This is a genomic window from Loktanella sp. F6476L, assembly GCF_023015725.1.
In the GTDB taxonomy this organism is placed as follows: domain Bacteria; phylum Pseudomonadota; class Alphaproteobacteria; order Rhodobacterales; family Rhodobacteraceae; genus Yoonia.
The window spans coordinates 1-115,343 of the sequence record NZ_JALKAR010000001.1 but is presented as its reverse complement, the minus strand read 5'-3'; the positions used below and the strand labels follow the sequence as shown (position 1 = coordinate 115,343).

Genomic DNA, 115,343 nt, shown 5'->3' with positions numbered 1-115,343 from the left:
AAGAATGGGCAACGACACTGAACGATAACGGTGAACCGGGCACAGAGATGCTTGAAGCATATCTTGCCAAGCTCGAAACGGCTGGTTTCACTGGCGTACGCGATTGGTCCGCCCAATAATCACTTGTCGACCCGGGAAGGGAGCACAACATGCTCAAGTCAGCAATCGGCGGTCTTTCTCGGGTCGCCAATGCCTTAGCCATGGCCGCAAATATCGCTGGAACCTTGATGGTTCTCGCGCTTGTCATCATCCTGAACGTTGACGTGGTCGCGCGGGGCCTTTTCAATTCGCCGCTGAAAGGGACATACGAAATTGTCCAGCTTTCAGTCGTCTTTATTGTCTTTTTGCAGCTTGCGGACGTTGTCCGCGTGGACCGATTGACCCGCTCTGACGGATTTCTCAACCTGCTGCATCAAAGCAAGCCACGCCTGACATCGAATATCCGGCGGATCATCAACGCCCTCTCTGCAATCTTCATGTTCCTGATTGCCTACATCATGTTCCCAGAGTTCATCAAAATGTGGGGCACGCAGGATTTCTTTGGCATCCCCGGCGTCTTTACCGTGCCGTGGTGGCCGATCAAACTTGTCATCGCAAGCGGCAGCGCGTTGGCCTGCCTCATCTTTACCATCAAAGTCATCACCGCGCAGGATCGCCCACAATTGATCCGCGCCCCAGAACATGACGACAATGCCAAAACAGGCGGCACCAAACCATGACACCAATCGAAATCGGCCTCATTTCGGTCGCTGCCATCGTTTTCCTGATCTATTCGGGCGTCTACATTCCAGTTGCCTTGGGCATGGTGTCCTTGATCTCGATTTGGTTGATGCGCGACAATTTCACTTTGTCGCTGAACCTGCTGAAGATTGCCGTCGGCGACAGTGCGATGGTCTACAGTTTCGCGACCATTCCGCTGTTTACCTTCATGGGGTTGATCGTGTCGAAAGCTGGATTAGGCAGAGACATCTACGAAGTGATGACCATGCGTTTTCGCCGCGTCAAAGGCGGCATCGGAATGGCCACAGTTGGCGCAAACGCTGTTTTTGCTGCTGTCACGGGATCGTCGATTGCATCGGCTTCGGTCTTTACCAAAGTATCTGTGCCCCAGATGATCGCCCAAGATTATAACCCGCGTTTTGCGGTTGGTGTTGTCGCGGGATCATCGGTGCTTGGGATGATCATCCCGCCGTCCGCGATGTTGATCATTTACAGCTTTGTCGCAGAGCAATCCGTCGGCGACATGTTTCTGGCAGGCGTCATTCCCGGCATCATGCTTGCGATCGCATATGTTGCAGCGATTTGGTTCATGGGGCGTTTCACCCCCGAATTTGTCGGCGGTCGCACAGTCGCTGACAGCGAATGGATGTCCGCACGCGAAATCGCATCCAAGACCCTGCCCACTGTCGGTCTGATCACCATTGTGCTGGGTGGCATCTATACCGGTTGGATGACTGCCGTCGAAGCAGGTGCAACGGGATCGCTTGTCGCGCTAATCATTGCGCTGGTGCGTCGGTCGATGACGTTGAAAGGCTTCTGGGAAGCGCTGCTGGAAACCGGTCACATCACAGCCGCCATCCTGTTTTTGATCACGGCCGCTTCGATCTATAGCCGCATGTTGGGCCTCGCCGGTCTGCCGAACCAGCTGCAAGACCTACTGGCGGGCAATGCTGCGTCATTCTGGACCGTTATGCTGCTTTACGTCTTGCTGATGATCTTTCTCGGTACGATTTTGGACACTGCATCCATCATCCTGATCGTCGTGCCACTGTTCCTGCCGCTGGTCGAAGCGATGGACATGTCGTTGATTTGGTTCGGCATTATCACAGTGGTTGGGGCAGAAATCGGGCTGCTCACGCCGCCGCTGGGCATATCCTGCTTTGTGATCAAATCAACGCTGAACGATGACAACATCACGCTCAAGGACGTGTTCATGGGCGCCCTGCCCTTCGCCTTTGTGATGCTGATCATTTTGTTCATTCTGATCGAATTCCCAATTCTCAGCCTTGCACTACTTTAAGGACCTATCGCCATGCTCAACGTGACCAAAGACAATATCACCGACGTTTTCAAAAGCTACATGGCCGACGACATGGCACCGCGCACCCGCGAAATCATGTCGGCACTGGTGCAGCATATGCATGACTTTGCCCGCGAAACGAAGCTAACTCATGACGAATGGCGGCAAGGGATCGCGTTTCTGGAAGGCTGCGCCGCGATCGAAACCGAAGACCGTCACGAATTTGTGCTGGCCTCTGACGTGTTGGGAATGTCGTCGCTGATCGACATGCTGCATTCCAGTGATGAAGCGACATCATCGTCCGTTTTGGGGCCATTCCACGTTTCCGGCGCGCCGCCGTTAGAGGTTGGCGGCGATATGAAACGCAGCTTTGGCGGTCCTGTTTTGCTGGCCGAAGGCGTCATTCGCGATACGAACGGCACACCAATTCCAGGTGCTGAAATCGACATTTGGCAGACTGCCCCAAACGGGCTTTATGCCAGCCAAGACGAGGACCAAGACACATTTTCGTTCCACGGATTGATGACCGTCGGCGACGATGGCCGCTATGCGTTCACGACCGTTAAACCCGTTGAATACACGGTGCCGTCAGATGGTCCGGTCGGCGGCATTCTACGGGCATGCGGGCGTCACCCTTGGCGGCCGTCACACCTGCACTTTATCGTGAAAGCGCCCGGCTACCGGACGCTGGTGACCGAAGTCTTCCCCGATGACGATCCGTACCTTGATCAAGACACGGTGTTTGGGGTGCGTGATGATCTGGTCATGACCTATGTTGAGCAACCTGCGGCATCATTCCCTGAAGGGATGGCGCTGTCCGGCAATGTGGACACCCCATATCTGTCGGTGAATTTCGATGTTATTCTGGCGCGCGACTAAACAGCAGCGCCCTAATCAACGGGTCAGCAGCCCAAGCAGACGATTTTCGATCGCATAAAGACCGTGACGGTTAGCCGATGTGGCGTCGATACTGTCCTGTCCGGCTAAGTCGATTACTGCCGGATGGATGTAGCTGTTTCGCGCGACTGTTGGCGTGTTGTGCAACCGCGTCGCTGCGGCCTGCGCGATATCTTTGATTGTCGCGCTGCCTTGTTCTGCACAGGCAAATCCGGCAACTGTGCCTGCCCAAGTCCGAAAGGTTTTCGCTGTAACCGCATCGTCGCCTGCCGCGTCGGCCAGATAGGCGTTCAACTGATGCGACGACAACGTTTGCGGTGTTCCGTCTGCGTCGACCCAGCTTAACAACGCGCCGCCCGGCACATCGTTCATGTCATGTAGAAGTCGTTGCAGCTTCTTGTCCGTAACGGTTTTGTGCACTTTCTTGCCGCCCTTGGCCGTAAAGTTCAGCCCGATCTGTTCCCCGTCAAACGACACATGCCTGCGACGCAGCGTGAGGGCCCCATAGCTGCCGTTTTGCGCGGTATAGTCAGGGTTCCCGACACGGAGCGATGCGCGATCAATCAACATGACCGCTGCGGCGAGCGCAAATTCGACGTCACCGGGATCAGTTTCGACGTCACGGGCAATCCGACGCCTGATCTTCGGCAATACCTCACCAAAATCGGCGAGGTGATCGAATTTGGTTTGGGATTGTGCGGCGGACCAATCGGGGTGGTAGCGATATTGTTTGCGGCTGCGCGCATCGCGCCCCGTCGCTTGAAGATGTCCGTTAATCTGTGTGCAGATCCATACATCTTCGTAGGCGGGCGGGATGCCTAATGCCTCGATCCGTTTACGTTCTGGCCCCCGCGCAATCGTCGTGCCGTCGGGGCCGACGTAGGAAAACCCACGGCCGCACTTGCGCCGCGCAATACCCGGATCTTTGTCAGACACGTAAACAAGGTGCGAAACCATGGGCGTGCCCTTTAGCGCAAGCCGAGGAACGAAAGGACAAACAGGATGACGACGATAAGGCCGATAATATAAATAATGCGGTTCATAGCTTAGGTTCCTTGATAAATTGCTACGCACGTTTGTTGGCGCGTCGATGTTCAAGGAACTGGGTGAAGCGGAAAGAGTTCCACGGCATTACTGCGACACCGCCAAAGGCCCGTTTAGAAATTCTAACGTTTCAGTTCTTCGACAAGGAAATCGTAGACCCTTCGGATCCGTCTGCTCGTCGTCAATTCGCGATGTGCGACAAGCCATATCGGGAAAGTCAGCGGTTCGAGATCAGGCAAGACACGCACGACGGCGGGTTCTGCATCGCCAATCAGGGAATCGAGGATTCCGATTGCAGTGCCCTGCTTCACGAGTTCCCACATTACCAAATAGCTTTCTGTCAAAAGCGGAAAGTTCGCCTCTGTCAGCCCCAGCCCAAGCGTGTTGAGTCCTTTCAACATCATCCCGGCCCTGTCCAGATTCACAAAATCCGCATGCCGCAAGTCGTATGGCGTCTTGGGCGACCCCAACTGATCGATATAGGCTGGCGTCGCGTACAGGATCGCATCGGCCATACCGATCTTTTTCGCGACGAGATCGGGTTCGGTTGGGCGGAAGTTCCGCAACGCGATATCCGCTTCGCGCCGCAACAGATCACTGGCCTGATTGGTGACGACAATTTCGACGTGAATGCCGGGTTCTTCTTTGCGCAGTTTCGCGATGATCGGCGGCAAGAGGACAGCAGCGTAAGTTTCGCTGGCAGAGATGCTAATCGTCCCCTCCAGCGCTTGCGATTGGCCAAGTGCGGCCAGCGAAACACGGCCTGCGGCCGCCCCCATGTCGCGCACATGTTCGAGCAATTCCAACCCGCTTGGCGTCAGGGTGAGGCCCCGCCCGACCCTTTCAAACAGAACCACGCCCAATTCCTGTTCCAAGCCGTCCACTTGCCGTCCCAGCGTCGGCTGCGCCATGCCCAGCGCGCGTGCGGCGGCAGACAAAGATCCTTCTTCGGCCGTCACCAAGAACGCCCGTGCCTTATTCCAATCAAATCTTATCGCACGCCAATCCATGCACATATGCATATCAAACTAAGAAATTTGGTCAATTCGCATGAATTCCCGTCTGCCGTACACTTTTCCCAACAGAAACGCAGTTATCGCCAAACATTGAATTGGCGCGGAAAGGAATGACCATGACCCGAACCATTCATCATCAATGGGACGCTAACGCCGCACGTTATGCTGGTGCGCTTTACCTCGCTATCGCCGTCTGTGGCGGTTTCAGTATTGGGTATGTGCCGATGCAAATCGTTGGCTCTGACGGCGCGACATCTCTTGCGAACTTAGCAGCTAATGAAGGGCTGTTCTTGCTTGGCGTGTTTGCCGATTGCGCTGTCATCTTGTTCGAATTGGCTATCACGGCTGTTTTGTACCAGTTGTTCCGATCCATCAGTCCGTTGATGTCAACGATTGCGCTAATTTCCCGCGCAGGCATGATCGTCGTCATGGGTCTGAACCTGCTGATCTGGGTGCTGCCCTACGCATCAATGCAATCGGCATCAGGCCCGAACGTATCGCCGGAAATGGTTCAACTCAGCTTTCGAGCCCACGACCTTGGTGTTTTCGTCTGGCAGCTTTTCTTTGGGGTACATTTGCTCGCGCTTGGCTGGCTAACAGTACGATCGTCAATCGTGCCGACCATCTTAGGGCGCGGCCTGTTCATTGGGGCCTTTGGTTACCTGATCCAAGGTGTCGTCGAGCTAATGTTTATCGACCTACCGATCATTAACGCGCTCGTCATCTTGCTCCTGATCATCGTCACAGTGTCTGAAATCAGCTTCGGTCTTTGGTTGCTGATCCGCGGCGCACGCAAGCCATCCGCAACCGCACTTTCATGTGCCTAAAGGACAACCAAAATGTTTGCTTCTTCATATACGCAATACGGCTCACCTGACGTTCTAGAGCTGATCGAATTGCCAACGCCCGCACCAAAGTCCAACGATATCCTCGTGCAAATCGTCGCGACCACCGTAAGCGCGGGGGATTGGCGGGCGCGCAGCCTGACGATGCCAAAGGGGCTTGGTTTGGTTGGCAGATTGGTGTTCGGCATCACAGGACCACGCAAACAAATCCTTGGAACAGAGTTTTCGGGCGTTGTTGTCGCGAAGGGCGCGGATGTCACCAATTTTGAAATTGGCGATGCCGTTGTCGGGTTTCCCGGCGCTTCCTTTGGTGCCCATGCCGAATTCATTACTGTGCCGGCCAATGGCAAAGTCGTCCGCAAACCAGACAACCTGTCATTTGAAGACGCCGCCGCAATCCCGTTTGGGGCAACGACCGCCTACGATTTCCTCGTAAACAAGACAAAACTACAAAAAGGGCAAACCGTTTTAATAAACGGCGCTTCGGGCGCGGTGGGGTCGGCCTGCGTACAAATTGCGAAACACATCGGCGCACATGTCACTGCGGTCTGCAGCGGAAGAAACGTCGCATTGGTCAAGGAAATAGGGGCGGACAAGGTCATTAACTACCGCGAGCAATCAGTCATATCACCGACCGATACCTATGACGTCGTTGTCGACACAGTCGGCACGCTGTCATGGGCGCAGGCCCAACACTGTATCAAAGTCGGGGGCAAAATGGTCCTGATCGCGGGCAAAACGTCCGACATGATTTTTGGCGGGATCAAAGCGAAACTGGCGGGCAAGACAATGATTGGCGGTGTGGCAAGCGAAGCACCGGATATTCTTGCGGCGGTTGTTCAACTTGCGGCACAGGCGAACTATCGGCCTGTGATTGATCGTGTCTTTGCATTCGACGATATGCAAGCCGCGCATGCCCATGTCGATACGGGACGCAAACGCGGCAATGTTCTGATAACCGTAGCACAACCGTCCAACATCGAAATTGTCGCTTGAATGGCGTGGCAGGATTGAAGGCGGCGGACAATGATCGCCCGCCCCTTTTCCAGAGGTTTTGCCCCACGAAACCGATCTAACGAAAACCTGATGGAAACGTGAAGCTCGCATTGCGCTTTTCGAGGTAGTTTATCCCGAAAAGTCCCAGCGCATAGGAACCGTCATGTTTCGCCAAGCCATCGCCACAGTAATCGCCGTTTGTCTATCCTCCGTCCCTGTTTGGGCGCAGACGACGACGTCGCTCCCTGACTATGTTATCGCCGCATTTGGCGAACCTCCGGCGATCCCGGGAGGGCCGCTGACCGCAGATACCATCGCCGCAGTGGATGACGTTCTCGCCATTGCGGTGAACCAGTCAGACTGGTCTCCGACAGATACAGACGCCTTAGATATCATTGCCCAAACAAGCGATCCGCGCCTTGTTTGGCTTTTGACGGACATGCAACGTTTCGCGTGGCGTCCAGAGTTTCGCGCGGCGCTGACCCGCGTCGCCGCAGACATACTTGATACATCTTTCGAAAGCGGTCGCCAGCGCACCGAAATCATCAACAAAATGATGGCATGGGATATACCCGCATATCCGGATTACCTAAGCCATAAGGCCCGCGTTTTCACGAACTACGTGCCGGGATGGGAGACCTTATTTGTCGAAGGTGACATCGATTGGCATCTGGTCGACTGGGGTGGGGTGAATATTGATGCACGGCCCTATGACACCACAGATGAGATCTGCCACTGCATCCCCGCGATCGACAACCCGGAGGTCGACACCGCCGAAGACGCCACTTGGCTGCAAGACGACGACATCGTATTCGGGATCGCCATAAATGGCGAAGCCCGCGCCTACCCCCGTCGCATCATGGAAGTGCGTGAAATGGTGAATGATACACTGGGCGGTCGTGATCTTGGCATCCCATATTGCACCCTTTGCGGTGCTGCACAGGCTTATTTCACAGATCAACTGCCCGCAGGTGTGCAGCGGCCAATTTTGCGCACATCCGGCCTGCTGATCCGGTCGAACAAGGTAATGTACGATATCGAAACCAAATCCGTTTTTGATACGTTTACTGGCAAGGCTGTCGCCGGACCGCTGGCAGAAACGGGACTGCAATTGGACCAAGCAACCGTCATTACAGCCGATTGGGGCACATGGCGGACCACCTTTCCTGACACAACCGTATTGAAGGAAGAATTGGCACTGGGCCGCGATTTTAATCTGCGCGAAACACGCGATGCAAACGGCCCGATCTTTCCAGTTGGTGATGTTGATCCACGGTTGGGCGTCCATGAAGACGTCATTGGGGCGATTACCGCGAATGGAATGCCAGTTGCCTTTCCCCGATCGCTCGCGGTTGCTGCCCTCAGTGCAGGACAATCAGTGACGTTTAACGACGTGAAACTGGAGCTCTTTGCTGGCGGGCTTCGGGCCGTTGGGCCTGACGGTCAGGACCTCGGAAGCCACCAAGCATTCTGGTTCGCATGGTCCCAGTTCTATCCAAACACGGCGCTTTGGGAAGGGTAAGCAGCAAGGCGCGCCTCCCTTCCTTTAACCAAAGTTATCGGCAGAATTCGCCCTGCATGACCTGACCTGCATTCGTCACCGTCGCAGTTGTGTAGTCATAGCAATTCGCCTGATCCGACGGGGCGTACCGTATGTAATAGTCCTGTCCTTGATATGTGTAGTCCATGCTCCGGCTACCATCATCGTTTTGCGTGAAAACAAGGTCTTCCACCCCGCCTCTTGGGGGACGACCCGGCTCTGCCCCACCACCGGCAGTCGCCGTTAGCGGACGCACGCGCGGCAACCGATCAAAGTCGGCCACAACGCCCATCAAACATTGCACTATATAGGGCGCATCAGGTGAGGTGTGATAGCGATACCCAAACGTATCATCCATTTGGCCATTACAGACGTCCAACGACCCTGCGATGATTGCGGATCCATCGGGGTTGCTATCGCCGTAGATGGGGTAGCCATCAAATGCCCAACCGATAATGGCATCCGGTCCCGCATTTTCCATCTGCGCGATCATGCAGCTTGGGGCCACATGGTAATGGTAGTCATCCCCGCGACCCGCATGGCCCCCGCAGACATCAAGTTGCCCAGTCTGCAATGTATCGTGCTGTGCTTGATGATGGGCCAAATCGGCGTCGGTCATTTCGCCGCCACCTGTGTAATCGTAGATCGGCACGCCATTCACCGCGACACCTAGTGCGGCGTCACGGGTCAACGGGGTGCCGCTAAAAACCGGAGCCAACAGGATCGGCGCGCTATAATCTGCGGGAACCGGCACCTGTTCGTTCGTCGCAACGATCCCGGTCATCATGTCATGATCGGGAAAGGTATCGGACGTGAGGGTCGCGTGGCTATCCGTACAAGTCACTGTGACACTGGCGCTAAACCCGGCATCAGCAACAGAATCTGCAACCGCAGCACAGTGATCTTCGTGTGCCGCGGCGGGGGCTGCGAAAAGGCACAGGACCGAAGCAATATAAGCGGGACGTGTCATGTTTGGTGTCCTTCGCAAGAGGGTCATTCGACCGTTAAACGGCACAGAACTGTGTTGCTTTGTTCAAGATCAGGGCCCCAGATCAATTCCGCATCGTCAGCCCAGTTGATCCGGTCATAGCCGTCTTTTGGGTCCACCTGCTGTTCAGTATAGACATCGGCCGCGGGCCAATCTGTAGCGTCGAACGCTGCGGTGTCCCACCCTGCCGGTTCGTCTTCAATTTCAAACGCGCATGCACCAGCACTAGCCACGGGATCTGATGCACTTTCGCAAGATTTATCGAGCGGGGCTGTATGGATGACGTGGCATTGCCAGTCACTGTCACTGACGGCCACGATGTCGCCGGTCTCATCAGTAATCTGCACGATGACGCCGCCGTCGCCCATTTGTTGTCGACCTGTTCCGATGTATTCCAATCCGGTGTCATTTTCTTTGAAATCTTTGGCCACCAGACCAATCACAAACGGACGTTCGGCTGCAAACGTAAAGCTTTCCGCATTGAAAGAGCGTTCGGTTGTAATCGACACGCTATCTTCGGCCACCTGTTCGCCGTCTATGCGCATTTCGAACCAATTATCTGCCCAGACGTCAGCTGAAAAAGTCTCTGCGTGCGCGCTGCCCGCAGCAAGGCCTAGAAAGATGAGGGTTGGAATTGTCGTGCGCATGGGATTGCTCCTGTCTGGATGTCTTTGAACATTTAACGTGCAAGGTAGACAGTTCCGTCGCATTCTTTTCGATCATTTTCAGCACACGCGGCAATTCCAACGATCCAAGATTACATTCACACTACGGGTAACGCATTTGGTGATGAAATCGGTACAATCTGAGCCAGTTCCTATTCTTGGTATTCATCCATTCGCGCCCCCTGCGGGTCATCAATTGCGCATATGTCTTGCAACACTGTCGTGAAAGTGCGCGTAGCAACCGACGGGATTTCTTCCGCCCTGCTCATGATGCCGACTGCGCCTTCGGTTGCTCCGGTATCCAACGCAATCATCTTTAAGCGGCCTTTTGCGATGTCGTCGGCGACCACTCCCTGACTGATGATCCACACGGCGGTAGGGTCCGCTAGTGTCACAGCACGTCCAAAAACAGGTGATGCGGTTTCAATCCTATTGCGGAAAAGCGGCACGCCTTTCGAAATAAGCATCCGAGCAACAAGTGGGCGGATCGCTGCATCTTTTGGTGGGTATAAGACACGGTAAGCTTCAAGTTCCGCAGGATCACGCACAGCCAACGCGGGGCTATCTGGTCGGGCAACGATGACGACCCGTTCAGAAAATAGCTGCTGAAAGATAAGACCGATCATCGTACCGGGTTTGCCTAGACGCCCCACCACAATATCGATCGTTCCACTGCGCAGACGCGTTGTCAGATCAAGATGGGCCCCTTCATGGATTTCCACCTGAGTATTCGGGCTTCGCGCTGAAAAGGTCAAAACGGCCTGCGGCAGAAGCGACGATGCAACGCTTGGTAAAGCCCCAATTTTCAACCGCCCCGCCGTACCTGCGGACGCTTGGATGCTGCGAAGACCATGGCGCAAAGCCGCTGTGCTTTGTTCGGCAAACTGCAGGAAAACTTCGCCTTGCGGTGTCAAAGACACGCCCGAACGGCTTCGTTCGAGGACTTTCGTGTCAAGAATGTCCTCGAGCTCTTTCAGGGTTTTGGAGATCGCGGGTTGGGTCAGGTTCAACTGATCCGCTGCCACCGTGAAACTACGTGCCCGCGCAATCGCGCTAAATGCATCGAGGTGCCTGAATTTGATACGTCGATCCACATTCATTCCAATATAAGCATGAAAAACACACAATAACTCATTTTAAATATCGTTCCAAGTATGGGAAAAATCGTAAAGGAAGGGAGGACCATGTGAGAACGCAAGTCGCAATCATCGGTGGCGGGCCATCGGGTCTGTTGCTGTCGCAGCTATTGCACACGCGTGGCATCGACAGCGTTGTTCTTGAACGTAAGACTAAAGACTATGTCTTGGGCCGAATTCGTGCCGGTGTTTTGGAACAAGGCCTTGTTGCGTTGATGGAAGAAGCGGGGTGCGCGGATCGTTTACATGCCGAAGGCATATTGCACGATGGGACCCTGATTTCTTATGGCGATGACATGTTCCGCGTCGATTTCAAGGAACACACAGGCACGCCGGTTGTGGTTTACGGTCAAACCGAAGTGACGCGCGATTTATACGATGCGCGTGAAGCGGCAGGTCGAAAGATCGAATTTAACGCCCAAGATGTTGTGATCCATGGGGCAGATACGGACACGCCGCATATCACCTATTCCGTCAACGGTGACGCACGCCAACTAGAATGTGATTTCATCGCAGGCTGTGACGGTTTCCACGGGATCAGCCGCCAAACCATTCCGCGCAATGTTCGCCGCGAATACGAAAAGGTTTACCCGTTCGGCTGGCTTGGCATCCTGTCCGAAACGCCGCCGGTTAATCACGAACTGATCTACGCGAATTCACCGCGTGGCTTTGCATTATGTTCGATGCGCAACGAAAACCTAAGTCGCTATTACATTCAATGCGACTTAACCGATAAGCTAGAAGATTGGACAGATGACGCGTTTTGGGCAGAGCTGAAGCGGCGCATCCCAGCGGATCAGGCTCGCAAACTTATCACAGGTCCCAGCATCGAAAAATCGATCGCGCCGCTGCGGTCTTTCGTGACAGAACCGATGCGCTGGGGCCGGCTTCTTTTGTGTGGTGACGCAGCCCATATTGTGCCGCCGACAGGCGCCAAAGGGTTGAATACGGCCGCTTCAGACGTGCATTACCTTTATAATGGCCTACGCGATTACTATGAAAACGACAGTAGTGACGGGATTGATGCCTATTCACAAAAAGCGCTTTCGCGTGTTTGGAAGGCGGAACGCTTTAGTTGGTGGTTCTCGTCGTTGATGCACAAATACCCGGATCAATCCGAATTCGATCTGAAAATGCAGGTGGCTGAAATCGAATTTCTGCGCACAAGCGAAACCGCCCAAAGATCAATGGCCGAAAACTATGTCGGTTTGCCTTACTGATGAGAGTGGTCCCATTGGGACTAACCAATGTAGGGACGATGAAGCAGATCGTTCGGATCCCGAACGTTCACCTGTAACAATTCAGGCGTTTTACGATTTCATTCGCAAACATCCTAGATGTGATCCGCCGATCTTTATCGATGCAAGTCCCGAAACGTAAATCGAGACCGCCCAAGAGGTTTTCGGTCAGCGCAGTACTGCGCTGACCAGATGATGTATCAGGCGGATTGCATATCAACCGCTGCCCCGTCGTATTGCCCGGTCGTGGCTGCCATAGCCAACACATGGGCGACATCCGCACGGCTCGCCATGGCGGATTTGTCGACTTCACTGCCAACAATCACATCGCTGCTTCGCCCATCATCCGTAAGCGCCACAGGTCGCAAGATTGCATAGGTCATCCCCGATGCTTTCAGATGCTCGTCCGCGTCGTGTTTAGCTTTCAAATAATGCGCCAAATCACCGGATGGATCAGACTGATCCGCACCGACAGAACTGAGCATGACAAAACGTTCGGCCCCGGCATCCTTCGCCAGATCCACCAGTCGCATCGCGCCGTCGCGGTCAACTTTATCGGTCATCTCGGGGCCGGTTGACCCGCCAGATCCTGCGGCAAAGATCACAACGTCTGCGCCATCGCAAACGCCTGCCTGCAGATCAGTGAGGTCTGCTTGCCGTAGCTTCGTGGCCTTGGGCAATTGGCTCGTGTCGGAACCATCGCGCACCAGTGCTGTGACACTGTGCCCTTGGTCCAAAATCTCTTGGGTCAGGATACGGCCGGTTTTACCGGTCGCACCGGCGATAAGAATATTCTTGGTCATGTCGTTTCCTTTCTTGTTCAAACGCTCGGGGCCATTGGGCCCGCGGCTTCTATTGCGGCGATGTAGCCCGGCTGTTCTTGCAAAACGTCCCAGTAGGTCGCGATCGCAGGATGGCCGCCCAATAGGTCAAGCTGCGCCAAAAGTGCGATGATGTAGGACATCTGGATGTCGGCCAGCATGGCGCGCTCGCCAAACAAGAGTGGGCCGTCACCAATCAGCTGGATGATGAAGTCGAGATGTTGATTCAATGCCGCACGCGCCTTGTCCGGCACGGGTTTGCCGTCAAAAGCGGGCAGAATGGCTTGCAGCGCGACCTCGGCGAAGGATGCTTCGACATAGTCGAGCACCGCTTCGTGTTGCCAATAGGCCGCGGTGTCCTGCGGCGGTGTGTGACTGTCATCACCATATTTCGCCGCAAGGTAGCGCAGGATCGTAGCCGATTCCGCGACCATTTCACCGTCATCTTCGATCACTGGGGATTTCCCCAACGGATGCACCTGCTTCAACGCGTCTGGAGCGCGAAAGCTATCTGTGCGGTCATAATCCACACGGTTGCAGGGCTGGCCAAGATCGGCCAGCAACCACAACACGCGCGTGGCGCGGGAATATTTTAATGCATGTAGTGTAATCATGAGAAAAAGATCGCCTTTGCGTTTGTGAATTCCTTCATGCCAAAACCGCCGTGTTCGCGCCCGTAGCCTGAATCCTTCACACCACCGAAAGGCATGTTTGGATCAGCGGCACCAAAGGTGTTGATCCGGACCATCCCCGTATCGAAATGATCGCGGGCGAGTCTTAGCGCACGTTCTTCGTCTTTGCTGAAAATCCCGCCGCCAAGACCGTACCGGCTATCGTTGGCGATGCGCATCGCATCTTCGTCGTCCTTCGCGCGGATGACTGCGGCGACTGGTCCGAAAATTTCATCATCGTAAGCGGGCATACCCGGCGCCACATCTGCGAGAACAGTCGCAGGGTAATAGGCCCCTGTGCGGTCAGGTGCTTCGCCGCCGCAGAGAATTTTTGCACCGTTTGCGACGCTTTTCTCGACTTGTTCTTTCACCGTGTCGAACTGGTCTTCGCTGGACAACGGCCCAAGCTGGGTGTCGTCGTCAGTTGGATCGCCCAAGGTGATCGCCTGCATCTGTTCAACAAATGCGGACATGAATGCGTCATAGACCTTGTCCGTCACCACGAAACGTTTGGCGGAAACACAGGTTTCGCCATTGTTATACAAACGGCCCATCACGGAATATTTGACGGCCGTATCGATGTCGGCGTCTTCCAACACGAGGTAGGCGTCGTTTGACCCCAGTTCGAGCACTGTCTTTTTGAGCGCCTTGGCAGCCGTTGCACCAATATGGCGCCCTGCCCCGTCGCTACCCGTCATGGTCACACCGCGCACAAGCGGATGTTCGATTAGATCATCGCTTGTTTCGTAGTCGATTAGAATGACCTGAAACAGATCCTCGGGCAAACCCGCTTCAATACACAGCTCGCGCAGACGCAGGCCCGATCCTGTACAGATACTTGCGTGCCTCAGCACACAGCCATTGCCCGCCATCAGGTTCGCCGCCAAAACGCGGACCGGCTGATATAATGGGAAATTCCACGGCTGAATCGAATAAATTACACCGATGGGTTGGTGCGTGACCACGCCACGGGATTCGTTTTGACCATGCACGCGTTCTTCGTCAGCCAGAACGTCCGGCCCGTTTTTCGCAGTGTAGTCAAAGATTGCCGCACAGATTTCGACTTCGGTTTTGCCATCTTTGATCAGCTTGCCCGTCTCAAGGGTCATCAGCTCTGCCAATTCATCCGAATGCGCACGCAGAACTTCGGCAATCCGCGACAGATAAGGGGCGCGTTCCGCATGTGATTTTGTCCGCCAATCAAGAAAGGCCGCGTGTGCTGCTTCCAGCTTTTGCACGGCTGTTTCTTTGGTCATCAAGTCGTAGGTTTCAATCGTCTCGCCTGTGGCGGGATTGGTCGTAGTGATCGTCGACATGGTGTCTCCTTCAAGCGTCTAAGCGTTGGGGGGACAACATCGAGATCATGATTTGGTTCCTGCCGATCCTTTGCGATTCCGGCGCATCACCGAAACGTTATCGCACCGTTCAATATCCTCGCTGGCGATCAACGCAGTCCGGCACCTGACCCGTTCGAAAATAGGTTGCGATGTTTTTTGCGGCGACTTCAGATGCAGTTTTCATGTTGGTCGGCGCTGACACATGGGGCAGAATTGTCAGATTATCAGTGCGCCACAAACGATCCGTCTGCGGCAGCGGTTCGACTGCAAAAACATCCAATACGGCGTGGTTGAGATGCCGCGCCGCCAGCATATTCAGCAGTGCATCCGTTTCGATGATCTGCGCACGGGCGAAGTTGATGACCGATGCACCGCTTTTCATACGTGACAAACGGCTGCGGTCCAGCAAACCGCGCGTTGTTGTGGTAAGCGGTAGCAAAACAACGACGATATCGCTGACGTGTAACAAATCGGTCAGGCCGTCTTCGCCGGAAAAACAACGGACGTTTGGTATGGATTTGGGCGACCTGCTCCAGCCCAGCACATCAAAACCGTGCTGTGCTAATGCGGCGCAGGCGGAACGACCTAATGCGCCAAGCCCTAGAACGCCGACCTTGCGATCCTCGGGCAGGACGACGTCGTGTTGTTCCCAAATGCCGGACGCCTGTTGGGATACGTATTTTGGCAGATCGCGGTGTAGGTACAACGTCATTGTCAGAACGGCTTCGGCCATTGTTTTTGCCAACTGCGGATCGGTCATCCGCACGATTACAACGTCATCCGGTAAGCTATGCACCAGATTTTCCACACCAGCCCAAAGGCTTTGCACCCATTTCAGGTTTGGAAATTGCGACAGGTGGTCGGGGTCAGGATTTGCGACAAGGGCGAGCTCTGCGTTTGCGAATTCGAAGTTCGGGTCAAATGGCACTATAAGGAAATCTGGCAGCGCAGCCTGCAGCTGGACCGACCACGCGTTGAGCGACGCAGCGCTGATATTGCTGACAAAAGGGATGATAGGTCGGTCTGTCATGTGGCGAAAACATTTGTTTGGTCCTTGAAGCCTTTCACTTCAATCGGATTGCCTGATGGGTCGCGGAAGAACATCGTCGCTTGTTCGCCAGGTTCGCCCGCAAACCGTAAACTTGGTGGAATGATGAATGCGACGCTTTGGCTTTCAAGGTGCGCGGCCAAGGCTTTCCAGTCACCCATCTGAAGGACGACGCCAAGATGTGGCATTGGGACCAAATGATCGCCGACATGACCCGTTGCTTCGGTTTTGAAGGGCTCGCCAAGATGCAGCGAAATCTGATGCCCAAAGAAATTGTAATCGACCCATGTTTGCGTCGAACGCCCTTCCGCGCACCCGAGTGTTTCGCCGTAGAACTGGCGGGCCGCATCAAGGTCGCGGACGTTATAGGCGAGGTGAAAGGTGCTTTGCATCGTGGTCTCCGTAGTATTTTCGGAGACAGAGTAGCGCGCAGGCAACAAAACGAATAATGAGCATCTCGATGGTCAATCGAAAGAGATAGTTTGGATATTCGTTACCTGCAGACCTTACTAGACGTCGTCGATGGCGGGTCACTGGCGGAAGCGGCGCGCCGTCAAAACCTGACCGCGGCTGCCGTCGGTCAACGTTTGAAGGCGCTAGAAAACGAACTTGGCGTGGTTCTTGTCCGCAGGTCAGGGCCAACCGTGCGCGCGACCCCCGCATGTACGCGGATCATCCCGCGCATCAAAACGATCATCGCGGAAACCGCCCTTTTGCCAAGCGACATCGCAGCGGACGGTTTGGCCGGTCCGTATCGGCTCGGTGTGATTTCAACCGCGTTGGCCGACCACGTGCCATCGCTGATCAAGCACCTTCGGGCGGTCGCACCTGACGTTGATCTGACCGTTACGCCAGGATCATCTGCCCATCTGTTTGACCTGCTGTCGCGTGCCGAATTAGACGCGGCCATTCTGGTTGCACCGCACTTTGCGCTTCCCAAAAGCGTGAGGTGTGAAGTGTTGGAGGAGCAATCGTTTGCATGGGTTACGCCAACTAAAGCTGCGTCATCGGATCTGCCACTTATCGTATACGACAAAACGTCGTGGGGTGGCGAAATCGCGTGGCGCTGGATCGCGCAGAATCTGAAATCACAGAACATACTCTGCGAGATGGATGCGCCAGAAACCGTCGCGAGTTTGGTCGCGGGCGGCGCAGGTCGCGCCATTTTACCGATCTGGGCGGGCCTGTCGAACACGGCAGGGATCGACATTGAAATCATCCCAGAACTGCCGAAGCGATCTGTCGTGTTTGCACATTCTGCATCGCCTATTGATGAAACTTGTCAGGCGTTTTTCAAACGAAAAATCGTCCTTTAGGGCCAAATTCTGCAACGCAATCCGCCCTACCTCCCATCGCCCAGAAATCACCGAAACCGATTTCGGTTGATTTACGAAACCGGTTTCGGCTAGCGTTTACGTAGGGGGAGAATCGATGGCGGACAAATCAGTTAATCTAAAAGTTCTGGCTGCGCATTTGGGGCTGACTGTCAGCACCGTTAGCCGCGCGCTGAACAATTACGCTGATATCAGCCCTGCGACTCGTGAACGGGTCAAGCAGGCTGCGGACCAACTGGGGTATCGCCCGAACCAAAACGCGCGGCGCTTGTCGATCGGAACGCCCGAAACGATTTGCTACCTGATGCCACGCCAAATTGGAGCGATTGCCCAGCCTTTCGTAGCGCAATTGCTTGCCGGTTTGGGTGAAGCATTGAATGAACGCAACTGGGATCTTCTCGTTAGTCAGGCGGATGCATCCGTCGGTGATCTTGCCAGCATCGAACGGTTGGTCAAGTCAGGTCGTATTGCCGGTTTGGTTATTTCACGTCCTTTAAAGAACGATCCACGCGTCAAGCTGATGCAAAGCCTAGGTTGTCCGTTTGTGGTCCATGGCCGCACCCAAAACAGCGACGATTATGCATGGTATGATGTGGACGGCGAGGATGCGTTTGTAACAGCCGTCAACCACCTTGCGCGGCTGGGTCATCGCCGGATCGGATTTATAGGGGCCCCACTACAGTATCAGTTCGCACAGGAACGTCTTGACGGTTATTTGCGTGGTCTCAAGCATAATGGCTTGGTCGAAGATCCTGATCTCGTGCAGATCGCCGAATTTAACGACGATGGCGGCACGGCGGCGGCCAGTTTGTTGATGGATCTGGACTTTCCTCCAACTGCAATGGTCTGTGTCACGGACATGATGGCACTGGGTGCCTTAGATGCGTTGCGGACCCGTGATCTTGTTCCGGGTCAAGACGTGTCTGTTATTGGGTACGACGGATTACACTTTGGCAAACACGCCAATCCACCACTGAGCACGATGGCACAGCCACAGGCACATGCGGGGCGGCGTCTGGGCGACATGCTGTTGTCCATCATCGACGGTGGGGACCCGACCAAGTTTCAAGAACTACAGCGCGCGCATTTGGTGCAGCGCATGACGGATGGACCTGTGCATCAAAATGCAGGCCAAACTGAAGTTTCAATTAGGGAGGAACTACAATGAAACGGAAGACAACTATATTAACAGGGCTCATGCTATCGACCGCTCTGGCCGGGGCTGCATCTGCTGATACGATCCGCGTTTGGACGATGGAGGTTCAGCCGGAACGGATGGAAATTCAGCAGCAGATGGCCGATGCGTTTGAAGCATCAACAGGTCACGTTGTTGAACTAATCCCCGTTGAGGAATCCGACATTCAGACTCGCGCTACCGCTGCTTTTGCGGCCGGTGATCTGCCAGATGTGCTGAACCACACAGTCCAGCATCTTTTGCCATACGCAGAAGCCGGTCTGTTGGATACCGCAGCTGCTGACGAAGTGGTCAATGATCTTGGCGTTGACACATTCGCAGCCGGCCCAATTCGCATGGCGTCGAGCGACGGAGAAATCGTTTCGATCCCGACCGACGGTTGGACACAGATGGTTGTCTATCGCAACGACCTGTTCGAAGAAGCGGGCCTTGCAGCACCGACGTCCTACGACGCGATCCGCGCTGGACTGGAAGCACTGCACAATCCGCCAGAGATGTACGGTTTTGTAGCCGCGACCAAGATCGACGAAGGCTACATGATGCAGTTGATCGAGCATCTGTCATTGGCAACGGGCTATACACCGGTCAATGCAGACGGTTCCGTGAACGAGGACACAACGAACCTCAAGCAACTTCTTGAAATGTATCAGGAACTTGTTGCTGCATCACCAGAGGGCGACCTGTACTGGTCCCAGTCTCGTGAGCTGTACCTTGACGGTAAGGCCGCGATGATCATCTGGTCACCGTCTATTTTGGACGAACTGGGCGGCCTGCGTGACAGCGCACCTGTTACAATCAACGATGATCCGACAACAAAAGAACTGGCTGGCAACACTGGCTTTGCCACAATGGTGTCCGGTCCGGGCAATGCTGACGGTGCGGCATGGTCTGACGTACGTTACATGGGCATCACCGCCGATGCGAACACCGAAGTGGCACAGGAATTTGTGAAATTCCTGCTATCCGACGGATACGGTGACTGGCTCAGCCAAGCGCCTGAAGGCAAGTTCCCTGTTCGCACGGGTCCTGAAGCCGGTTCTTCGGAATACGAAGCCACATGGGCCGGACTTGATGTTGGTGTGGATCGCAAGGCCCCGTTGGGTGACATCTACCCGCAGCAAGTCATCGACGATATCGTTGCGGGTCTGTCCGTGGGCGACCGTTGGGGCGTGGAATCAGGCCAGCTGGCCGCCGCATCTACCATCATCAACAGCCAGATCATGAGCAAGGTCATTCGCGAAATGACAGACGGCGATCTGTCTGTCGATGAAGCCGCCGACAAAATCGTCGCAGAGCACAAGGCGTTGATGGCCAACTAAGTCAAACGATCGGGGCGGCATTGCGCTGCCCCGACAATTCATTTGAACCGAGTATTTCAATATGCCCATCCCCGACATTCCCAATCAAGGTCCGCCGAAAGGTCTTGGCCCGCTCGCCAAACGCGAGATGCGGTTTGCCTACCTTTTGCTGCTGCCGACCTTTCTGATCGTACTGTCTGTTGTGCTGTTCCCGTTGATTGCAAACGTTTGGATCAGTTTCAAACCGGTGACACTTGGTGATCTTCGTGCGCCTGCGATTTTGATGAATGAACGCCTGATGGGTGATCTTGCGGTTGCAGGCGATGAAGCCGATATTCGCTACCGCGCCCGCAATTCATCGCGCAAAAGCGCGATTGCAGATGTCGTCTTCACGGACACAGTGCCCCCTACGCTCGAGATCGTGACTGTTGATGATCGCTGTGAACGTACCGGTCAGGACCTAACGTGTGATCTGGGGGATTATGAGCCCGGACAACGCGAAGACATTATCGTCAGAGTTGCTGCGACGCAGGCGTTTATCGACGCGCCGGACAATATCAAAGACAGCGATCCTGTCTTCACCTTTGTGCCTGAAAACATCTTGACCAATGGCGATTTCACACTCGATAACTTCCGCCGTGTTTTCAATGCTTCTGACTTTTGGACAGTCCTGTGGGCATCAATGTACTACACCATTGCCGGCACAGTTGGTGCGTTGGTTATGGGGCTGTTTGCCGCCCAATTGATGAACATCACATTTGGCGGTCGGGCCTTCCTGCGCGGTTTGTTCCTGTCCCCCTACGTGGCCCCCGTGATTGCCGTCGCATTGGCATGGGTGCTGCTGCTGGATCCCGGACCGGGCGGCACGTTAAACGCGCTTTTGATCCAACTTGGCGTGATCGAAACGCCGATCAGTTTCTTGGGCCAACGCGCTGTCGAAATCCGTTTCCTTGGTCTGACTTTCGACTTCCCAGTCGCATTGACAGTCGTGATCATCTTCGAAATCTGGCGTTATTTTCCGCTTGCGATGTTGTTCATCCTTGCGCGGATGCAGTCCATGTCGACCGACATTTATGAAGCCGCCGAGATCGACGGGGCCACCCCTTTGCAGCAGTTCCGCTTCATATCGTTGCCGCAACTGATGGGCATCATGGCGGTCTTGTTCCTGCTGCGCTTCATTTGGACGTTCAACAAATTCGACGACATCTTCTTGCTGACCGGTGGGGCCGCTGGCACCCGCACACTAACCGTCAACGTCTATGAACAAGCCTTTGCGGTATCGAACCTTGGTGCTGGTGCAGCGGTCGCTGTGGTCGTGTTCTTGGTGCTGCTGTGTTTCTCGGTCATTTTCTTCAAATTCTCGCCGGAGGATGACGCATGAGCCGTCTTGGAAACATCTTCTATCTCTCGGTCCTGTTCGGGGCACTTTGGGGGGCGATTTGGTCGATCATTGTCCCCTTGCTGGCATTGTTCATTTCCGGCCTGACGTTCCAGCCGCAAGTGACCGCAGGTGCACTTGGTGGATTGGTTGCGGCGGCGGCACTCGCGTTTCATGCACCGCGCGACCGAACCATTGGCATACGCCTGATCGCTGGTTTTGCTTTTATCGTGGTGCTCGTCGTGGCATCTGGCGCGCAACCACTTGGGCTTTCGCTTGATACCTACTCAATTGGCCAATTGATCTTCACCGTTTTGATGGCCGTTGTTGTGATGCAGTCAATTCATCTAACCTGCGCCAATCTGGGTCCGGGGCACGAAAAGCGGTACAATGTCGAAGTCTTGTGCCTGCGGTTCGTGAAAGGGTTTGGTCTGGTGACCTTCACCATCGCTGTGGCCTTGCCGTTTTTTGTCATGGTGATGATGAGCCTCAAGAATCAGCAATTGCTGTTGTCCAACCCGCTCGATTTCTCAATCGACTTTGGCCAAGGCTTCACCGCATTGTTCCGCAGCTACATCGAACTGTTCACCCAATACCATTTTGGGACCTACTTGTTCAATTCGGCGTTGGTGTCTGTCGCGACGGTGGTCATCACACTGTTTTTCGCCGTGCCGGGCGCTTACGCCGTCGCAAGATTGCGGTTTCCCGGTCAGAACTTTCTAAGCCGGTCGATCCTACTGATCTATATGGTGCCGATGATTGTGCTGGTCATTCCGCTTTATGCAATCTTTAGCCAGCTGGGGATGCGCAATACGTTGTGGGGGCTTCTGTTCGTCTACCCTGCCACAACGATCCCTGTCGCGCTATACATGTTGCAGGGGTATTTCCGCGGCATTCCCGCCGAACTGGAAGAAGCGGGTCTGATGGACGGCCTCACGCGGCTAAATGTCATTCGCAAGATTACGCTACCGCTGGCGTTGCCCGCGCTGGCATCCGTCGCGCTCTACGTCTTCATGATCGCATGGAACGAATTCTTGTTCGCCTTCATGTTCCTCGACAATGTCGATCTGTTCACCTTGTCACGCGGCATTGCGGAGCTGAATTCGTCAGAGGTTCCGCGCCAACATCTTATGGCGGGGGCTGTGATTGCGACTGTTCCCGTTCTTGCCCTTTTCCTTTGGTTCGAACGCTTTTTGGTAGCCGGACTGACTGCTGGCAGTGTGAAAGGATAACACATGACCTTAACGCAAAGCGCCATCGATATCCTGTCTCGCAACGACAGGGGTGGCTTCACAATCCCGACTAAGGGGCTTTATCCCTACCAGTGGAACTGGGACAGCGCCTTTGTCGCACTTGGCATCGCGACCTATGATATGGATCGAGCATGGGGCGAAATTACATCGCTGATCGAAGGGCAATGGCCCGATGGTATGATTCCATCCATCATTTTCCGCAGCGATGACCCGGACTATTTCCCCGGGCCATCACGGTGGGGCAAAACAAAGGGGCCGATCCCGTCAACTGGCATTTCCCAACCTCCGGTTTTGGCGACGATTGTTCGCAAGCTGACCGAAGGCGGCAGCGTGCAAGACAAAGCGCGTCTCGCGGACGTGTTCGACGCAATCTATCGCTGGCACGCTTGGTGGCATGATGCCCGCACAGTTGATGGTATCGTCACAACTGTGCACCCTTGGGAAACGGGTCGCGATAATTGCCCTGAATGGAACCTTGGGCTTGATGCAATGACCGTTGCCCCGGATCTGGCGCCATATACACGCAGGGACAACAAACACGTCGACGCAAGCTTCCGTCCCAGCCAAGAGCAATACGACAAGTACCTGACCATCGTGCAGTTTGGCGATAGCATTGATTGGGATCAACGTCGGTTGACCGACGAAGGGCCGTTCCTGATGGCCGACCCCAACCTACATTTCGTCCTGCTACGCGCCGACAAAGATCTGCGCGCCTTGGCAGCAGAGCTTGGCAAACCGCAGGCAGTGCGCGACCAGATTGATGCATGGATTGCCAAAGGCGAGGCTGCAACAGACACAATTTGGAACGATGAACTGGGCGCTTTCACAGCCCGCGATATGCACTCTGGCACGTTCTGCAACGGCTTCAGCAATTGCAGCCCCTTGTGTTTCTACGCCGACAGCGGTTCTGCTGAACAATGGGGCAAGACGATGGATCATATGACCCGGATCGCGGCGCAGATCGAATACATGCTGCCAAGCTGGGACCCAGAAGCGCCCGACTTTGAAGCGCAGCGGTACTGGTGTGGGCCATTGTGGCCACAAATGAATTACATGACGGCCCTTGGCCTTGCGGAACAAGGCCACACCGACATGGCTGCCCGCGTTCAAAACGACCTGTGCCGTGTCATCGAAAAAAGCGGCTTTTGGGAATGCTTTAATCCCCTGACGGGCGAAGGCTGCGTCGGCAACAACTTTTCCTGGACTGCCGCAGTTTGGCTGTCTTGGCAGCATGATAAAAAATTGGAAGGCGTGGCCTAGGGCCTGCCTGAAGCGAGGGAAGAACATGGGGTCAATTAGCCTGAAGTCGGTCGAAAAATGGTTCGGCAATGTACAAGTTATCAAGGGCGTCGATTTGGACATTCACGACGGCGAACTAATCATTTTTGTTGGCCCTTCCGGCTGCGGGAAATCCACATTGTTGCGGATGATTGCAGGTCTGGAGGAAACCAGTCGCGGGCAAATCGTGCTCGACGGGGATGACGTGACGCATAAGGTACCGTCGGAACGGGAATTGTCGATGGTGTTCCAATCCTACGCCCTCTACCCGCATCTGTCGGTTGGCGACAACATGGGGTTTGCGTTGCAAACGGCTGGCGCGTCAAAAGCCGAAATTGCCGAAAAGGTGAACCATGCGGCGGACACGCTGAAACTGACCGATTATCTGGATCGCCGTCCCAAAGACCTATCAGGCGGGCAGCGCCAGCGCGTCGCCATTGGACGTGCGATTGTGCGCAAACCCAAAGGGTTTCTGTTCGACGAACCCTTGTCCAACCTCGACGCTTCACTGCGTGTAGATATGCGGTTCGAAATTGCGCGGCTTCACAAGAGCCTGCAAAGCACGATGGTATACGTGACGCACGATCAGGTCGAAGCGATGACACTTGCCGACAGGATCGTTGTCCTGAAAGATGGTCAAATCATGCAAGTCGGCACACCGCGCGAATTGTACGAAAACCCGCAAAACGTATTTGTAGCGCAATTTATTGGCAGCCCGAAAATGAACCTTATGCCTTGCGGAACTGACGGTGATCAGTTCACGCTCAAGGGCGGCGGACGTGGCCCGCTTCAAAACGATACCCAAAGTGCGGCTGTCCAGCTTGGAACACGCCCCGAGCACATCAGTGTCGTGGCATCGGGTACGGGTCATTGTGACGGCATTGTGCAGGTGAGCGAATATCTGGGCGCAGATTATTTTCACTACGTTGATTGTGGTGATCTTGGGCTCGTGACCGTGCGGACCGCCGGTTCGACCGAAGCGCTTGAAGGGCAGACCGTGGGTCTTCAATTTGATACGAGCCGCTTGCATTTCTTCGACAGCGCGGACCAACGGGTCTAGATCGGAGCATATTGCCAAGTAATTGGGGATCAGGCGCGATAAGACCCCGGCGTTCTGTTAGTCCATTTCCGAAAGGCGCGATGGAAATTTGCAGGCGCTGAAAAACCGGTTTCATAGGCGATTTGTTCGATACTGACGGCACCTTCCTGAAGCGCACGGATCGCGATGTCGCGGCGCAACGCATCCTTGATGTCCTGAAACGATGTACCTTCATCTTTCAGGCGCCGGTTCAACGTGCGGGGAGTCATTTTCAGATCATTCGCCGCGTCTGACAACTGACAGGTCTGCCAATTTGCCCCGTAAAGAAAAGCGCGCACCTGCAGGCTGTAAGTATGGGCGCGTGAGCGGGTGAATATCCAATCAATCGGTGCGCGTTCAAGAAAATCAGACGCCTCTTCAGTGCTACGGTTGATCGGGCGCGCGAATTGGCGTGGATCAAATCGGATGCTTGTTTCTTTGGCCCCGAATATCACGGGACACGGGAACACAACGGCGTAGTCGGCAGCAAAATCCGGACGCGCAAATGCAAAGTGAACTGCTTTCACAGGCGTTTCAACACCGCCAAGCCAAGACAAAAGCCCATGCGCCAACTTCAACAAAAGCATATGACCAAACCGTTGCGGCTGTGTGTTGGCGACATAAGGAACAAGGGTGAGTTCCACTTCGTCAGGATCGGTACGTAGATCCAGTCGGAAATCATCTAGCATCAAATTCCAGAACGTCGAAAACCGGTATAAAGCAGACGTCAGACTGCCAGCCTCGCGCTGCACCGTGACAAGATGCTGCAACGCGCGTGGGCGAATTGGTCGGCTCCATAACCCCATCATTTCGTCCTGCGTTTCAGGTGCTGCCAGTTGATACAGCTTCACGAATTCATTCAGCGTAACACGTTGCGCAGGCGCCATTGGCCCCGTTTGCAGGCCCGAGCGGGTCAGTAATGCAGCCAATTCATCGGGTGTGCAGCGCACCCTTAATGCGTCCAGCCAGTCCTGAATGAAGCCCGCCGATACAGTGGTCAGAGCAATAGGATCGTTATCTGGCATGCGCGCACCTTCTGTCGTGATCGGATAAAACTTTGGCGAAAGATGAGCTTATCGACAAGCCATACTGCGAATAGATGACGTGAAGCCATAGTTTTCACAAGGACGATAGGCATGCCATTTCAGCCGCCCGTACAAGATTTGATGTTTTGCATCGAACATTTGTCCCACTGGGATAAGGTGTCCGCACTGGATACCTATGCGGACTATGACCTGCCTGATATCCACGCGGCGCTAGAAGCATACGCACGGTTTTGCAGCGAACAAATCGCTCCGTTGTCCTACATTGGTGATACGCTGGGGGCGCGGTTCGACCAAGGGCGCGTGACAATGCCTGAAGGGGATGTTCAAGCATATACGCAGTTTGCCGAAATGGGATGGCAGGCGCTGACACATCCGATCGAGCATGGCGGTATGGGTCTACCTCGTGCGGTCGGCGCGGCGGCAGTCGAAATGCTGAATGCGGCCGATATGAGTTTTGGTCTTTGCCCCCTACTCACCGATGGCGCAATCGAAGCGCTTTTGCTGACGGGTTCAGACGACCAAAAAGCCACCTACCTGAAGCCGCTTATTGCAGGACGTTGGTCAGGTACTATGAATCTGACCGAACCACAGGCGGGCAGCGATTTAGGGCGCGTCGCGACCAAAGCATCACTGCGCAACGACGGCAGCTACGGGATTTCCGGCACTAAGATCTTCATCACTTACGGCGCCCATAATCTGACTGAAAACATCATCCATCTTGTTTTAGCACGCACATCTGACGCGCCCGCGGGGCCAAAGGGGCTAAGCCTGTTTATCGTGCCCCAGAAAATGGTGAACCCAGACGGTACGCTGGGCGCCGAGAACGCGGTCGACTGCGTCAGCATCGAACATAAGCTGGGCGTGCGTGCGAGCCCAACAGCGATGCTGAACTATGACGACGCCACTGGCTTTCTGATCGGGGACGAAAACTGCGGGTTGGAATACATGTTTATCATGATGAACGCCGCGCGGTTTTCTGTGGGCGTTCAAGGTGTCGCGACGTCCGAAAGGGCCTACCAACGTGCGCTGACCTACGCGCGTGACCGTGTCCAAAGCCGCCCCGTTAATGGCCAAAGCGCGCAAGCTGTCCCGATCATCTCTCATCCGGACGTGCGCCGTATGCTTTTGCGAATGCGCAGTCTGACCGAAGCAGGTCGCGCCATGGCTGCGGCAACTGCGGGGCTGCTCGATATCGCTCACCATCTGGGCGACTCCGAAATAGCGGCACTCGCTGAATTCATGGTTCCGTTGGTGAAAGGTTATTGTTCAGAACGTGCCGTCGAAGTGGCGTCGCTTGGTGTACAAATTCACGGCGGGATGGGTTTTATCGAAGAAACAGGTGCAGCACAGCATTATCGCGACGCCCGGATCTTGCCGATCTATGAAGGCACCACAGCCATTCAAGCCAACGATCTTTTGGGCCGCAAAGTGATGCGGGACGGCGGTACAACCGCACGTCTTTTCGCAGCGAGCATTGCTGAGACCGAAACAAAACTGGCGCAGGGCAATACGAGCATGCAGGCAATCGGCGAAAATCTCGGGTTGGCACGAACTGCGTTCGAAAGCAGTTTGGACTGGCTGCTAACAAACAGCCGCAAAGATATCGACGCGGCCTTTGCAGGGTCTGTTCCTTTCTTGATGCTCTCGGGCACGTTGGCGGCGGGGTGGAAGCTCGCTGATGGTGCTCGCGCGGCGCAAGCCGCAATTGACGCCGGACAGGACACAGATTTTATGACCCAGAAAGTCGCGACCGCGCTATTCTTTGCCCAACATGTGTTGCCGGAATGTACAGTCGAACAAACCCGCATTCTACAGGGGTCTCGCAGCCTGCTGGACGCGGCATTCCCTGAATAATCCCAGAAAGGACCCCTTCCCATGAACGACGTTGTGAACCCTGACACCTACGAGAGACTTTCGATTTCGCCGCGCGATAACGGCGTCTTTGTTCTGACGTTGAACCGCCCGTCCAAACGCAATGCCTTGGACGTGACGACAATCGAAGAACTGATCCGCTTCTTTTCCGGTGCGCGTATCGCAGGTGTCAAAGCGGTTCTACTGGCGGGTGAAGGCGATCATTTCTGCGCAGGGCTTGATTTGATTGAACACTGGAAAGCAGACCGAAGCCCCGATGATTTCATGCACGTTTGTCTGCGCTGGCATGAGGCGTTCAATAAAATGGAATATGGCGGCGTGCCGATCATTGCCGCACTACAAGGTGCCGTTGTCGGTGGTGGACTGGAATTGGCAAGTGCTGCACATGTGCGCGTAGCAGAAACCGGCACTTACTTCGCCCTTCCCGAAGGCCAGCGCGGTATTTTCACGGGCGGCGGCGCGACAATTCGTGTGTCCGAGATGATCGGCAAATACCGCATGATTGACATGATTCTCACCGGACGCGTCTACCAAGGTCAGGAAGCCGTCGATCTGGGCCTTGCGCAATACATCACCGAAGACGGTGGCAGCTTTGCCAAAGCGATGGAAATTGCCGACAAGGTCGCGCAAAATCTGCCGCTGACGAACTTTGCCATCTGTTCCGCAGTCAGCCACATGAACAACATGTCGGGTATGGATGCGGCATATGCTGAAGCGTTTGTGGGCGGAATCGTCAACACGCAACCCGCCGCCCGCGAACGTCTGGAAGCCTTTGCAAACAAGACCGCGGACCGCGTGCGACCCAACAGTTAGGCAGGTGCCACGGGTTGCGACCAGATGCCTGCCAATCGTAATTCACACGTAGAAATGCTGAACCATCTTCATGCCCCGCCACCAGGAGGGGCATGATTTAGATGCTTCTTTGGCTGCGGCATTGGAATCGGCTATCATCGGGCCTAATTCTGCAAAGAAGAACAATTAGGGGCACCCGCCCGTAGCCCCAAAGGACAAGTTTGATGACCAGCAAGAAAAATGCCGCTGAGACGCCGACCGAAGATGCATCCTCTAGCGCGGCAGCGGCTCATGTGGTTGCACCTGTTCCGACCGAGACACAGACAGAAAAACAGGCCGTGATTGATACATCAACAGCGCCTGATGACGACCCCCAGCGATTGGAGTTTACGTCTGACAAGGGGGCATCGCGATCGACTTGGGTCGCAGCCCTATTGGTGCTTTTGATCGTCGGTTGGATGGGGAGCGGGTTCGTCATTCCATCCGAGGACACAGATCCTGTGGTTGCCCGAGAGGACCCAAAACCAGTTGCCGTCGCCGTCACCACGTCAATGGCTGAAACGGTCACGCAGTTTTATCAGGCAGAAGGCCAAGCCTTACCGGATCGCGACACAACGATGCGGGCGGAAACGTCTGGCGATATTGCCGAAGTTTTGGTGAGCAAAGGACAGGATGTTTCGGCTGGCGATATCATTGCTCGCTTTGACCCAACGAACAACGATGCCGACGCCAATCGCGCATCCGAAGCGTTGATCCAAGCACAGCGCGAATTCGACAATGCTCAACAATTGCTGGACCGTGGTGTAGCGACGACTGACCGTGTGGTACAGGCACGTTCCGCGTTGGCGTCCGCGCAGGCACAGGTCACGGCAGTGGAACAAGCTGCAGAAGCACTGACAATCACCGCCGCTTTTGACGGGCGCATCGAGACATTGAACCTCGATGAAGGTGAATTCGTTTCAGCAGGCACAGAGGTCGGTCGTCTGGTGGATATTACGCCGTTGACGGTTGCCATACAGGTGCCGCAACAATCACTGACAGGGTTGTCGGTCGGACAACCCGCGACGGTACGATTTATCACAGGCGAAGAACGCGAAGGTGTGCTGACCTTCGTTGGCACATCCGCTGCATCCGAAACCCGCACCTTCTTGGCCGAGATCGAGGTCGCGAACGAAGACGGCGCAATTCCTGCCGGCGTATCTGCTGAGGTCGTCATTCCGACGGGCGAAGTCACCGCGCACTTTCTGTCGCCGTCTATCGTATCTCTCGACGCCGAAGGCGCTTTAGGTATCAAAACGGTCAATACCGACAATGTCGTGGAATTCTACGAGATCGAAGTCGTGAAAGCGCAGATCGACGGGATTTGGGTCACTGGCCTGCCCGAAAGCGTTGATATCATCACCGTCGGCCAAGGCTTTGTAAATGAAACCGAAACCGTCGCGCCGATGGCTGGGGAGCAAAGCGAATGAACGCCATCATTGATTTTGCGTTTTCGCGGTCCCGCGTCGTGGTCATGGCCCTGATCATGATCCTGTCCGTAGGCGCCTATGCCTATGGGTCGATCCCGAAGGAAGCCAACCCTGAAGTCCCCCTACCCCTGTTCTACGTATCCACAGGTCTAGACGGCATCAGCCCCACAGATGCAGAACGCCTGCTGTTGGAACCGATGGAAACCGAATTTGGGTCAATCTCTGGCCTGATGTCTATGAATTCTGATGCGACCGAAGGGTTTGCGTCCATCCAACTCGAATTTTCCCCGGGCGGCGACAACCAAGAAGCCTTGGACAAGGTGCGTGAAGCCGCAGATCGTGCGCAGGGCGATTTGCCCGAAGACGCCCGTGACATCACGATAACCGAAATCAATACCGCCCTGTTTCCAATCATCACAGCAATCCTGTCCGGCCCTGTCCCCGAACGGACCCTGAACGATCTTGCAAACGAAATGCAGGAAGAAATCGAAGGTCTCAGCGGCGTGTTAGAGGTCGACATTGGCGGCCAGCGGTTCGAATTTCTGGAGGTCCTGATCGACCCTACGGTTTTCGAGACCTACAACCTGTCCTTCGATGAACTGATCGGTCAAATCCAACGGAACAACCGCCTGATTGCAGCCGGTGCGATTGAGACAGGTGCAGGCCGCATTGTGCTCAAGGTGCCGGGCTTGATCGAAGACCTTGAAGACGTGATGGCGATGCCCGTGAAGGTGCGTGGCGATGCGGTTGTGACATTTGGCGACGTGGCGACCGTGCGCCGTACGTTTGAAGACCCCACATCATTTGCCCGCATCAATGGCCAGCCCGCCTTGGCGCTGGAGATCACGAAGCGGTCCGGTGCCAATATCATCGACACGGTGGACGAGGTCAAAGCACTGGTCGAAACTTTAGCCGTTGATTGGCCCGAAAGCGTTGACGTCACTTATTTGCAAGACCAATCGGTGCAGGTCAAAGATATGCTGTCTGACCTAGAAGCCAACGTGATTGCAGCCGTCATCCTTGTGATGATTGTTATTGTCTTTGCATTGGGCACACGGTCCGCCCTTCTGGTTGGCCTATCCATCCCCGGTGCGTTTTTGGCTGGTGTCGTGGCGCTGTGGGCGATGGATTTCTCGATGAACATCATCGTTCTGTTTGCTCTGATCCTTGTGGTCGGCATGCTTGTGGATGGTGCGATTGTGACCACCGAATTGGCGGATCGGAAACTGCAAGAAGGCCAGCCCGCAAAACAAGCCTACGCAGAGGCCGCAAAGCGGATGGCATGGCCGATCATCGCATCGACAGCCACCACATTGTCTGTGTTCTTTCCCCTGTTGTTCTGGACAGGTATGGTCGGTGAGTTCATGAAATATCTGCCGATCACGGTGATCCTGACCCTGTCGGCATCGTTGTTCATGGCGTTGGTTTTCATCCCAGTCATGGGCGGTTTGATCGGCAAACGGCCACCGCAATCGGCCAAAGCGAAAGCAGCGCTACATGCTGCTGAAATCGGTGATCCGCGTGAAATGGGCGGCTTCACCGGCGGATATGTGCGGCTGTTGGAATGGGCGATCACACGTCCTGCGGCAACGCTGCTGCTCGCCGTGGCTTTGCTGCTTGGTGGGTTCAGCGCCTACGGCCAATTCGGCAAAGGCGTCACTTTTTTCCCAGCCGTCGAACCCGACTTTATGCAGGTACAGGTCCGGGCGCGTGACAACTTTTCGATTTTCGAACGTGACGCGTTGGTCCGCGCGGTCGAAGACCGCATCCTGCCCTATGATGAGATTGCTAGCATTTATGCGCGATCCGTCATGTCGGCAGGACAAGGAGATGAAGAAACAATCGGCACCCTACAATTGGAGCTGATGCCTTGGGACACCCGACGTACGGCCGCGGAAATTGGCGTTGATATCCGCGAAAGCGTAGCCGACATCGCGGGCATTGACGTGCAAGTGCAAACCGAAAGCGGTGGTCCAACGGCAGGCAAGCCCGTCAATTTGCAAATCACTGCCCGTAATCCGGATGTGCAGGCGCAGGCCGTCCAGCAGGTCCGCGACATCATGGATGGCGTTGGAGGCTTTACGGATGTGACCGACACGCGACCTGTACCAGGCGTTGAAGTCTCTATTCTTGTGAACCGTGCGGAAGCCGCAAGGTTCGGCGCCGACGTCAGCCTTTTGGGGCAAGCGGTGCAACTGCTAACCCAAGGTATCACCGTGGCCGACTATCGCCCCGATGACGTGGACGGTAGTTTGGACATTCGCGTACGTTTTCCGCGCGAAGAACGGACTTTGGCAGAACTTGGCGGACTGCGTGTCCCTACAACATCCGGATTGGTTCCCATCTCGAATTTTGTGACCTTTGCCCCGTCGGAACGTACAGGCGTCATCCGCCGTATTGACGAAAAACGGGTAGCCACGATTGAAGCAAATGTCGCGCCGGATCTGTTGGTCAACGATCAGGTCATCGCACTGACGGCTGCGCTGAACGCGGCTGATCTGCCCGAAGGGGTGGATTTCAGTTTTGCGGGTGAAGCAGAAGATCAGGCCGAAAGCATGATCTTTCTTGTCGGGGCCTTCATCACGGCCATCTTCCTGATGTTCGTCATCTTGGTGTTGCAGTTCAACAATTTCTACCAAGCCTTTGTCGTCATGTCGGCGATTGTTTTTTCCATCGCAGGTGTGTTGCTCGGCCTGATTGTGACCGGCCGTCCGTTCGGCATCGTAATGGGCGGGATCGGCGTCATCGCATTGGCGGGGATCGTGGTGAACAACAACATCGTCCTGATCGACACGTACAACGATCTTAAGGCTTCCGGCCAATCACCAATGGAAGCGGCATTGCGCACAGGCGCGCAACGTCTGCGTCCTGTCATTCTGACGTCGATCACGACGGCGCTCGGGCTGATGCCAATGGTCATTGGGGTCAACTTGAACTTCTTTACCCGTGAAATCGTCTATGGCGCACCGTCAACGCAGTGGTGGACAGAACTGTCTTCGGCGATCGCAGGCGGTTTGGTCATCGCGACGATCCTCACGCTAGTCGTAACCCCCGCCATGCTGATGTTGGGCGAAAAACGCGCCAAGCGAAATGTCTCCACCGAAGGTATCCCTGCCACCTAATGCGGGCGTAGCTAATCGTCGTTTCGGAGCACCAAGGTGTTTTGCAACGGCGCATGATAATCGGGGATGATACCTACGTCCGTATTTATCATACTACAGCTCTTCGGCCATCGCTGTCTTCAGCGCCGCTGCCAATGCACGGACCCGGCGCGGCTGTGCCCGTCCCGGCGGGAACATCATCTGGAGCGGGTTTGGCGGTGACGCATAGTCTTCCAGCAATGCGACAAGTTTCCCATCCTCCAGATCCGTTGCCACATCGAGTTCTGATTTCAGAATGATCCCATGCCCTTCGAGCGCCCATTTTCGCACAAGTGAGCCATCATTCACGATCATATTGCCACGCACGGTGACTGTTTGATGTTTCTTTTCAGCACCAAAACGCCAGACATTATCCAAGGTCGTCCCGAAACGCATGATCAGGCAGTTATGATGCGCCAAATCGGTGGGTGTCTGGGGCGCGCCGTGCTTTGCGATGTAGGACGGTGCAGCGCAAACGATACGGTGGAATTGGCCCAAGTTGCGCGTGCGCAGGGTGCTGTCTGTGACCGTGCCAAATCGTATGGCCAGATCGAAGCCCTGCCCGACGATGTCGACATAGCCGTCTGACAAAAGCAGTTCGATTGAAATGGCTGGATGCTCTGCCGTGAATTTCGAGATGACCCGCGACACGAAACTGCGGCCGATGTCGATTGGCGCGCTGACACGGATTGGACCGGATAATGTATCTGCGCCGTGCCGTATACGTGTTTCAAGGTCTTCGACTTCGCCCAAAACCACCTTGGCGCCACTCAGTAACGTGCGCCCTTCGTCCGTCAGGCTTAGCGACCGTGTCGTGCGGTTGAATAGAACCACGCCGTAATGCGCCTCAAGAGCTGCCAAGCGTTCGGATACTGTGGTCGCGGACAGGCCCGCCTCACGCCCTGCCGCGACGAGACTACCCTTTTCGGCGATGGTCAAAAACAGGCGGATATTGTCGATCAGCATTAAACGTATTTTCCGGATTATCATTTCGAATAGTGCCTACTTATCCGTATATACCAACGATGTATATCTACCTCATAAGAACAGACACCCAAAGAAACATTACAATGTCCAAGCTTACAATCGTCGCCATCATCACAGCAAACGCAGACAAAATCGATTTGGTGAAAGCCGAGCTTTTGAAGCTGATCCCGATCACCCGCGCCGAAGAAGGTTGCATCAACTACGACCTGCATCAGGACAATGAAGACCCTGCGCATTTCACCTTTTACGAAAACTGGGAAAGCCGCGAACTGTGGCAGACGCATATGAACGCGCCACACCTTGCAGCCTATACGGCGGCCACAAATGGCGCTGTTGCTGAATTCATCCTGAACGAGATGACCCACATCGACTGAACCGCGCGACCATAAACTGACGTCGTATTTTTCCTCCCCCCAACCAAACATCGTGCGGCACCTATTGCAGGTGCCGCGCAGCCCCCATCACATTCGGAGAATGAAAATGAAAGCCATCGGCTACACCACAAAAGGCGCAATTGATCGCGCTGACGCCTTTCTCGATCTGGAGGTCAATAAACCAACAGCAACAGGCCATGACATTCTGGTCAAGGTCGCTGCCGTTTCCATCAACCCTGTCGACACCAAAGTCCGCCAAAACCGCGATGCGACGCCTGACGCGCCAGTAGTCCTTGGTTGGGATGCGAGCGGCGTTGTCGAGGCCGTTGGCCCAGACGTGACGCTGTTTCAGGTTGGCGACGAAGTTTACTATGCGGGCGACATCACCCGCGCCGGATCAAATTCGGAATTCCAGCTTGTGGACGAACGGATCGTAGGCGTTAAGCCAAAATCGCTAAGCTTTGCAGAATCTGCCGCGTTGCCGCTGACAACCATCACGGCCTATGAAGCATTTTTCGACCGGCTTGGCATTGATCGCGACGGCGCGAACAAAGGCGATAGCATCCTCATCATCGGGGCTGGCGGCGGCGTTGGATCCATCGGTATCCAGTTGGCCAAAGCTGCTGGACTGACGGTTATCGCGACCGCATCACGGCCAGAAACCGAAGCTTGGGTCAGGGAACTTGGCGCGGACCACGTCATCAATCACCGCGAAGATATGGTCGCACAAACCCGCGCGCTTGGCATGCAACAAGTCGATCACATCGCAATTTTCAACGACATGCGCCATTGGGATACGGCTGTCGAGTTGATCCGTCCGCAAGGCGGCATTGTGTCAATCGACGACACCCACCTACCTATGGAAATGGCTGGCATGAAGACCAAGGCGGCCAGCCTGCATTGGGAATTTATGTTCGCCCGCGCCACGCACCAGACCGACGACATGATCGAGCAGCACAACCTGTTGAGCTATGTCGCGGATGAAATTGACGCGGGCCGCATCCGCACAACGCTTGATACAGTGCTGTCCCCTATTAACGCAGAAAACATGCGAGAAGCGCACCGCTTGATTGAAACAGGCACCGCAAAAGGCAAAGTTGTCGTCGAAGGTTTCGAATAAATCACTTTGGTCCAGCGGCCCTTGCGTGAGTGGCCGCTGGATCAACCCGAAAAAATGACGCTGTTTATGCGTCCATTTCGGCAAGTTGTGTCAGAATGCTGGTGTAGTTTTCGACGCCCTGCGCCCCTGTCACAAGGTGTTTGCGGTTAAACACTACCGCTGGCACACCGGAGATACCCTGTTGTTGCCAGAACTGTTCGGCGCCGCGCACGTCATTGGCAAAGCGCTGATCGTCAAGCACCGCCACAGCCTCTGCACGGTCCAACCCGATTTCGGCGGCAACATCGGCTAAGACGGCATTATCAGACAGGTTGCGTTGGTCTGTGAAGTGAGCGGTAAACAGCGCCATCTTCAAATCATGCATACGGCCTTGGGTGTTCGCCCAGTGCAACAATTGATGCGTGTTGAACGTGTTGTGCATGCGTGAATGTTCGGTCCATTCGAAATCAAACCCCAGATCGGCCGCCAGTGCTGTCATCTGTTGGCGGGACTGCTCGGATTGTTCAGGCGTGCTGCCGTACTTTTCCGCGATATGCTCGCGGGTGTTCTGACCTTCGGGCGGCATTTGCGGGTTCAGTTCGAACGGATGCCACTGAATTTCGTGTTCAGTGCCAGTGGCGTCCAACGCCTTTGACAACTGGCGATACCCGATGATGCACCACGGGCACATGACATCAGATACGATATCAATTTGTAGAGTTTTGGACATTTTCATACGCTCCGTTTGGGATCAAAGGTACGGCGGTCGCCGCCTAACCAAAGCCTAAAATCATTGATGTCGAAAACCCTGATCAGGGCCGTCTTCACCGACAGAGTGTCTAGATAGGGGGCGGGAACGCCATTTGCCACAGGGCCCGCAACGATCCGCGGTAAACCTTACGGCATCTCCGCAAGTAATCGGACCGCTAGCCGATCTTTTTGCGGCTCTTGCGAATGGTGATGGGCGGCATGTCGAACCATTTGCGGCAGGCGCGCGACAATGCGGATTGTTCAGGGAAGCCGAGCAACGCAGACAGTTGCGCCAGCGTCGCATTTGTTTCTGTGAGGTATTTCAAGGCCAGCTCTTTGCGCAGGGTGTCTTTAATGTCTTGAAAGCTGGCCTTCTCAGCAAGGAGTTGTCGGTGCAGGGTTCGCGGGTGAATGGCAAGGATGCGCGCGACATCCTCGCGGTTGGCTTGAGGCGTTCCGATCATCGGGCGTAGAACAATCCGAACGCGATCTGCGAGGCTTTGGCCCGGAACCGGAAAATTCCGCTCAAGGTGTTCCTTGACGATTTGCCCAACCTTCGGAACGACATCCCCGATCGGCATATTCCATGCGGCTGCGTCACAATGAAACGCAGCGTGCGGTTGGTTTTCGTACACCGGAAGACCGAAAAACTTCTGATACTGGCCTATTGATCCGCCCGCACCATGCGGCAGAGAAACTGCTCTGATCGTCTTGCGGAGCGGATCCCGCATTTGTCCAGCTTGGAAGCTCATACCGAGCGTGAGTTGAAGGGCCTGTCGCTGCGCCTCTGCCGAAACGCCGTCGATGAAAAAGTTGATGGCGACCGTGTTAGGGATAAGCGTGCCGGGGTCTTGAACATCGATCCGCAGCGCCGTGCCTTGCAGGAATATGAATCGCGAAACGATGCTCGCCGCTTCGGCTGGGGTGCTCGCGTTCATCATGACAAGCCCAAGGATGCCTAGAACCTCGTGATCCTGATGTTTGGCAATGCGCAGCCCGAGGTCTGGACATTTTGTGGCCATACTGCTGGCTTCGAGGAGGCCGCACACAGCGCCGATGGGCAACAACGCGTCTTCATCGCGCAAAGTTGCATCGCTGATTGCGAATTGTTCCAGCAATTTGGCATGCGAAACGCCCAGTTCCTGCATGACCTTAGTGTAGCCCCGAAGGGCAGCGGCGCGGATTACATATGTCATGTCCTTAAATGACAATTTTTTGTCCTTAAATGTCAAGACAGACCACATACGGGGGCTTAAGTGAACGGTTCAGTTTAGATAAGAGTCTTTGTGATAGGTCCACGAATCTATCGCAGCAAGGAGAGTTCAACGTGAACCGGATACATCTCGCAATACGGACAATTGCAATCGCTACAATCTTGGCTTTCCCTACGATCAGTCTGGCGCAAACACCTATCGTTAAGATTGAGGCCGTCGATGCAACGGGATCCGGCCTGAGCCGTGTATTCTTTGGTCACGTTGTGGCGCGCGAAACTGTTGATTTGGCGTTTCAAGTGTCCGGTCAAATCGTTGAATTCCCACTGGATGAGGGCGCTGATGTGCCCAAGGACGGTTTGGTCGCCAGCCTTGATCTTGTGCCGTTTGAACTGGCCTTGGAACAGGCGTTGGTGAACAACCAACAGGCCCAGCGCACTTTAGATCGCTACCGCCAACTTGAAGGTAACGTCGTCAGCCCGACCACTGTACAGGACGCTGAAACGCAGGTCGAATTGTCGGGCATCGCGGTCAGCAACGCCGAACGCGCGCTAAGTCAGGCCACGTTGGTTGCGCCATTTGATGCATTGGTTGCTTCACGTCTTGTGCCCAACTTTTCAACGACGGCTGCGGGGACACCGGTCGTGCGCTTGCACGACATGTCAGATCTTCGGATCGAAATCGAAGTTCCAGAAATCTTGTTCCGGCAAGCTGGCCGTAATCCGGATGTCGAAATTTACGCTGAATTTACGGGCGATCCAAACCGCTATCCGCTTGGAATTCGTGAAGTGAATGCTGAAACGGCGACTGTGGGTCAGACCTATTCGATCACGCTTGGCATGGCACCTACGGACGGATTAACCGTGTGGCCTGGTTCGTCAGTCAAGGTCACAACCACCTTGGCGACGGACGATACAGTGGTGATGATCCCCTCCTCCGCGGTGGTGATTGCGAACGACGGATCGACCCACGTCATGGTGTTTACGCCAACCGGCGAACGCGAAGGGCAAGTCACGCTAACAGCCGTCGAAGTCGCGGCAACAGAGCGCGGTGAAGTTGAAATCACATCGGGCCTTGAGGCCGGGCAAGAAATCGTGACTGTCGGGGCATCCGCATTGACAGATGGCCAAGACGTCCGCCGGTTCACCGGTTTCGGGGGCTAAGAACGCACAATGGATATCGCACGCTTTTCGATCAACAACGCGATCTACACATGGATCGTCATTCTGACCTGCCTGTTCGGGGGCATCTGGGGGTTTTCGTCGCTGGGACGGCTTGAGGACCCTGCATTCACCATCAAGGTGGCGGTTGTGGTCACGCAATACCCCGGTGCTACGGCGGAAGAAGTCGCTGATGAGGTATCCGAACCGATTGAATCAGCCATTCAGAAGATGGGTGAAGTCCGCCTGATCGAAACGATGAACCAGCCCGGTCTTTCGTGGATCACTGTGGAAATGCAGGATCATTACGATGGCAGCGAATTGCCCGGCATTTGGACAAAACTGCGCAATCGCGTCAGCGAGGCAGCGCTGCCAAGTGGTGCGACAACGCCGTTTATCAACGACAGTTTCGGCGATGTGTACGGGTTATACTACGCGGTGACCGCCCCCGGATTTAGCGACCGCGAAATCAATGACCTTGCGGATTTCCTGCGGCTTGAGGTGCTATCCGTTGACGGTGTGGCGGATGCCGTGGTTTCCGGTAATCCAAACGAACGCATCTACGTTGAACCTGATCTGGCCCTGTCGACGTCTTTGGGTATTCCGCCCGCGATGATGCAAGCTGCCCTCGCGAACGCAGACGAAGTCGTCGATGGCGGATCGATCCAAAGCGACGAAGGACGCACATTGTTGCAGCGCCCCGAAGGGTCCGACAGCGTGTCGGCGATTGCGGCACTTGATGTTGGCGTCGGTGGTCAGGTCGTCAATCTGTCCGATTTCGCCAATGTCTATCGCGGCCGCGAAGATACCCCGAACCTAATCTTGCGACACAACGGTGTAGAGGCGTTCAGTCTGGGCGTCGCGGGGCTTGCGACGGAAAACATTGTCGAAGTCGGCCACGCCGTTGACGCACGATTGGAACAACTTAAGACATCCATCCCCCTAGGCGTTTCGATTGAGCCGATCTACCAGCAGCATGTGGTCGTCGAAGAAGCGTCCAACACGTTTCTGGTGAACCTCGCGATGTCAGTTGCAATTGTGATCATCGTGCTTGCAATTTTCATGGGATGGCGGGCGGCTGTCGTGGTTGGTGCCACGCTGTTGCTGACGGTGGTTGGCACGCTGTTCTTCATGGCGCTTGGATCAATTGAAATGGAGCGCATTTCACTGGGCGCGCTGATCATCGCCATGGGGATGCTGGTGGATAACGCCATCGTTGTGGCCGAAGGTATGCAGATCAACATGCAGCGCGGGCAAACATCGCGCGAAGCATCAACAGAGGCGGCAAGCAAAACACAAATCCCGTTGCTCGGTGCGACTGTGATCGGGATCATGGCCTTTGCCGGAATTGGTCTAAGCCCCGATGCGACAGGTGAATTCCTGTTCTCGTTATTTGCGGTTATCGCAATTTCGTTGCTGTTATCTTGGGTGCTGGCGATCACTGTCACGCCGTTGTTGGGCCACTATTTTTTCCGTCAGGGTGAAGCGGGCGGCACTGGTGGCTACGATGGTCTGATCTTTCGCGGCTATGCCAGCGTCTTGCGGGCCAGCCTGAAGCTGCGTTGGCTTGTGCTGGCCGCGCTGATCGGCACAACGGTTGTTTGCTACGCAATGTTTGGGCAAATCAAGCAACAGTTCTTTCCAGACAGCAACACACCGCTCTACTTTGTGAACTACAAACTGCCTCAGGGCGCAGGTATCGATCAGACGTCGGGCGACATGCAGACGTTGGAAGACTGGCTGATCGAACGCGACGACGTGATCGCTGTTACGTCATATTCAGGCATGGGCGCGTCGCGTTTCATGCTGACCTACGACAGCGAAGATCCGAACCCCAGCTACGGCCACTTGATCGTACGTGTCACGTCGCTGGACGTGATCGAAGATGAGATGGACGCGCTTGAGGCATTCGCGGTCGAGGCCGTGCCGCAGGGTGAATTCCGCGCGAAACGTCTGGCTTTCGGTCCGGGTGGTGGGGCGCCGATCGAAGTCCGTTTTTCCGGTGCTGATCCAGAAATCCTGCGCGATTTGTCTGACGAAGCTGTCGCACGTCTGCGCGCGGCATCACCCAATATCATATCGCCGCGCTATGATTGGCGTGAAAAGGAACTGGTGTTGCGCCCGATTTACGCCGAAGACCGCGCCCAAGAATCCGGCATTTCGCGATCCGATATCACCAGAGTTTTACAATTTGCCACCGAAGGCAGCGCCGCTGGCGTCTTCCGCGAAGGGGATCGGCAAATCCCGATCATCCTGCGTACCGCGCCGGATGCGGATATATCGTTGATTGATCACGTGATCTATTCGGATAGCAACGCGGCATTGGTGCCCTTGGAACAGGTGATCGATGGCTTCCGATTCGAACCGCAGGATACGTTGGTTTTCCGCCGTGACCGCACAAATGTCATCACCGTGGGTGCGGATATCCCACGCGACATGACCGCAACCGAAGTCCTGTCCGAAGTGCGCGCTTCCATCGAAGACATGGACATTCCAGACGGCTACATCATGGAATGGGGCGGCGAATACGAAAGCTCAACTGATGCGCAGGCGTCTCTCGGTTCACAGCTTCCGATGAGTATGATCATCATGGTCCTGATCACCGTGCTGTTGTTCAACGCATTGCGCCAACCGATCATCATCTGGCTATTGGTTCCCATGTCTGTCAACGGTGTTAGCCTTGCGTTGCTCGGTGCAGGATTACCGTTCACATTCACCGCTTTGCTGGGACTGTTGTCCCTGTCCGGTATGCTGATCAAGAACGGCATCGTGCTTGTCGAAGAAATCGACCTGACACGTGCGGCAGACCCCACCATGCCTTTGGAACAGGCTATCGTTACGGCATCGACATCCCGACTGCGGCCCGTATTCCTCGCGGCTGCGACGACAATCCTGGGGATGTTGCCGTTGCTATGGGACGCTTTCTTCCAGTCCATGGCAGCAACGATCATGGGCGGATTGGCGTTCGCGTCTGTACTGACGATGATCGCAGCACCGGTGTTATATTACCTTTTCTTCAAGCGCGTCGTTGAGCGCGCTGAAGTCGCGTCGGCGGGGTAAGTTTGGACATTGGAGGCAGCCGTTGCCGGCGCTCAATCGAACACTCGCGGCAACGGTCTGCTACCCAATGAAACTGAACCGCTAACCGGTTTGGGACGCGATTTTGATCGACTGCTCCAGTATATTTTGATCCCCGACATGATTAGCGAGAACCAGAATAAGGCGCGCGTTGAATGCGTTCGTCTCTTCTAAGGTGAGCCCATCGTGAGCCGCGAGCAATGCGGCATAGAAATCATCGGGGTTTTCTAGGTTGGCCGAAAGGTTCAACTTCGTCATTGTTCTGTCCCCCCGAGCGCCATGCGCACAGCTTTCTCAATAGCCTCGCGATCAAATTGTTCCCAACGCGCCGCGACGTGTTGATCTGGCCGAATGAGATAAACTCCGGCGCTGTTCGTGCCAAGATAACGATCTGCTAGCGCACCCGTCGGGTCGTCGTCCTCGGCCAGTTCAACAACATCGATATCAAGCCCTGCAACGTGAAAGGTCTCGGGGATATTTACCTTTATTGCCAGCAACATGAAGACATCACCAAGCCGGTCCAGCAAGTGCCCCTGCGAGAGCGTGGCATCAGAGCATGAGCTACCTGGACGAGTTCGCGTAGGCGCATCCGGCAGTTCATCTGGGCCGTTCAATTTGGACTGATCGTAAGTACAAGGCAGCGACAAGCGGCCGGAATTAACCAACGGACGTGCGAATGCCTGATCTTCGACAAGGTCAAGGACCGCGTCACGAAACAACGTATGCGCGGGATTGCGCGGCGTCAGGAAATCGGCCGTGCGGCTAGAGTTCTTGATGTTTTCCTCTGCCCCATATTTGCGTTCGTCATGGTAGCTGTCCAGCAAGGCATCGCCCGCTTCGCCATTGACGACAGCCGCCAGTTTCCAACCAAGGTTGTCTACATCCTGCATACCACCGTTGGCACCACGCGCCCCAAACGGGCTGACCTGATGGGCGGCGTCACCGGCAAAGAACACATTGCCATGGCGGTATTCGTCCATCGTGCAGCAACGGAACGTGTAAATTGATGTCCAAACCAATTCAAAATCGATGCCCTCACCGATCATGGCAGAGACCCGTTCGCTGATCCGTTCCGGTTTTAGTTCTGCTTCGCGGTCAATGTCCCAGCCAAGCTGGAAATCCAGCCGCCACACATCATCAGGTTGCTTGTGCAAAAGCGCCGTTTCACCCCGATTGAAAGGTGGATTGAACCAAAACCGGCGTTCCGTCGGGAAATCCGCCCGCATTTTGATGTCAGCAATCAGAAAGTTATCTTCAAACACCCGCCCATCAAAATCGAGCCCCATCATCCCACGAATAGGGGAATTCGCCCCATCACAGGCAACCACATAGTCAGCTTCAAGCTGATAAGGTCCATCGGGCGTATCAACTGTCAAAACAACATGATCCGGCATTTGATCAAGCGCTGTAACGCAGTTGCGTCCCCGTATTTCGATAGGCGCACCCATGGCCTGTTGGCGACGAATTTCGTCGACCAAATACTGTTCAAAATACGGTTGTTGTAGATTGATAAAGGCGGGGCGTTTGTGGCCGTCTTCGGGAAGAAGGTTGAAGTTATAGACCTCTTTTTCATCCCGATAAACGCGTCCAACATTCCACACGACGCCTTTGTCGACCATCGGATCGCCGCATCCCAAACGGTCGCAAATTTCCAACGTCCGTTTCGCAAAGCAAATTGCGCGGCTACCTTGACCGACGCCGTCATGATCATCCAGCACGACGCAAGGCGTGCCTTTTCGCCCTAGATCAAGCGCAAGCCCCATACCAACAGGTCCGCCCCCAACGATCACGACGGGGTGGCGATGCGGCCTGTCCGCATCTTGCGCCGCAACCTTTTCATACGGGTATAGCTGAAACGCGGTTTGATATCTGACGGCGACCATGGCGATTACCCCTGCAATGCTTCCCACATTTCGATGTCACGTTTGTCTGTCCAAATGCGAGGGTGCGCGATGCCACGGGCTTCGTCGTAGGCGCGCGCTACGTTGAACGGTAGGCAATGTTCGTAGATCGCATAATCGGAGAATTTTGGATCACATTCAGCGCGCACAGCGTCCCATGCGTCCTTGAGCGAACCGCCTTTCACAGCGACACGCGCGGCAGGTGCATAGGTTGAATTCACAAAATCACGGGTGCTTTCGATCGCACGCTCAACGGCACCTTTTCCGATCAATGCACCCCCACGACCCGGTGCAATAGCGTCAACATCATAGGCCTTGATCGCATCGAGCGTATTGCCCCAATCCGCAAAATGGCCATCGCCGCAATAACAGGCAGAGTGATCTTCAACGATGTCGCCCGTGAACATAACGTTTTGGTCCGGCACGTGAATGACAGCATCCCCGGCCGTATGCGCCCGACCAATCTGTTTGATATCAACGCGGCGATTGCCGAGATAGACGGTCATGCTGTCGCTGAAGGTTGTTGTCGGATAGGTCAGGCCCGGGATGCTTTCATGACCTTCAAACAAACGTGGGAAGCGTTGGAATTCGCTATCCCAGTCTTCTTGACCACGTTCGATCACCATTGATCTTGCTGCATCCGACATAATGATCTGACCGGCCCCAAAGGCCGATGCCCCCAAAACGCGGACCGCGTGATAATGCGTCAGAACAACATGACTGATCGGTTTGTCTGTGACTTCGCGGACCTTTTCGATGACTTTGTTTGCAAGACGCGGGGTTGCCTGCGCTTCAACGATCATCACGCTATCGTCGCCGATGATCACTCCGGAATTCGGGTCCCCTTCAGCGGTAAAGGCGTATAGCCCGTCGCCGATTTCGTCGAATGTGATCTTCTTTTCAGACATATCCCCTTGGGATGCGAACGCTTTTGCCATTGTTGTGGTCCTTATACAGGGAATGATTTTGCAGGAAGAATGGTACCAGTGCAGGTACCAAAACCGATTTGATAACCGTCACCTTTAGCCGCGCCATTTAGTGTCAGGGTATCGCCATCTTCGATAAACGTGCGGGTCTCGCCAGTCTCAAGGGTCATCGGCTCTTTGCCGCCCCACGTCAGTTCCAGCAGTGATCCGCGTTCGGTTTTTTCAGGGCCAGAGATGGTCCCCGATCCGATCAGATCTCCGATGTTCATGGCGCAGCCGGACGTCGCGTGGTGCGCCAGTTGCTGGGCTGCGGAATAATACATCTGGTTGTAGTTCGTCCGCGCAATGGTTGTCGCACCCTTGCCCGCTGGGGCCATCGTGACAGACAGGTCAATGTCATAAAGCATCGGCCCCGGTTCCACCAAATGAGGCAACAGATCCTTTTCGCGCGCAGGTGTGCTGGTGCGGAACGGTTCCAACGCTTCTTTCGTCACGATCCATGGACTGATCGACGTGGCGAATGCTTTCGCTTGGAACGGTCCAAGCGGCTGGTATTCCCACGCTTGAATGTCGCGCGCGGACCAATCGTTCAGCAGCACATACCCGAAGATCATGTCGTCGGCCTGCTGAACCGTTACCGGATCACCCATTGTATTTGAGCCACCAACAATGGCCCCCATTTCCAGTTCGATATCCAAACGCTTGCAAGGACCAAAGGATGGCACCTCGGCGTCCGGCGCTTTGGTCTGCCCGTTCGGGCGCACGATGTCCGTGCCCGACACAACGACAGTTGAGGCACGGCCGTTATACCCGATCGGGATGTGCAGCCAGTTAGGCGGCAATGCGTTTTCTGGTCCTCGGAACATCGTGCCGACATTCATCGCGTGATGCTTACCTGCGTAAAAATCGGTGAATTCAGCGACCTTAAACGGCATCTGCATCGTCACATCCGATTGCGCGACAAGATAGTCTGGCAATGCTTCCGCACCTTCCGCCAACAACGCGATCAAGCGCGCGCGCAAATAGGCCCATCCTTCAGGCCCAAGTTCCATGACTTCGTTCCAATAGGGGACGTCGAAAACAGCAGCGCCCAGATCAATCAGGCCATCCCCTTCGGCTTTGCACAGATCAAAAATCATATCGCCGATGGCGACCCCACACCGCGGCCTCGTTTCTGCGTCAGGTGCAAAAACACCGTAAGGGAGGTTGTTGAGTGGAAAAGGCGTATCGGCGTTATTCGCGCTTTCCACCCAAGATTTAAGCAATGTCATGTGTCATCTTTCGCGTCGGGTTGATTGTCGGGGTGAGCGGCCATGATGGCCGGCACGGCAAGGCAGTTTGCGGTGATTTTTGCGAGTTTCGGAAAGCCGTCCAAAGGAAGGTCCCAGCGATCGGCATTATACATTTGCGAAACGATACAAAGGTCAGCGAGATCAGGTGCGTCACCAAAAGCGAAAGGCGTATTGCTGGAAAGCTGTGTTTCGATCACTGCCAAACCTTCTGCCATCCAATGCTGCATCCAAGCTTTCTTTTGATCCGCTGTTGCACCAAATTCACCATCAAGGACTTTCATGACACGCAAGTTATTAACCGGATGAATATCCGACGCGACGCCATGTGCGACTGCCAGAACCTTTGCGCGCGCCATCGGATCAGCCGGGATAAGCTTCGGGTCAGGCCATGTCGCATCGATGTAATCCAAAATAGCCATCGACTGGGTCAGGATCGTCCCATCATCCAGAACGAAGGTCGGAACGCCCCCGCTTGGGTTCAGCGCCATATAGCTGGCTGCATGGTGATCACCCGCGCCCAAATCCACGGACACCGTTTCATAAGCGACCCCCTTTAGGTTCAGCGCGGCCCTTACCCGAAACGATGTGGTTGAACGCCAATAGCCGTAAAGCTTCATTTTTTACCGGGTGTCCCGTCAAATTTCTTCTCCATGTCCGCCCAGCAATCAATGTAGTCGTCCTGCAAAGGTGCTTCGGTTCCTGCGAACGTCGTCAAGTGCTGCGGGAAGCGGGTTTCGAACATGAATGACATGGTATTATCGAGCTTATGTGGCTGAAGGTCGGCATTAGATGCGCCTTCAAACGCGTTCCTGTCGGGCCCGTGCGGCAGCATCATATTGTGCAGACTGATACCGCCCGGAATGAACCCTTTGGGTTTGGCGTCATATTGACCGTAAATATTACCCATCAGCTCGGACATGATGTTTTTGTGATACCACGGCGGGCGGAACGTATCTTCGGCAACCATCCAACGTTCGCGGAACAAAACGAAATCGATGTTGGCCGTGCCTTCTTGCCCAGATGGCGCGGTCAGAACTGTAAAGATCGACGGATCGGGATGGTCAAACAGGACCGCCCCTACAGGGCAATAGGTTTTCAGATCGTATTTACATGGCGCATAATTGCCATGCCACGCGACCACGTCCAACGGACTTTGGTTGATCTTCGTTTCATGGAATTGGCCGCACCATTTGATGGTGACCGTTGACGGCACTTCGCGATCTTCGAAGGCGGCGACAGGCGTCTTGAAATCACGCGGGTTTGCCATACAGTTTGCCCCAATCGGCCCCCTGCCCGGCAATTCAAATTTCTGGCCATAGTTTTCACAAACGAAACCACGGCACGGACCTTCAAGAACCTCAACACGGTACACAAGGCCACGCGGCAAAATCGCTATTTCCTGCGGTTCAATGTCAATGACACCAAGCTCAGTACAAAACCGCAGACGGCCTTCTTGCGGCACGACCAACATTTCTGAATCGGCGGAATAAAAGTAAGCGTCGACCATGCTTTCGGTCACCAGATAGACATGTGTCGCCATGCCGACCTGCGTGTTCACATCACCCGCCGTTGTCATCGTGCGCATGCCCGTGAGCCACGTCAAAGGCGCGTCCGTATGCGGCACAGGGTCCCAACGATACTGACCAAGCGATGTTACATCTGCGACCACGTTGGGCGCCGATTTCCAGTACGGAAGATCAATTTTTTCATAGCGATGCGAATGCTTCACGGACGGACGGATCCGGTAACACCATGTCCGTTCGTTTTGATGGCTTGGCGCAGTAAAAGCGGTGCCTGACAATTGTTCGCCGTAAAGGCCGTAGTTGCATTTTTGCGGGGAATTCATGCCTTGCGGCAATGCGTCCGGCAATGCCTCGGTTTCAAAGTCGTTGCCCCAACCAGGCATGTATCCTTCGACAGTGCCTACCGCTGTCGGTGCTTGTTGTAGGCCATGTGGTGTAACAGATTTATTCATGGGGCTTCCTTCAACATGATTCACACTTAAGTATTTGTTGCATTTGTAACTATCAACAGGTTATTTTCACAAGATGTCAAAAGAATCCCAATTCCAACTATCCGACTTCATGCCCTACCTGCTGAACCGCGCGGCTGAATTGACCAGTCTCGATTTTCAGAGGGCCTACAAAGACCGCTACGGTATGCTGCGGACTGAGTGGCGCGTTTTGTTTCACCTCGGTCGATACGGTGACTTAACCGCAAAACAAATCTGTGAAATGTCGGACCTGCATAAAACGAAGGTCAGCCGCGCAGTGTCAGCGTTAGAAAACCGTCGCTTTTTGACACGATCAACCGTTCCGACGGACCGCAGGCATGAAACCCTTTCATTGACCAGCCAAGGGCAAAGCGCCTTTGTCGATCTTCAAAAAGAGGCGTTGGACTTCAACGAAAACCTGATGGCTTCTTTTTCGGCCGAGGAACAAAAGGTGCTTCGTCAATGTTTGGAAAAGCTGATTGCACCACGCTAATCATGCAACCGCAGGATAGGCATTGGGGTGCCACCGAAGGAATAATTGCCGTTCTTGCTGCTAAGGGTTTCCTAGGCAACTGACCTTGGATTGCGAGACACTCATGCACCTTCAAGCTCAGCCGCCATCGTGTCCCGATAGGCCTTGGGCGTCATGCCGGTTTCCCGCTTGAAAGCTTTGTAAAATGTCGAACGCGAATTGAAACCAACGTCCAATGAAATCGTCAAAGAAGATTCCTTATTCTCAATGATGAGCGGTTTGGCAGCTTCAATCCGGTGATGCGCAATAAAGTCGAAAAACGTCAGCCCAATGCGTTCATTCAACGTTTGAGAAATCTGGTTGGGCAAAGCGCCGACATGACGCGATAGTTTCTGTAACGACAGATTAGGATCAAGATACAACGCATCTTGGCTCATTGCGGACTTGATGCGCGCGGCAAGTTGTTGCGCGTGATCATCGCTCAACGCTGACCGCGCATATTTTGCCTCCGGCGGATCTTCTGGCGTCGCAAGGTCTTCGATCATCGGGTCGGGTGGGGATATCGATGCAAATGCCATGACAAATAACAGAAGGCACGCGGTCAGCCCGTAAACTAGTTCTTCGATCACTATCTGATCGAAGCCTATATTGACGGCGACAAACGTAACAGCAACCACAGCCCAAACGATGACGATAGAAACCACAAACCAGTCGAGCCACCGCAATTCACGGTCATCGAGATTGGAATAAAGTGTCCGAAGTTTTGATCGATATTCACGCAATCTTTGCAACGTGGCGACGAGATAAACAAACGACGACACGACCCAGCAGAAGATCAGGACAAACGTCGTCAAGACAAGCGTTGACGGAATGACGCCTGCAGGAAGATCGCCAGAAATGAACATCGCGGTTTTGGCCTGCGCGGGCTGCAACCAGTAGCCAACCATCACCAATCCGGCCGCAATCGGTAGGACGATGTCACGTCGCCGCATAGACGAAGATGTCAGTTCGGTCGTCTTTGCGGAGACATAATAGAAAACGGCAGGCGGCTGGATCATCAGTAGGACCAAGATGACCGGCAAGTAAAAGCCGTACATTGACGGGGCGAACGCAAAGACGAGTGGCGTCGCAACGATGCCGCCAAACACGCCAAAGACAAGCATGAGATAAAACCGTGCGGGCCCGTCTTGCGGGCCGCGTATCGCAGACATCGCACCGGCGAGTGCGATGCCCAAGCACGCCGCTGATAGGGCAATGATTCCATCGGTAAGCATGCCGATTGATAGGCGAAATTCTTTACCGGCATCAACGTTCAAAACGGACCAACTGAAATACACGAAAAGTGTACGCGCCGTCCCGCGCGGACGACAGGCACAAATTTGACGGGCAATGAGGGTTCAAATTTCACGGCCAGCAGATGTTTGGCCACAGCCGAAGAGACCTCAAATGTTCATATTTCTGACGATCACCACGATCGCGCATATCGCCACTGGAACCATTGCCGTTGTGATGGGCGCCATCACATTCGCCGTCCGAAAAGGTGGATCACAACACATCAACGCAGGCCGCGTGTTTACGATCACAATGGGACTGTCTTCATGCCTCGGTGCAATCCTTGGGCTGATTAAGTTCGACACATTCTACATCACATTTCACGCAGGCGTTCTGGGCATGACCTTGGTCATCAGCGGGTGGTTACTCGCCCGTATCCGAAATAAGCACCGCTTTGCATCGTTCGGCGCGGTTGCAGGTGTGAACCTTCTCAACACTGCAGGTCTAATCGCAGCCGGGTTTTGCGCACTGACATTCCCAGATCAAACGCTGCGCGGTTTTGCGTCCGCTGACTACTTCTTCCTCGCAGGGATGGCCGGTGTTGGCGTGATCAACGATCTTGTCGTGCTCTTGCGTAAAACCCTGACGGATCGCCACCGGATTGCACAGCACATCTGGCGCATGTGTCTCGGTTTTTTCATCGCTGCCGGTTCTGCATTCACTGGGCCCGGCGCCAGCATTTTCCCACAGGCGGTGCGCGACAGCGGGATCCTATCGCTGCCTGAGCTAACGATCATTGTGCTGATGCTGTTTTGGCTTTTCCGGATTCTGTTCGGCAAGGGGCGTCGCGTGCAAGTGAAGCAGGCTTGATCCGCACCAACCAGTTTGCGCCGTTCTTAGATCAACAAATCCCTCACCATTTCCACAAACGCGCAATACCGCGCATCTAGAAAGAGAAGACTATGAAACCTATCACAACACGCGCCGCGATCATGTTGGCCATCCTCCCCGCCAACGCCTTCGCGCAAAACGCCCCAGAAGACACTTTTGCCGGACACGACATCTTCTTCACGATCACAGGTGGCGTGGTCTCCGCGCCATCATTCCTCGGCAGCAATGAGACGTCGACCTACGCGATCCCCAACGTGTCTGTCGCCATCGGAGATCGTCTCAATATCTCTTTGCTCGATGGGGTGTCGTATGACGTCTATAAAGACGACAACCTGACCGCAGGCGTCGCACTGACATATGATTTTGGCCGTGAAGATACCCCTTCCAAACATGACCTTCTGTTGTCCAGCGTCGCTAAGTCGGAAATCGCGGGATTGGGGGATATTGAAGAGACCGCCGAAGTCGGCGGCTATCTCGCCTATACATATGGAAATCTGCAGGCCAATCTTGCGATCCGCAAGGGCGTCGATGGCGGCCATGATGGGATCGTTGGAGACGTTGATATCACTTACAACGCACCCGTCGAAATTCTAGGAAAGCAGTCCGTCATTTCATTTGGTCCAACGGCCAGTTTTTCTGACGATAGCTATGCGAGCACCTATTTTGATGTCTCGGCGGCCCAATCCGTGGCGTCCGGTATCAGTGAATATGACGCAAACGGCGGCATCATGTCATACGGTCTGCACGCATCGGCATTTGTGCCGCTTAATCAGAATGTATCGCTTGTTGGGTTTGCCGAATTTGATCGCCTCAGCGGTGACGTGCGTGACTCTTCAATTGTGCAAGAACGCGGATCAGAGGAACAAGCGACTGCGGGCCTAATGATCAACTATACCTTCTAGTCATGGACCAGTTGAGGTTATACGCAAACGGCCAGCACCGAAGCTATTGGCAGAAAAATCGCCAATTCGGATAGTCGACTAACCTTTCTGGTAGTTGCTCGGTAAAATCCTGCCTCTGGATATATCTTTAGCTGCCACGCTAGCCGTTTGCTGCTTAGGGATTCCCAAGCAGGACCATTTATCTTTTCAGCAAGTCCCGTCCAACGACCACGCAATAGTCTCTACCTGCCGATCAACCAAAAGGTTGAGGTTCAAGGGGTTCGCATCTTTGATGTAGAATTTCGGATGCAAACGACTTTGCGAAGCCTGTGTTCATGGGGCCTGAAGCGAAGGAGACCTGCAAGATGGCTTTTATTGATAATGCTCTGTGGCTGACCGGTCCCAATGGGACGGCAGAGAACGGTACGACAACCGTATCTGAAGGCGGCAACAGCACAGTCGTTACGGCCAGCTTTACAGCCAATGCCTGGGACGCATCACAAGGTGGTAATACGGTTTCTGAATTTGGCGCGTTTGGGGTAACGTCCCCGATCACGGCGAGCTACGATTTTTCGACGCCAATTGAAAATCTGAATTTTGACTTCATCCACGTCAACGACGACGGCGCATCGACGTTCGATGACCTGTGGATCATCTACGCGTATGACGAGAACGGCGTACTTCTGGATCCTACCACGGTCATTGCCGGCTTAAGCGGCGTTCAGGACGAAAACGTATTCGCGAACCCTGACGGTTCGGTGACCATTGAATCCGCAGGCACGATCGCGAACGATGTAACCGTTAATCTACCGGGGCCTATATCGCAGATCGATTTGACCTTTGCACCCGGACCCAACGGGACGAGCACGGGTGGGTCGGGTATCAGCGACTTGCGTTTTGATGTTCCTGCCTTGGACACGGATGGCGACGGCATTACAGATGACCAAGATATCGACGATGATGGCGACGGAATCTTGGATACTGACGAAGGGTACTCTGTCACCACGCCAAGCACGATCACGATCGCATTCGACGCCGATGAGTTCACTCAGATGGACAATACGCGGTGGGAACTACGTGATCCTGACGGCAATCTTATCGCCAGCGACACGACGATTAATGATAACGTCGTCGAAGTCACGAATGTCAGCGTTGCTGGCTTGGGTGACTACACCTTCACGGTTATCGATGATTTTGGCGATGGCATAAGTGGTGCGGACCCGGCGAGCTATACGGTTTCGCTTGATGGCGTTGTCGTTATCGATTCAGGTGCAAATCCGAATTTTGGCGGAACGACCACAGAAGTCTTCAATGTCAGCGGTATCGTTAGCACAACGGATAGCGACGGTGATGGCGTCGCTGATCACCTTGATCTTGATAGCGACAACGACGGGATCACCGACAACGTCGAAGGCCAAAGCACAGCCAATTACATCGCGCCTACGGGCAACGATAGCGACGGGGATGGACTTGACGACGCATACGAGGCTGGCGGTGTCACACCGGTTGACACAGATACCGACGGAACTGCTGATTTTCTCGATACGGACTCGGATAACGATGGCGTCAATGATGTCATTGAAGCAGGTCACGGTATCAGCCAAGCGGCAATTGACGCATCGGTCGATAGCGATGGCGACGGACTGAAGGACGTCGTTGATAATGTTGTTGGATACGACGCCAACGACGCAGATATCGATGTGGCTGGGAATTTTACGCTGTCGGAATCTGACAACGACACCGCAGCAAATGGAAGCGGGGCTACACCGCTTGTGAATGACCTAGACTACCGTGACGTTCCCTGTTTCACGAAAGGCACCCTGATCAAGACACCTATGGGCGAAAGGTTAGTTGAAACCTTACAGCCGGGCGATCTGGTGCTGACCCGAGACCATGGTCTTCGTCCAATCCGCTGGATCGGAAGCCGAACGGTTGTTGGGCGGGGCCGATTTGCCCCCGTGAAGTTCCTAGGCGCAAAACAAGGTGACACGCAGCATTCCATCCTGGTTTCCCCGAACCACCGCGTTCTGATCGTGGGCTATCAAGCAGAGCTCTACTTCGGCACGAACGAGGTGTTGGTCACCGCGAAACACCTCGTCGGGACCGGTGCAGCATTCGAAAAACCATGTGACGAGGTGACTTACATTCACATCATGTTCGACCAACACGAGATCGTTTATTCAAACGACCTACCGACAGAAAGCTTCTACGCGGGCGAAATCGGACTGAATGCGATTGAAGATTCCTCACGCGATGAGCTATTTGATTTGTTCCCCGAGCTACGGACAATGGGCAGCCCACACAACCAAACCGCACGACGCTGCGTGAAAGAATATGAAGCACGGGTTTTGGTTAACCAACGTTCGTGATGAGCGATGCCTAATGATATTGTCGGATCACAACCGTATATACTGCGGGCAAAAATCACTGATACGGGCGCGTAAAAATTGCGTTCATCATGCACCGTCTGGGCACAATGCCGAGTCGTTTGCGAGATGATCAATCAATGCGCGCACTCTTGTCGTCAGCCGCCGGTTTTGTGGGAAAAGCGCGGCCACAACATAAGGCGGCACACGGTTCTCGGCGAAAAGCTCGACCAACTCACCCGACCGCAAAGCATCGGCAACCGTATAGGCAGGACATCGTGCGATCGCCGCCCCTGATATGGCAAGACGGGCCGACCCCGCTGGAGCATTCATCCGAAATCGCCCGTTTACTTGCACAGCTTCATCTTGGCCGTTGACCGAAAATCGCCAAACTGTCGGTTCAGTCATATTGCCGTCGAGTATACATTCGTGCGTGGCAAGCGCCTTCGGATGGTCCGGTTGCCCGTGACGGATCAAATAGGCTGGCGATGCGCAGACAACCAAAGGCATGCGGCCAAGTTGGCGTACCTTAAGGGAACTGTCGCGCATCGGGCCAATTCTGACTGCTAGGTCAAGGCCTTCTTCGACAATTGAAACCCTACGGTCTGAGAACTTCAAATCAAGTTCTACGTTCGGATGTTTCTCGGCAAATCGCGCAAGCGATGGGACAAGTCGCAAAGCACCAAACCCAGTGGGTGCCGAAACGTGGATCACGCCGCGCAACGATGCCTGTTCATTTCTCACTCTGTCTTCAAGCTCATCAAACCCATCGAGCAGCGGCGCGCATAGTGCCAAGTAGGTCGCCCCCGCATCCGTCAAAGAGACGCTGCGCGTCGTGCGGTTGAGCAATTGTACACCCAGCGCATTTTCCAGATCAGCAACGTATTTGCTAACCAAACGCGCAGACCGCCCCATACGCTGAGCAGCGATGGTGAATGAAGCGTTGTTTGCAACCAACGCAAACGCGCGCATGCGGTCAATCTTGTCCATGACATTGCGCCCTTTCAGGGCCTAAAGTTACGCCAAAAGTGGCAATTATCCCTCATGACTGCAACTGCTAATCATCCACTAACATTCAAAATTACTGGAGACGCTCATGTCGAACGCGGTCCGCATTCACCATTTCGCCAAATCAGGTCACGCGCATCGTGCTTTGGTATTCGCAAAACTTGCAGGAATTGCGCATGAAGCCATCCCTGTCGATCTTGGCGCCGGTGCGCATAAATCGCCTGAATTTCTCGCGATGAACCCGAATGGCCAAGTGCCGGTTCTCGAGGACGGCGACGTGATCGTTTCGGATTCGAACGCGATCTTAGTCTACCTTGCGCGGACATACGCCCCCGACTGGATACCAAGCACGGCAATCGGCGAAGCTAATGTGCAACTTTGGCTTACGCTCGCTGCTGGTGAAATTGCGTTTGGAACTTGCGCTGCTCGGTTGATCACTGTTTTTGGCGCACCGTTAGAGCCAGAATTCGCCGCCGCAGTGGCAACGAAGGCAATGCAAAAGCTGGAACAAGGTCTGGTAGGCCGTGATTGGCTTGTCGGTGATCGCCCGACAATCGCGGATGTTGCGACGTATTCCTACACGGCCCATGCGCCGGAAGGAAACGTATCACTTGCCCCCTATCCGAATGTGCGCTCCTGGCTTGACCGTTTCGAAGCATTGCCCGGATTCGAAGCAATGCCCACGACCGCCGTTGGTCTACTAGCTGAAAAGGGAGAATGAGAATGACATCCGAAGCCCCGCGTCACCCGTTGCCGCCCTTCACACACCAAACCGCTATCGAAAAAGTCCGCCTTGCCGAAGATGGCTGGAACGGTCGCGACCCCGCCAAAGTCGCACAGGCCTACACAGCTGACAGTAAGTGGCGCAACCGCGCCGAGTTCCCCGAAGGCCGTGCGCAGATCGCTGAATTTCTCGCCCGAAAGTGGGACAAGGAATTGGATTACCGTCTGATCAAGGAACTATGGGTCCATGATGGAAATCGCATCGCGGTGCGTTATGCCTATGAATATCACGATGACAGCGGCAACTGGTTCCGTGCGTATGGCAACGAAAACTGGGAGTTCGATGAAAACGGTTACATGGACCGGCGGTTTGCCAGCATCAACGAACATCCTATTGCAGAAACAGACCGAAAGTTCCACTGGCCGCTCGGACGTCGTCCCGACGATCACCCCAGTCTGAGCGACTTGGGCCTCTAGGCCATCAATCGATAGCATCGAAATATCCAACAAAGCGTAACCCGACGACAGGGGCGGAAGGATCAGCCAATGACGCAGGCACATAAGTCGCACAAAGGTGAATTGCTACTGCAAGCGCGGCGCAACACGCCCAAAGAACTTACCGACGCCATTCCGCAATACATAAGCAGTGACATGCCGCAGCAGCACGCAGATTTCTTTGCTGGCCTGTCCTATCTGCCTCTAGCAACGCTCGACCAAAAGGGGCGTCCATGGGTCAGCCTTTTGGTCACAACGTCGAGCGACGACCCTACCCTTGGTATTAAGGTTTCAGGTGGAAACACAACGGACATCGTTGCTGAAACAAACCCCTTTGATCCTTTTGCGCGCGCGTTGCAGCAGGAACCGACATTGGCTGATGACCGTCGGCTCTTTGCAGGAGTTGGGATCGATTTCACGAACCGTCGACGCAATAAGATCGCCGGATCAATCGAAGATGCCGCTGTTGATCGTATGGCGAAAGTCCGGCTTCGCCTCCTTTCCGACCAGCATCTTGGGAATTGCCCGAAATACATCACCGTTCGTTCATTGACGCATGTGCAGCGCACGGCAGGCCTTTCTCATGATAGCTTTGACGTTGACACCTCCGCCCTGCCCGCCGACGCCAAAGCAGTGGTTCATCGTGCAAGCACAGTCTTTCTAGCGACAAAGCATACGACTACAGACAATGCGTCGGACATCCAAACTGACATGGGCGTCAATCATCGCGGCGGTGCCCCCGGTTTTACACGCATTTATGAAGAATGTGATGGCGATCAGGTCACAACATATCTGGTTTTGCCTGACCATTCCGGCAACCGCTTTTATCAGTCTTTGGGCAATATCGTAACGGACCCGCAAGTCGGCCTCTTGTTTCCAGATTTCGCGACAGGCGATGTCCTTTACGTCACTGGTGACGCGGAAAACCTGCTGGATCAGGACGCAGAGGCGCTTATGCCACGCGTGAACTTGCTAACGCGCGTCAAGGTGACTGGTGCGGTATTGGTCAAAAATGGGCTAAATCTAAGACTGACATCTGACGAACAGTTCTCGCCCTACAATCCACCTGTGCGGCTCTTGCGTCAGGAATTGGAACAAATGGGGCATGCGTCGGCGCCAAATGACGGCGCTGCCGCTATTTCTGCCACTCTCGTTTCAACGCAAGCTATTTCCGACAGCATCAAGACGTTCAATTTCCGCCTCTCGACGCCAACCGATGCCCCTTTGCCGGGTGGGTTTGGCGTCTTCGGCTTCTCGGACATCTTGGACGTCGGCTACAGCCATATGAACGAAACCAACCCGCAATTGGTGAACGACGATTTTGTCCGCACATGGACGATTTCCAATGCGCCCGATTTTGACCCGCATACCAACGCGTTCGTCGGCACCGACCGCGTCAGTGTCACCGTCAAACGCAAACCGGGCGGTTTGATGTCGAATGTCTTACACGACAATATCGACAGGCTTATCGATCAAAAACTACCGGTCGTCTTTAAGGGCACCGGCGCTGGCTTTTCGTGTTTTTCTACGCCCCCAAAGGGCCACCCGCCGCATGTTCCACCCCAAATGCTTTGGATCGCAGGCGGCGTGGGCATCACGCCATTTATGGCGATGTGGGACGGTATCCTTCAGATTGCGAAAGCAAATCCCGGACTTGGTGCGACCGACATTGTGCTTCTGTTTGCTGGGCGTGATGACGATATCAATGTCCTGAAGCATTTCGCTGCGCAGCACGGTTCGCGTCCGAAAAATGTGAAATTAAGCGTCATGGCGTTCCAAAGCATCAAGGGAAACGTCTCCGCCGCACAGACGGCACGGGACGGTCTACGCCCAGCGCAGTTTGATAATGCGTTAAGAGTTGAAGAACGGCGCATGGGGATCGACGACATTCAATCCGTCGCGAACCTTAAGGATCGTGAAGTGTTCATGTGTGGACCCGATGCGATGATGAATTGGAGCGAAACCACGTTGACCGAACTGGGCGTCGAAGAAGCACGACGCCATCGCGAGACATTTGTTTTCTGATTTGGACGCACCAGAAAGAAGCGGCTTGTATTTCTCGCTCGGCACAAAAGTCGCGATCAGAAACTGGATGCCATGGCACTGACATTCGCTCTGCCCCGCCAAAATCATGCGCGACACAATTAATACTACATTATTCGGCTCACCCGAACGATCTAGTCTGACGAAACCGTCTAATTCGAATGCGGCGCGGGCCGTACAGTTCCGCCAGCTGCGCGGTGCATTCCGTAACGCGCTGGTCATTCTTCATTCGAAAGGACATCAAATGTCGACTTCATTGAACCGCCGCGATTTCTTTAAAAGCGCCGCACTTTCCGCCGGCGCTCTCACACTGCTACGTGCTGGTTTTGCCCCAACGTCTGCCGCTGCGCAGGGCGAAATGGCCGCTGGCACAATCCATTCCTTTGCCAAGGGTGGCGTCACGTTCCACACGTATGTCTCCCCTGCAGAGGCCGTAAACGTAACGGCCCATGTCATCGAGATGGGCGATCAGTTGCTGCTGGTCGATTCAACATTCATCCCACCGACCGCCACGGAAGTCACGGCGCTGATCGAAAGCACTGGCAAGCCTGTGCACACCGCATATATCAGCCACGAGCACCCAGACCACTGGGGCGGTGTTTCCACAATGGAAGGCATCACGTTCTCGACCTTGCCGGAAATCCGCGAAGGTTTGCGCGCCGAAGCAACCAATGGCGAAAATCCTGAACCAACAGCATTGTTGAACGGTCCTGACCTCGCGCTTGGCATGACAGAAATTGGCGGTGTGGCAGTTGAGTTCCGGTCTTACGACAATGCTGAGGCCCCCAAAATTATTGTCGCGGTCTTCCCCGAACAGAAAGTCGCTGTAGTGCAAGACCTCGTCTATAACGGCGTGTATTTTGCACCCGGCGTAGACCGCAAAAACTGGATTGCGATCTTGGAAGGCATGCGCGATGATCCGTCTTTTGAAACACTGCTCGTCGGTCACGGTCTTCCAACCACGCGCGGCGAACTCGACGTTGCAATCGGTTACCTGAAGGTACTGGATGCGGCATGGGAAGCAGGCACAACACCAGACGAAGTGAAGGCTGCGATTGCAGAAGCTTATCCTAGCTACGACGGCGAATTTCTACTTGGTCTTGTCGACGCGTACTGGGACAAATGATCCTGAACGAAGGGCCGGTGAACGCACCGGCCCCTCTTTTACCCGTCTTCCAGAACGATGTCGGCCGCCGAATAGGCGACAAGATCGGCCACCGTCAGGGTGCCATCGCGCGTTTCAAAGGTCTCGATGTATTCGATCATGGTGTTGGCATGCTCACGCATCATACCTTCCGCGCGCACGGCATCCCCTGCCGCAATAGCATCATAGATGACGCGGTGTTGCGCATTACCCAATCGCAAACGAAACAGCCCGCGCTCCAGATGTTCGGGCGTATCGCCAACCGATCTGTCAAAAACCATGGAACCCGCCGCAAGCATGGGCAAGTGGCTGATCTGCTGGCAGGTAAACCCGACATAGTCGTTGCCGCAGCTGTCCAACATGGTGGAGTGAAACACGCGGTTCGCCGTTTGCATCCTTTTTATCGCATCAACGTCCAGACGCCCAGCATCTACCGTCGCTTCGATCTCATCAATGGCGCCTGCCATTGCCGGCAATCGTTCATGTCTGTCCTCCGCTTGCGCCATAAGTCGCGCCGCCAGACTTTCCAAATGCCCGCGCACTTGCACCGCTTGCTTCACATCGGTGATCGTCGGGCTTTGGATCATATAGCCCCGCCCGTCACCGCGACGGATTACGCCTTCTCGTTCCAAAAGCCGCAACGCCAGCCGCACAGGCGTGCGCGAAACCTTGTGTGCCTCGCAAAGGTGCGCCTCAGACAGGCGCGCACCCTCTTCGTAAACCCCATGAATGATATCGTTGCGGATCCGTGCCGCGAGCTCTGTGTCAATTGATTGCATGTCACTACTTGCACCGATTTGGGATCCCAAAGTCAAGCGCATTGCTCAATAGCCTGGCGCAAAATCAAGCTCTTTGCTTGATTTGGGATCCCGCTATCAGCTTACCTTGAAGAGCAACAGCACAGATTCGGCAAAACCCGAGTCGGAAAATAGAACTTGGGATCCCAAAAGGGGTCGTCGGTTCAGCCACTTCTGGGAGGATATCATGGCTTTTTCACGCTTCACCCGCGCATTCGCGCTTGCTTCGGTGCTTGCGAGCACTGCGTTTTCGGCGTCAGCCGAAGAACTGACAGTGGCAACATTCGTGCCACCGCAACACCATTCCAATACAGTTTTGTTTGCGTGGTTCGCAGAAGAACTTGAAGCACGCTCTGGCGGCACGATGACCATGCAGTTGTTCCCTGCCGGTCAACTGGGTGCGGGCCCAGTGCAGCAATACAAGCGCGCCGTTGAAGGCGTTGCGGACATTACGTTCGGCGTAACCGCCTACACTCCCGCCCTGTTCCCACGCACTATGCTCGCTATTCCACCAGGTGCATCCAATTCATCGGCCGAAGCGACCGTCCGGATATGGTCCGCGTTTGATGAACACCTCGCGGAAGAATATGCCGACGTGAAGGTTATTGCCTTGAGCACGGCCGCGGGTCTTGGGATCGCAGCAACACAAGACGTGTCCACTTTTGAATGCATGCAGGGCGCGAAGATTGTGCCATATGCCGCCATGACAACGCCGATCATCGAAGCAATGGGCGCAGTTCCTGTGCAGATGCCAGTGTCCGAAATGTACACGGGGCTGTCGACGGGTACGATTGATGGCGCCTACGCGACCTACAACAACATGACGCCCCCTTGGAACTTTTGGGACGTAACAACGCACTTTGTAACGAACGTACCGGTCCAACACGCAGTCATTTTCGTGGTCATGAACCGTGAGCGCTACGAAGGGCTAAGCGACGAACACCGCGCGATTATTGATGAATTGGCAGGCGAAGCCGCATCCATGAAACTCGCGGAAGGTTGTGATGGAGCAGACGAACGTTCACTCGAAATGATGATGGCGAACACAGACAAGAGTTATGAACTTGTCGCTGTCACTGACGATGAACGCGCCAAGATGGACGCCGCAGTTGCCGACGGCATGCAGGCTATCTTCGCCGACTACGCAGGACGCGGAATCGAAAATGCCGAAGAAATCTACAACGCAATCAACCAATAAGGAGAGTAGACATGACTATTTTGAATACCCTTCGTTCCACCGCGCTATCTGCTATTTTGGCAATGTCGGCCCAGTCGGCAATCGCAGAAGAATTGTCCGTCGCAACATTTGTGCCACCAAATCACGAGTCGGTCACTGGCGCGCTGGCATGGTTTGAAAACGAGCTCACAGAACGTTCTGGCGGCACGCTGACCCTCAAAGTCTATGCTGCCGGTCAGTTGGGCGCGGGTCCGACACAACAATACAAACGAGCTGTTGAAGGTGTGGCTGATATCACCTTTGGCATCGCAGCCTCTACCCCGACATTGTTCCAGCGCACCATGCTGGCAATTCCACCAGGCGCGGCAGTTGATGCTCTGGATTCCACGCAACGGCTCTGGACCGTTTTCGATGAATACATGGCTGAAGAATGGAGCGACGTGAAGGTTCTTGGTGTGGCACCCGTCGCGGGTGGTATGATCATTTCCACGCGGGATGTGTCCACGATTGAAGGCATGCAAGGCGCAAAAATCGTTCCATTTGCCGCGATGACCGCGCCAGTGCTGCAGGGTGTGGGCGCGGTACCAGTGCAGCTAGATCCTACCGAACATTACACCGGCCTTTCTACAGGGACGATCGACGGCGCAATTTCGACCATCAACAACATCATGCCGCCGTGGAACCTTGATGAGGTTGCAGATTACGCAATCCTCAACACACCTGCGACATTCAACCCAGTGTTCTACGTGATGAACAAGGAACGCTACGAAAGCCTGAGCGACGAACATCGCGCGGTCATCGACGACATTGCAGGCCTGCCGTTCTCGATGGAACTCGCACGGGCATTCCATCACGCAGACGAGGTTGCGCTGGAATGGGTCGAAGAACAGCGCGCCACGGGTGAGCTGAACGTCGAGCGGATCACTGTTTCGGACGAAGAACGCGCCAAGATGGAAGTCGCAGCCGCCGAAGGCATGCAGCAGATCTACGACGATTATGCAGCACGCGGCATCGATAACGCGCAAGAAATCTACGAAGCGCTCAACCAGTAAATCAGCTTGGTGGGGCGGTTTCCGCCCCACCATCAACCATGGGGGGATTTCGAAATGTCTGAGGACACACAACTACCAGGCATTATCCGGCTTTTAGACAAGACGCTGACATGGCTCGCACTCGTTTTGGGCGGGAGCACGCTGATTTTCATGACGGTCTTTTCGGTCTGGAACGTGTTGATCATGCGCAAAGCGCTAAACTCGCCGATCATCGGCGCAGAGGACCTGCTGATCCTGTCTTTGGTCGTCATTGTCGCCCTCTCTATTCCTCTCGGAGCACGGACAGGCGCGCATATCGAAATCGAGGTTTTGGAAAGCAGCATGTCGGCCCGCTTCGCCAAATGGTCTTTGCTTGTAATGAAGGTTCTGGCCTTCTTTCTGTTGGCGATCATGGGGTGGCGTCTTTGGCATGCCGGCGGCACAGCCGCGAAGTTCGGGGAAACCACCCAACAGCTCCTTATCCCCTACGGACCCTTCTATTATTTGTTGGCTATCTCTGCGCTGATCTATGCTGTCGTGATTATCCTCGACATCTGGCAGATCCTGCGCGGCGGCAAGGTCATCACACTGAAAGTCGATGGTGAAGACCTATAATTAGCATGACACTTCTAGGCATTCTTGGCCTTCTAACTCTTTTCATCTTGCTCGCCCTGCGCATGCCTGTGGCACTGTCCATGCTCGGCGTTGGCCTTGTGGGCACGGCGGTCGCCAATGCGAACCAGTTCATCGCTGTGGGCATGGCGTCGGATCAAGCATGGGCGCGTGGTGTGCGCATCGCCTATTCCAACCTTGCCGGCGAAACCTTTGAAGCGGCCTCTAACTTCAACTTGCTGGTGATCCCGATGTTCGTGCTCATGGGCACGCTTGCTGGTGTGTCAGGCATGTCCAACGATCTTTATGCAGCGGCCTATCGCTGGATGGGTCACATGAAGGGCGGTCTTGCATCAGCTACGATTGCGGCCTGTGCAGGATTTGCGGCCTTGTCAGGGTCGTCGCTTGCGTCTGCGGTCACAATGGGCCGCGTCGCCCTGCCGGAAATGAAGAAGTATAAGTATCACGACGGCCTTGCCACCGGTTCGGTCGCGGCAGGCGGCACGCTTGGCTTTTTGATCCCTCCATCAGGCGGAATGATCATCTATGCGGTGCTGACGGAACAATCCATTGGTCGCTTGTTCATGGCCGGTGTCTTTCCCGGTATCATCCTGACAATGCTGTTCATTGGCGCCATCTATCTGGTGGTGATGCGCAATCCGACTGCGGGTCCTCCCGGTCCGCGCTCTGCTTGGCCTGAACGCAAGGAATCGCTGATCAACGCTTCCCCGATCCTTGCAGTCGTGTTCTTGACCATTGGCGGGATGTACACGGGGTTCTTCACACCGGTTGAAGCGTCCAGGGTAGGTGCCTTTTTCACCTTCATAGTTGCAGCCGCACGGCGATCCCTGACGTTTCCCGCAATCAAGGCCGTTATCCTGCAAACCATGAACGCCACTGCGACGGTGTTCCTGATCATTATCGGTGCGTTCGTCTTCATCCCATTCATTTCACTGACAGAAGTTCCCGCCAACCTTGTAACATTGCTTACGTCCTTACCCATCGGCGAATTGGGCGTCCTGATGATCATTATCTTGGTCTACATCTTCCTTGGCATGTTCCTGGAATCTATCGCCATGCTGGTGCTCACAATCTCTGTCGTAATCCCGATTGCAATTGGACTGGATTGGGATCTGATTTGGTTCGGTATCATCGTCGTGATTGTGCTTGAAATGGGGATGATATCGCCCACTGTCGGGATCAACGTCTTCATCGTGAAATCAATCGCACCCGATGTGCCTATGGCCACAATTTTCCGCGGCATCTGGCCGTTCTGGTTCGCCATGGCCTTCATGATCGTACTGCTGATCATCTTTCCATCTATCGCATTATTTCTCCCCGAAACCTTAGTCGGCGGATAGCCTAGGAGACCCACAATGGACGCTAAAACAGATATCAAAACCCTACAGCACTTTATCGGTGGGAACTGGGTGGACGCAGACGACGGAGGCACCTTTGAGGTTCTGAACCCGCTTGACGACAGCCTGTATTGCTACGCGGCCAAGGGCACCAGAAATGACATGCGCAAGGCTGTAAGTGCTGCGAAGTCCGCGTGCGCCACGTTCCGCGACACCACGCCAACACAGCGCGAACGTTGGTTGCTGCGGGTCGCCGAACTGATGGAAGGCCGCCAAAAAGAGCTGGTCGACTGCCTGATTGATGAAATCGGATCGCCCGTCCAAAAGGCGATGTTTGAATTCAACAAGGGCCTGACGATGATCCGCGCGGCGGCCGGGCTATGCCGTCAGGTACGCGGTGAAACCATTCCGTCAGATCGTCCCGGCACAATGTCAATGTCGATCCGCGAACCTCTTGGGGTCGTTGCTGTGATCACGCCGTTCAACGTGCCCCTGATCAAGACCACACGACTGGTCGCCAATGCCTTGGCCCTTGGAAACACGGTTGTGCATTTGCCATCTGAAATGGCACCGCACCTTACGATTATCTTTGCTGAAATCATTGCCGAAGCTGGCATTCCAGCGGGCGCTTACAACGTTGTCACAGGCCTTGGCGTTGAGATCGGGGATGATTTGACAGGGCACACAGACGTCGATTTCGTCACCTTCACAGGCTCCACAGTTGTGGGTCAGCACATCAACGAAATCTGCGCCAAAAACAAAACGCCCAGTACACTGGAACTGGGCGGTAAAAGCCCGACGGTTGTTCTGGCGGATGCGGATCTGGACAAAGCTATGCCGCTGGTTGCGCGATCCATTTTCATGTTCGGTGGGCAGGCCTGCATCGGGTCCAGCCGCTTTTATGTGGAACGCCCGATTTTTGATGAATTCGTCAAACGGTTTTCGGCAATTGCTGGCAAGGTAGGCATGGGCGATCTGCGTGATCCAGACACTGTCATCGCGCCCATCATTTCAGACCGCCAGCGTCAACGTGTCAAAGATCACATCGCAGATGCCGTCGCCAACGGCGCAACTGTCGCAGCAGGTGGCGAATTCGAAGGCAACCGCTGCCAGCCCACCCTGCTGACTGGGGTGACCGAAAAGATGACCGTTTGCAAAACCGAAACCTTTGGGCCTGTCACCGCGATCTACCCCGTCGACAGCTACGAAGAAGCTTTGGAAAAAGCCAACGATACGGTGTACGGACTGTCCTCTGCTATCTTCACCAAAAACATCGATCGCGCGTTCCATTTTGCCCGCAACATCGACGCCGGCATGTGCCACATCAATGGCCCGACCATCCACGACGAAGCGCACGTGCCCTTTGGCGGCAACGGCGAAAGCGGCGTGGGCCGTGAAGGCACGGATGCGGACATGGAAGCGATGACGGAACTGAAATGGGTTACCGTGCAGCTATGACTTTCACGCTTTATCACCACGGATCATCAGTTTGTGCCGCCAAAGTGCGCTTTGCGATGGATGAAAAAGGGCTGCCTTGGGACGGCGTCTATATCGACATTCTCAAGGGCGAGCAGTTCGAACCTGACTATCTCAAGCTGAACCCCAAGGGCGTTGTCCCGACATTGGTACATGACGACACGGTTGTTCCCGACAGCACCGTCATCATTGAATACCTGGACCAGATTTCACCTGAAAATAGCGTGCACCCGACTGACCCATGGGAACGCGCGCAAGCACGTTATTGGACCAAAGCGGTGGATGAAGATCTGCATCCGGCATGTGGGGCCGTCACCTTTGTTTGCTCGCACCGCCACACGGTGTTGAAAAACCTTGGGGAAGACGGCGTAAAGAAATTCCTTGCGTCCACACCGACCATGTCGGTCGCGTCTAACTGGAAAGACCTCAAGGACAGCTACACGCGTTTCGGATTTGATGCGCCGGGGGCTGCAGATAAGGTCAAATTGTACGACAGCTACCTGCAAAAAATGGAGACAGCCCTGAACGGGCAGGATTGGCTGGTCGGCAACAAGTTCTCTATCGCCGACATCGCCATAACGCCTTACGTCAACCGGCTTGTAATGATGTCGATGCGCGGCATGTGGGAAAACGGACGTTTGCCAAACGTCGAAAAATGGTTCGCGAGGATCGAGGCGCGACCAAACTTCAAAAAGTGCGTGATCGACTGGGTTCCCGAGGATCTGACACATGATCTGCGCGAGAACGGGGCCATGAGCTGGCCCGAAGTCGCGAAAATTCTTGAAATAGAAATCTAACAGCGGGAGGACACAATGGATCGTCTTAAAGGAAAAGTCGCGGTAATCACGGGCGCCGCACAGGGCATTGGCGCGCTTATGGCGAAAGCGATGGCCAACGAGGGCGCAAAGGTTCTTGTAACGGATGTTCAGGATACAGACAAAGCCGTCAAGGCAATTACCGATGTGGGTGGCACTGCGCAGGGCATGAAGGTCGATGTGACAAATAACGACGACCTCAAAGCGATGGTCGAAACGGCCATCAGCATGGGTGGCCTTGATATCATGGTCAACAACGCATCGATTTTTGCAACGCTGACGCCCAAGCCTTTCTTTGAGATATCCGATGATGAGTTTGATCTGATCATGAGGGTCAACGCCCGCGGCGTTCACCAAGTGATGCGCGCAATCGCACCGACAATGATCAAGGCGGGTGGTGGTAAAGTCATCAACATCGCATCCGGCACGTTCTATTACGGCCCACCCGGCCTATCGCACTACACCGCGTCCAAAGGGGCGATTATCGCGCTGACACGCTGCCACGGTCGCGAACTTGGCGACAAGAACATTCAGGTGAACGCTATCGCCCCCGGCCTGACGGAAAGCGAAGGCATCGCAGCTAATTCCGGATTTGATATGGCGCGCGGCCCCACAGTGGCGTCGCGTTCGATCAAGCGGGAAATGCTGGCCGAGGATCTGTTGGGCACGCTGCTTTATCTTGCGTCACCCGATAGCAACTTTGTCACTGGGCAAACGCTCAACGTGGATGGCGGCAAGGTTAACCTCTAGCGACATTTCAACTTAGGAAAAATACCATGGCAGCACTTGGTGATGACATCATCGGTAGCAGCGGCGTTGCGCCGTTCTACAAGGTTACGAATGCAGACGCGGTTTCGATTGACGCGCCGGAAAACCGAAAGGGCGATGCGCTGCGCACATGGGTGCGGTCACTGTCCGGTTTCCAAAAAGAGGCGTTAGTCCGGTCCGCCAAAACCGGTGAAACTTGGCGTCTCGTGTCTGACGAAGGCCCCTACCTGAACGGCTATGACGCGGCCCCCTGCCCGCTGGCCTTTTTGTCCTGCGGTATGGCGGCGAGTTTCATGAATGAAATTCTTGCGCTGGCCAAAATCAAGGGCATCGAAATTCGCAAGTTGAAGCTTATTCAGGACAATTACTACACGATGAAAGGCTCTATGCCGAAGCGCACAATGGTAGGCGGGGCCGAAAACATTGACCTTCAGGTTGAAATAGATTGCGATCTGAACGACGCGGCCCTGAATGAAATCCTGATCAATGCGACCTACGCATCGCCCCTCAACGGATTGATGCGCGGCCAGTTGGAAAGCCTGTTCAAATTGGGCAAGAACGGGACAGAGTTGCCAACTGCAAAAGTCGCAGAGCTTGACGGCGCATTGTTCCCAGATCCGGGCAATCATTTTGCCAAATCCGAAGCCGAAGCAAGTGACTTGGACCTAATGGAACCAGTCGGTCCGACACCAAAGAAGGATGTCGTTCTTGGGACATCGGCGGCGGGCGGCAGCATGGCCTCAGAACAAGATCGTCGGTTGAACATCGGCGCAGTCGCTGTGATGCGCGAAGACGGCATCAAAGAAATTCAACAAATGCAGTATTCCCCCTATGGCACGTCGTTCCGGTTCCTCAGTTCAGAAGATGGGCGAGCGCCGGACGCCAATTCGCTAATTTCGGCGGGCATCGGGTTTTGCTTCATGACGCAGTTCGGTCGCTTTGTGTCGATGCTGAAACTGGACCTCCCAGACTACCGGATCGTGCAAGACACGCATTTCAGTCTGGGTGGCGCATCGGGCGGCACCGGCAAAGCAGGCGAGGCGGATTCCATCGAAACGCACGTCTATCTCGAAACAACCGAGTCCGACGAAACGGCGCAAGAGATGCTCGACATTTCTGAACAAACCTGCTTCTTGCATGCCTTCTGCCGCACCGACCTTAAGACAAAGCTAAAGGTCGTGCGGGTCTAGGGTTTAGGTCTTGAGCGATGAAAAATAGGCGTCCCAACCCACGTGGGGGGGGCCCAGCGGCTGCTTCGAAATCACCGTTTTTGGCGAACGCACCGCCGCGGATGCATTCACAGATGCGCACCATGATGGGACCCAGAACTTCACCCAGTTCCCCGACACGATCAGCATTTCAGCGTAGGTCGCAGCCAATTCATCGCGGTCCGTGTAGCCGCATTTCCCGCGCCTCGACACCTTCAATCGCCACGTCGGCCGGTTGCGACGGAAACTGCGGTAGTCATGGTGATCGTCCTCTTGCCTTGGCTTGCGATTTAACCTTCGGCGCGTTTCATCTGCTGATGTTCGTCTTCAACAAGGCCAATCTTCCAATAACCGGAAATATAGGTGTCCGCGCGCGGCACTTCTTTTTCCTGTGCAAGAAACGCCCTTAGGCTTTTGATCACGCCAGATTCTCCCGCGATGCAGGTCTGCACGCGACCTTGGTTCCAATCCAGTCCCCGGATCAATTTCTCTTGCGCTGACGATGCGATGCTTGGATCGGGGTGGATCAACCAATGCGCTTCTATGCCACTTGGCATGTCGATGTCTTGCTTGTCTTCAATTGATGGGACCTCAAAGATCGCGACACCCTTGGCGTCACGCGGCATTGCCTCCAACGCAGCGGCGGCCACGGGAATGGCGGATGGGTCCGCTGCTACAAGGTACCAGTCGGCATCAAAACTGGTCACCTTCGACGTGCTTGGACCTGCGAACCCCAGAAACGATCCCGTCTTGGCCGCACGCGCCCACCTTGATGCAGGGCCTGTGTCACCATGATCGACAAAATCAATGGCCAGTTCACCATTTTCCGCATCATAGCTGCGCACTGTATAGGTCCGTTTGACCGGAGCTGGCCCGCCAGAAAGGCGCAACTTGAACGCCGATAGGGTTTCGTTCGCGTCAGGCAGCAACAGCTTGCAATTGCCTCCGTCACGACCTTCGGGAAAGCCTTCCAATTCAGGACCAGCAAAGATCACGCGGATCATATGCGGCGTCAGATGAAACGCCTCTTTGACGCGCAAAACGCGAGGTCCAGAACGCCCGACAGCCTGACGTACTGCGTCTTTGATTTTTGCAAGAGCCATTTCAGATGCCCTTTCTAAATACCTGACTTATTTTGTCAGACTTAACCTTTGGACAGCAATTTACAAGAACCAAGGGCAATATTAACGAACACCAAGGCCCGCGTATGAAATCCCGCTCAGCTCGGACATTTCTTTCTTCCACGTTGTGATGTCGCGGGGCGAAAAATCAGAAAGAGATGCATGGCCACAGGCCCGCGCGAGCACGCTCATCAATTCGACTGAGGCACTGAAATACCGTTCCAGCCTTTCTGCGCCGACCTGCACATCAAGCCGTTTGCGCAGTTCAGGTTTCTGCGTGGCAACACCGACAGGGCAGTTGTTGGAATTGCACAAACGCGCCGCGATACAGCCGACCGCTTGCATGGCTGAATTGGACAGGGCAATCGCGTCCGCCCCCATCGCCATTGCCTTAATGAAGTCCTCGGGCATACGTAGACCTCCGGTAATCACCAAGGTGACTTCACGGCCCGTTTTTTTGCCCAAATGCGCACGCGCACGCGCAAGCGCGGGGATCGTTGGCACCGAAATGTTGTTGCGGAAGATTAACGGCGCAGCACCTGTGCCACCACCGCGACCATCCAAAATGATATAATCGGCGCTTGCTTCCAGCGCAAAATCGATATCGTCTTCGATGTGGTTAGCCGACAATTTAAACCCGATCGGGACACCGCCAGATTCTTCGCGCACCTGATCAGCCAGCTTTTTGAAATCGGCTGGCGTGTGTAGATCGATGAAGGTTGAGGGCGAAATTGCCGCCTCGCCGACGTTCAATCCGCGCACTTCCGCGATCTTGGCGTCTACCTTGTCACCGGGTAGATGCCCGCCCGTACCCGTCTTGGCCCCCTGACCGCCTTTGAAATGAAACGCCTGAACACCTTTGACCTTTGCGATGTCCCACCCGAACTTGGCCGATGCTAATTCATAGAAATAGCGCGTGTTTTCGGCATATTCTTCGGACAGCATACCGCCTTCACCTGAACAAATGCCTGTGCCTGCCATTTCTGCGCCCCGCGCAAGCGCGGTCTTCGCTTCAAGCGATAGGGCTCCAAAACTTATGTCAGAGACGAACAGCGGGATATCAAGATGCAGCGGCTTCGCCGCACGTGGCCCGATCGTCACGCCTGTCGCCACTTCAACATCATCCAGCAATGGTTTTCGCGCCATTTGGGCGGCCAGAATCTGAATGTCGTCCCAATGAGGCAGGTCTTTGCGCGGAACACCCATCGCACCCATTTCGCCGTGATGACCCAACTTGCTTAACCCGTCACGCGCCAGCTCGTGGATGCGCGCAACCGTCGGCTCTTCGGGGGTCGCCGTTGCGGTGGGAACATCAGATTTCGGTTCAGGCGAAGGATCACCGACCGCGAGGTCTTTAAGCTGCGCATGAGTGCCATCGCAAAACGGCTTGTTCGCAGTTGCTTTACATTGGCACAGCGCAGCCTTGCCCGTTTTCTCTGAGGTGAATTTCACAGGGGTCACATCGGTCCCCGCATGCGAACCATCACAGAATGGTTGGTTCTTGGACATACCACACGCGCACCAGAAATAGTCTTTGCCCTCTTCCAGATCGGCCATTGCGGGGGCTTTAGCGGCGATGATGGGTACAGTTTTCGTGACCATCTGACATGTCCTTTTTTGTATGTGATATTTAGGCGACCGCCGGCCTTCCCAGTGGTACGGGTCGCCAGAAACGCGCCATCGCTCAGCTTAAAACTTTCCAGAATTGCCCCATGCATCGCGCGGGCTAATCTCTTCTTCGTTCATCCACATTTCGACGATCTTGCCGCCTGCAATACGATAAAGGTCAAACACGGCGACTTCTTTACTCGCAGCGTAGCGTTTGCCGTAAGTGACAACGAAATCGCCCTGACCAACCAGTTGGAACAGCATTTCGTACCGACCTGCGTCGTCTGATTCCAACCACGTCGCCAAACCATCTAGGCCCGCACCGATAGGGGCAGCATGTTGGACCACGCCAGCGGAAACAAAGTTGCTTAGCTTTGACACATCTCCCTCTTGGCGGACCTGTTTGGTATATTCCAGCACGAGCGCTTTGTTCTCTTCAGTGTCCCCATTGATATCAACATCGGTGACGCCGCCGACCATGTCTTCGCCGGATTCCGTCTTGGCAACGTAGGGTGCAATTGTGTCCCAGTGTTCGAGGATCAGACCGTCTTTGTCGGTGTAGAACAAATCCATCGTGACCCACTGCGCGGCCCCATCGTTGAGCGACTGATAGGCGCTGCACCAAACCCAACGACCGTCTTCCAAGATGCGTCTAATCTCGATCTCGCGCTTTGGATTACGAGCAACGAAAGGTTCAAAAAATTCAAGGAAGCCTTCAGCACCATCGCCCACGCCGGTGGAATGTTGTGTGTAACGATGCCCAGTGTTGCGCAGAACCGCCTCGCGTGCGTTGCCGCCTGCGATGCCATCCAGATAGATGTCACGTACGTTGTCCAGTCCTTTGCCCATGATGATCCGTCCCTTGTTATGGTTTCATTCGTCTGTGTGAAGTTCGCCGAAAGGCGCCCGCTTTGGGCCATCAGGCTGCGTGGTTTTGTTGAGCAGTGCCATGACCGTGTCGAATGAAGCTTGCGAAGTTTCGGCCATGTCTTGTGACCCCGCTTTCTGCGATGACGTTGCGCGCAAACGCCCACGCCTCAACGGTATTGACGCAGGGGCAAGGTTATAAGTATGTCAATTTGGATCACACCATTCGGCTGAGGCGAACAATGATTGATAAGCTGCGTAGCATCGCGATCTTCGCGACAGTCATTGAGCAAGGCACGTTTAGGGCAGCGGCGCTCCACCTTGGTTTGGCACCGTCGCGCATAAGTGAGACAGTTTCCGAACTGGAAAAGAGCCTTGGCGTGACGTTGCTTTACCGTTCGACGCGGTCTTTGTCCCTGACGCAAGAAGGCAGGCTGCTTTACGAGAAGGCACAAGAAATGCTGATCGCGGCTGAACTTGGGCTAGACGCGATCAACCCCCAATCATCTGATCCACAAGGGGAACTGCGGGTAACAGCACCCGCATTTATCACGCAAACCGAAATGATGGATCGTTTCGCGGACTTCTGCGCGGCTTATCCTCGAATATTTCTATCGCTGGATTTTTCGGATCGCCAACGCGATGTCATCAAGGATAACTATGATATCGCGATCAGGGCGGGCTGGTTGGAAGACAGTCAATTGATGAACCGCAAGGTCGGTATTGCCGACCGTCTCCTTGTGGCCAGCCCCGCCTATGTTGAACGGATGGGGTTGCCGGAACACCCTAAGGATTTGGAAGATTGGGAATGGATTCGTTTTTCCATGCGTCCCAACCAGACTGATCTAACGGACAAGGATGGCGAAACGGTCACGGTTTTAGGGCGCTCCAAGATACTCGTGAACACGGCCGACGCGCTATTCGAATTTGCAACGCGCGGTCTTGGTGTTACGGCTATACCGGAAAACCTTGCATGCCGTGGCCTTGGGCGCGCCGAACTTTCTCACGTCCTTCCTGAATGGACACTAAAGCCTTTGGGCCTACATGCTGTTTGGCCAGATCAATCGCGGCGCAACAATCTGACGATGACATTTGTACGGTTTCTGGCGCATCACTCTCCCGATCAATAATGTCTTTCGCGCATCGCGCGGGCGGTATCCTGTAGAACAGATTCAAGACTGCTTCGTTCAACGCTGACAGGTGCGGATCGCGACACGCTGACCCCAACGGGTCCGGACAACAGCGGCGACGCAAGGGCCACAGCAACAAGACTGCATGCCGCTAATTCATCGGCTACAACCCCGCGAGAGATGAACCAAATCGCATCCGACATTGCCACGATTTTGCGACCGACGGGCAAAGCCACAGTTTCAATGTCGCCTCGCATTTCAGGCAACCCGATGCTCGCGAGATAGCGTTCAACGGTCTGGGAAATCACGGCACCCGACGGGGGCAGGACCAAGGGATACGAAGATACCGCACTTTCTGGGTTTTCTATGCCAAGGATAGGATGATCGGGACGGCAAACCAGCACGACGTCTTCGATGTAAAGCTGTTGAAAGTTCACCCCTGCCCCAGTTGAACTTTCGGGCATCCGTCCCACCACAATGTCCAATTGACCGTCGCGTAGCTGGTTAAACAACAACCAGTTAGGTCCTGTCAGAATATGCAACCTCACCTGAGGCATCTCTGCACGAAACGTCAAAGCGGCACGTGGCACAAGTTCAGTCGCAGCCGTAGGCAAAACACCAACCTTGAGCTGCGACATCACATCGCCAGTCTTTGTCAGCCGATCGCGCCCCCGCATCAATTCCAGCATCGAAGCGCTTGCGTGACTTTGAAAAACGCGGCCCGCCTCATTTAGGCGCAACCCGCGACCAACGCGATCAAACAACCGCGTATCCAGCATGTCTTCCAGTTCCTTAAGGCTACGCGATACGGCAGGCTGGGTTACATTCAAGCGCGTAGATGCCACCGAAACACTTTCCGCGCGCGCGACTTCAAGGAACACGCGGACATGACGCAGGCGAAGATGAAGATCCCAATACATACCAGAAATATCATGAATCAAGCCGAAATAATCAATAATAATCGCAAATCGGTAATGCAAAATACAGGCATTGATCAAAATGGGGGCAATTGATGGACAAGACACGATTTTCTTCGGGAATGGAGGTACGTCGTTCTGTTTTAGGCGATGCTCACGTCGACCGCGCCGATGCCGCAAAAACCGATTTTGATGAACCTCTTCAAACGCTCATCACCGAAGGCGCGTGGGGTACCGTTTGGGCAAGCGATGCAATTGATCTGCGTGACAGATCAATGCTGACACTTGCCTTGCTTGCAGCGACCGGTAATTTTGATGAAATCCCGATGCATATTCGCGCAACTGCGAACACCGGTGCGAGCAAGGATGATGTGATGCAGGCATTCCTGCACGTCGCGATTTACGCGGGCGTCCCGAAAGCCAACCACGCCATCAAACTGGCGAAGCAAACCTACGCAGAGATGGAGGCGGGCACCACATGACCAAACCCGGAGAATTCTACCAACGCGACCGCAATCTGCAGCCTCCAGCTTACACCCCAAGCTACAAGACGAGCGTGGCCCGCAGTCCCGGCTTGGCGATGATTTCGTTGCAAAATTCGGTGTCGAAAATCACAGGGCCCGTCTTTGGTCACAATGATATCGACCCAATCGACAACGACATGATCTTTAACTACGCGGCTGACGGCGAAAGCGCGATTGGTGAACGCATCATCATGCACGGGCGTGTGCTTGATGAAAACGCGCGGCCTGTTCCCAACACGCTTGTCGAAGCTTGGCAGGCCAACGCCGGTGGACGGTATCGGCACAAGAAAGACACCTACCTTGCTCCAATTGATCCCAATTTCGGCGGCTGCGGACGAACCATGACAGACGACAATGGCTATTACTTTTTCCGAACTGTCAAACCGGGTGCCTACCCTTGGCGCAACTACGTCAACAGCTGGCGGCCAGCGCATATCCACTTGTCGGCTTTCGGGTCTGGCTTTTGTCAACGATTGATCACGCAGTGCTACTTTGAAGGCGATCCGCTGATCCCCAAGTGCCCTATCGTGCAAACGATCCCCGATCAGGACGCAATCGATCAGCTGGTCGCGCGGCTGGATATGAACGCGACCATTCCGCTCGACAGTATCGCCTACAAATTCGACATCGTGTTGCGCGGACGGCGCAGCACCCTTTTCGAAAACAGACTAGAGGGGAATTAAGATGTCGCAAACCCTTGATTACTTGAAAGAAACAGCGTCGCAAACTGCTGGTCCCTATGTTCATATCGGACTTGCGCCAGGTGCCGCGGGCTTTGACATCTACGAAACCGAACTTGGGCACGATATCGTCGGCCCGAACGCCAAGGGCGACCGGATCCGCGTCGAAGGCGTTGTAACTGATGGAACAGGTGCCGCAGTTAAAGACGTCTTGATCGAAGTTTGGCAAGCCAATGCAGACGGGTTCTACGCCCATCCAGAAGGTGGCGGCGAAGTCGAAGACGGTTTTCGCGGTTGGGGCCGCGTTATCTCTGATTTTGACACCGGCGAATGGTCGTTTGAGACAGTCAAACCTGGTAGCACTTCGGGCCGCGACAAGTCTAAACAGGCCCCGCACCTCAACCTGTGGATCGTGGCGCGCGGCATCAACATCGGACTAAACACACGCATGTATTTCAGCGACGAAGATGCCGCAAATGCAACCGATCCGGTGTTGAACCTGATCGAATGGGTCGATCGCCGCAAAACCTTGATCGCTGCACGCACTGAAACAAACGGAACGACGGTCTACCGTTTCGATATCCGGCTTCAGGGCGAAAACGAAACCGTGTTTTTCGATGTCTAAGGAACGCGAAATGTCATCTCCCTGCATCATTTGTGTTGCGATCACAGGGTCGTTGCCGACCAAGGCCAACAACCCTGCCGTACCGATTACGGTCAGTGAACAGATTGAATCGACCCATGCCGCGTTCGAAGCAGGCGCTTCAATCGTGCATGCCCATGTACGCAACGACGATCAAACGCCGTCATCCGACCCCGAGAAATTCGCAGCCTTGAAAGAGGGCGTTGAAAAGCACTGTCCAGGCATGATCACCCAGTTTTCGACCGGCGGTCGTTCAGGAGCAGGCAAATCACGCGGCGGTATGCTGTCGCTGGGCCCTGACATGGCTTCAATCTCTGTCGGATCCTGTAACTTTCCAACGCGGGTCTATGAAAATGCACCTGACCTCGTGAATTGGCTCGCGTCAGAAATGCGGACCTACGACATCAAACCTGAGGTCGAAGCGTTTGATCTGGGCCATATTCTTCAGGCTGCTGCAATGCACGCACGCGGCGAAATCGTGGACATTCCTTACGTACAGTTCGTGATGGGCGTCAAAAACGCGATGCCTGTCGATCGCAACGTTTTTGACTACTACATCCAGACTGTTCACCGCCTTTTCGGACCTGGCACTGCGTGGTGCGCCGCTGGCATCGGGTCGCATCAAGCCACGCTAAACGAATGGTCCATCTCGTCAGGTGGACACGCGCGCACTGGCCTTGAAGACAACGTCCGGCTTGATCGTGACACCCTTGCCCCATCAAATGCTGCGCTCGTGGAACGCACCGCTAGCATTTGCGAAAAATACGGACGCCCCGTGGCGACATCGGCGCAAGCCCGCAGCATCCTAGGATTACGACCAATCGGCAGCGAGACCGCCTGATGCCCCATTTCGTGACCCTCAATGAACGATTACACCATTACGCCCACCACAAAGGTGCGGGCGCACGCGCGGTAGTGTTCGCCAATTCGCTAGGTACGGACATGCGCATTTGGGAGCAAGTTTGCGCCAATCTGCCGCCGGAAATACCCACGTTGACCTATGACAAGTCCGGACATGGCATGACCCAAGGTGGAGCTGGTTCAATCGCCGCCCTCGCCCAAGACCTTGCGGCTCTTATGGATCAGTTAAATCTGCGTGACGCGCTGATATGCGGCGTGTCTGTTGGCGGACAAATCACACAGGCGCTGGCATTTGCGCGCCCCGACCTCGTGGCAGGTCTGGTGCTTTGCAACACCGGTTACAAGATTGGCACGGCGGATCTTTGGGCCACACGGATCGCGACACTGAAACAAGACGGTCTAGACGCCATGGCGGATGGCATTATCGAACGTTGGTTTTCCGCTGACTTTCGCCGGACCCAGCCGGAAGCAGTAGCGGGTTACCGCCTGATGCTGACCCGTACACCGCAGGAAGGTTATGCAGCTGTTTGTGGTGCAATCAGGGACGCCGATTTAGGTAACGACACCAATCAGTTGACTTGCCCAACGCTGTGCGTTGCGGGCGGTGATGATCTTGCAGCCCCACCTGATGTCGTCGAGGCCCTTGCCGCACTCATTCCGGATGCGCAAAGCACTTGCTATGAAGGCATAGGCCATTTGCCCTGCATCGAAGCGCCCTCCCGTCTGGCAGCCGACATCGTAGCGCATTATGCGCATCTGCCATGACGTCTGTATTTGATCATCCGTGGCTCGGCGGCCTGTTTCGCGACGATGATATCGCCGCAATCTGGTCTGGCGACGCACAACTTTCCCACATGCGTGCCTTCGAAGCTGCTCTGGCGAAAGCACTCGAGGCGTGCGGCAAGGTCCCTGCCGGACAAGGCCATATAGCCGCACTTGCCATCGACACCACTGTGATCGACATGGATGCGTTGACCCAAGGCACAGCCCGCGATGGCGTGCCAGTGCCAAATTTTGTGAAACAACTTCGCGCGGCTGCGGGCGATGCAGCCGCAGCTGTCCATACGGGTGCCACGTCGCAAGACGTGATGGACACGGCTTTGGCGCTGACCTTGCGCAAAGCCTCCGATCTGCTGACTGGACGCCTCACCGCGCTTCACGACGCGCTGTCCGAGCTGAAACGCACGCAGGGGTCCAACGACATGATGGGGCGCACACGCATGCAGACTGCAATGCCCATCACGACGGCCCATCGGATTGATGCGTGGTTGCGCCCGATCAATGGTCACATTCAAGCGCTCAGCACCCTGCGCCCGCAGGTAGAATGCCTGCAACTGGGCGGCGCTGTCGGAGACGGAGCAGCCTTCGCAGGACAACGGGATGACATTGCCACCCTCATGGCCCACTCTCTCGACCTGACCGATGCTGGCAGTTGGCATACAGACCGCACAGCAATTGCAGATTACGCCAATCGCCTGTCCTTGATTTCAGGAACACTGGGCAAATTCGGTCAAGACATTGCCCTAATGGCACAGCAAGGCATCGACGAGGTGCGCCTGTCCGGTGGCGGCGGGTCGTCCGCCATGCCCCACAAATCCAATCCTGTCTTGGCCGAACTTCTGGTCACACTTGCACGCTACAACGCAGCCCAAATTTCGGGCATGCATCAGGCACTGGTTCATGAACAAGAGCGCTCAGGTGCTGCATGGGCCCTTGAATGGATGATCCTTCCAAACATAACCGCGGCGACAGCGCGCGGTTTGTCGACGGCTAATGAGTTGTGCCGGAAAATTGAAGATATTGGCTGTCGAGAGAGCAAGCAAACGCGATAGTTTCACGAAATCTTTGAACCTTCAGTACGTGGCCTTTTGGGTTCTGATTACTGCAGTGTATTCTCGCCAGTGGTTTTACGCGGAGCAATGTCCCGAAAAGGAGGCAAGCATTATTCATCTCAAGTTAAGATCAGGATCGTGCTTGATAGCCTGCGCGGCGAGGACGGCATTGCAAACAGCCGACAGCGGAGCTTTTTATCCCCCGCTGCACGCATTCGCAGCGTGAAGGTTATTGCACCACGCCAGCGCAGTCTGACCACATCAACACCAGGAAATAATTGCTACGAGCGAAGCTCTGATGCCTCGTCAAAATGGCCCTGAACTGTCCTTGATGTCCCCGCTGCAGCTGCATCCTAAATCTTCTGTTTCATTTGATGGTAAACAGGCGCGAACATGCCGTTGCGTGATGTGTTTGTCCGTCGATTTGTCGAGCGTTTCAATGCGATCAAGTCCGTTCGGTGCTTTCATCTGCGCACCACTCGTTTCCTTTGGGCAGCATATCCGAAAGATGGCAGCGATCCCTTACGTCAAGCCAAACATCCGCCTCATTCCGATCACAAAGCGTTGGTTAATACGCCGAACCCTCCGAGCAGTTTTTGAGGGTAGCGTATGGTGAAATGGTTGTCGGTTGTTGGAAGAATTTCTGTCGCCAATCACTGCGTTTGAGTGGTTTCAGGAGAAGATCTAATGGCTTTAAATCTCACAAAAAATGGCGCGGCTCTCGCGCTCATCACGTTTGCTGCCAGTGCAGTACCAATGTCCGTTCTTGCGGATGAAATTACGCTAAAATCTGCGGATGGTACGGTTAACCTCGTTGGCGAATTCGTCGAATTTACAGACAACAACTACGTCATCCGCACCGGTCTTGGTGATCTGCGGATTGCTGCGTCCCGCGTCCGCTGTGAAGGCGATGCTTGCCCGTCTTTCGAGACAGCAACTGCGGACATCCACATTGCAGGTTCCGATACAGTTGGCCTCGGCATGATGCCACTGCTTCTGTCTGGCTATGCGGCACACCTTGAGGCCGAAGCAACAGTTGTTGCGACCGGTAATGATCAGGACATCTTGGTAAATTTCGTCTCAGAAGGCGGTTTCGGTGATGAAATCGGGTCATATTTGGTTTCCGCAACTGGTTCCAACGATGCCTTTGCAACGCTTTTGGACGGCACATCCCAAATCGGCATGTCGTCGCGCCGTATCACACCGCCAGAAGCACGCGCATTGCGCGATAGCGGTGCAGGCAACATGGTGAGTCCCGGCCAAGAACACATTCTTGCGGTTGATAGCCTCGTTGTCATCCTGCACCCAAACAACCCTGTTCAGGAAATCACGACAGCACAATTGGCTGACATCTATGCAGGTAACATCACGAACTGGTCCGAATTGGGCGGTAACAACGCGCCGATCACACTGATGAGCCACATTGATGGGTCCGGCACACGTTCCACTTTTGACGAACGCATCTTCGGTGAAACAAACGGCGCTGTCGCTGCTTCAGCGATCGCTGTTGATGGCAGCAACGAAATGGCCGCAGCTGTGAATAACGACGAAAATGCTATTGGCTATGTCGGTTACGCATTCCAGCGTGGCGCTAAGGCAGTGACACTGGTGAACGAGTGCGGGATCAGCATGACGCCTGACGCGTTCTCTGCGAAGACCGAAGAATACGCGCTGCAACGTCGCCTGTACCTCTACAACCGTGGCGATGCCGTCGATGATACAGCGCTGAACCTGATCAACTACGCGATTTCAAGCGACGCCGACGGCGTTATTGCAAAGTCCGGCTTTATTGATCTTGGCGTGCAAGCCCGCGCACAAAGCCTTGATGGCGACCGTGCCCGTTCATTGCTTGACCCGTCTGTTGATGCTTTTGAAGGCGGCGTTATGCGCGAAATGCTGGGTCAGATGGTCGACTATGATCGCCTGTCTACCACGTTCCGCTTCGGTACAGGGTCATCCCGACTGGACGAACGGAGCCGCGTCGATATGGCCCGTCTGACAGATTACCTCGAAGCGAAACCAGAAGGCACGAAAGTGATGATCGTAGGTTTCACAGATTCACTTGGCGCGTTTGAAAGCAACCGGTCTTTGTCCGTTGGCCGTGCAGAACAAGTGATGCAGGAACTGGTAGCGCAAGCCGACGGTCGCCTGACCGGAATCGATTTCGCTGCCGCTGGTTACGGTGAAATCGCGCCGACGGCGTGTAACACTGCGGAAGACGGCCGTGCGATCAACCGCCGCGTGGAAGTATGGATCGAAGCCAGCAACGACGACGCCTAAGGATAGGTCAGGTTGCGAAGCCATCGCAGCCTGAACCACTTGCTACGGCCTGCCATGCAGGTCGTAGCGACCTTGATCTTTCACTTTAATCTCGGGGGTGCCCTACATCCCCATGAAGGACATCTCATGTTGAACAAGCTTTCCACAGGCACGCGTGCATTATCAGCATTGTCGCTAGCGTTACTTGCCAGCGCGGCGTTTGTGCCAACAGCACATGCACAATCAATCTCAGAAGACTCGTATTCAGGCAGCAAAGCCCGCGTAAACCAATCCGCAAAGCTGCGGACATACAGCGAAGAAGTTGCTGCCGCCACCTGCCGCGTCGCAAATGACCTTGACCCTGAAGCGGCCTCCGAAGACCTGACGCGTATTCGCTCTAACGTAACAGCTATCCTGGCGGGCCTACGCGACGGTGATCCGGCACTGGGCATCCCTTCCGGGGAAACATCCAGCAGCGGTATCAAATCAATCGCTGCTGTCAACGAAATCTGGACGCAAATCGACGCAGCAGCCGCAAAGATCACAGACAACCACGGCGACACTGAAAGCCTGAATTTGGTGGCAACGTCATTCGCCGAATTGTCCGAACGCACATCAGTTCTGGCATCTGACATTTCCGGCGCGCATTCCGATCCGCTGGAATTGCTGCAGGGTGACGCAATTACACTGAACTTCGTCGGTCGTCAGACCACGTTGTTGGATCAAATGGACCGTATCGTCTGCGGCATGGCGACAGGCAACGCGGCCTTCGGTACCGCCGAAGACCTGACGGCCTCCATTGAATTGTTTGAACTGTCTTTGAATGCACTGCGTAACGGTTACAGCGACGCTGGCATCGCACCACCGCCAAATGACGCGGTCGCACAAAGCCTCGAAGAAGTGCACAAGCATTGGATCGAAGAAAAGGCCATTCTGGAAGATATCGTTGTAAACGGCGGAACTGCCGAAAGCGTTGTAGAAGTCGCGTCCTTTACACGGGTCCTTTTGAAGGACGTTTACAACACTATGACTCTGTATTTGATCGCAACGCCCGGCCAAGAAGGCGTCTACCGCTTGCCGGTCAATACCTATGCGACTGGTGAATTGTCTGGATGGTTGGACGACGCTGACATGATCGCTGCGATCAACGCGCAGAACGCAGCACATGCTGATTTGACAGAAGCCGATATCATCGCGCTCGACCAAGACTGGCGTGCGCAGGCAGATGCAGGCGGTGAATTGATTTCCAAGCTGCTCGACCACGATGTGTCAGCATGGTTGCGTGATCAACAAACCGGTACAGCAGGCTTGGTGACGGAAGTCTTTATCATGGACAACCGCGGCCTAAACGTCGCACAAAGCGTAAAGACGTCAGACTATTGGCAAGGCGACGAAGCCAAATGGCAACAAACTTTTGCTGAAGACGACGCAGAGATGCACATCGCCGAAATCGAATTCGACGACAGCACTGGCTACTATCAAACACAGGCCTCAATGCCGATTTTTGACCCTGCTACAAATGAAAAAATTGGCGCGATCACATTCGGGATTAATGTGCAAAGCTTGATGTAAACCCGCCTAATTTCATTAAGGAGCAAGGCCGCAGGTAAAACGTGCGGCCTTGTTTTGTTGTGTCGGACGTCAAAATTCGGTGGACGGATTTAATTAAGAGAAAATTACCAACCAATTGAACCGAACGGCACCGATAGGTAGAATTCAGCCAACGTCTTCGGTCCAACCTACAAGCATCGATTAACAGAATCGCCGCTGCTAAAATCGATCAATCATCCAAAACGAATGTAATTTTTAGGGCTACCCGGTATTCGGTGATTTTACCGTCTGTCACGATGACCTTTTGGTCTGCAACCCAAGCGCTCGTTATGCCCTTAAGTGTCTTGGCCGCACGCGCAACGCCATTCTCAACGGCGTCATCAAACGATTTCGTGGAGGATGAAATAACTTCTGTAACTTTCGCAATAGACATAACGGTCTCCTTTGATTGGGCCCAATAAAGAGCCAGATGCTTAAACTGTAGTTTGCAAACGATCCTTTTTACCACCCTTGATATGACGATAGGAAAAGCGGCGCCCAGTTGAAGCGCCCATGATCCAACCCCGGCCTTGGGACACGCATAATCTGGCAGTTTGAAACTTTCGGAGACAAGACCGAGATCACCATGACTCATGACGGGCTGACACTAACTCTGAACTGTTGGGGAATCTGTTTAGATGGTTGGAAACATTTCTTTAAGAACAGTTTGAAAGCGTTCTTGGATGGCGATCAAGCAAGCCCTCATTCAACCGAATAGTTCTCCGGCAATCGGCTTCATAGCGGCCATTTGGGCACATCGCAGCATCGGTTGCTATGGGCTCCTTGCCGCCATTAGATCGTTCGCAGCATTTCCGCTCAAATGTGTGCGCCGCCACTGACACCGACGGCCCAAAGGAGACATCAACCTGCTTGGTCATCGCTGCGATGCAGCTTCCTGAAAGCTGCCGTTCACTGTTTGATGCAACATTTTTTGAACTTGACGAATGATGAGCAAGCAGACCGACATTTGATCCCAACCACTCTGTGTATGATTGCTTAGCATTGCTAGTTTTGACTTTCTCGACCAACGTTGTGTTGATCAATCACACTACATAGGTACTGGGCGATGAAAATCTCCAAAATCAGCGTCTTTCAAAAGGACCTGCCCTACGGTGGCGGTGGGCTTGCTGTTGGTGATCTGAGCGAGGAACGTACGAGAACGTTTGAAACGTTCAACAGCACTATTGTGGTTGTGGAAACTGATGCCGGGCTTAGTGGTTGCGGCGAGTCTTGCCCGTGGGGTCCAACCGACCCCGGAACTATGCGAGCGATCCCAAGTCTCGCCAAGGCATTGTTGGGCCAAGATCCGCGTGATCTTCTCAAGATCGAATTGAATATGGATGCCGCAATCGAAGGTCACACCTATGCAAAAAGCGCCATTGATATTGCGTGTTGGGATATTCTTGGGAAAAGCAACGACGTCCCTGTCTACGACCTGTTGGGTGGTAAGCTAACCGACGGCGCACCACTGTATCGTTGCGTCATGGAGCAAGAGCACGACAAGATGCGAGCAGAGATAGAACAGTACCGGGCCGCTGGTTACAAATACCTCAAGCTCAGAGTCGGTATTCAACCAGAAGAAGATATCGCACTTATCCGTTTTGCCGCTGAAATCGCTGAACCGGATGAAGTCATTTACGCGGACGCAAATTGCCGATGGACGCTTCCGGAAGCGACGAAAGTTGCACAAGCAATCGAAAACCTAGACGTCATGATCGAACAACCGTGCCTTACCTATGAAGACTGCCTGCACGTACGTAAAAACACGAACCAGTCGATGAAACTTGACGAGTTGGTGACTGATCGGTCAATTGCTGAGCGGATAATTCATGACAAGGCCGCTGACGTCGCTTGCGTGAAGATGGCGCGTATTGGTGGGCTAACAAAAGCCCGCAGAATCCGCGACATTTTTGTCGATCAAGGCGTAAAGGTCGTCACCGAATGCATGATGGGTGGTGAGATTATATCTGCGGCAGTATCGCATTTTGCAGCGTCCACGCCTGCGGAACTCTTGTTCAACACGACGGACCTACATGCGTACAATACGGAATCGACAGGTTCACCAGCGCCTCCAACCTCCAACGGTCGGTTGTATTGCCAGAACACGCCGGGACTCGGCGTCGAGCCTGACTTCGACAGCCTAGGTGATCCCGTAGCTTTATATGAGTAGTGATTGCAGCAATGGCTTCCAGACTCTTGTATCTGCAAAAACCGCGACCACACCGGCCCAAACCGGACATCGGCGCAACCGCACGTTGCCGCAACGCGGCGTCACCAAACCGGTCATTCGTCTGTTAATGCCGAGCATTTGACCGGCTATGATTAGCGCAACAGGTTTCTTGGGCAAATTGGCGGCGTTGTTTGCCAAGGATGCTTGACAATATGTCAACTTAAACAAGATGTCAGGATACCAGACAACACACCACCCACTCGGAGGAGTTCGACTTCATGTCGCGTTTCCACGGCGGCGCGACACAAAATACTCTGCACAGATCCATTTGGTTTATGACGTCGAACAGTCACCTTTTGCTGGACACCTATTCTCGCAATCGGCGCATCGATTTCCATGCTGTCCAACGCTGAAAGGCCAGCAGATTGCGGGACAAAATCGTCGGCAATTTGTAGTGGCAAAATTCCCATACCAATCAGGTTAGTACGATGGATACGCTCAAAGCTACGTGCGATGACGGCTCTGACCCCCAGAAGCGCCACCCCTTTAGCCGCCCAATCGCGACTTGATCCCATACCGTATCTCTCCCCCGCGAGCAGCACAGCACTTTGCCCACGCTTTGCCATCGTCTCCGCAGCTTCGAACACCCGCATAACACGTCCATCTTCGAGGACGGTATCGTCAGGGGCCAACCCATCCTGTAGATAGTTGCGCCCCAGTTTGTTGGTGAACAATCCCCTAAGCATTACCTCCCAATTGCCGCGATAGGCAGCGTAAACATTCAAGTCATCACGCTTGGCACCGTGAGAGACCAACCATTTGCCCGCGGCGCTATTGGCAGAGATCGCCCCCGCCGGAGAGATATGGTCAGTCGTGATGTCGTCGCCCAATACCATCAAAGGTTTTGCCTGATAATGGCCCAGCCGTGATTGTTGCACGGCTGACGCGAATTTCGGGGGCCTGAGGTAGCGCGAAGCCGCGTTCCACGGAAATTGGCTCTGTCTTGGCGCATCTATCTTGTTCCAGGCCGCACTTTGGCTTGCATCGGCAAAGGCGCGGGGCACATCATCTGCGCTTTGTGCGTTAGCTAAAGCCACGGCTATATCCTCTGCATCGGGCCAGATGTCGGCCAAAAAGACGTCCTCCCCGTCCGTTCCAATCCCCAATGGATCCCTCGCAAGATCCCCTTTCAAATCGCCCTTCACGGCATAGGCCACGACCAAGGGCGGCGACGCAAGAAAGCCAAGATCAATCTTGGGATGCAGCCGTCCGGGGAAGTTACGGTTGCCCGACAGAACAGCGGCAACCGCCTTTCCGTCAGTTAGAGCAAGCTCGATTGTGTCCGGCAGCGGGCCTGAGTTTCCGATACAGGTGGTGCAGCCAAAACCGACGACATCAAACCCAAGCGCTGACAGATCATCGGCCAGACCGGCCCGTTGCAATAACGCCCGCGCTGAGGGCGAACCAGGGGCGAGGGATGTTTTGACCCATGGTGCCGAAGTCAGTCCCCTTTCCCGTGCATTTCGTGCCAGAATGCCAGCAGCAACAAGAAGCGATGGATCAGACGTATTGGTGCAGCTGGTGATCGCCGCAATCGCCACTGCGCCGTCGGGGGGGCAGCTTTCATCCCTGCCGATGTGTCCAAGGGGTCGCCCGATTGCATTCTCTATCCGCGCTTGGGCATTGCGGGGCGCGCATCGGTCTTGGGGCCGACGTGGGCCGGCGATGATCGGCGCAATGGTCGATAGATCAATCTCTATCACCCTGTCGAAATCCGGTGCGGCATCCGGATCGAACCAAAGGCCCATTGCTCGAAACGCGGGCTCGATGAGCTTACAATGGGCTGCGCTACGGCCCGTTCGTGCTAGGTAGTCGATTGTTGTTTTATCGACAGGAAAATATCCGGTTGATGCGCCGTATTCCGGCGCCATGTTTGCGACAACCGCGCGTGCATCGGCACCTAGGGTCGCAACCCCGGGGCCAAAAAACTCGACGAATTCGCCGGTCACGCCAATCTCGCGAAGCCTGTGCGTCACCTCCAGCGCAAGATCAGTTGCAAAACTGCCGGCAGGCAGGCACCCGATCAATCGCACGCCGACTGTTTTCGGCACAGCGAGCGATACCGGCTGGCCGAACATCACGCTTTCGGCTTCAAGACCGCCGACACCCCATGCCATCACGCCGATGCCATTGATCATCGGCGTGTGGCTGTCTGTTCCCAATAACATGTCGGGATGCGCAAAACCGTCTTTGCCAACCTCCAACACGGTGGCCAGTTGTTCGAGGTTGATTGTGTGCATGATCCCGGTCCCGGGCGGATGGACCCGCACCCGCTCCATGCTTTCGGACGCCCACTTCATGAAAGCATAGCGCTCGGCATTGCGGGTATATTCGTTCTTGGCATTTGTCTGGAAAGCGCCTGCGCTCGCATATTGATCTACGGCAAGCGAATGATCCACCGATACATCAACGGGCAAAGTCGGGCTCAATATTGCGGGGTCACCACCGGTGGCGGCGACCGCATCGCGCATCGCCGCGATATCCGCCAGCGCCGGTGTGCAGGTCGTGTCATGCATCAATAACCGATTGGGCAGAAAGGAAAACTCGAACCCCCTGTTGCTCGGATTACGCATCGCTTCCAGCATCGGCTCAACCGCGCCACCGTTCCTTACGTGGTTCTCACACAACAGCCTCAACACCATTGGCAAACGCGCCAGCGCCTCGCCCAGAATTGCGGGCAAATCTATGACCCGCAGGCCTGTTTCCCCTGCATCGACTGATACATTTTTCATTATCCGTCCTCAGGCTTTTTGATGATCCATGACAGCAAAAGAGGGGCCAGCATCAAGGCAAGCATGACCCGAAAAATGTGGTGGACCCCAACAAAGGCAACGTCCCCTCCGATGCTAAGCGCGATGATCGACATTTCCGCCAACCCGCCGGGCGAATAGGCAAGTACCAGACCAACAGGATTCGCCCCGACGGTGCCCGCGACCAGCAACGCCCCGCCGAAAGCGATCCCAATTTGCAATGTGACAACCAGAACAGCCGCACCAAGTGCTGCCATCAGACCCTTCACAGAAACCCCTGCAAACCGCCCACCAACATTGATCCCGATGAAGACCTGAATGACGATGGTGATCGTTGCAGGGATGTCGAATGTGGTCAAACCGCCAAGGTGCAGCCCCGCGCTGACCAGCATCGGTACGATCACAATCGGCGCTGGAATCCGCAGCCTGCCCCGCGCCAAAAGACCTGCAAGGATACAGATTGCAATCCAAAACCAGTCCATCAAACTTAGTCCAGTAGACTTGGTCGAAGCCCCCGCCGCTGGCTCAACCGTGACGATCAGGCCAATCAGCAGCGAGATCACCAAAATCGCCAGCGAAATGCGCAGCGCGTGGACAATGGCCACCTGTGCCTGGTCTGCGCCTTCACGCTCTGACAGCAGGACCATTTCAGCAATACCACCGGGCATGGCGCAAAGGGCGGCCGTTGCGGGGGCGAAACGTGCAATGCGGCGAAGGGCAAAAAAACCGACCCCGAACATAACCCCCAGCAACAGCACCAGAAAAAGCAGCGTCAGCCACCATGTGCCTAACGATGCAAACAGTTCATGGGTAAAGGCCGCGCCCAGCATCAACCCGATTGCAGCACGGACCACATCCAGCAATAGCACGGGCTTGCGTATCGGCAGCTGCGCCAAAGATGCAGTTGCGGTGACGAGCATGGAACCGATCATCCACGCCAAGGGAATTCCTGTCAGGGATACCAGCCACCCGCCGATGCCTGCCAGAATAATGGTCAGCAGGATCGCGCTGAATGAACCAAAATACGTCGTCAAACCAGCTTCTTTTTACTGAAAAGCACCCCGTCCGCGTCCCCATAAACCCAATCACCCGGTTCAAATGTGACGCCACCAAAGCCGATCGTTGTGCCCACCTTGCCCCAGCCTTCCTTGGCGCTTTTGACAGGGGACGTTCCAAGGGCAAAAACCAGTGTGTCCATCGTGTTGATATCCGCGCTATCCCGAATAGCGGCGTTCAGGATCAGGCCCGCCCAACCGTTTTTGATTGCGAGGGCAGCAAGCATATCACCCAACAGGGCAATACGGGTCGAACCGCCCCCGTCAATCACAAGAACACGGCCCCTGCCCGGTGTTTCCAACTGTGCGCGAACTTCGGTGTTGTCCTCAAAACACTTGACCGTCTGTATCTGTCCCGCGAAATGAGTGCGGGTGCCAAATTTGCGGAACGGCAGGTGAACCAGGGTTAAATCGGCGGCGTGATCATCAATCAGGTCAGCAGTTTTCATGTGCACTATAATCCTTTGAATGTGTTGTTAAGCTCGGTCACCTGATCGGGTGTCAAAAGGCGCTTCTTACGCCCTTCCAGTGCGATCAGAAGTTTGGCAGTTTCTTCTAATTCTTCTGCCGCACAAACGGCTGAGAACAGATCTTTACCACTGACGACAGGGCCGTGATTGGCAAGCAGGGCTGCGGAAAAATCACCCTTCAGATCACGGATCATATCCCCCATTTTGGGATCCCCCGGTTTGACATATGGCAATAGTTTCACGCGCCCAACACGCATCACAACATAGGGTGTCAGGTGCGGGATACAGTCATCAGGATCGGTGTCCGCAAGGCATGATAGCGCCGTCGCCCATGTGGAATGCAAATGCACAACCGCACCAGCTTGCGGTCGCGTTTCATAAAACGCCTGGTGCAAGAAGACTTCCTTTGAAGGGCGATCCCCAGACACATGCTTGCCCGAGGTATCAACTTTTGAAATCCGGTCGGCCTCAAGCGAACCAAGCGTCGAATTGGTTGGCGTCATAAGGATGCCATCCGGCAGTCTGGCAGACACATTTCCCGCACTGCCTACAGAAAACCCCCTGTCGAACAACGACTTACAAAGGCGCACCATCTGATGGCGGAGTTCTGTTTCCTGCTTGGTCACGGTCGCCCCTCCATCATCCGCAGGGCTTTGGCAAAGAAATCCGTTGCCCCAAAGTTTCCAGACTTGAGCGCCAACGCCACAGATGGTCCATCCCCCAAGGTCAGGATCGGAACGCCGGGGTCGATCTCTGCCCCGACCGTCATTGCCGCTGCGCCCAGAACGTCGGTGACCGCTTGGGCGACCGCACCGGATGTTTCTCCACCCGCGACAACAATGCGTCGGTATCCCTTTGAAACCAGCGCCTTAGCGGTTTCGGCAAAGAGGTTATCCAGTTTTTCAGCAACAGCTTCGCGCCCATACCGCGACTGGAGCGCGAGGACCTCATCAGGTGAGCCCGAGGAATAGGCCAATGGTGCCCGCCCCTGATTTGCATCGTAGAACGCCACCAATGTGTCGACCGTCACACGGTCCTCCATGACCCCGGGGACATCAATGGTCAGGGTCGGATGCGCCTGCGCGTGCAGATCAACCTGACCACGGGTTGCGCCAGAACATGACCCGGCCAGAATGGCCTCCGGCCCACTCACATGGGCCGCATCTGCCGCCCGCGCGTTGGACTTTCTGCTCTCAATCAGGTTGCGAGGAAGCCCCAATGCAATTCCCGATCCACCGGTAATCAACTTGGCATCAGCGAGGGCCGCCCCAAGCGTCAACAGGTCTGCGTCGCTGACAGCGTCCGCGACAACATAGCGATCCGTCGCGCCCTTGATCGCGTCGCGGGTGGGTTCAACACCTTGGGAAACGATCGAAAGCGGGATGTGCCCGACGCCTGCTTTTGTTTGAAGGCGCAAGAAACGCCGCAGGTCCGGGTCCGTCATCGGGGTGAGCGGATGGTGCTGCATACCCGACTCACTCAGCAGCGTGTCGCCGACAAACAAATGCCCTTGGTAGACCGTTCGCCCCGTCGTCGGGAAAGCTGGGCACACCACGACCCCGGTCGCGTCAAGCGCTTCGGCCAATGCATCAGCCACCGGCCCGATATTCCCCGCGGGCGTTGAATCAAAGGTCGAGCAATATTTGAAGATGATCTGTTTGCAGCCCTGCGCCTTAAGCCAATTCAGCGCATCCAGACTGTCACGCACAGCCTCTTTCACTGGCGCAGAGCGGCTCTTGAGCGAGACAACGCCCACTTCGATTTGCGGATCCGCCGGACCATTAGGCACACCTGGATATTGCGCGGTGCGCAACCCACCTTCGGGCTGCACGCCTTTGGCAAGGGTGTTGGCGATGTCACTCGCCCCCGTGAAGTCGTCTGCAATAACGCCAATCAGCATCATGTGTCCTCTCTATTTCGTCGCAATGCGACGGCGCATTTCCTGAATCGCCGACTCTGGACTGGTGAGCACAGGAAGGGTGACAGATTGCCGAACTGTCTCTGCGGCACCCGCCATAGAAAACTGCGCCAGTAGAATGACATCGGCCCCCTCGATTTCGGCGGCAGTCTGGGCGATCAGCTGATTATGCCGGTCATTGTCGCCTGCCCGTTTTGCATCCAACGCGCCGTCGCAAAAATATGATGTGATGCGGGCAGCAATCCCTCGTGCCGCAGCCGTTTCTCGAAACTCTTCTTCCATACCGTCTGCGGCTGGTTGGAAGGTATAGATCATCGCAATCTGCTCTCCCTGCGAAAGCGCTGCATCGAACATTGCTTCATTAGGGTTCATCACGGGTATATCGGTTTGTGCATTCGCTTGGGCAATCGCCGTCCCGAAGGCCGAACAGGTAAACAAAATCCCATCAGCATGAGCCGCTTGCGCATAATGGCTGAGCGCCTTGATGCGATCCGACAATTCCTTCGACAAATCCGCAGCCTTCGATCGATCAACCGAAAGCCCCTCTTCCAGAATGGATATGGTTTCGGCCTCGGGCCAAAGGGATGCCGCTGCTGTTTCCACGGGCTCTATCGCGACCCGTGTGGCATGAATCAGGGCAATTCGTGGTGATGGTGTCATTATGATCAGCTTGAAAATAGGCGGTGACGCTACATGATGTAGCGCCACCTGTTTTTGCGGGTCATCGACCCACAGGGAGGTTCCTTAGGCCGCGACTTGTTGCGCCACAAGAGAGCCAAACGCGTCACAGTTCACATTGCCGCCAAGGTCGCGTGTCCGTTTGGATGGGTCGTCAATGGTCGCGTCGACTGCGTCGGATATGGCTTGACCGGCGTCCATGAGTTTCTGAATACCGCGCTGTTCGCCCAGCCAACTCAGCATCATCGCCGCCGATAAGATCAACGAGGTCGGGTTCGCGACATTTTTACCTTGGATGTCCGGCGCTGAACCGTGTTGCGCTTGGGCACAGCATAGGCCTGTTTCAGCATTGGCATTGATCGAACCCGCCAGCCCGAGTGACCCAGACAACTCTGATGCCAAATCAGACAGGATATCGCCATAAAAGTTTGTCGCGACAACCACGTCATATGCTTCGGGTTTGCGCACCAGCAGCGCTGCGTAGGCGTCGACGATAATCTCTTCAGTCTCAACTTCGGGAAAGTCTTTGGCGACTTCACGGAAGCATTCCAAAAACAATCCGTCCGTCATCAAAAAGGAATTGGCCTTGTGGATGGCGGCGACTTTCTTTTTGCGCTGCATCGCCAATTTAAATGCCTCGCGGCAAATCCGCATCGCCCCATGACGGGTGATTTTGCGCACGGATAACGCCATATCAGGGTCAGGCATCATTTCACCCACGCCCTTGAACATGTTGCGGTCAGGATAAAAACCTTCGGTTGCTTCGCGCATGATCACCAAATCCATCCCCGGAGCCTTATTCGGGATAAAGTCGCGGGTCCGCGCCGGACGAACATTGGCGTAAAGGTCCAGCCCGATACGGAATCCGGCGGAGACATTCCGCCCTCCTTCAGCCAAGGGCGGGTAGTCCATATGCGATTGAGTACCAAGAATCACGCCGTCAAATTCGGTACGGGCGCGATCCAACACGCTTTCCTGTAGGGTGATCCCGTGCTTCTTCAGACTGTCGAAGCCCGAAATCTCCTCCTCAAAAGTCAGCCCCAAATCAAACCGCTTGTTGGCGGCCTCTACCACTTCGAGCGTCGCAGCCATGATTTCAGGACCAATACCGTCGCAGGGTAGTGTCATAATACGCATCTTTTGTCTCCTTAGATCGGCACTATGGCCGTTGTCATTTACAAGCCGGCTTAGTCGCCGACGAATTCTTCTTCGTTGCGTGCAGCTTCCATGCGCTTTTTCATCCGACGGCCCATCAGCATGGGCAGGACGAACCCGGTAATCGCGACGCCCCAAAGGATGATGGCAAGCGGACTGCCCACAAGGATCAACCAGTCGCCGTCCGAAATTGTCATGGCACGACGCAGGTTCACTTCCATCTGGTTGCCCAGCAGAATCCCGAGGATCACCGGAACAAGCGAGACATCGAGCTTGCGCAACACCCAGCCCATGATGCCGAAAGCAACCATCAACATCACATCAAAGCTGGAACCCGTGATGCTGTAGATGCCCACGAACGAGATCATCGCGACGATAGGCATCAGGATGCGCGTTGGCACCATCAACACTCGGGTAAAGATGCCGACGAGCGGGATGTTCATCGCCAAAAGGATAAAGTTCGCGATGAACAGCGAGGCGATTAGCCCCCAGACAACATCTGGATTTTTCTGGAACAGCAGCGGCCCGGGCGTGATATTCAACTGCAACAGTACGGCAAGCAGAACGGCTGTAGTGCCTGATCCTGGCACGCCAAGGGCAAGCATGGGAACAAGTGCGCCACCCGAGGCCGCGTTGTTGCCCGCCTCTGGAGCGGCAACGCCGCGCGGGTCGCCTTTACCAAAGGTTTTACCGTCCCGGTCAACAGTCTGCTTTTCAAGAGAATAGGCCAGGAATGATCCCAAGGATGCTCCCGCGCCCGGCAGAACCCCAGAGAAGAAACCAAGGCCCGTGCCCCGCGCCATCGAGGGGATACAACGCTTGATCATAGCAAAGTCAGGCATGATCCGCCCCACTTTCGTGGCCTTGGCCGAACCAACAGCCCCACCGCGGTGATGCTCAAGGAAAATGAACACCTCGCTTAGCGCAAAGAGGCCCACAATAGCGATCAGGAAATCGATCCCGTCGTACAAATGGATATGATCAAAAGTGAACCGCTGCGACCCCGTTTGCGAGTCACTGCCGATCATTGCAATCCCAAGGCCAAGGGCTGCCGCAAAGGCCGATTTTGCCTGATTGGTCGATGAGATGCCGCCAAGCGTCGCGAAGGCGACAGTAAAAAGAACAAAATATTCGGCTGGGCCAAACAACAGGGCGACCTTGACCAACTGCGGTGCAAGAATGACCAGCCCGCATGTGGCAAAGAACGCGCCGACAAAGGATGCAACACCGGATAGGGACAGTGCCTCGCCCGCCTTGCCTTGCAGCGCCATTGGGTAACCATCCAGACAGGTCATCATGGCCGGTTCGTCGCCGGGTATGTTCAGCAAGATCGAGCTGATCCGGCCACCATACATCGCGCCGTAGTAAACGCTAACCAGTAGGATCAACGACGCAACAGGCCCCAGCCCTAGTGAAAAAGCGATCGGGATTAGGATGGCCACACCGTTCGCGGGGCCAAGCCCCGGCAGTGCGCCCATAAGCGTACCAAGAAAACACCCCATGACTGCCAGAAACAGATTTTGCGGGGTTAGGGCGATGGCAAAGCCATCGGCGAGAAGTGCTAAAGTATCCATGCGCTGACCTCCTCAGAAACCAAGTGGACCTTTGGCCAAAGCGAGGCCGAGGATCAGGTGAAATACAACGTAGATGCCAACAGATGTGCCAAATCCAACGACAAACGACCAAAGCGGTGCTGTCCCCAAACGCCAGGTCAGGTAGGCTGTTGCAAAGATTGTGGAGATGACGAAACCAAGCTCTGGCAAGGCAAAGCAATAGGCGAACATGACCGCCGCTGCGAAGACGATTTCCGTGAATTCCCGCATGTGAGGCCAGTCTGGTTCGTCATCGGGACGCAGGATGAAATACAGCGAACAAAGCGCGATGATAGTGCCCACTATATATGGAAATGCGCGCGGCCCCACCACGTCGACCATAAAGCTGTCTTTGATAATTGATGCGGCCCAGATGTAGAAAATGGCCAAGGCCAATCCAAAGCCGCCGAATATGCGATCACTCATACTTGCCTCCCCAAGGTGTGAGTTAGGCCCGAACAGACAAAGACGTTCGGGCCAGATTATTTAGATTTTATTCGATGATGCCGATTTCACGGGACAGCTTTTCGATATCGGCGATGCTACCGGCAACGAAGTTATGCATGTCTTCACCAAAGTTGTTGAAGGGCGCGATTGCAGCCTCTTCCAATGTGGCTTGGAACTCTGGATCTTCCGCCATTGTCTGGATCGCATTTGACCAGAACTCTTTAGCCTCGTCCGATGCACCTGCTGGCATGTAAAGACCGCGCCAGTTTGCCCCAATAACGTCATATCCTTGCTCGCGTGCCGTAGGGATATCGGGAAAGTTCTCAAGGCGTTCGGGTGCCATGATGCCGATGATGCGGATATCACCAGAGTCCAAGAAACCTAGCATTTCGGAGAAGTCACCCGAAAGCGCCTCAACAGAACCGGAAAGCAGCCCTGTCATTGCCTCTCCGCCCCCATCAAATGAAACGTATTTCATTTGTGTGACGTCTTCCAAACCGGCTTCGCGGGCAACAAGCATTGGCTTGATGTGATCAAAACTGCCAACGGATGAACCGCCAGCGATACCAACGGAACGCGGATCTTCCAGGATCGCGTCCATCATTTGCGTCAGGCTTGTGAACTCTGAATCCGTACGAACGGCGATCGCGCCGTATTCAGCACCGAATGTGGCGAGGAAGTGAACATCTTCTTGAACAGCGCCTTCATAGATGCCCTGAGCAATCCGAGCACTCGTGCTCATTGATGCAGCGACGATCAGGTTGTTGTCTTCGTTGCGCTCTTTGGTGACGTGGGCAAAGGCTACGCCGCCGCCGCCACCGGACATGTTTGTCACCTGCATCGAATCTTCGATAACGCCAAGATCAAACAGGTAGCGGGCCGTTGTACGGCAGATAAAATCCCAACCCCCACCCGGGTTGGATGGTGCAATGCACTGCGGGTTTTCCGGTTGAAAATCCTGTGCAGTAGACGCAGTTGCGGCAGCGAAAGTCGCTGCTAAAGCGACGGCGCCAATACGAGTGTATTTTGCGAACATCTTGTGTCCTCCCATGTGTTGTCCTCCGTAGTGCGAATCTTGCACTGGGGTCATGATTGCTTATTTGCACACAAAAAGCCAAATGAAATTTGCTCTTTTGGTGTCAAAAAGCCAAATCCTGACATCCACAACTCAGCAAGGGCACCTAATAGACTGAAATACATAGAGATTCACAAACCCATGGAATTCATGCTGCCGTTCTCGATGCCAAGACGCCCACGAAACCGGCCCGAGAGAGCCGTAGCGGACTCAAAAATTTGGCGAAAACAATCCATTTTCGGCCACCTTTCGGTTTTTACCATATACAAAACCAAAAAATTGGACTTATGCTTAAGCACAGATACAATCGGCAACAACCGACACCGGAGATCATGATGGCAGCACGAAGCAGCGAGCTTTCCAAGAATATATCCAATCGGTTGTTGCACGACATCGTCTCTGGAACCCTGTCGGGGGGGCAACATATCAGCGCCCAGAACATCGCAGATCGTTATGGTGTATCGCGCACCCCCGTAAGAGAGGCACTTGAAAGCCTGGCGATCCAAGACGTTTTAATCCGACAGCCCAACCGAGGGTACTTTGTCGCAGACAGTCTTCCGGCTTCGTATCAGGACGGATTGGCAGATACGGCACCAACAGATACGGACGACTATCAAACATTTGCGAATGACTGGCTGACGAACCAGATCCCCGAAGAGGTCGCTGAACAATTCCTGCGGCAGCGATACGGCTGGACCAAAGCCAAAGCCGCCGATCTGCTGGTCAGGGCCGTCCGCGAAGGGTGGGCAGAACGCAAGGAAGGGTACGGGTGGCGCCTTCTTCCAGTAGCCAAGACACCTGAAGCCTTCGACGAGATTTACAGATTCAGGATGGCGATCGAACCTACAGCCATGCTGGAGCCCTCTTTTCAGCTGGATCACAAGATCCTTGATGAACAGCGCCGTATTCAGGAAGGCATGCTGAATATGGATCTAAGCAGCACACCTGGCGAAGCTCTTCTTCAGAACGGCGCGCTCTTTCACGAGGAACTTATCAAACTATCGGGAAATCCCTTTTTTCACATGGCCCTTCAAAGGGTAAACCGGATGCGCCGGTTAATGGAGTATCGCGCCGAAGTGAACTGCGAGCGCCTGATCGAGCAATGCACCGAGCACTTGGAAATCCTGTCGTATCTGGAAGCAGGCAATGTTGCTGACGCGTCGTATCGAATGCGCCAACACCTAAGTGGCGCCCTTAAGCGCAAGTCGCCATTGGCACGAAACTGGGCCCAAGACGCGGAGCAAGTTAGTGAACACATCTAACGCCAGAGACTTTGAATTCCGATCAATCGCCTTGGTCGCTCACGATCAGAAGAAGGACACGATGATCGAGTGGGCACGCTCACATAGTTCGACATTGGCAGAATTTGATCTTTACGGAACAGGAACCACCGGTGGACGACTTGCACGCGAAGTGGGCCTAAACATGACCTGCCTCAAAAGCGGGCCGCTAGGCGGAGACGCACAAATTGGCGCGATGATTGCAGAGGGACGCCTCGATGCTCTGATCTTTTTCATCGACCCACTCTCGGCCATGCCCCACGACGTCGACGTTAAATCCTTGCTAAGAATTGCAACTCTTTACAACACGATCCTGGCGATCAACGAAGCGACCGCATCTCGCATTATTGCTCAGTTTCACCACGGGTCTTGATCAGAACACCCGTGAGATTTGGGTCAGACCTACGTTCGGCAGATCAGTCAGGACGTGGTCGGAACGGCTCAAGCACTTCGACATCAACGGTCAGGATACGCGCAAACCGTTCAGTCACGTCGTTGGTCACGGCCCAGTTATGCCGCGTCTTCGCCACCAGCTCGCTTCCATCGGGCAAGATGCCGGCCCAATCGAAATCGGCCATCATAGCATAGGTGCCGTCAGCATTTTCCATGACAGAAAATTCGCTGATAACATGCGTGCTGGCGGCCACCTGCGACCCGGGACCTGCAAGCCAGGCTTCAAATCCCGCAAAGTCGGTGATCGCGCCAGACGAGAAGTTAAGCGTAAATCCCTCCGCCAAAATTTCACGAACGGGTTCAGGGTTGCGGGACGGATCTTCGATCAGCGCCAACCAATAATGCACAAGGCTGCGCAGGCGGTTCTCGGCATAGGCATCGACGAATTCATCGGCTGTAGTATCCGAGTTTTGCGCGATTGTAATCTCGGTAAATTTGGGCAGCACACTATCGGTCGGGGCCAGTGCCATTGTGTAGGTCAGGTCAGCCGTCCGAATGCCGCCATCCTCCAGAAGACCCGCGTTAAGGTATGTGATATCTGCGGTCAGGGCCATTGACCCGTCATCATTGATGCTGACCTGAACATCGCGGACGTGGTGTGCATTTTGCCAGCTTTGCGGAAGCTGGCTTACCCTCTGCGCATATTGCTCGTGCCCGTTTGCAACCCCCAAACCCGAGGTCACAACGACGTCTTCGGCAAGGATATCCAGTGCATTGTCGATCCCGCCCTCAGCGCGTTCATAGACCTGATACCAACGGTGATATTGTGCCAGCGCACCGTGTTCCAAATAGCCGTTTTTAATCTGTGTCGGTGTCATGTCATCTGCCAATGCTGTTGTTGCGGTGCTAAATCCGAGGACCGTCGCGAGTGCGAGGGAGGTGAGGGTTTTCTTCATGTCTTACGTCCTTTTGAAGCGTCAGTCGGGCAAGCTGCCAAGGGAAGGTTTCGCTGCGACCGACAGCCAAACACGTTCAAACACCTGTCCAAGCGTTTCTTCGGAAGGGTGTTCACTGGCCGACACGCCCAAGCGGGCCAATTGCATTGCCGGCGCAATCAGCAGCGTCGTAATCGTCGAGACGGGCATATCGACAATCGCGCCCTCATCTTTGCCACGCTGGATCAGTGCTGCGATTTCAAGCTGCATATCCGCTACTTTTCGCGCCTGTTCATTGCTTAGTATCTGCGCCGCGCTTGCATATTCGACGAACATAAAGTCCATCGGATGGGCCGCCACAAATCCGAACAGATCAAACCACATTTTGCGGATCATGGATTTGGCGTCAGGGTCGCCCGCCGAAGACATCATAAGGGTATGAATTTCGGCCTTGATCTGAAGAAAGACCTTCCGAAGCATATCTTCTTTATTCTCGAAGTGCAGGTAGATCGTTCCAGCGGACATGCCAGCGCGTTTGGCGACGGCCCCGACCGAGGTTGCACCGATCCCCTGTTTCGCAACTTCCTCAACAAGTGCGGTGCGTATTTTTGCTTGTGTGGCGTCGGGCGACAGGCGTTCCAAATCGGAACCATTAGAGTAATGAATATTCATTTCTCTTCTGCCTGAGCGCATTGGGGTATGTCAAGGCAGCACCCCGACTTTCGCGCGGGGCCCAATGCCTGACATCTACTTTTCATAAGTCTTGCCCATGCCCGTTTTGCATATGCACCTAAACACGACGGGATACTTGCATAGCCTTCCCTCGTTCATGTGCTCTCAATTTCGTGACTTGCGCAATTTGCCTACCTACCGATAGGTAGACACTCGAAACTCAGGAGAAGATACCCATGAAGATTTACGACATCGAAGGATTTCCAAACCCCGCCCGCGTGCGCATCGCCCTTGCCGAGAAAGGCGTTTCCGATCAGGCGGAGTTCATCGCCGTGGACATTATGGGCGGCGAGCACCGCACCGACGCGTTCAAAGCAAAGAACCCCGATGCGACTGTCCCCTGCCTCGAACTGGACGACGGATCCCACATCGCCCAGTGCAATGCGATTATCGAATATATCGATGGTGCCTATGAAGGCCCGTCCCTGACCGGCACGACACCAAAGCAACGCGCACATATTTCCATGATGAACGCCCGCGCCGAGGCTGGCTTGCTGAACGCCGTCGGGGCCTATTTCCATCACGCGACACCGGGGTTGGGTGCCGAGCTAGAGACAGACCAATGCGCCGAATGGGGAAATAAGCAAAAAGAGGTCGCGGCCTCGACGATGGCTTACCTTGATGGCGTTCTGGCAGACAATGACTATCTTGCAGGTGATAGTTTTTCGTCGGCAGACATAACGGCGTTTGCGGGGCTGGCCTTTGCGGATTTTGCTAAGGTGGATGTTCCGCAATCTTTACGACACCTTCAGGCTTGGCGCGCAAAAGTCGCCGAACGACCGTCCATCGCGGGTTAAACACGCCCCTTCACGACAAGGAATTGAACAATGAACTTGAATGCAGATTTCGACAGCCCCGTAATCGTTCACTCTGACCAGTTAAAGTGGCAGGCCTCGCCCATGAAGGGGGTGGACCGGCGCATGCTGGACCGCATCGGCGGCGAGGTGGCACGCGCCACAACCATCGTCCGATACGCCCCCGGCAGTGCCTTTTCCGCACACACCCACACCGGCGGCGAAGAATTCATCGTGCTGGAAGGCGTGTTTCAGGATGAGCATGGTGATTTCCCTGCCGGCACCTATGTGCGCAATCCGCCCACCACATCCCACACGCCCAGTTCGGCCGAGGGCTGCACGATCTTCGTCAAACTGTGGCAGTTCGATATGGAGGACCGCACACAGTTCCGCAAAACGATGGCGGAAGAACTGGCCGCGCCCGTCGATGGCGTAGCGACGGCGATCCTGCACAAGGACGACCGCGAGGTCATCAGCTACAATCACATTGATGCGGGTGCGGCGCTGACATCCCAAGCGCAGGGCGGCATTGAGGTGCTGGTTATTGACGGCAGCATCACAACCTGCGGCGACATGCTGCACAAGAACGACTGGCTGCGCCTGCCGGATGGGGAAACCCTGTCGGCGGTCGGCGGACCCGAGGGTGCAAAATTGTGGATCAAAACGGGCCACCTGCCCTTTGCAAAGGCGCCGCAGGGGTAAAGGATGCACACCGATACCCTTATCATCGGGGGCGGGCTTGCGGGGCTTTCCCTTGCAAGCCGCCTGACGGATCTCGGCCACAGCTATATCTTGGCCGAGGCCCGCGACCGTCTTGGCGGGCGGATCGCGGCAATCCGGCATGAAGGGGCCACTTTCGATATGGGGCCAGCGTGGTTCTGGCCCGGTCAGCCGCGCATGGCAAAACTGATCCGTGATCTGGGGCTGACGCGCTTTGATCAATACGCCCAAGGCGATTTGATGTTTGAGAATGCGCAGGGGCAGCCCCAACGCGGTCAGGGGTTTTCATCCATGCAGGGGTCCTACCGTCTTGAAGGTGGATTGATCCGTCTGATTGAACGCATGTCCAAGGGCATTCCAGCAAGCAATCTGCATCTATCCTCTACAATCACCGCCCTGACGCAGCATGGCGACACACTCACCGCACAGCTGCACGATGGCCGCACAATTACAGCAACCCGCGCCGTGCTGGCGCTGCCACCCCGTCTCGCCGCGCAGATCACCTATGCCCCCGCTCTGCCCGACACGTCGATGCAAACCATGCACCAGACCGCGACATGGATGGCGGGCCATGCCAAGGCTATTGCCATCTATGACCGGCCCTTCTGGCGCGAAGCCGGATTGTCCGGCGATGCAATGAGCCGCTTTGGCCCCATGGTAGAGATTCACGACGCCTCCCCTGCGCAAGGCGGCCCCTATGCGCTGTTTGGCTTCCTCGGCATTCCGCCACAGGCGCGTCAGGATGAACATGCGCTTGGACAGCAGATACTTTCGCAACTTACCCGCCTTTTCGGCGCGCAAGCCGCGCGCCCTGTGAGCCTTAGTATTAAGGACTGGGCCTTTGATCCATTCACAGCCAATGCACAGGACCAGCAGCCACTCTACGCCCATCCCGACTACGGCCTGCCGACACCGCTCAGCGGATTGTGGGGCGGCAAGCTGATCTTTGGCGGCACCGAAGTCGCGCCGGAATTCGGGGGCTATTTGGAAGGGGCTTTGGAAGCCGCCGAAAATGCGTTAGTGCTGCTGAGCAGACCGGAAAGTTAGGACCGACGTGGCACAAGATACCAGAACAAGCCTCTTGGACATCGCAGAAACAGCCGCCCGCAGTCGCGGGTTTGACGGCTTCAGCTACGGCGATCTGGCCGAGGCCTCGGGCATTCGCAAGGCATCTATCCATTACCACTTTGCCACCAAGGCGATCCTATCTGCTGCGCTGATGGATCGTTATCACGCGTCTATCGAACAGGTCTGCACCGATATAGAGGCAAGGCACCAAAGCGTCGCCGACAGGTTGGCCGCTTTGGTCGCCTTTTACCGCGATGCCTTGGGCGGCGGCGAAACGCTGTGTCTTTGCGTGGCTTTCACTATCAGCCGTGACAGCCTTGCGGATGAGGTGAAAGACAAGATCGTCGCCTTTCGCGCCATGATGACCACATGGATCACGGCCCTGTTTGAGCTGGGCAAACTGGATGGCACAATTTCAGCGATAAGCGCCCCTGAAGCGGAAGCACACGCAACCCTCGCCACGCTCGAAGGAGCACATCTCGCCGCGCACGCAGAGCAAGACCTCGCCGCATTTGACAAGGCGACAAAGCTACTGCTGGCCCGCTGACGTAAGTCACGGCCACACCTGTCGAACAAATAACCGATTTTGTCCTGCTGCCCTGAATAACGCGCGATGGTTGATAATGCTCGGATGGCCGGCAGTTTGGCGATGCTCAGACACCGGCAACTCTCAGCTACGACAAAGGTGACCACATATCTCGAGGGTTTAATTTGATCCACAGGCCACACATTCACGCGATGCAAATGGATCTACAACAGCGGTCAAACATGCTTGGCGGAAGTCATCAATCACAATCGAAATACAGAACTGGCTGCGCCAAACAAACTGAGAAAGGTAAAGTTCATCGATCAACTTTGGCGCAATCTATCTGGAAACTGCTTCGGGAGCTAATGTCATCAACGCGCTTACACCTACTCGGTATACCAACTACTGCAAACTACATCTTACGGAGTGTCCACCAGGATATCTGCAGCAAAGGCACTATGAGTGTCTTCTTTCGGCCAAAACCCGATTGGTTTTCGCAGATGCCGCGAAGGTCGGCTTTCCGCCAATTCTGTTGAAAAACTCTTTGTTGCTGGTGCAGAAAGTGGCGCTTCAAACGGAGCGCGAGCGCCTTTCTTATCAGGCTTTGCCCGTTTGCTGCGATGCAGGAAAGATCTTGGCTAGTTTGCGGAGGTTTTGGGCGGTGGCGGCGAGGAGGAATTCGTCATTTGCGCCGCATGGGCCACGTAATCGCAATAGTCCCAACCCCAGAATGCGTTTGAGGTGTGCGAAGAGCATTTCGACCTTCTTTCGCAACCGCATTGAGATGACGTACTGTTTGGTCTTGGCAATATCACGTGCAACTTGACGGGCATCTACGTGTTCTTCGCGGGTGATAGAGCGGAAGTCCATATTTGGGCAGCATTGGGCTTTTGATGGGCACGCTTGGCAAGTCAGCTTCAACGCGCGGTATTTGGCGACCCCTTTGCCTGTAGGGCCGCGATTGGGATCAGAATAGTTGCGGCGGAACTGTTTGAGTGGCTCACCTTCGGGGCCGATATACTGGTTGTTCTCTGGGTCCCATTCAAAGTCGGTGCGGGACCATGTGCCGTCTGTTCGACCGGCTTTATCCAGCACAGGAATGTGGGGTTTGATGTCGCGATCTACAAGCCATCCCAGCATCGGCGCTGATCCATAGGCGCTGTCTGCAATCAATCGCTCTGGGGCAATGTCATGCCGATCCTTGATCCGATCTAGCATGGTGCGCACTGAACCCACTTCAGCCTGTCGGATAGACCTTGTGCCCTCAACGTCCACGATGACGCTGTGATCGGTGTCGATCAGATAGTTGGTCGAATAACTGAAGAGTGCAGGGCCTTTACGGGCAGCAGTCCACTGGCTTGCGGGATCTGAGTGGGACGTGAACTTGGGTTCCACTTCCGAGGCGGCTCCGAAAGCTGCATCGTCCAAGACGTCGAGGTATTCCTTCACAGCACGTGGCGCATCGTTTGGATCGATGGCACTGCGATCCCATTCTTCCTTCGGTGTGGAGTTCTGTTTGTTCGCATCTGCTTCAATCAGGCTGGCATCTGCGGCAAGGCGCTGCCCGCTCACCAAGCCATCCGCGATGCATCGTGCAACAGTCTTCTCGAACAGGTGGCGCAGCAGTTTGCTTTCCCGAAAGCGCCCGTGTCGGTTCTTGGAAAAGGTTGAATGGTTTGGGATTGGATCAGACAGATCGAGGCGGCAGAACCAGCGATAGGCAAGGTTCAGATGCACCTCTTCGCACAACCGGCGCTCTGACCGGATACCAGAACAATAGCCCACGAGTAGCATGCGGATCAGCAGTTCAGGATCAATCGACGGGCGGCCCGTGTGGCTGTAAAACTCGGCCAAATACTGACGGATGTCACTCAGATCAACGAACCGGTCAATCGACCGCAGTAGATGATCTTGGGGAACATGGTCATCAATCGAGAACTCGTAAAACAACGCGCTTTGTGCCTCTTGCTTTGGTCCTAACATCGTCAATCCCCCTGCGTTCACAGGTAAATTGAATCAGAGGCAGACCTTCAAATCAACAAGCGCTTTTCAACAGAATTCGCCCCATCCTTTGGATGTGTCACCGCGCCCTAGCTTCCAGCTGCCAAGAGCAGCTTTCACCCAGAACGGCACAACCAATCGCCAGCTGATACAATAGTCGGGCATCGTCTCTTTCAGATCCGGTGCCTTTACTTTGTCTCATGCTGTCCATAGGCCGCGCCGATCTGCCCTGCGGGTCACGGTCGCTGGGGCAACGGATCTGCGATCCTGGTCCTTCTATGGCTGTTGGGGGTTCGGCCAAGCCGAACGCCACTGCACAGCGTTAGGGTGAGGGCGCGGCCCTCCCCCTCGGGCAAGTCCATTAGACAGCACCGGGTCCTCGGCTAGCGCCTGCGGGCCGCACCACTGCTGTCGAATAGACCTGCCTCGCCCCCTCCCGCGTTCGCCACGTGGCAAGGTTTCAGAGCAAACGCACTGCGTGCGTTGTCTTGGAAACCTGCAACGATTGAAGGACGCGAGAAACGAGCGATGGCAATCAAATTGAAAGGAAAGGTCACCGATGCACGTCGAAAAAGGCAACTTACCGCGCAAAAAGGCAAGTTATCTCGGTTTTCGACACAGTGTGTCAAAAACACTCCAAAGTTGCCTCTCACATCACCCAATATCAAAGGGTTACAGTAATTCGACGGAACAAAATTGCCTTTTCGCCCAACATAAGTTGCCTTTCGCGGCAGAACCGGTTTTTCGCTGGCGGCACAGTTAACGGCAACAATAGGCCCATTTCATTCAAATTCTGCTGTGCGGCTAATGTCCGCAACTGCATACAGATGCGTTTCGCAAAATCGCCGCACTGTGTATTCAAGACAGGGCGACGAACCACACATCATCGCTCGCAAACCATTTTAACTAGTAGAGAATCTGAATGAGCCATTCCATTTCTAAAGCGCCGCCCACAAAGACCGTTCTGATCCTTGGCGCATATGGGCTCATCGGATGCGGGATAGCAGACCGGAAAACGTGTTCTTCCAACGATTAACTGGGTGTCCGCCGACCTGCGTGCGTTGACCGAAGTCTCTGCTTGGCGCCCGCTGCTAAAGAACGTGGACGCAGTCGTGAACTGCTCTGGCGCTTTGCAAAATGGTCCTCACGATGACCTTGAGGTTGTCCATCATCATGCCGTGGCCGCCATGGCACAAGCTTGCGCTTCAGCCGATGTGGGAGTCATTCAGATTTCGGCGGCAGGTGCTCATTTGCATGCAACAACGTCGTTTCTAACCTCAAAAGCCCGAGGCGATGCGGCCATTCAAGCCGCTGGCGGGGATCATCAGATATTCAGACCCGGACTTGTCTTGGCAAGGCATAGTTATGGCGGCTCAACTATGTTGCGCATGCTGGCGGCTGTTCCCTTAGTTCAACCCATCGCAATGCCTGAGACCAAAATTCAGACTGTCGCTTTGGATGATGTTGCCGAAGCCGTGAGCGTCGCCCTGGCAGGCAATATTCCAAGTGGTTTCGTCGGGGATCTGGTCGAATCTGAAGCCCATTCATTGCGCCAAGTCGTCGCATCGATGCGGCAATGGCTGGGATTTGCGCCTGCCAGACGTGAAATCGTCATTCCGGAAGTCATGACACGATGGGTATCCAAAGTTGCTGATCAATTGGTTCGGCTCGGCTGGCGGTCGCCACTGAGAAGCACCGCACTTAAAGTGCTCGCTGATGGCGTGACTGGAACGCCCGCAGATTTGACAAAATTTGGTGCGGCTCCAGTCAGATCGCTAACACAATCGTTAGAAAGTATGCCCGCACGATCCGAGGATCGATTGTTTGCGCGCATGGCGCTACTGACGCCTATTATCATCACCACGCTCGTTATGTTTTGGTTCTTGTCGGGTGTTATCGGCTTTATCAGCGTAAATGCAGCCGCGGGTGTACTAGAGGATGTTGGATGGTCACGTGGATTTGCGGTTGCCAGCGTGCTTTTCTGGGCTGTGGTCGATATCGCAATCGCTGCGGGGCTTACACATCGACCTACTGCAAAGATGGCGTGTTGGTGCGCTATTGGGGTTAGTGTCTTTTATTTGGCCGCATCTACTTTGTTTGTGCCTGACCTTTGGCTTGATCCGCTGGGTCCAATGGTGAAAGTCTTGCCAAGCATTGCTTTGGCCTTGGTCGCACGCATTGCGTTGGAGACACGATGATTGATTGGATTGACGTCATCCGTTTGCTGCATGTTTTAGGTGCATGCGTTTTGATCGGGACCGGCGCCGGGATCGCATTCTTCATGGTTATGGCCCATCTCACCAAGGATGCTGCAAACATCGCGCATACGGCCGCCATTGTTGTCGTTGCGGATATGTTGTTCACAGCAACGGCTGCGATCGCACAACCCGTTACAGGCATTATTTTAGCGCAGAACCTTGGATGGCCACTTTGGGAAGGCTGGCTTGGAATTTCGCTTGGGCTGTATGTTTTCATCGGGATCTTTTGGATTCCCGTAATCTTTATTCAAGCAAAAATGCGCGACGAGGCCCGCCAGTCGGCGCAATCCGGTTCAACCTTAACGCCGGGCTACATGCGACTTTTCCGAATCTGGTTCGCATGCGGCATTCCGGCCTTCTTGGCAATTATAGCCTTGCTCTGGCTTATGTTGGTGCGGCCTGTGATCGTGTTCTGAAGCAATTCGACTTCGTGGCTTGCTAATCTCCGCGTCTGCACAATTTCTGCATATCTCCTGCACTCCGTCTGCAAACCGTATCGTTAGAAACGGGCGAGCAGCAGATAGGAGATTGAGATGCCGAAACCCTTCACCGTCAACGGACTACCACATTCCATAGCGATGGATGCTTGGTGGCTTGCGTCAGACGCCGATGCATCGCCAACATGCGAACCGCCCAAACGCCAAAAACCTAAATTAGGATCGCCTGTACGGCCACCTTTTGGCAGCGCGGGTCTAATTTTTCTGGTTCTCTTTGGCGATTTTTTATTTTGGGGGTATCGACCAGGTTTTACGTTGGCAGTTTTCGCTTTAGCGGTCTTTGGTGTTTCAGTATTGCAAAGCGGTCACCGGACTGGCCTGTTCAAGCCGACATTTCTCATGTGCCTGTCGGTTTTGCCCGTCGTTGAACATGTTCAGGTTCTGTCGGTTGGCCTGCTCATTGCTGGCTCGATCGTCGCATTGGCTTGGGTGAAAGTGCTTCGCGAAGGCGACGCCAGCTTGATCATCGCCGCAGCAACAAAACTGGCAGCGTGGGTTCCATATGCTGGTGCAGTGGTTTTGATCGGGCGCATTTCAGAACTTCGGCATAGCACCGGATCGGGCTCTATGTCCGCTGTTCCGCGCTTGCATAAGCTCTGGCAGAACTGGGCTTTTCCTATCGGAGGCGCTTTGGTTTTGGGCGGGCTGTTGATGGCTGCAAATCCTGTTTTAGAACAATCTATTGCCAACCTTTTTCAAGCTGATTTGGACCTCATTAGCATAATTAATCGCGTTGTTTTGTGGTGCGGATTGGGGCTGTTGATTTGGCCGTTGATCAACCCGCCCATGCCTTCGGCACCCACCGTGTTGTCTGTTCCAAGTATTAGAACGAACATCGGATTGAATGCGGGTTCCGTCTTACGCGCCTTGGTCATTTTCAACCTGTTTTTAGCGGTGCAGAGCTTACTCGATATCTCCATCTTGTTGGGCGGCACTGCCTTGCCGGATGATATGAGTTACGCGACATACGCCCATCGCGGTGCTTACCCCTTGTTGGTCACTGCAATGCTTGCGGGTTTATTCACCTTCGCGGCTCATCCATTCTTGCGAGAAAACGGGTTAATCAAACCGTTATTGTTGCTGTGGGTTGGACAGAACGTACTGCTTACGTTGTCTGCGGCGTTGCGTCTTGATCTCTACGTCGCGGAATACGGCCTGACATATTTGCGAATTTATGCCTTTATTTGGATGGCGTTAGTCGCGAGCGGACTGATTGTCGTATTGTGGCACGTGCTGCGCGAACGTTCATCGCTCGTGTTGCTCTTCCGCCTTGCAGCCTTGGGTTTAGGGACGCTCTATGTTTGCGCATTTGTGAATTTCGCAAGCATTATTGCTACGCATACTTTGCAGCGGGCAGCTGATCCAACGAACGAAGGGACTGTTGATTGGAGCTACGTTTGTGGTCTTGGACCCACCGCTTCTAAAGCGTTAGTCAATGGCTTGGAGGCCTCTCCCAATATCCAGCCCCCTTCTCGTTTGCAAAGCTGCTTTGGGAAAAGGCATCTCACGAGTAACTGGCGAGATGTTGACTTTCGTTTGCTGCGCACAAATCGCTATTTACCTGCGTCAGTGCTTCGGTAGGATTGTTTAGATGAAAATCTTATTAGTTGATGACGATCCCAGGCTACGCGAATTGGTAAGACTGGCATTGGAACGGGCAACATATACCGTGATCACCGCAAGCGATGGGCAAATCGCCGTGACACAAGCGGCGCGCGAAGCCCCGGATTTAATCGTGCTGGATATTGGCCTGCCCGAGATGGACGGTTTCGAAGTTTGTCGACGCATTCGGTTCACATCCGACGTGCCGATAATTTTTCTAACTGCCCGCGATGACGAAGTTGACAAGGTTCTTGGGCTCGAATTGGGCGCGGACGACTACGTCACAAAACCCTTCAGCCCGCGAGAATTGGTAGCACGGGTCAAGGCCATCCTCAAACGTACCGCAGCAGGCGTACGGGCGGAAACAACGTTAACCTGCGGCCCACTTTCATTGGACGTGTCAGCACATAAATGTCAGATAGGTGCGACAACAATTGCATTGACCGCGACCGAATTTGATCTGTTGGGAATGCTCGCTCGTCGGCCCGCGTCGGTGCAAAGCAGAACCCAGCTAATCCATGCAATTTGGGGCGAACGATCACAAGTTTCAGATCGCACTTTGGACAGTCACCTACGCAATGTCCGATCAAAGCTGGCCAAAGCAGGCTGGCAAGACGCAATTGAAACCGTCCACGGCGTTGGATTCCGAATGAGATCTGATCTGACATGACCCAAAAGTGGCGACCAAGCTTGGCCCTTGTTTTGGGTGGGGCCTTGAGCGGAACATTGGCTTTGTCATTTGCTGGGCTGATCGCTTACCGATACCTAGGCCCAGCCATCGGGTTTCGTGATGCGGCCGTCTTACTGGCATGTGTCATCGCGGCTGCGACAAGTGTGCTTGGCTGGATGTTATGGCGCGTGCTCTTGCGACCAATGACAGATCTTCAACGGTTCGCGACGCAATCACGCAGTGCCCCTGTTGATGACACCATGGCCCCCGTACACTTCGGCACAACCGAGCTGCAAGCAACGGCTGTCAGTGTAATGGAAATGGCGGAGACGTTGCACAATCGCGAAACGACGATCCGCAGCTTTTCGGATCATGTTTCACATGAGATGAAAACGCCGGTTGCAGCCATACGAGCAGCGACAGAGTTACTTCAAGAAGGAGGCGGACTATCGCAAGGCGACTTGCACTTGGTCAATCAGATTGCCGGAGCCAGCACTCAAATGCAGGATCAGCTCCAAGCAATGCAACTCATCGTACGAGCGAGAGAAGTGCGGTATATTGGGTCATCAACATTGAACGATTTGCGCAGCAAACTGGAAGTGGAACATGGTGAAATCGATTTCGACATTATTGGGGGTTCGGTATTACTTCCTTTAGAGCAAACAGGATTGGGCATCGTTTTGGGCCACCTTGTCGCAAATGCTGTCTTGCACGATGCGACTAGAATAGAACTGAAATCCCAGGACCTTTCCGATTACGCAGTTCTTACCGTGACAGACAATGGCACAGGCATATCCCCTGGCAATGTGGATCGCCTCTTTGAACCTTTTTTTACGACTCGGCGTGACCAAGGTGGGACCGGCATGGGACTGTCTATTGTTAAAAATCTACTGCGGGCCCATGGAGCCGACATTCGACATCTACCGACGACCACAGGCGCCACTTTTTGCATTCGTTTTGGCAGGTCAGAATTTAAATGAAATCATGTTTCTGAACTTACCGGCGATTTCCCCTGATACAATACAACTTGCAGATCGGTCATTTGCAAGCTGACAGCCAATGGCGCTTTGTCCTGCGCATAACCAGTTGATACGGGATTCAACAAAAGACAACTCACCTTAGGCCAGCCGTTTATGAGCTGCGCGGCGAACGGCGGGTGAGAGCCCATTTTACCGACTTTCTGCAATGCAGCTAATGTCCATTTACGCCTCGGAGCCTAAAACCTTCAACAACTGCTTTAGATTTGAGCAGCGTGTTGTCAGTCTATCCATTCGCCGTTTACGTTGATAACCTCGCACGGATACCCCAACCGCTTTTGCCAACCGCTATTGCATCTTTCCAAAGCCCGTTCGGTAAGGTCTTCGATTGTCCGGCCACTGCTGCCTGCAGATTGCCACTGCCACGAACCGCTTCTGGATTGGACAAAGACCTTGGGGTCATCCTCTTGGACATACTGGTTGCTGTACGACTCTTTCGCAGACAATGAAATCAAGCCATCTATGCCGCCAGAAAAATCCGGAATTTCGCTGGTTTCTGGACTATCCACCCAAACCTCGTTGATGTTTACGACTTGGCACACTGCAGAGTCGGACCGACGATGTGGCGATGAATTGCAGTATTCAAGTGCCAAGCGGGCTGCGATCTCTGGGGTGGCTATGCCACTACTGTAAGACGAAACGCCGCGTTCATTTATGGCATAGGCTTTGTTGTCCTTTTTGCCTTCATATTCTGAATAATGGCTGTCATCGAGTTGCGGCAAAGGGTCATCCAAGCCGCACTGACGTCCGAAGGTCACGAACTTATCGTAATTTCCAGCCACCTGCTGTCCATCAGAACCGAATGCCTCTTGTAGCACGCATGGCGCGGTGCGGTGGCCCCCATTGGCCGCTTCTTCCAACAGCGCAATCCCACGCGCAGCTTCGTCCTTGCTATCCAAAAGCAAACTACCCAGTAGGAACTTCGCATTGAGACCACTTTCGCCGGCGTCATTTTCAATGATCTGCTGAAAACACTGTTCGCTTTCGATCTGAAAACAATCCGCTGGGTCATCAAAGACCTCGGGCTGGCTTGCAAACAAGGCTTTCAGCGCATCGTTGGGTTCATCTCCGCCACCAAAACCCACACTCATCATGTAGGTTTCCTGCGCAGTCGCATATTCAGCCGCCTGTTCTTGCAACACGCCCAACAGGTACATCGCACGCGATTTTTCCGGGGAATTGTTGGTAACAATATCTGCAAAAAACGTTTCAAGGCATGCAGCGTCTTTGTTGGCAAAACATGCATCGATATCTACATCCTGCGCTAAGGCGTAACCGCCCGACACGGTAATTAGTCCAGAAAGAATGTTAGCCAAACGCACGTACATGCCCATCTCCTATTTGTGGAATGCAACATTTCTTAGCGGACCCATCAAAGTTGTCCATAACCTTGTGGAATCTGGGATTTCACCAGTTTGCATGTATAGCTGGCCATCGTTTAGGTCATTCGTTGGGTCACGCTGTAGAAAAGGCCCTTAGTTATGGGAGAAAAGGACCTTGATGCATTTTCAACCAACGTCTGTTTTGTCCACAGATCGCGAGTTCATTTGCGCTGATATCTTGCAGTCGCAGCGAAGGTTCGGAATGGCCGGCCCCACCGTTGCAGTGGCACAGTGCCGTGAATTGCAGCAACGGGCGGTGCCCGTAGGTCAGATCCTGCTCGTTTGGTCGCATCGTGTCGGGCGGCTAACGGCGGCGGTGAACCCGATCTACCAAATCATCGCGCCTGTCTCTCTAGGTTCATGAGGTTCAAAAGAGTCTCTTGGTCGAGGTCATTCCCGTTGTCGGCCGAGACAACATAGCTGAGAAGATTGACCCGTTCCTGGCTAGGATTTTCCACCACTTCGATACCCTCACCTACATCATACATGTGTCCGTGTTTTTGAAAGTTAGCGCACGCCTTCGCCAATGAGTATGGGCCATTGGGTCCACCCCAGACATGGTCAGCCGAGTCCTCGTTTTGCCCATCGTCTTCCCACCAACAGACGGTACAGATCTCGTAGACTCCGCGTTCTGAAAGAGTCGGAAAATTGCAACATGGGCAAGATAAAAAACGTTGATCCATCCACAATCAATGCCCACAACGATCCAAAAGTTCAACGGCCCAAAACTCCGCATTGTAACGGTTCATGAACGATGTCGCGAACAGCGGTGGTCCCCGAACCTGCCATTCCTGATGTCTGCGGCGAAGGTCTCGAAGGAGCCCTTAGTGCTTGATGCTGCAACGTGCTCGAAGGTCGGCTAACGATTGACCGCTCGCGCCTGTTTTTTGGCGGCGATACGCATCATTCGTTGAAACCGAGGACACTTTAAGTGGCTTGGTTCTGGACACTGAGCAACATGCAAAAGACCCTCACGAACCTGTTGCAGCGTATGTATTTGGCGATCAACCTCATCCGCCTTTGCTCGCAATGCGTCGCGATCAATGGGTGACTTATGATCTGACAATAGGAACGCTGAGATTTCTGACAGAGAGAAACCTGCCGATCTGCCCAATGCCACGAGGGCAAGACGCTGAAAGACACTCGCGTCGAACAGTCGTCGAAGCCCTCTTCGCCCAATTGCGCTGATCAAGGACTTTTCCTCGTAATATCGCAGCGTCGATGCTGGGAGTCCGGTTTGCTGAGAAAGTTCGGCGATATCGATGGTTTTCATACTTGACCTCAAGCTAACTTGAAGTGGCAGAAGTAACGTCTTTCGTCTTTCAACACAAGAAAAGGACACGCTATGGACGTCGTAGACACAGCCATTGCCGCTGTTGTTATTGGTATTGGCGCAACTGCATTCATGGATGCTTTTGCATGGCTTCAACGGTATTTGTTCAAAATACCTAGTCTTAACTATGCACTGGTTGGCAGGTGGATCATCGGACTGCTGACGGGCCAGTTCTTCCACAACACCATTTTGCAGTCTCCTCCACAACGTAATGAACGCGCCATTGGCTGGCTGTTTCACTACAGTATTGGCGTTTTTTTTGTTCTAATGATGCTGTTCATTATTAGGACAGATTGGTATCTCGCCCCTGATCTGCTGAACCCGCTCTTGATCGGAGTGCTAAGTCTTTGTGCACCTTTCTTCGTGATGCAGCCCGCTTTCGGGTTTGGAGTAGCAGCCTCAAAGACCCCATCCCCATGGGTTGCACGACAACGTAGCTTGATCGCCCATTTGTCCTTTGGTGTGGGAATTTACGTGGCCGGGGTGATTTGGCTGCATGTAACATCGTGGTATTGATCAGCAAAACAGACTGTCGAATTCTACCAAAAGCAGCTATCAGGCGTAGCCGCAGCGAAAGCTAACTTCGTCCGCAAAGCAGACCTCAGTGCATCGCGCAGCTAATGCCGGTAGTGACCGTTCGAACGTCGTGCAGGGAGACTTAATAGAGCAACTCACAGGTCGAGGACGAAGCTGGCCTTAGATTTTTTTACTTCACTGACGCAGCTTTAATTTGAATTCGCATCATGGTTCTTGTTGTGGTGCGGCTACTTTTCCCCAATCACGTCATTCGTGGACCCCGCCTCAGTCTTATTCGAGATACCACTGTCGCTACAGCGAAAGTAAAACATCAATTAGTTGCCAAGTTGCTAAATCGCGGCGCTAGCGCGAACAGCGGTTTGGGGCAATTGTTATTGCCATGGTGCGACTTTGAGTGCTGCTAAACCGTCTTTTCTTCGCTCCACAACAATTGAGATCGCTTCACCCGCCTCCAGTGATCCGAAACCTGACGACTTCATAGACTCTTGCCCTACGAAGATATCTTCGGTCGTTCCAAAAACGACTGCGAACCCGTAACCTTTGGACTTCGAGAACCATCTCACGCGCGCCGGTTGAAACGTCAAAGTGGATTGATCAAACTGTTCCACTGGGTGGACCCCATAAACCTCGGTTACCCGAAGACGCCCCGCTTCACCTGATACCTTGCATAGTACGGTTGCCCCTTCACTGATCGATGACCTATTGACCTGAAGAAGAACATTCAAATGCAGTAAGATATCTCCTTGCACGCCGGGCACGCAGATGAATCCGTAACCCTTTATACAATCGAACCACTTAACTGTGCCTTCGACCCGCCCACCGTCTGCAACCTCCATATCGTTTACTATCGTATTCACTGCGCACTCCTTCTCTTTGGTCAGGACTCCGCTCAACTATAAGTGGAGCCAGGGGATTGGGCACATATAGGGCGAACGATGGCAAATGACAGCATATCGGACCGAATATTCAGTTGAGTACTGCTAGGGTTCCGCTCGGAGAGCTTTCAGCATTAACTGCTTTTAGCCACTTTTGAAGATTCCCAGTGTTTAAGACTCCAGCCGAATTCATTCACCAGCTGTTTCCCTCAACGTTCCCAGCTATTTAACAGTGCCTATCCTCAATAGCCCGAACGCAACCTCACTGTATCGTGCCGATTTGCGCAACTTATCTGTGCCTGTACTAAAGGACATCTCCTCACAGTTGATCGGCGCATGTATACGAGCGGTCGTACCGAGTTCGGTATTAGTCTGTCTTGAGTGAATGTTTTTCGGTTACCAGTTCTGTTGCCTTGTTTCTCGAAGTTATGAGTAGCCCGTCATTGGGTTGTAAATCAGTGATATAAAATGGACCTGTCGCGGTTTGATGCCGCTCCTTTGATAGCATTTACTGCAACAAAGGAGATGAACTATGGGACTGAAACGTACGGACGAATTTCGCCAAGATGCGGTGCGGATTGCATTGACCAGTGGGCTA

106 protein-coding genes (1 of these 106 running past the window's edge) are annotated in these 115,343 nt (G+C 54.6%); 62 read left to right on the top strand and 44 right to left on the bottom strand.

The genetic code is table 11. The features are described 5' to 3' along the window. The 4 genes in view from MWU61_RS00530 to MWU61_RS00515 are tightly spaced (at most 30 nt apart) and all read left to right on the top strand, a layout consistent with a single transcriptional unit that may run on beyond the window. Positions 1–119, top strand: partial view of a C4-dicarboxylate TRAP transporter substrate-binding protein gene (locus tag MWU61_RS00530; protein WP_247125887.1) — the end only. 955 nt of this gene lie to the left of the window's left edge; the window shows 119 of its 1,074 coding nt (coding positions 956–1,074); its start codon lies off the left edge, out of view; the stop codon is at positions 117–119. A 30-nt stretch (positions 120–149) separates the two neighbouring features. After that, positions 150–719 (top strand): TRAP transporter small permease, encoded by a 570-nt coding sequence (locus MWU61_RS00525; RefSeq protein WP_247125885.1) that lies wholly within the window; start codon positions 150–152, stop codon positions 717–719. Continuing rightward, the gene (locus MWU61_RS00520; RefSeq protein WP_247125883.1) at positions 716–2,020 is read left to right on the top strand and encodes a TRAP transporter large permease; all 1,305 of its coding nucleotides are present in this window, start codon (positions 716–718) and stop codon (positions 2,018–2,020) included. Before MWU61_RS00525 ends, MWU61_RS00520 begins: the two co-directional genes overlap by 4 nt. Positions 2,021–2,032: 12 nt before the next feature. After that, positions 2,033–2,899: a dioxygenase gene (locus tag MWU61_RS00515; RefSeq protein ID WP_247125882.1), complete on the top strand. Its 867-nt coding sequence runs from the start codon at positions 2,033–2,035 to the stop codon at positions 2,897–2,899. Positions 2,900–2,914: 15 nt separating this feature from the next. On the opposite strand, the gene MWU61_RS00510 is transcribed toward MWU61_RS00515, so the two are convergent. After that, complete coding sequence (locus MWU61_RS00510; RefSeq protein WP_247125881.1) at positions 2,915–3,874, bottom strand: DNA topoisomerase IB; 960 nt, start codon at positions 3,872–3,874, stop codon at positions 2,915–2,917. A 209-nt stretch (positions 3,875–4,083) separates the two neighbouring features. After that, on the bottom strand, positions 4,084–4,983 hold the full coding sequence (locus tag MWU61_RS00505; protein ID WP_247125880.1) for a LysR family transcriptional regulator: 900 nt from the start codon (positions 4,981–4,983) through the stop codon (positions 4,084–4,086). 110 nt (positions 4,984–5,093) lie between these two features. Between MWU61_RS00505 and MWU61_RS00500 the strand changes: the two genes are divergently transcribed. The 3 genes from MWU61_RS00500 (at position 5,094) to MWU61_RS00490 (ending at position 8,340) form a co-directional block, all read left to right on the top strand. Continuing rightward, positions 5,094–5,804 carry a DUF4386 domain-containing protein gene (locus tag MWU61_RS00500; RefSeq protein ID WP_247125879.1) on the top strand — a complete coding sequence of 237 codons (711 nt, stop codon included), beginning with the start codon at positions 5,094–5,096 and terminating at the stop codon, positions 5,802–5,804. A 12-nt stretch (positions 5,805–5,816) separates the two neighbouring features. Next, positions 5,817–6,818 (top strand): NAD(P)-dependent alcohol dehydrogenase, encoded by a 1,002-nt coding sequence (locus MWU61_RS00495; protein ID WP_247125878.1) that lies wholly within the window; start codon positions 5,817–5,819, stop codon positions 6,816–6,818. Between the two features lie 163 nt (positions 6,819–6,981). After that, positions 6,982–8,340: a DUF3179 domain-containing (seleno)protein gene (locus MWU61_RS00490; RefSeq protein ID WP_247125877.1), complete on the top strand. Its 1,359-nt coding sequence runs from the start codon at positions 6,982–6,984 to the stop codon at positions 8,338–8,340. 34 nt (positions 8,341–8,374) lie between these two features. Here MWU61_RS00490 and MWU61_RS00485 read toward each other — a convergent pair whose 3' ends face one another. The 3 genes from MWU61_RS00485 to pcaQ form a co-directional block, all read right to left on the bottom strand. Continuing rightward, a complete protein-coding gene (locus MWU61_RS00485; RefSeq protein ID WP_247125876.1) occupies positions 8,375–9,328 on the bottom strand; it encodes a YHYH protein in 954 nt (317 codons plus the stop codon). A gap of 23 nt (positions 9,329–9,351) precedes the next feature. Next, a complete protein-coding gene (locus tag MWU61_RS00480; protein ID WP_247125875.1) occupies positions 9,352–9,993 on the bottom strand; it encodes a PEBP family protein in 642 nt (213 codons plus the stop codon). A gap of 170 nt (positions 9,994–10,163) precedes the next feature. After that, positions 10,164–11,111 carry a pca operon transcription factor PcaQ gene (gene pcaQ / locus MWU61_RS00475; protein ID WP_247125874.1) on the bottom strand — a complete coding sequence of 316 codons (948 nt, stop codon included), beginning with the start codon at positions 11,109–11,111 and terminating at the stop codon, positions 10,164–10,166. A gap of 86 nt (positions 11,112–11,197) precedes the next feature. Between pcaQ and pobA the strand changes: the two genes are divergently transcribed. After that, complete coding sequence (gene pobA / locus MWU61_RS00470) at positions 11,198–12,367, top strand: 4-hydroxybenzoate 3-monooxygenase (RefSeq protein ID WP_247125873.1); 1,170 nt, start codon at positions 11,198–11,200, stop codon at positions 12,365–12,367. 218 nt (positions 12,368–12,585) lie between these two features. Here pobA and MWU61_RS00465 read toward each other — a convergent pair whose 3' ends face one another. The 5 genes from MWU61_RS00465 to MWU61_RS00445 form a co-directional block, all read right to left on the bottom strand. Beyond that, a complete protein-coding gene (locus MWU61_RS00465) occupies positions 12,586–13,188 on the bottom strand; it encodes an SDR family oxidoreductase (RefSeq protein ID WP_247125872.1) in 603 nt (200 codons plus the stop codon). A 17-nt stretch (positions 13,189–13,205) separates the two neighbouring features. Beyond that, complete coding sequence (locus MWU61_RS00460) at positions 13,206–13,820, bottom strand: glutathione S-transferase (protein ID WP_247125870.1); 615 nt, start codon at positions 13,818–13,820, stop codon at positions 13,206–13,208. Next, the gene (locus MWU61_RS00455; RefSeq protein ID WP_247125868.1) at positions 13,817–15,193 is read right to left on the bottom strand and encodes an NAD-dependent succinate-semialdehyde dehydrogenase; all 1,377 of its coding nucleotides are present in this window, start codon (positions 15,191–15,193) and stop codon (positions 13,817–13,819) included. Before MWU61_RS00455 ends, MWU61_RS00460 begins: the two co-directional genes overlap by 4 nt. A 109-nt stretch (positions 15,194–15,302) precedes the next feature. Continuing rightward, complete coding sequence (locus tag MWU61_RS00450) at positions 15,303–16,244, bottom strand: glyoxylate/hydroxypyruvate reductase A (protein ID WP_247125867.1); 942 nt, start codon at positions 16,242–16,244, stop codon at positions 15,303–15,305. Next, positions 16,241–16,654 (bottom strand): VOC family protein, encoded by a 414-nt coding sequence (locus MWU61_RS00445; protein ID WP_247125866.1) that lies wholly within the window; start codon positions 16,652–16,654, stop codon positions 16,241–16,243. Before MWU61_RS00445 ends, MWU61_RS00450 begins: the two co-directional genes overlap by 4 nt. Positions 16,655–16,744: 90 nt before the next feature. Between MWU61_RS00445 and MWU61_RS00440 the strand changes: the two genes are divergently transcribed. The 7 genes from MWU61_RS00440 (at position 16,745) to MWU61_RS00410 (ending at position 25,058) form a co-directional block, all read left to right on the top strand. Then, positions 16,745–17,578: a LysR family transcriptional regulator gene (locus MWU61_RS00440; protein WP_247125865.1), complete on the top strand. Its 834-nt coding sequence runs from the start codon at positions 16,745–16,747 to the stop codon at positions 17,576–17,578. A 115-nt stretch (positions 17,579–17,693) separates the two neighbouring features. Next, complete coding sequence (locus MWU61_RS00435; protein WP_247125864.1) at positions 17,694–18,764, top strand: LacI family DNA-binding transcriptional regulator; 1,071 nt, start codon at positions 17,694–17,696, stop codon at positions 18,762–18,764. Next, the gene (locus MWU61_RS00430) at positions 18,761–20,110 is read left to right on the top strand and encodes an extracellular solute-binding protein (protein ID WP_247125863.1); all 1,350 of its coding nucleotides are present in this window, start codon (positions 18,761–18,763) and stop codon (positions 20,108–20,110) included. Before MWU61_RS00435 ends, MWU61_RS00430 begins: the two co-directional genes overlap by 4 nt. A 61-nt stretch (positions 20,111–20,171) precedes the next feature. Then, complete coding sequence (locus tag MWU61_RS00425) at positions 20,172–21,470, top strand: sugar ABC transporter permease (RefSeq protein WP_247125862.1); 1,299 nt, start codon at positions 20,172–20,174, stop codon at positions 21,468–21,470. Next, positions 21,467–22,699: a carbohydrate ABC transporter permease gene (locus MWU61_RS00420; RefSeq protein WP_247125861.1), complete on the top strand. Its 1,233-nt coding sequence runs from the start codon at positions 21,467–21,469 to the stop codon at positions 22,697–22,699. The genes MWU61_RS00425 and MWU61_RS00420 overlap by 4 nt, the downstream gene beginning before the upstream one ends. 3 nt (positions 22,700–22,702) lie before the next feature. Continuing rightward, complete coding sequence (locus tag MWU61_RS00415; protein WP_247125860.1) at positions 22,703–23,980, top strand: hypothetical protein; 1,278 nt, start codon at positions 22,703–22,705, stop codon at positions 23,978–23,980. Between the two features lie 25 nt (positions 23,981–24,005). After that, positions 24,006–25,058, top strand: coding sequence for an ABC transporter ATP-binding protein (locus MWU61_RS00410; protein WP_247125859.1), 1,053 nt, complete (start codon positions 24,006–24,008; stop codon positions 25,056–25,058). 29 nt (positions 25,059–25,087) lie between these two features. Here MWU61_RS00410 and MWU61_RS00405 read toward each other — a convergent pair whose 3' ends face one another. Further along, the gene (locus tag MWU61_RS00405) at positions 25,088–26,101 is read right to left on the bottom strand and encodes an AraC family transcriptional regulator (RefSeq protein ID WP_247125857.1); all 1,014 of its coding nucleotides are present in this window, start codon (positions 26,099–26,101) and stop codon (positions 25,088–25,090) included. A gap of 111 nt (positions 26,102–26,212) precedes the next feature. Between MWU61_RS00405 and MWU61_RS00400 the strand changes: the two genes are divergently transcribed. From MWU61_RS00400 to MWU61_RS00385, 4 genes are all read left to right on the top strand, one after another. After that, the gene (locus MWU61_RS00400; RefSeq protein WP_247125855.1) at positions 26,213–27,976 is read left to right on the top strand and encodes an acyl-CoA dehydrogenase; all 1,764 of its coding nucleotides are present in this window, start codon (positions 26,213–26,215) and stop codon (positions 27,974–27,976) included. Positions 27,977–27,997: 21 nt separating this feature from the next. Then, positions 27,998–28,807: a methylthioacryloyl-CoA hydratase gene (gene dmdD / locus MWU61_RS00395; RefSeq protein ID WP_247125853.1), complete on the top strand. Its 810-nt coding sequence runs from the start codon at positions 27,998–28,000 to the stop codon at positions 28,805–28,807. Between the two features lie 203 nt (positions 28,808–29,010). Beyond that, a complete protein-coding gene (locus MWU61_RS00390; RefSeq protein WP_247125851.1) occupies positions 29,011–30,255 on the top strand; it encodes an efflux RND transporter periplasmic adaptor subunit in 1,245 nt (414 codons plus the stop codon). Beyond that, positions 30,252–33,377 carry an efflux RND transporter permease subunit gene (locus MWU61_RS00385; RefSeq protein WP_247125850.1) on the top strand — a complete coding sequence of 1,042 codons (3,126 nt, stop codon included), beginning with the start codon at positions 30,252–30,254 and terminating at the stop codon, positions 33,375–33,377. Before MWU61_RS00390 ends, MWU61_RS00385 begins: the two co-directional genes overlap by 4 nt. Before the next feature lie 93 nt (positions 33,378–33,470). Here the strand turns inward: MWU61_RS00385 and MWU61_RS00380 are convergent, their stop codons facing one another. After that, positions 33,471–34,361, bottom strand: coding sequence for a LysR family transcriptional regulator (locus MWU61_RS00380; protein ID WP_247125848.1), 891 nt, complete (start codon positions 34,359–34,361; stop codon positions 33,471–33,473). A 104-nt stretch (positions 34,362–34,465) separates the two neighbouring features. On the opposite strand from MWU61_RS00380, the gene MWU61_RS00375 reads away from it, so the two are divergent. Together MWU61_RS00375 and MWU61_RS00370 are read left to right on the top strand one after the other, a co-directional pair. Then, positions 34,466–34,756 (top strand): putative quinol monooxygenase, encoded by a 291-nt coding sequence (locus MWU61_RS00375; protein ID WP_247125847.1) that lies wholly within the window; start codon positions 34,466–34,468, stop codon positions 34,754–34,756. Positions 34,757–34,862: 106 nt separating this feature from the next. Then, complete coding sequence (locus MWU61_RS00370) at positions 34,863–35,876, top strand: zinc-binding alcohol dehydrogenase family protein (protein ID WP_247127185.1); 1,014 nt, start codon at positions 34,863–34,865, stop codon at positions 35,874–35,876. Between the two features lie 64 nt (positions 35,877–35,940). On the opposite strand, the gene MWU61_RS00365 is transcribed toward MWU61_RS00370, so the two are convergent. Next, positions 35,941–36,585, bottom strand: coding sequence for a DsbA family oxidoreductase (locus MWU61_RS00365; protein WP_247125846.1), 645 nt, complete (start codon positions 36,583–36,585; stop codon positions 35,941–35,943). Positions 36,586–36,781: 196 nt separating this feature from the next. Continuing rightward, complete coding sequence (locus MWU61_RS00360; RefSeq protein ID WP_247125845.1) at positions 36,782–37,801, bottom strand: AraC family transcriptional regulator; 1,020 nt, start codon at positions 37,799–37,801, stop codon at positions 36,782–36,784. Between the two features lie 131 nt (positions 37,802–37,932). Between MWU61_RS00360 and MWU61_RS00355 the strand changes: the two genes are divergently transcribed. After that, complete coding sequence (locus tag MWU61_RS00355; RefSeq protein WP_247125844.1) at positions 37,933–38,979, top strand: efflux RND transporter periplasmic adaptor subunit; 1,047 nt, start codon at positions 37,933–37,935, stop codon at positions 38,977–38,979. 9 nt (positions 38,980–38,988) lie between these two features. Continuing rightward, positions 38,989–42,036 (top strand): efflux RND transporter permease subunit, encoded by a 3,048-nt coding sequence (locus tag MWU61_RS00350; RefSeq protein ID WP_247125843.1) that lies wholly within the window; start codon positions 38,989–38,991, stop codon positions 42,034–42,036. Between the two features lie 81 nt (positions 42,037–42,117). On the opposite strand, the gene MWU61_RS00345 is transcribed toward MWU61_RS00350, so the two are convergent. The 6 genes from MWU61_RS00345 to hmgA are packed head-to-tail and all read right to left on the bottom strand — an operon-like array spanning position 42,118 to position 48,148. Then, complete coding sequence (locus MWU61_RS00345; RefSeq protein ID WP_247125842.1) at positions 42,118–42,312, bottom strand: DUF2783 domain-containing protein; 195 nt, start codon at positions 42,310–42,312, stop codon at positions 42,118–42,120. After that, entirely contained in the window at positions 42,309–43,937 is a 1,629-nt protein-coding gene (locus tag MWU61_RS00340) for an FAD-dependent oxidoreductase (RefSeq protein ID WP_247125841.1), read from the bottom strand. The genes MWU61_RS00345 and MWU61_RS00340 overlap by 4 nt, the downstream gene beginning before the upstream one ends. A gap of 5 nt (positions 43,938–43,942) precedes the next feature. After that, positions 43,943–44,893, bottom strand: coding sequence for an MBL fold metallo-hydrolase (locus MWU61_RS00335; RefSeq protein ID WP_247125839.1), 951 nt, complete (start codon positions 44,891–44,893; stop codon positions 43,943–43,945). 11 nt (positions 44,894–44,904) lie between these two features. Continuing rightward, a complete protein-coding gene (gene fahA, locus MWU61_RS00330) occupies positions 44,905–46,152 on the bottom strand; it encodes a fumarylacetoacetase (protein ID WP_247125837.1) in 1,248 nt (415 codons plus the stop codon). Then, entirely contained in the window at positions 46,149–46,790 is a 642-nt protein-coding gene (gene maiA, locus MWU61_RS00325) for a maleylacetoacetate isomerase (protein WP_247125835.1), read from the bottom strand. The genes fahA and maiA overlap by 4 nt, the downstream gene beginning before the upstream one ends. Further along, complete coding sequence (gene hmgA / locus MWU61_RS00320; RefSeq protein ID WP_247125834.1) at positions 46,787–48,148, bottom strand: homogentisate 1,2-dioxygenase; 1,362 nt, start codon at positions 48,146–48,148, stop codon at positions 46,787–46,789. The genes maiA and hmgA overlap by 4 nt, the downstream gene beginning before the upstream one ends. 73 nt (positions 48,149–48,221) lie before the next feature. Between hmgA and MWU61_RS00315 the strand changes: the two genes are divergently transcribed. Beyond that, entirely contained in the window at positions 48,222–48,659 is a 438-nt protein-coding gene (locus tag MWU61_RS00315; RefSeq protein ID WP_247125833.1) for a MarR family winged helix-turn-helix transcriptional regulator, read from the top strand. Positions 48,660–48,760: 101 nt separating this feature from the next. Here MWU61_RS00315 and MWU61_RS00310 read toward each other — a convergent pair whose 3' ends face one another. Then, positions 48,761–49,912 (bottom strand): AraC family transcriptional regulator, encoded by a 1,152-nt coding sequence (locus MWU61_RS00310; protein WP_247125832.1) that lies wholly within the window; start codon positions 49,910–49,912, stop codon positions 48,761–48,763. A 172-nt stretch (positions 49,913–50,084) separates the two neighbouring features. On the opposite strand from MWU61_RS00310, the gene MWU61_RS00305 reads away from it, so the two are divergent. From MWU61_RS00305 to MWU61_RS00295, 3 genes are all read left to right on the top strand, one after another. After that, positions 50,085–50,780 carry a hypothetical protein gene (locus MWU61_RS00305; RefSeq protein WP_247125831.1) on the top strand — a complete coding sequence of 232 codons (696 nt, stop codon included), beginning with the start codon at positions 50,085–50,087 and terminating at the stop codon, positions 50,778–50,780. A 92-nt stretch (positions 50,781–50,872) separates the two neighbouring features. Continuing rightward, positions 50,873–51,703 (top strand): MipA/OmpV family protein, encoded by an 831-nt coding sequence (locus tag MWU61_RS00300; RefSeq protein ID WP_247125830.1) that lies wholly within the window; start codon positions 50,873–50,875, stop codon positions 51,701–51,703. A gap of 344 nt (positions 51,704–52,047) precedes the next feature. Continuing rightward, on the top strand, positions 52,048–54,051 hold the full coding sequence (locus tag MWU61_RS00295; protein ID WP_247125829.1) for a Hint domain-containing protein: 2,004 nt from the start codon (positions 52,048–52,050) through the stop codon (positions 54,049–54,051). Positions 54,052–54,138: 87 nt separating this feature from the next. On the opposite strand, the gene MWU61_RS00290 is transcribed toward MWU61_RS00295, so the two are convergent. Continuing rightward, a complete protein-coding gene (locus tag MWU61_RS00290; protein WP_247125828.1) occupies positions 54,139–55,038 on the bottom strand; it encodes a LysR family transcriptional regulator in 900 nt (299 codons plus the stop codon). A 106-nt stretch (positions 55,039–55,144) separates the two neighbouring features. Between MWU61_RS00290 and MWU61_RS00285 the strand changes: the two genes are divergently transcribed. The 4 genes from MWU61_RS00285 to MWU61_RS00270 all read left to right on the top strand — a co-directional run bounded on the left by MWU61_RS00285 (position 55,145) and on the right by MWU61_RS00270 (position 59,443). Next, positions 55,145–55,777: a glutathione S-transferase gene (locus MWU61_RS00285; protein ID WP_247125827.1), complete on the top strand. Its 633-nt coding sequence runs from the start codon at positions 55,145–55,147 to the stop codon at positions 55,775–55,777. Between the two features lie 2 nt (positions 55,778–55,779). Beyond that, positions 55,780–56,256 carry a nuclear transport factor 2 family protein gene (locus tag MWU61_RS00280; RefSeq protein WP_247125826.1) on the top strand — a complete coding sequence of 159 codons (477 nt, stop codon included), beginning with the start codon at positions 55,780–55,782 and terminating at the stop codon, positions 56,254–56,256. A gap of 69 nt (positions 56,257–56,325) precedes the next feature. Then, positions 56,326–58,299, top strand: coding sequence for a pyridoxamine 5'-phosphate oxidase family protein (locus tag MWU61_RS00275; protein ID WP_247125825.1), 1,974 nt, complete (start codon positions 56,326–56,328; stop codon positions 58,297–58,299). Positions 58,300–58,561: 262 nt separating this feature from the next. Beyond that, complete coding sequence (locus MWU61_RS00270; RefSeq protein ID WP_247125824.1) at positions 58,562–59,443, top strand: MBL fold metallo-hydrolase; 882 nt, start codon at positions 58,562–58,564, stop codon at positions 59,441–59,443. Positions 59,444–59,481: 38 nt separating this feature from the next. On the opposite strand, the gene MWU61_RS00265 is transcribed toward MWU61_RS00270, so the two are convergent. Further along, positions 59,482–60,240, bottom strand: a complete 759-nt coding sequence (locus MWU61_RS00265) for a GntR family transcriptional regulator (protein WP_247125822.1) — start codon at positions 60,238–60,240, stop codon at positions 59,482–59,484. A 205-nt stretch (positions 60,241–60,445) separates the two neighbouring features. Between MWU61_RS00265 and MWU61_RS00260 the strand changes: the two genes are divergently transcribed. Genes MWU61_RS00260 through MWU61_RS00225 form a run of 8 tightly spaced genes read left to right on the top strand, consistent with a single transcriptional unit; the run spans position 60,446 to position 68,685 of the window. After that, positions 60,446–61,456, top strand: a complete 1,011-nt coding sequence (locus tag MWU61_RS00260) for a TRAP transporter substrate-binding protein (RefSeq protein WP_247125820.1) — start codon at positions 60,446–60,448, stop codon at positions 61,454–61,456. A gap of 11 nt (positions 61,457–61,467) precedes the next feature. Next, positions 61,468–62,487: a TRAP transporter substrate-binding protein gene (locus MWU61_RS00255; protein ID WP_247125819.1), complete on the top strand. Its 1,020-nt coding sequence runs from the start codon at positions 61,468–61,470 to the stop codon at positions 62,485–62,487. 54 nt (positions 62,488–62,541) lie between these two features. Beyond that, positions 62,542–63,081 carry a TRAP transporter small permease gene (locus MWU61_RS00250; RefSeq protein ID WP_247125817.1) on the top strand — a complete coding sequence of 180 codons (540 nt, stop codon included), beginning with the start codon at positions 62,542–62,544 and terminating at the stop codon, positions 63,079–63,081. 5 nt (positions 63,082–63,086) lie between these two features. Next, positions 63,087–64,439, top strand: coding sequence for a TRAP transporter large permease (locus tag MWU61_RS00245; protein WP_247125816.1), 1,353 nt, complete (start codon positions 63,087–63,089; stop codon positions 64,437–64,439). A 15-nt stretch (positions 64,440–64,454) separates the two neighbouring features. Continuing rightward, positions 64,455–65,894 carry an aldehyde dehydrogenase family protein gene (locus tag MWU61_RS00240; RefSeq protein ID WP_247125814.1) on the top strand — a complete coding sequence of 480 codons (1,440 nt, stop codon included), beginning with the start codon at positions 64,455–64,457 and terminating at the stop codon, positions 65,892–65,894. Continuing rightward, on the top strand, positions 65,873–66,709 hold the full coding sequence (locus tag MWU61_RS00235) for a glutathione S-transferase family protein (RefSeq protein ID WP_247125812.1): 837 nt from the start codon (positions 65,873–65,875) through the stop codon (positions 66,707–66,709). Before MWU61_RS00240 ends, MWU61_RS00235 begins: the two co-directional genes overlap by 22 nt. Before the next feature lie 15 nt (positions 66,710–66,724). Then, the gene (locus tag MWU61_RS00230) at positions 66,725–67,477 is read left to right on the top strand and encodes an SDR family oxidoreductase (protein ID WP_247125810.1); all 753 of its coding nucleotides are present in this window, start codon (positions 66,725–66,727) and stop codon (positions 67,475–67,477) included. A 26-nt stretch (positions 67,478–67,503) separates the two neighbouring features. Then, positions 67,504–68,685, top strand: a complete 1,182-nt coding sequence (locus MWU61_RS00225; RefSeq protein WP_247125808.1) for an OsmC family protein — start codon at positions 67,504–67,506, stop codon at positions 68,683–68,685. 308 nt (positions 68,686–68,993) lie between these two features. Here the strand turns inward: MWU61_RS00225 and MWU61_RS00220 are convergent, their stop codons facing one another. The 3 genes from MWU61_RS00220 to MWU61_RS00210 form a co-directional block, all read right to left on the bottom strand. Then, the gene (locus MWU61_RS00220; RefSeq protein ID WP_247125806.1) at positions 68,994–69,806 is read right to left on the bottom strand and encodes a siderophore-interacting protein; all 813 of its coding nucleotides are present in this window, start codon (positions 69,804–69,806) and stop codon (positions 68,994–68,996) included. 81 nt (positions 69,807–69,887) lie between these two features. Continuing rightward, on the bottom strand, positions 69,888–71,426 hold the full coding sequence (locus MWU61_RS00215) for a glutamate synthase-related protein (protein ID WP_247125804.1): 1,539 nt from the start codon (positions 71,424–71,426) through the stop codon (positions 69,888–69,890). An 87-nt stretch (positions 71,427–71,513) separates the two neighbouring features. Then, positions 71,514–72,281, bottom strand: coding sequence for a nuclear transport factor 2 family protein (locus MWU61_RS00210; protein ID WP_247125803.1), 768 nt, complete (start codon positions 72,279–72,281; stop codon positions 71,514–71,516). A 260-nt stretch (positions 72,282–72,541) separates the two neighbouring features. Here MWU61_RS00210 and MWU61_RS00205 point away from each other — a divergent pair, with 260 nt between their 5' ends. Further along, complete coding sequence (locus MWU61_RS00205; RefSeq protein ID WP_247125801.1) at positions 72,542–73,429, top strand: LysR family transcriptional regulator; 888 nt, start codon at positions 72,542–72,544, stop codon at positions 73,427–73,429. Here the strand turns inward: MWU61_RS00205 and MWU61_RS00200 are convergent. Continuing rightward, positions 73,423–74,349 (bottom strand): LysR substrate-binding domain-containing protein, encoded by a 927-nt coding sequence (locus MWU61_RS00200; protein WP_247125799.1) that lies wholly within the window; start codon positions 74,347–74,349, stop codon positions 73,423–73,425. The genes MWU61_RS00205 and MWU61_RS00200 overlap by 7 nt on opposite strands. 92 nt (positions 74,350–74,441) lie before the next feature. On the opposite strand from MWU61_RS00200, the gene pcaC reads away from it, so the two are divergent. From pcaC to MWU61_RS00160, 8 genes are all read left to right on the top strand, one after another. Beyond that, positions 74,442–74,828: a 4-carboxymuconolactone decarboxylase gene (gene pcaC / locus MWU61_RS00195; RefSeq protein ID WP_247125797.1), complete on the top strand. Its 387-nt coding sequence runs from the start codon at positions 74,442–74,444 to the stop codon at positions 74,826–74,828. Further along, complete coding sequence (gene pcaH, locus MWU61_RS00190) at positions 74,825–75,553, top strand: protocatechuate 3,4-dioxygenase subunit beta (RefSeq protein ID WP_247125795.1); 729 nt, start codon at positions 74,825–74,827, stop codon at positions 75,551–75,553. The genes pcaC and pcaH overlap by 4 nt, the downstream gene beginning before the upstream one ends. Before the next feature lies 1 nt (position 75,554). Next, positions 75,555–76,175 (top strand): protocatechuate 3,4-dioxygenase subunit alpha, encoded by a 621-nt coding sequence (gene pcaG / locus MWU61_RS00185; RefSeq protein ID WP_247125793.1) that lies wholly within the window; start codon positions 75,555–75,557, stop codon positions 76,173–76,175. Positions 76,176–76,185: 10 nt separating this feature from the next. Further along, positions 76,186–77,034 carry a 3-keto-5-aminohexanoate cleavage protein gene (locus MWU61_RS00180; protein WP_247125792.1) on the top strand — a complete coding sequence of 283 codons (849 nt, stop codon included), beginning with the start codon at positions 76,186–76,188 and terminating at the stop codon, positions 77,032–77,034. Then, positions 77,034–77,819: a 3-oxoadipate enol-lactonase gene (gene pcaD, locus MWU61_RS00175; protein WP_247125790.1), complete on the top strand. Its 786-nt coding sequence runs from the start codon at positions 77,034–77,036 to the stop codon at positions 77,817–77,819. The genes MWU61_RS00180 and pcaD overlap by 1 nt, the downstream gene beginning before the upstream one ends. Then, on the top strand, positions 77,816–78,886 hold the full coding sequence (locus MWU61_RS00170) for a 3-carboxy-cis,cis-muconate cycloisomerase (RefSeq protein WP_247125788.1): 1,071 nt from the start codon (positions 77,816–77,818) through the stop codon (positions 78,884–78,886). The genes pcaD and MWU61_RS00170 overlap by 4 nt, the downstream gene beginning before the upstream one ends. A 687-nt stretch (positions 78,887–79,573) precedes the next feature. Beyond that, a complete protein-coding gene (locus MWU61_RS00165; RefSeq protein ID WP_247125786.1) occupies positions 79,574–81,166 on the top strand; it encodes a phosphate ABC transporter substrate-binding/OmpA family protein in 1,593 nt (530 codons plus the stop codon). Between the two features lie 126 nt (positions 81,167–81,292). Beyond that, a complete protein-coding gene (locus MWU61_RS00160) occupies positions 81,293–82,717 on the top strand; it encodes a type IV pili methyl-accepting chemotaxis transducer N-terminal domain-containing protein (protein ID WP_247125785.1) in 1,425 nt (474 codons plus the stop codon). A 208-nt stretch (positions 82,718–82,925) separates the two neighbouring features. On the opposite strand, the gene MWU61_RS00155 is transcribed toward MWU61_RS00160, so the two are convergent. Further along, complete coding sequence (locus MWU61_RS00155; RefSeq protein WP_247125784.1) at positions 82,926–83,129, bottom strand: dodecin family protein; 204 nt, start codon at positions 83,127–83,129, stop codon at positions 82,926–82,928. A 672-nt stretch (positions 83,130–83,801) separates the two neighbouring features. On the opposite strand from MWU61_RS00155, the gene MWU61_RS00150 reads away from it, so the two are divergent. Beyond that, on the top strand, positions 83,802–84,905 hold the full coding sequence (locus MWU61_RS00150) for a mandelate racemase/muconate lactonizing enzyme family protein (protein WP_247125783.1): 1,104 nt from the start codon (positions 83,802–83,804) through the stop codon (positions 84,903–84,905). 215 nt (positions 84,906–85,120) lie between these two features. Here MWU61_RS00150 and acnA read toward each other — a convergent pair whose 3' ends face one another. The 10 genes from acnA to MWU61_RS00100 form a co-directional block, all read right to left on the bottom strand. Continuing rightward, positions 85,121–87,697: an aconitate hydratase AcnA gene (gene acnA, locus MWU61_RS00145; RefSeq protein WP_247125781.1), complete on the bottom strand. Its 2,577-nt coding sequence runs from the start codon at positions 87,695–87,697 to the stop codon at positions 85,121–85,123. Beyond that, positions 87,697–88,749 carry an AbrB family transcriptional regulator gene (locus tag MWU61_RS00140; RefSeq protein ID WP_247125779.1) on the bottom strand — a complete coding sequence of 351 codons (1,053 nt, stop codon included), beginning with the start codon at positions 88,747–88,749 and terminating at the stop codon, positions 87,697–87,699. The genes acnA and MWU61_RS00140 overlap by 1 nt, the downstream gene beginning before the upstream one ends. After that, complete coding sequence (rraA, locus tag MWU61_RS00135) at positions 88,746–89,219, bottom strand: ribonuclease E activity regulator RraA (RefSeq protein ID WP_247125777.1); 474 nt, start codon at positions 89,217–89,219, stop codon at positions 88,746–88,748. The genes MWU61_RS00140 and rraA overlap by 4 nt, the downstream gene beginning before the upstream one ends. A gap of 5 nt (positions 89,220–89,224) precedes the next feature. Then, positions 89,225–89,866, bottom strand: coding sequence for a 3-oxo-tetronate 4-phosphate decarboxylase (gene otnC, locus MWU61_RS00130; protein ID WP_348645567.1), 642 nt, complete (start codon positions 89,864–89,866; stop codon positions 89,225–89,227). After that, a complete protein-coding gene (gene otnK, locus MWU61_RS00125; protein WP_348645566.1) occupies positions 89,863–91,143 on the bottom strand; it encodes a 3-oxo-tetronate kinase in 1,281 nt (426 codons plus the stop codon). The genes otnC and otnK overlap by 4 nt, the downstream gene beginning before the upstream one ends. Positions 91,144–91,152: 9 nt before the next feature. Beyond that, positions 91,153–91,818 (bottom strand): aspartate/glutamate racemase family protein, encoded by a 666-nt coding sequence (locus tag MWU61_RS00120; RefSeq protein ID WP_247125776.1) that lies wholly within the window; start codon positions 91,816–91,818, stop codon positions 91,153–91,155. 84 nt (positions 91,819–91,902) lie between these two features. Further along, positions 91,903–92,973, bottom strand: coding sequence for an isocitrate/isopropylmalate dehydrogenase family protein (locus MWU61_RS00115; protein ID WP_247125774.1), 1,071 nt, complete (start codon positions 92,971–92,973; stop codon positions 91,903–91,905). Between the two features lie 50 nt (positions 92,974–93,023). Further along, complete coding sequence (locus MWU61_RS00110; protein ID WP_247125772.1) at positions 93,024–94,565, bottom strand: tripartite tricarboxylate transporter permease; 1,542 nt, start codon at positions 94,563–94,565, stop codon at positions 93,024–93,026. Between the two features lie 12 nt (positions 94,566–94,577). After that, a complete protein-coding gene (locus MWU61_RS00105) occupies positions 94,578–95,009 on the bottom strand; it encodes a tripartite tricarboxylate transporter TctB family protein (protein WP_247125770.1) in 432 nt (143 codons plus the stop codon). A 67-nt stretch (positions 95,010–95,076) separates the two neighbouring features. Then, complete coding sequence (locus MWU61_RS00100) at positions 95,077–96,081, bottom strand: tripartite tricarboxylate transporter substrate-binding protein (RefSeq protein ID WP_247125769.1); 1,005 nt, start codon at positions 96,079–96,081, stop codon at positions 95,077–95,079. Between the two features lie 242 nt (positions 96,082–96,323). Between MWU61_RS00100 and MWU61_RS00095 the strand changes: the two genes are divergently transcribed. Further along, positions 96,324–97,367 carry a GntR family transcriptional regulator gene (locus tag MWU61_RS00095; protein ID WP_247125767.1) on the top strand — a complete coding sequence of 348 codons (1,044 nt, stop codon included), beginning with the start codon at positions 96,324–96,326 and terminating at the stop codon, positions 97,365–97,367. A 61-nt stretch (positions 97,368–97,428) separates the two neighbouring features. Continuing rightward, positions 97,429–97,758, top strand: coding sequence for a methylglyoxal synthase (locus MWU61_RS00090; protein WP_247125765.1), 330 nt, complete (start codon positions 97,429–97,431; stop codon positions 97,756–97,758). 43 nt (positions 97,759–97,801) lie between these two features. Here the strand turns inward: MWU61_RS00090 and MWU61_RS00085 are convergent, their stop codons facing one another. Together MWU61_RS00085 and MWU61_RS00080 are read right to left on the bottom strand one after the other, a co-directional pair. Next, positions 97,802–98,734, bottom strand: a complete 933-nt coding sequence (locus MWU61_RS00085) for a hypothetical protein (protein WP_247125764.1) — start codon at positions 98,732–98,734, stop codon at positions 97,802–97,804. A gap of 21 nt (positions 98,735–98,755) precedes the next feature. Continuing rightward, entirely contained in the window at positions 98,756–99,385 is a 630-nt protein-coding gene (locus tag MWU61_RS00080; RefSeq protein WP_247125763.1) for a TetR/AcrR family transcriptional regulator, read from the bottom strand. Positions 99,386–99,621: 236 nt separating this feature from the next. Here MWU61_RS00080 and MWU61_RS00075 point away from each other — a divergent pair, with 236 nt between their 5' ends. From MWU61_RS00075 to MWU61_RS00060, 4 genes are read left to right on the top strand one after another with little or no spacing between them, the layout of a single operon-like run. After that, positions 99,622–100,242 carry a glutathione S-transferase gene (locus MWU61_RS00075; RefSeq protein WP_247125762.1) on the top strand — a complete coding sequence of 207 codons (621 nt, stop codon included), beginning with the start codon at positions 99,622–99,624 and terminating at the stop codon, positions 100,240–100,242. 30 nt (positions 100,243–100,272) lie between these two features. Further along, positions 100,273–100,941 (top strand): cupin domain-containing protein, encoded by a 669-nt coding sequence (locus MWU61_RS00070; RefSeq protein ID WP_247125761.1) that lies wholly within the window; start codon positions 100,273–100,275, stop codon positions 100,939–100,941. 3 nt (positions 100,942–100,944) lie between these two features. Further along, the gene (locus MWU61_RS00065) at positions 100,945–102,006 is read left to right on the top strand and encodes an FAD-dependent oxidoreductase (RefSeq protein ID WP_247125760.1); all 1,062 of its coding nucleotides are present in this window, start codon (positions 100,945–100,947) and stop codon (positions 102,004–102,006) included. A gap of 7 nt (positions 102,007–102,013) precedes the next feature. After that, complete coding sequence (locus MWU61_RS00060; RefSeq protein WP_247125759.1) at positions 102,014–102,574, top strand: TetR/AcrR family transcriptional regulator; 561 nt, start codon at positions 102,014–102,016, stop codon at positions 102,572–102,574. A 576-nt stretch (positions 102,575–103,150) separates the two neighbouring features. On the opposite strand, the gene MWU61_RS00055 is transcribed toward MWU61_RS00060, so the two are convergent. Beyond that, positions 103,151–104,536: an IS1182 family transposase gene (locus tag MWU61_RS00055; RefSeq protein WP_247125758.1), complete on the bottom strand. Its 1,386-nt coding sequence runs from the start codon at positions 104,534–104,536 to the stop codon at positions 103,151–103,153. Between the two features lie 1,058 nt (positions 104,537–105,594). On the opposite strand from MWU61_RS00055, the gene MWU61_RS19840 reads away from it, so the two are divergent. The 5 genes from MWU61_RS19840 to MWU61_RS00030 all read left to right on the top strand — a co-directional run bounded on the left by MWU61_RS19840 (position 105,595) and on the right by MWU61_RS00030 (position 110,561). Continuing rightward, complete coding sequence (locus MWU61_RS19840) at positions 105,595–106,752, top strand: SDR family oxidoreductase (protein WP_247125757.1); 1,158 nt, start codon at positions 105,595–105,597, stop codon at positions 106,750–106,752. Then, a complete protein-coding gene (locus MWU61_RS00045; RefSeq protein WP_247125756.1) occupies positions 106,749–107,228 on the top strand; it encodes a DUF2269 domain-containing protein in 480 nt (159 codons plus the stop codon). The genes MWU61_RS19840 and MWU61_RS00045 overlap by 4 nt, the downstream gene beginning before the upstream one ends. A 117-nt stretch (positions 107,229–107,345) precedes the next feature. Next, on the top strand, positions 107,346–108,890 hold the full coding sequence (locus MWU61_RS00040; RefSeq protein WP_247125755.1) for a DUF4173 domain-containing protein: 1,545 nt from the start codon (positions 107,346–107,348) through the stop codon (positions 108,888–108,890). Positions 108,891–108,900: 10 nt separating this feature from the next. Beyond that, the gene (locus tag MWU61_RS00035; RefSeq protein WP_247125754.1) at positions 108,901–109,581 is read left to right on the top strand and encodes a response regulator transcription factor; all 681 of its coding nucleotides are present in this window, start codon (positions 108,901–108,903) and stop codon (positions 109,579–109,581) included. Positions 109,582–109,625: 44 nt separating this feature from the next. Beyond that, positions 109,626–110,561: a HAMP domain-containing sensor histidine kinase gene (locus tag MWU61_RS00030; RefSeq protein WP_247125753.1), complete on the top strand. Its 936-nt coding sequence runs from the start codon at positions 109,626–109,628 to the stop codon at positions 110,559–110,561. A 278-nt stretch (positions 110,562–110,839) separates the two neighbouring features. Here the strand turns inward: MWU61_RS00030 and MWU61_RS00025 are convergent, their stop codons facing one another. Beyond that, on the bottom strand, positions 110,840–111,946 hold the full coding sequence (locus MWU61_RS00025; RefSeq protein WP_247125752.1) for a hypothetical protein: 1,107 nt from the start codon (positions 111,944–111,946) through the stop codon (positions 110,840–110,842). Between the two features lie 172 nt (positions 111,947–112,118). Here MWU61_RS00025 and MWU61_RS00020 point away from each other — a divergent pair, with 172 nt between their 5' ends. Further along, the gene (locus MWU61_RS00020) at positions 112,119–112,364 is read left to right on the top strand and encodes a hypothetical protein (RefSeq protein WP_247125751.1); all 246 of its coding nucleotides are present in this window, start codon (positions 112,119–112,121) and stop codon (positions 112,362–112,364) included. A 495-nt stretch (positions 112,365–112,859) separates the two neighbouring features. Here the strand turns inward: MWU61_RS00020 and MWU61_RS00015 are convergent, their stop codons facing one another. Then, positions 112,860–113,273: a helix-turn-helix domain-containing protein gene (locus tag MWU61_RS00015; protein WP_247125750.1), complete on the bottom strand. Its 414-nt coding sequence runs from the start codon at positions 113,271–113,273 to the stop codon at positions 112,860–112,862. A gap of 72 nt (positions 113,274–113,345) precedes the next feature. Between MWU61_RS00015 and MWU61_RS00010 the strand changes: the two genes are divergently transcribed. Then, on the top strand, positions 113,346–113,849 hold the full coding sequence (locus tag MWU61_RS00010) for a DUF2938 domain-containing protein (protein ID WP_247125749.1): 504 nt from the start codon (positions 113,346–113,348) through the stop codon (positions 113,847–113,849). Positions 113,850–114,241: 392 nt separating this feature from the next. Here MWU61_RS00010 and MWU61_RS00005 read toward each other — a convergent pair whose 3' ends face one another. Continuing rightward, positions 114,242–114,727 (bottom strand): cold shock domain-containing protein, encoded by a 486-nt coding sequence (locus MWU61_RS00005; protein ID WP_247125748.1) that lies wholly within the window; start codon positions 114,725–114,727, stop codon positions 114,242–114,244. Positions 114,728–115,343 lie beyond the last annotated feature (616 nt).

Excerpts from the sequence above, each read along its gene's own strand:
- MWU61_RS00040 (WP_247125755.1), top strand. The coding sequence starts at position 107,346 with ATGCCGAAACCCTTCACCGTCAACGGACTACCACATTCCATAGCGATG.
- MWU61_RS00205 (WP_247125801.1), top strand. The coding sequence starts at position 72,542 with ATGATTGATAAGCTGCGTAGCATCGCGATCTTCGCGACAGTCATTGAG.
- MWU61_RS00265 (WP_247125822.1), bottom strand. The coding sequence starts at position 60,240 with ATGCAATCAATTGACACAGAGCTCGCGGCACGGATCCGCAACGATATC.
- fahA (WP_247125837.1), bottom strand. The coding sequence starts at position 46,152 with ATGACATTGCTTAAATCTTGGGTGGAAAGCGCGAATAACGCCGATACG.
- MWU61_RS00465 (WP_247125872.1), bottom strand. The coding sequence starts at position 13,188 with ATGACCAAGAATATTCTTATCGCCGGTGCGACCGGTAAAACCGGCCGT.
- MWU61_RS00375 (WP_247125847.1), top strand. The coding sequence starts at position 34,466 with ATGTCCAAGCTTACAATCGTCGCCATCATCACAGCAAACGCAGACAAA.
- pcaD (WP_247125790.1), top strand. The coding sequence starts at position 77,034 with ATGCCCCATTTCGTGACCCTCAATGAACGATTACACCATTACGCCCAC.
- MWU61_RS00385 (WP_247125850.1), top strand. The coding sequence starts at position 30,252 with ATGAACGCCATCATTGATTTTGCGTTTTCGCGGTCCCGCGTCGTGGTC.
- MWU61_RS00215 (WP_247125804.1), bottom strand. The coding sequence starts at position 71,426 with ATGGTCACGAAAACTGTACCCATCATCGCCGCTAAAGCCCCCGCAATG.
- MWU61_RS00365 (WP_247125846.1), bottom strand. The coding sequence starts at position 36,585 with ATGTCCAAAACTCTACAAATTGATATCGTATCTGATGTCATGTGCCCG.
- MWU61_RS00415 (WP_247125860.1), top strand. The coding sequence starts at position 22,703 with ATGACCTTAACGCAAAGCGCCATCGATATCCTGTCTCGCAACGACAGG.
- MWU61_RS00115 (WP_247125774.1), bottom strand. The coding sequence starts at position 92,973 with ATGCGTATTATGACACTACCCTGCGACGGTATTGGTCCTGAAATCATG.
- MWU61_RS00255 (WP_247125819.1), top strand. The coding sequence starts at position 61,468 with ATGACTATTTTGAATACCCTTCGTTCCACCGCGCTATCTGCTATTTTG.
- acnA (WP_247125781.1), bottom strand. The coding sequence starts at position 87,697 with ATGAAAAATGTATCAGTCGATGCAGGGGAAACAGGCCTGCGGGTCATA.
- MWU61_RS00250 (WP_247125817.1), top strand. The coding sequence starts at position 62,542 with ATGTCTGAGGACACACAACTACCAGGCATTATCCGGCTTTTAGACAAG.
- MWU61_RS00410 (WP_247125859.1), top strand. The coding sequence starts at position 24,006 with ATGGGGTCAATTAGCCTGAAGTCGGTCGAAAAATGGTTCGGCAATGTA.
- MWU61_RS00260 (WP_247125820.1), top strand. The coding sequence starts at position 60,446 with ATGGCTTTTTCACGCTTCACCCGCGCATTCGCGCTTGCTTCGGTGCTT.
- MWU61_RS00155 (WP_247125784.1), bottom strand. The coding sequence starts at position 83,129 with ATGTCTATTGCGAAAGTTACAGAAGTTATTTCATCCTCCACGAAATCG.
- MWU61_RS00480 (WP_247125875.1), bottom strand. The coding sequence starts at position 9,993 with ATGCGCACGACAATTCCAACCCTCATCTTTCTAGGCCTTGCTGCGGGC.
- MWU61_RS00435 (WP_247125864.1), top strand. The coding sequence starts at position 17,694 with ATGGCGGACAAATCAGTTAATCTAAAAGTTCTGGCTGCGCATTTGGGG.
- MWU61_RS00170 (WP_247125788.1), top strand. The coding sequence starts at position 77,816 with ATGACGTCTGTATTTGATCATCCGTGGCTCGGCGGCCTGTTTCGCGAC.
- otnK (WP_348645566.1), bottom strand. The coding sequence starts at position 91,143 with ATGATGCTGATTGGCGTTATTGCAGACGACTTCACGGGGGCGAGTGAC.
- MWU61_RS00245 (WP_247125816.1), top strand. The coding sequence starts at position 63,087 with ATGACACTTCTAGGCATTCTTGGCCTTCTAACTCTTTTCATCTTGCTC.
- MWU61_RS00045 (WP_247125756.1), top strand. The coding sequence starts at position 106,749 with ATGATTGATTGGATTGACGTCATCCGTTTGCTGCATGTTTTAGGTGCA.
- MWU61_RS00390 (WP_247125851.1), top strand. The coding sequence starts at position 29,011 with ATGACCAGCAAGAAAAATGCCGCTGAGACGCCGACCGAAGATGCATCC.
- MWU61_RS00010 (WP_247125749.1), top strand. The coding sequence starts at position 113,346 with ATGGACGTCGTAGACACAGCCATTGCCGCTGTTGTTATTGGTATTGGC.
- MWU61_RS00290 (WP_247125828.1), bottom strand. The coding sequence starts at position 55,038 with ATGGACAAGATTGACCGCATGCGCGCGTTTGCGTTGGTTGCAAACAAC.
- MWU61_RS00300 (WP_247125830.1), top strand. The coding sequence starts at position 50,873 with ATGAAACCTATCACAACACGCGCCGCGATCATGTTGGCCATCCTCCCC.
- MWU61_RS00085 (WP_247125764.1), bottom strand. The coding sequence starts at position 98,734 with ATGAAGAAAACCCTCACCTCCCTCGCACTCGCGACGGTCCTCGGATTT.
- pcaC (WP_247125797.1), top strand. The coding sequence starts at position 74,442 with ATGGACAAGACACGATTTTCTTCGGGAATGGAGGTACGTCGTTCTGTT.
- MWU61_RS00070 (WP_247125761.1), top strand. The coding sequence starts at position 100,273 with ATGAACTTGAATGCAGATTTCGACAGCCCCGTAATCGTTCACTCTGAC.
- MWU61_RS00350 (WP_247125843.1), top strand. The coding sequence starts at position 38,989 with ATGGATATCGCACGCTTTTCGATCAACAACGCGATCTACACATGGATC.
- MWU61_RS00430 (WP_247125863.1), top strand. The coding sequence starts at position 18,761 with ATGAAACGGAAGACAACTATATTAACAGGGCTCATGCTATCGACCGCT.
- MWU61_RS00090 (WP_247125765.1), top strand. The coding sequence starts at position 97,429 with ATGATCGAGTGGGCACGCTCACATAGTTCGACATTGGCAGAATTTGAT.
- rraA (WP_247125777.1), bottom strand. The coding sequence starts at position 89,219 with ATGAAAACTGCTGACCTGATTGATGATCACGCCGCCGATTTAACCCTG.
- MWU61_RS00295 (WP_247125829.1), top strand. The coding sequence starts at position 52,048 with ATGGCTTTTATTGATAATGCTCTGTGGCTGACCGGTCCCAATGGGACG.
- MWU61_RS00020 (WP_247125751.1), top strand. The coding sequence starts at position 112,119 with ATGCATTTTCAACCAACGTCTGTTTTGTCCACAGATCGCGAGTTCATT.
- MWU61_RS00360 (WP_247125845.1), bottom strand. The coding sequence starts at position 37,801 with ATGACATATGTAATCCGCGCCGCTGCCCTTCGGGGCTACACTAAGGTC.
- MWU61_RS00270 (WP_247125824.1), top strand. The coding sequence starts at position 58,562 with ATGTCGACTTCATTGAACCGCCGCGATTTCTTTAAAAGCGCCGCACTT.
- MWU61_RS00510 (WP_247125881.1), bottom strand. The coding sequence starts at position 3,874 with ATGGTTTCGCACCTTGTTTACGTGTCTGACAAAGATCCGGGTATTGCG.
- MWU61_RS00420 (WP_247125861.1), top strand. The coding sequence starts at position 21,467 with ATGAGCCGTCTTGGAAACATCTTCTATCTCTCGGTCCTGTTCGGGGCA.
- MWU61_RS00305 (WP_247125831.1), top strand. The coding sequence starts at position 50,085 with ATGTTCATATTTCTGACGATCACCACGATCGCGCATATCGCCACTGGA.
- MWU61_RS00210 (WP_247125803.1), bottom strand. The coding sequence starts at position 72,281 with ATGGGCAAAGGACTGGACAACGTACGTGACATCTATCTGGATGGCATC.
- MWU61_RS00150 (WP_247125783.1), top strand. The coding sequence starts at position 83,802 with ATGAAAATCTCCAAAATCAGCGTCTTTCAAAAGGACCTGCCCTACGGT.
- maiA (WP_247125835.1), bottom strand. The coding sequence starts at position 46,790 with ATGAAGCTTTACGGCTATTGGCGTTCAACCACATCGTTTCGGGTAAGG.
- MWU61_RS00455 (WP_247125868.1), bottom strand. The coding sequence starts at position 15,193 with ATGTCGACGATCACTACGACCAATCCCGCCACAGGCGAGACGATTGAA.
- MWU61_RS00370 (WP_247127185.1), top strand. The coding sequence starts at position 34,863 with ATGAAAGCCATCGGCTACACCACAAAAGGCGCAATTGATCGCGCTGAC.
- MWU61_RS00460 (WP_247125870.1), bottom strand. The coding sequence starts at position 13,820 with ATGATTACACTACATGCATTAAAATATTCCCGCGCCACGCGCGTGTTG.
- MWU61_RS00220 (WP_247125806.1), bottom strand. The coding sequence starts at position 69,806 with ATGGCTCTTGCAAAAATCAAAGACGCAGTACGTCAGGCTGTCGGGCGT.
- hmgA (WP_247125834.1), bottom strand. The coding sequence starts at position 48,148 with ATGAATAAATCTGTTACACCACATGGCCTACAACAAGCACCGACAGCG.
- MWU61_RS00035 (WP_247125754.1), top strand. The coding sequence starts at position 108,901 with ATGAAAATCTTATTAGTTGATGACGATCCCAGGCTACGCGAATTGGTA.
- MWU61_RS00285 (WP_247125827.1), top strand. The coding sequence starts at position 55,145 with ATGTCGAACGCGGTCCGCATTCACCATTTCGCCAAATCAGGTCACGCG.
- MWU61_RS00445 (WP_247125866.1), bottom strand. The coding sequence starts at position 16,654 with ATGCAAAGCACCTTTCACCTCGCCTATAACGTCCGCGACCTTGATGCG.
- MWU61_RS00200 (WP_247125799.1), bottom strand. The coding sequence starts at position 74,349 with ATGTATTGGGATCTTCATCTTCGCCTGCGTCATGTCCGCGTGTTCCTT.
- MWU61_RS00405 (WP_247125857.1), bottom strand. The coding sequence starts at position 26,101 with ATGCCAGATAACGATCCTATTGCTCTGACCACTGTATCGGCGGGCTTC.
- MWU61_RS00490 (WP_247125877.1), top strand. The coding sequence starts at position 6,982 with ATGTTTCGCCAAGCCATCGCCACAGTAATCGCCGTTTGTCTATCCTCC.
- MWU61_RS00075 (WP_247125762.1), top strand. The coding sequence starts at position 99,622 with ATGAAGATTTACGACATCGAAGGATTTCCAAACCCCGCCCGCGTGCGC.
- MWU61_RS00160 (WP_247125785.1), top strand. The coding sequence starts at position 81,293 with ATGTTGAACAAGCTTTCCACAGGCACGCGTGCATTATCAGCATTGTCG.
- MWU61_RS00335 (WP_247125839.1), bottom strand. The coding sequence starts at position 44,893 with ATGGCAAAAGCGTTCGCATCCCAAGGGGATATGTCTGAAAAGAAGATC.
- MWU61_RS00015 (WP_247125750.1), bottom strand. The coding sequence starts at position 113,273 with ATGAAAACCATCGATATCGCCGAACTTTCTCAGCAAACCGGACTCCCA.
- MWU61_RS00380 (WP_247125848.1), bottom strand. The coding sequence starts at position 34,361 with ATGCTGATCGACAATATCCGCCTGTTTTTGACCATCGCCGAAAAGGGT.
- MWU61_RS00505 (WP_247125880.1), bottom strand. The coding sequence starts at position 4,983 with ATGCATATGTGCATGGATTGGCGTGCGATAAGATTTGATTGGAATAAG.
- MWU61_RS00315 (WP_247125833.1), top strand. The coding sequence starts at position 48,222 with ATGTCAAAAGAATCCCAATTCCAACTATCCGACTTCATGCCCTACCTG.
- MWU61_RS00275 (WP_247125825.1), top strand. The coding sequence starts at position 56,326 with ATGACGCAGGCACATAAGTCGCACAAAGGTGAATTGCTACTGCAAGCG.
- MWU61_RS00485 (WP_247125876.1), bottom strand. The coding sequence starts at position 9,328 with ATGACACGTCCCGCTTATATTGCTTCGGTCCTGTGCCTTTTCGCAGCC.
- MWU61_RS00520 (WP_247125883.1), top strand. The coding sequence starts at position 716 with ATGACACCAATCGAAATCGGCCTCATTTCGGTCGCTGCCATCGTTTTC.
- MWU61_RS00120 (WP_247125776.1), bottom strand. The coding sequence starts at position 91,818 with ATGACACCATCACCACGAATTGCCCTGATTCATGCCACACGGGTCGCG.
- MWU61_RS00065 (WP_247125760.1), top strand. The coding sequence starts at position 100,945 with ATGCACACCGATACCCTTATCATCGGGGGCGGGCTTGCGGGGCTTTCC.
- MWU61_RS00240 (WP_247125814.1), top strand. The coding sequence starts at position 64,455 with ATGGACGCTAAAACAGATATCAAAACCCTACAGCACTTTATCGGTGGG.
- MWU61_RS00340 (WP_247125841.1), bottom strand. The coding sequence starts at position 43,937 with ATGGTCGCCGTCAGATATCAAACCGCGTTTCAGCTATACCCGTATGAA.
- MWU61_RS00055 (WP_247125758.1), bottom strand. The coding sequence starts at position 104,536 with ATGTTAGGACCAAAGCAAGAGGCACAAAGCGCGTTGTTTTACGAGTTC.
- MWU61_RS00450 (WP_247125867.1), bottom strand. The coding sequence starts at position 16,244 with ATGACAGACCGACCTATCATCCCTTTTGTCAGCAATATCAGCGCTGCG.
- MWU61_RS00230 (WP_247125810.1), top strand. The coding sequence starts at position 66,725 with ATGGATCGTCTTAAAGGAAAAGTCGCGGTAATCACGGGCGCCGCACAG.
- pcaQ (WP_247125874.1), bottom strand. The coding sequence starts at position 11,111 with ATGAATGTGGATCGACGTATCAAATTCAGGCACCTCGATGCATTTAGC.
- dmdD (WP_247125853.1), top strand. The coding sequence starts at position 27,998 with ATGAACGACGTTGTGAACCCTGACACCTACGAGAGACTTTCGATTTCG.
- MWU61_RS00280 (WP_247125826.1), top strand. The coding sequence starts at position 55,780 with ATGACATCCGAAGCCCCGCGTCACCCGTTGCCGCCCTTCACACACCAA.
- MWU61_RS00105 (WP_247125770.1), bottom strand. The coding sequence starts at position 95,009 with ATGAGTGATCGCATATTCGGCGGCTTTGGATTGGCCTTGGCCATTTTC.
- MWU61_RS00495 (WP_247125878.1), top strand. The coding sequence starts at position 5,817 with ATGTTTGCTTCTTCATATACGCAATACGGCTCACCTGACGTTCTAGAG.
- pcaH (WP_247125795.1), top strand. The coding sequence starts at position 74,825 with ATGACCAAACCCGGAGAATTCTACCAACGCGACCGCAATCTGCAGCCT.
- MWU61_RS00225 (WP_247125808.1), top strand. The coding sequence starts at position 67,504 with ATGGCAGCACTTGGTGATGACATCATCGGTAGCAGCGGCGTTGCGCCG.
- MWU61_RS00100 (WP_247125769.1), bottom strand. The coding sequence starts at position 96,081 with ATGGGAGGACACAAGATGTTCGCAAAATACACTCGTATTGGCGCCGTC.
- MWU61_RS00235 (WP_247125812.1), top strand. The coding sequence starts at position 65,873 with ATGGGTTACCGTGCAGCTATGACTTTCACGCTTTATCACCACGGATCA.
- MWU61_RS00165 (WP_247125786.1), top strand. The coding sequence starts at position 79,574 with ATGGCTTTAAATCTCACAAAAAATGGCGCGGCTCTCGCGCTCATCACG.
- MWU61_RS00110 (WP_247125772.1), bottom strand. The coding sequence starts at position 94,565 with ATGGATACTTTAGCACTTCTCGCCGATGGCTTTGCCATCGCCCTAACC.
- pcaG (WP_247125793.1), top strand. The coding sequence starts at position 75,555 with ATGTCGCAAACCCTTGATTACTTGAAAGAAACAGCGTCGCAAACTGCT.
- MWU61_RS00525 (WP_247125885.1), top strand. The coding sequence starts at position 150 with ATGCTCAAGTCAGCAATCGGCGGTCTTTCTCGGGTCGCCAATGCCTTA.
- MWU61_RS00025 (WP_247125752.1), bottom strand. The coding sequence starts at position 111,946 with ATGTACGTGCGTTTGGCTAACATTCTTTCTGGACTAATTACCGTGTCG.
- MWU61_RS00500 (WP_247125879.1), top strand. The coding sequence starts at position 5,094 with ATGACCCGAACCATTCATCATCAATGGGACGCTAACGCCGCACGTTAT.
- MWU61_RS00080 (WP_247125763.1), bottom strand. The coding sequence starts at position 99,385 with ATGAATATTCATTACTCTAATGGTTCCGATTTGGAACGCCTGTCGCCC.
- MWU61_RS00515 (WP_247125882.1), top strand. The coding sequence starts at position 2,033 with ATGCTCAACGTGACCAAAGACAATATCACCGACGTTTTCAAAAGCTAC.
- MWU61_RS00400 (WP_247125855.1), top strand. The coding sequence starts at position 26,213 with ATGCCATTTCAGCCGCCCGTACAAGATTTGATGTTTTGCATCGAACAT.
- MWU61_RS00310 (WP_247125832.1), bottom strand. The coding sequence starts at position 49,912 with ATGCTTACCGATGGAATCATTGCCCTATCAGCGGCGTGCTTGGGCATC.
- MWU61_RS00180 (WP_247125792.1), top strand. The coding sequence starts at position 76,186 with ATGTCATCTCCCTGCATCATTTGTGTTGCGATCACAGGGTCGTTGCCG.
- MWU61_RS00345 (WP_247125842.1), bottom strand. The coding sequence starts at position 42,312 with ATGACGAAGTTGAACCTTTCGGCCAACCTAGAAAACCCCGATGATTTC.
- MWU61_RS00425 (WP_247125862.1), top strand. The coding sequence starts at position 20,172 with ATGCCCATCCCCGACATTCCCAATCAAGGTCCGCCGAAAGGTCTTGGC.